Annotated in this window: 104 protein-coding genes, 1 tRNA gene and 3 pseudogenes (2 of these 108 running past the window's edge); 69 read left to right on the top strand and 39 right to left on the bottom strand. The window is 72.2% G+C overall.

Translation table 11 applies throughout. The annotated features are described in order from the left end of the window. On the bottom strand, window positions 1-468 hold the 5' end (the start) of the coding sequence (locus ACFYOP_RS26930) for a gluconate:H+ symporter (RefSeq protein WP_356895221.1). The gene continues 930 nt to the left of window position 1, outside the view; the window shows 468 of its 1,398 coding nt (coding positions 1-468); the start codon lies at window positions 466-468; its stop codon lies beyond the left edge, outside the window. Window positions 469-477: 9 nt separating this feature from the next. Further along, complete coding sequence (locus ACFYOP_RS26925; RefSeq protein WP_356895219.1) at window positions 478-987, bottom strand: gluconokinase; 510 nt, start codon at window positions 985-987, stop codon at window positions 478-480. A 151-nt stretch (window positions 988-1,138) separates the two neighbouring features. Here ACFYOP_RS26925 and ACFYOP_RS26920 point away from each other — a divergent pair, with 151 nt between their 5' ends. From ACFYOP_RS26920 to ACFYOP_RS26910, 3 genes are read left to right on the top strand one after another with little or no spacing between them, the layout of a single operon-like run. After that, window positions 1,139-1,840 (top strand): FCD domain-containing protein, encoded by a 702-nt coding sequence (locus tag ACFYOP_RS26920; RefSeq protein ID WP_356895217.1) that lies wholly within the window; start codon window positions 1,139-1,141, stop codon window positions 1,838-1,840. Window positions 1,841-1,897: 57 nt separating this feature from the next. After that, window positions 1,898-2,986 carry an S-(hydroxymethyl)mycothiol dehydrogenase gene (locus ACFYOP_RS26915; RefSeq protein WP_356895215.1) on the top strand — a complete coding sequence of 363 codons (1,089 nt, stop codon included), beginning with the start codon at window positions 1,898-1,900 and terminating at the stop codon, window positions 2,984-2,986. Continuing rightward, window positions 2,986-3,615 carry an MBL fold metallo-hydrolase gene (locus ACFYOP_RS26910; RefSeq protein ID WP_356895213.1) on the top strand — a complete coding sequence of 210 codons (630 nt, stop codon included), beginning with the start codon at window positions 2,986-2,988 and terminating at the stop codon, window positions 3,613-3,615. Before ACFYOP_RS26915 ends, ACFYOP_RS26910 begins: the two co-directional genes overlap by 1 nt. Here the strand turns inward: ACFYOP_RS26910 and ACFYOP_RS26905 are convergent. The 3 genes and pseudogenes from ACFYOP_RS26905 to ACFYOP_RS26895 form a co-directional block, all read right to left on the bottom strand. Beyond that, the gene (locus ACFYOP_RS26905; protein WP_356895211.1) at window positions 3,588-4,520 is read right to left on the bottom strand and encodes a pseudouridine synthase; all 933 of its coding nucleotides are present in this window, start codon (window positions 4,518-4,520) and stop codon (window positions 3,588-3,590) included. The genes ACFYOP_RS26910 and ACFYOP_RS26905 overlap by 28 nt on opposite strands. Before the next feature lie 73 nt (window positions 4,521-4,593). Next, window positions 4,594-4,866, bottom strand: a pseudogene (locus ACFYOP_RS26900) (DUF5360 family protein). Window positions 4,867-5,466: 600 nt separating this feature from the next. Next, window positions 5,467-5,551, bottom strand: a tRNA-Leu gene (locus tag ACFYOP_RS26895). 188 nt (window positions 5,552-5,739) lie between these two features. On the opposite strand from ACFYOP_RS26895, the gene ACFYOP_RS26890 reads away from it, so the two are divergent. The 3 genes from ACFYOP_RS26890 to ACFYOP_RS26880 all read left to right on the top strand — a co-directional run bounded on the left by ACFYOP_RS26890 (window position 5,740) and on the right by ACFYOP_RS26880 (window position 8,350). After that, window positions 5,740-7,065: a M20/M25/M40 family metallo-hydrolase gene (locus ACFYOP_RS26890; RefSeq protein ID WP_356895208.1), complete on the top strand. Its 1,326-nt coding sequence runs from the start codon at window positions 5,740-5,742 to the stop codon at window positions 7,063-7,065. A 205-nt stretch (window positions 7,066-7,270) separates the two neighbouring features. Further along, window positions 7,271-7,504: a chaplin gene (locus ACFYOP_RS26885; protein WP_356895206.1), complete on the top strand. Its 234-nt coding sequence runs from the start codon at window positions 7,271-7,273 to the stop codon at window positions 7,502-7,504. A 144-nt stretch (window positions 7,505-7,648) separates the two neighbouring features. Continuing rightward, window positions 7,649-8,350, top strand: coding sequence for a chaplin (locus ACFYOP_RS26880; protein WP_356895204.1), 702 nt, complete (start codon window positions 7,649-7,651; stop codon window positions 8,348-8,350). Between the two features lie 106 nt (window positions 8,351-8,456). Here ACFYOP_RS26880 and ACFYOP_RS26875 read toward each other — a convergent pair whose 3' ends face one another. Then, on the bottom strand, window positions 8,457-8,645 hold the full coding sequence (locus ACFYOP_RS26875) for a DUF5703 family protein (protein ID WP_356895202.1): 189 nt from the start codon (window positions 8,643-8,645) through the stop codon (window positions 8,457-8,459). Window positions 8,646-8,692: 47 nt separating this feature from the next. Between ACFYOP_RS26875 and ACFYOP_RS26870 the strand changes: the two genes are divergently transcribed. After that, the gene (locus tag ACFYOP_RS26870) at window positions 8,693-9,352 is read left to right on the top strand and encodes a hypothetical protein (RefSeq protein ID WP_356895200.1); all 660 of its coding nucleotides are present in this window, start codon (window positions 8,693-8,695) and stop codon (window positions 9,350-9,352) included. A 75-nt stretch (window positions 9,353-9,427) separates the two neighbouring features. Here the strand turns inward: ACFYOP_RS26870 and ACFYOP_RS26865 are convergent, their stop codons facing one another. Both ACFYOP_RS26865 and ACFYOP_RS26860 read right to left on the bottom strand, forming a co-directional pair. Further along, window positions 9,428-11,863, bottom strand: a complete 2,436-nt coding sequence (locus ACFYOP_RS26865) for a helix-hairpin-helix domain-containing protein (protein ID WP_356895198.1) — start codon at window positions 11,861-11,863, stop codon at window positions 9,428-9,430. Further along, entirely contained in the window at window positions 11,860-12,843 is a 984-nt protein-coding gene (locus ACFYOP_RS26860) for an aldo/keto reductase (RefSeq protein WP_356895196.1), read from the bottom strand. The genes ACFYOP_RS26865 and ACFYOP_RS26860 overlap by 4 nt, the downstream gene beginning before the upstream one ends. A gap of 130 nt (window positions 12,844-12,973) precedes the next feature. On the opposite strand from ACFYOP_RS26860, the gene ACFYOP_RS26855 reads away from it, so the two are divergent. From ACFYOP_RS26855 to ACFYOP_RS26845, 3 genes are all read left to right on the top strand, one after another. Then, window positions 12,974-14,023, top strand: coding sequence for an LLM class F420-dependent oxidoreductase (locus tag ACFYOP_RS26855; protein ID WP_356895194.1), 1,050 nt, complete (start codon window positions 12,974-12,976; stop codon window positions 14,021-14,023). Between the two features lie 232 nt (window positions 14,024-14,255). After that, window positions 14,256-15,047 carry a ferritin-like domain-containing protein gene (locus ACFYOP_RS26850; protein WP_356895192.1) on the top strand — a complete coding sequence of 264 codons (792 nt, stop codon included), beginning with the start codon at window positions 14,256-14,258 and terminating at the stop codon, window positions 15,045-15,047. A 2-nt stretch (window positions 15,048-15,049) separates the two neighbouring features. Beyond that, window positions 15,050-16,576, top strand: coding sequence for a hypothetical protein (locus ACFYOP_RS26845; protein WP_356895190.1), 1,527 nt, complete (start codon window positions 15,050-15,052; stop codon window positions 16,574-16,576). Window positions 16,577-16,620: 44 nt separating this feature from the next. Here ACFYOP_RS26845 and ACFYOP_RS26840 read toward each other — a convergent pair whose 3' ends face one another. Beyond that, entirely contained in the window at window positions 16,621-17,613 is a 993-nt protein-coding gene (locus ACFYOP_RS26840) for a magnesium and cobalt transport protein CorA (protein WP_356895188.1), read from the bottom strand. A gap of 68 nt (window positions 17,614-17,681) precedes the next feature. Between ACFYOP_RS26840 and ACFYOP_RS26835 the strand changes: the two genes are divergently transcribed. The 5 genes from ACFYOP_RS26835 to ACFYOP_RS26815 all read left to right on the top strand — a co-directional run bounded on the left by ACFYOP_RS26835 (window position 17,682) and on the right by ACFYOP_RS26815 (window position 22,330). After that, window positions 17,682-18,383, top strand: coding sequence for a histidine phosphatase family protein (locus tag ACFYOP_RS26835; RefSeq protein ID WP_356895186.1), 702 nt, complete (start codon window positions 17,682-17,684; stop codon window positions 18,381-18,383). A gap of 115 nt (window positions 18,384-18,498) precedes the next feature. After that, window positions 18,499-19,089, top strand: coding sequence for a DUF3090 domain-containing protein (locus ACFYOP_RS26830; protein WP_356895184.1), 591 nt, complete (start codon window positions 18,499-18,501; stop codon window positions 19,087-19,089). Continuing rightward, window positions 19,053-19,880 carry an SCO1664 family protein gene (locus tag ACFYOP_RS26825; protein ID WP_356895182.1) on the top strand — a complete coding sequence of 276 codons (828 nt, stop codon included), beginning with the start codon at window positions 19,053-19,055 and terminating at the stop codon, window positions 19,878-19,880. The genes ACFYOP_RS26830 and ACFYOP_RS26825 overlap by 37 nt, the downstream gene beginning before the upstream one ends. Before the next feature lie 101 nt (window positions 19,881-19,981). After that, a complete protein-coding gene (gene mshC / locus ACFYOP_RS26820; protein WP_356895180.1) occupies window positions 19,982-21,211 on the top strand; it encodes a cysteine--1-D-myo-inosityl 2-amino-2-deoxy-alpha-D-glucopyranoside ligase in 1,230 nt (409 codons plus the stop codon). 126 nt (window positions 21,212-21,337) lie between these two features. Then, window positions 21,338-22,330 (top strand): SMP-30/gluconolactonase/LRE family protein, encoded by a 993-nt coding sequence (locus tag ACFYOP_RS26815; protein WP_388453045.1) that lies wholly within the window; start codon window positions 21,338-21,340, stop codon window positions 22,328-22,330. Window positions 22,331-22,395: 65 nt separating this feature from the next. Here the strand turns inward: ACFYOP_RS26815 and ACFYOP_RS26810 are convergent, their stop codons facing one another. After that, window positions 22,396-23,424, bottom strand: coding sequence for a PAC2 family protein (locus ACFYOP_RS26810; RefSeq protein WP_356895176.1), 1,029 nt, complete (start codon window positions 23,422-23,424; stop codon window positions 22,396-22,398). Window positions 23,425-23,680: 256 nt separating this feature from the next. Here ACFYOP_RS26810 and ACFYOP_RS26805 point away from each other — a divergent pair, with 256 nt between their 5' ends. Together ACFYOP_RS26805 and ACFYOP_RS26800 are read left to right on the top strand one after the other, a co-directional pair. After that, window positions 23,681-25,000 carry an enolase C-terminal domain-like protein gene (locus ACFYOP_RS26805; protein ID WP_356895174.1) on the top strand — a complete coding sequence of 440 codons (1,320 nt, stop codon included), beginning with the start codon at window positions 23,681-23,683 and terminating at the stop codon, window positions 24,998-25,000. Further along, window positions 24,997-25,773 carry an SDR family oxidoreductase gene (locus ACFYOP_RS26800; RefSeq protein ID WP_356895172.1) on the top strand — a complete coding sequence of 259 codons (777 nt, stop codon included), beginning with the start codon at window positions 24,997-24,999 and terminating at the stop codon, window positions 25,771-25,773. The genes ACFYOP_RS26805 and ACFYOP_RS26800 overlap by 4 nt, the downstream gene beginning before the upstream one ends. Before the next feature lie 53 nt (window positions 25,774-25,826). Here ACFYOP_RS26800 and ACFYOP_RS26795 read toward each other — a convergent pair whose 3' ends face one another. The 5 genes from ACFYOP_RS26795 to ACFYOP_RS26775 form a co-directional block, all read right to left on the bottom strand. Beyond that, entirely contained in the window at window positions 25,827-26,498 is a 672-nt protein-coding gene (locus ACFYOP_RS26795) for a FadR/GntR family transcriptional regulator (protein WP_356895170.1), read from the bottom strand. A 94-nt stretch (window positions 26,499-26,592) separates the two neighbouring features. After that, on the bottom strand, window positions 26,593-28,218 hold the full coding sequence (locus tag ACFYOP_RS26790) for a glycerol-3-phosphate dehydrogenase/oxidase (protein ID WP_356895168.1): 1,626 nt from the start codon (window positions 28,216-28,218) through the stop codon (window positions 26,593-26,595). 12 nt (window positions 28,219-28,230) lie between these two features. Further along, window positions 28,231-29,757 carry a glycerol kinase GlpK gene (gene glpK, locus ACFYOP_RS26785; protein WP_356895166.1) on the bottom strand — a complete coding sequence of 509 codons (1,527 nt, stop codon included), beginning with the start codon at window positions 29,755-29,757 and terminating at the stop codon, window positions 28,231-28,233. Window positions 29,758-29,809: 52 nt separating this feature from the next. After that, window positions 29,810-30,604: an MIP/aquaporin family protein gene (locus tag ACFYOP_RS26780; protein WP_356895164.1), complete on the bottom strand. Its 795-nt coding sequence runs from the start codon at window positions 30,602-30,604 to the stop codon at window positions 29,810-29,812. A gap of 233 nt (window positions 30,605-30,837) precedes the next feature. Continuing rightward, window positions 30,838-31,602: an IclR family transcriptional regulator gene (locus tag ACFYOP_RS26775; protein ID WP_356895162.1), complete on the bottom strand. Its 765-nt coding sequence runs from the start codon at window positions 31,600-31,602 to the stop codon at window positions 30,838-30,840. Window positions 31,603-31,842: 240 nt separating this feature from the next. Between ACFYOP_RS26775 and metH the strand changes: the two genes are divergently transcribed. The 3 genes from metH to ACFYOP_RS26760 all read left to right on the top strand — a co-directional run bounded on the left by metH (window position 31,843) and on the right by ACFYOP_RS26760 (window position 38,273). Beyond that, window positions 31,843-35,352 carry a methionine synthase gene (gene metH / locus ACFYOP_RS26770; RefSeq protein ID WP_356895160.1) on the top strand — a complete coding sequence of 1,170 codons (3,510 nt, stop codon included), beginning with the start codon at window positions 31,843-31,845 and terminating at the stop codon, window positions 35,350-35,352. Window positions 35,353-35,461: 109 nt separating this feature from the next. Continuing rightward, a complete protein-coding gene (locus tag ACFYOP_RS26765; RefSeq protein WP_356895158.1) occupies window positions 35,462-36,163 on the top strand; it encodes an HAD family phosphatase in 702 nt (233 codons plus the stop codon). A 508-nt stretch (window positions 36,164-36,671) separates the two neighbouring features. Then, window positions 36,672-38,273: an ABC transporter substrate-binding protein gene (locus tag ACFYOP_RS26760; RefSeq protein WP_356895156.1), complete on the top strand. Its 1,602-nt coding sequence runs from the start codon at window positions 36,672-36,674 to the stop codon at window positions 38,271-38,273. A gap of 112 nt (window positions 38,274-38,385) precedes the next feature. Here ACFYOP_RS26760 and ACFYOP_RS26755 read toward each other — a convergent pair whose 3' ends face one another. Together ACFYOP_RS26755 and ACFYOP_RS26750 are read right to left on the bottom strand one after the other, a co-directional pair. Beyond that, window positions 38,386-39,057 carry a response regulator transcription factor gene (locus ACFYOP_RS26755; RefSeq protein WP_356895154.1) on the bottom strand — a complete coding sequence of 224 codons (672 nt, stop codon included), beginning with the start codon at window positions 39,055-39,057 and terminating at the stop codon, window positions 38,386-38,388. Window positions 39,058-39,070: 13 nt separating this feature from the next. Next, window positions 39,071-40,114: a PD-(D/E)XK nuclease family protein gene (locus tag ACFYOP_RS26750; protein WP_356895152.1), complete on the bottom strand. Its 1,044-nt coding sequence runs from the start codon at window positions 40,112-40,114 to the stop codon at window positions 39,071-39,073. A gap of 120 nt (window positions 40,115-40,234) precedes the next feature. Between ACFYOP_RS26750 and ACFYOP_RS26745 the strand changes: the two genes are divergently transcribed. The 3 genes from ACFYOP_RS26745 to ACFYOP_RS26735 all read left to right on the top strand — a co-directional run bounded on the left by ACFYOP_RS26745 (window position 40,235) and on the right by ACFYOP_RS26735 (window position 43,197). Further along, on the top strand, window positions 40,235-41,479 hold the full coding sequence (locus ACFYOP_RS26745; protein WP_356895150.1) for a site-2 protease family protein: 1,245 nt from the start codon (window positions 40,235-40,237) through the stop codon (window positions 41,477-41,479). A gap of 18 nt (window positions 41,480-41,497) precedes the next feature. Beyond that, on the top strand, window positions 41,498-42,385 hold the full coding sequence (locus ACFYOP_RS26740) for a tRNA (adenine-N1)-methyltransferase (protein ID WP_356895148.1): 888 nt from the start codon (window positions 41,498-41,500) through the stop codon (window positions 42,383-42,385). 230 nt (window positions 42,386-42,615) lie between these two features. Beyond that, complete coding sequence (locus tag ACFYOP_RS26735; RefSeq protein WP_356895146.1) at window positions 42,616-43,197, top strand: hypothetical protein; 582 nt, start codon at window positions 42,616-42,618, stop codon at window positions 43,195-43,197. Between the two features lie 4 nt (window positions 43,198-43,201). Here the strand turns inward: ACFYOP_RS26735 and ACFYOP_RS26730 are convergent, their stop codons facing one another. After that, on the bottom strand, window positions 43,202-43,513 hold the full coding sequence (locus ACFYOP_RS26730) for a ferredoxin (RefSeq protein ID WP_356895144.1): 312 nt from the start codon (window positions 43,511-43,513) through the stop codon (window positions 43,202-43,204). A gap of 265 nt (window positions 43,514-43,778) precedes the next feature. Here ACFYOP_RS26730 and arc point away from each other — a divergent pair, with 265 nt between their 5' ends. The 5 genes from arc to prcA all read left to right on the top strand — a co-directional run bounded on the left by arc (window position 43,779) and on the right by prcA (window position 49,544). Further along, entirely contained in the window at window positions 43,779-45,545 is a 1,767-nt protein-coding gene (gene arc, locus ACFYOP_RS26725) for a proteasome ATPase (protein WP_356895142.1), read from the top strand. A gap of 259 nt (window positions 45,546-45,804) precedes the next feature. Next, on the top strand, window positions 45,805-47,316 hold the full coding sequence (gene dop, locus ACFYOP_RS26720) for a depupylase/deamidase Dop (RefSeq protein WP_356895140.1): 1,512 nt from the start codon (window positions 45,805-45,807) through the stop codon (window positions 47,314-47,316). A 120-nt stretch (window positions 47,317-47,436) separates the two neighbouring features. Further along, window positions 47,437-47,655 (top strand): ubiquitin-like protein Pup, encoded by a 219-nt coding sequence (locus tag ACFYOP_RS26715; RefSeq protein ID WP_356895138.1) that lies wholly within the window; start codon window positions 47,437-47,439, stop codon window positions 47,653-47,655. Between the two features lie 144 nt (window positions 47,656-47,799). Beyond that, entirely contained in the window at window positions 47,800-48,645 is an 846-nt protein-coding gene (gene prcB / locus ACFYOP_RS26710; RefSeq protein WP_356895136.1) for a proteasome subunit beta, read from the top strand. Window positions 48,646-48,695: 50 nt separating this feature from the next. Beyond that, window positions 48,696-49,544 (top strand): proteasome subunit alpha, encoded by an 849-nt coding sequence (gene prcA / locus ACFYOP_RS26705; protein WP_356895134.1) that lies wholly within the window; start codon window positions 48,696-48,698, stop codon window positions 49,542-49,544. Window positions 49,545-49,607: 63 nt separating this feature from the next. On the opposite strand, the gene ACFYOP_RS26700 is transcribed toward prcA, so the two are convergent. Then, entirely contained in the window at window positions 49,608-50,657 is a 1,050-nt protein-coding gene (locus ACFYOP_RS26700; protein ID WP_356895132.1) for a LacI family DNA-binding transcriptional regulator, read from the bottom strand. 158 nt (window positions 50,658-50,815) lie between these two features. Here ACFYOP_RS26700 and ACFYOP_RS26695 point away from each other — a divergent pair, with 158 nt between their 5' ends. From ACFYOP_RS26695 to ACFYOP_RS26645, 11 genes are all read left to right on the top strand, one after another. Continuing rightward, window positions 50,816-52,099, top strand: a complete 1,284-nt coding sequence (locus ACFYOP_RS26695; RefSeq protein ID WP_356895130.1) for an MFS transporter — start codon at window positions 50,816-50,818, stop codon at window positions 52,097-52,099. A 9-nt stretch (window positions 52,100-52,108) separates the two neighbouring features. Next, on the top strand, window positions 52,109-53,470 hold the full coding sequence (gene pafA, locus ACFYOP_RS26690; protein WP_356895128.1) for a Pup--protein ligase: 1,362 nt from the start codon (window positions 52,109-52,111) through the stop codon (window positions 53,468-53,470). Window positions 53,471-53,632: 162 nt separating this feature from the next. After that, entirely contained in the window at window positions 53,633-54,574 is a 942-nt protein-coding gene (locus tag ACFYOP_RS26685; RefSeq protein ID WP_356895126.1) for an FKBP-type peptidyl-prolyl cis-trans isomerase, read from the top strand. A gap of 64 nt (window positions 54,575-54,638) precedes the next feature. Then, window positions 54,639-55,013, top strand: coding sequence for an FKBP-type peptidyl-prolyl cis-trans isomerase (locus ACFYOP_RS26680; RefSeq protein ID WP_356895124.1), 375 nt, complete (start codon window positions 54,639-54,641; stop codon window positions 55,011-55,013). A gap of 127 nt (window positions 55,014-55,140) precedes the next feature. Next, complete coding sequence (locus ACFYOP_RS26675) at window positions 55,141-56,100, top strand: WYL domain-containing protein (protein WP_356895122.1); 960 nt, start codon at window positions 55,141-55,143, stop codon at window positions 56,098-56,100. Window positions 56,101-56,116: 16 nt separating this feature from the next. After that, entirely contained in the window at window positions 56,117-57,121 is a 1,005-nt protein-coding gene (locus ACFYOP_RS26670; protein WP_356895120.1) for a WYL domain-containing protein, read from the top strand. Beyond that, window positions 57,118-57,390 carry a hypothetical protein gene (locus ACFYOP_RS26665; protein ID WP_356895118.1) on the top strand — a complete coding sequence of 91 codons (273 nt, stop codon included), beginning with the start codon at window positions 57,118-57,120 and terminating at the stop codon, window positions 57,388-57,390. Before ACFYOP_RS26670 ends, ACFYOP_RS26665 begins: the two co-directional genes overlap by 4 nt. 44 nt (window positions 57,391-57,434) lie before the next feature. Further along, a complete protein-coding gene (locus ACFYOP_RS26660) occupies window positions 57,435-57,632 on the top strand; it encodes a hypothetical protein (RefSeq protein ID WP_356895116.1) in 198 nt (65 codons plus the stop codon). A 176-nt stretch (window positions 57,633-57,808) separates the two neighbouring features. Further along, window positions 57,809-58,093: a Sec-independent protein translocase subunit TatA gene (gene tatA / locus ACFYOP_RS26655; protein ID WP_356895114.1), complete on the top strand. Its 285-nt coding sequence runs from the start codon at window positions 57,809-57,811 to the stop codon at window positions 58,091-58,093. Window positions 58,094-58,164: 71 nt separating this feature from the next. Beyond that, a complete protein-coding gene (gene tatC / locus ACFYOP_RS26650) occupies window positions 58,165-59,115 on the top strand; it encodes a twin-arginine translocase subunit TatC (RefSeq protein WP_356895112.1) in 951 nt (316 codons plus the stop codon). Between the two features lie 159 nt (window positions 59,116-59,274). Beyond that, on the top strand, window positions 59,275-62,103 hold the full coding sequence (locus ACFYOP_RS26645; RefSeq protein WP_356895110.1) for a DEAD/DEAH box helicase: 2,829 nt from the start codon (window positions 59,275-59,277) through the stop codon (window positions 62,101-62,103). 92 nt (window positions 62,104-62,195) lie between these two features. Here the strand turns inward: ACFYOP_RS26645 and ACFYOP_RS26640 are convergent, their stop codons facing one another. The 4 genes from ACFYOP_RS26640 to ACFYOP_RS26625 are packed head-to-tail and all read right to left on the bottom strand — an operon-like array spanning window position 62,196 to window position 64,394. After that, complete coding sequence (locus ACFYOP_RS26640) at window positions 62,196-62,591, bottom strand: nuclear transport factor 2 family protein (RefSeq protein WP_356895108.1); 396 nt, start codon at window positions 62,589-62,591, stop codon at window positions 62,196-62,198. A gap of 43 nt (window positions 62,592-62,634) precedes the next feature. After that, a complete protein-coding gene (locus ACFYOP_RS26635) occupies window positions 62,635-62,952 on the bottom strand; it encodes an ADP-ribosylglycohydrolase family protein (protein ID WP_388453022.1) in 318 nt (105 codons plus the stop codon). An 18-nt stretch (window positions 62,953-62,970) separates the two neighbouring features. Beyond that, window positions 62,971-63,438 (bottom strand): ABA4-like family protein, encoded by a 468-nt coding sequence (locus tag ACFYOP_RS26630; RefSeq protein WP_356895106.1) that lies wholly within the window; start codon window positions 63,436-63,438, stop codon window positions 62,971-62,973. After that, window positions 63,435-64,394 (bottom strand): hypothetical protein, encoded by a 960-nt coding sequence (locus ACFYOP_RS26625; RefSeq protein WP_356895104.1) that lies wholly within the window; start codon window positions 64,392-64,394, stop codon window positions 63,435-63,437. The genes ACFYOP_RS26630 and ACFYOP_RS26625 overlap by 4 nt, the downstream gene beginning before the upstream one ends. Window positions 64,395-64,582: 188 nt before the next feature. On the opposite strand from ACFYOP_RS26625, the gene ACFYOP_RS26620 reads away from it, so the two are divergent. Further along, complete coding sequence (locus ACFYOP_RS26620) at window positions 64,583-65,215, top strand: MerR family transcriptional regulator (RefSeq protein WP_356895102.1); 633 nt, start codon at window positions 64,583-64,585, stop codon at window positions 65,213-65,215. Between the two features lie 448 nt (window positions 65,216-65,663). Here ACFYOP_RS26620 and ACFYOP_RS26615 read toward each other — a convergent pair whose 3' ends face one another. Then, window positions 65,664-66,512, bottom strand: a complete 849-nt coding sequence (locus tag ACFYOP_RS26615) for a siderophore-interacting protein (RefSeq protein WP_356895100.1) — start codon at window positions 66,510-66,512, stop codon at window positions 65,664-65,666. Window positions 66,513-66,594: 82 nt separating this feature from the next. Continuing rightward, window positions 66,595-67,500 carry a 5'-3' exonuclease gene (locus ACFYOP_RS26610; protein WP_356895233.1) on the bottom strand — a complete coding sequence of 302 codons (906 nt, stop codon included), beginning with the start codon at window positions 67,498-67,500 and terminating at the stop codon, window positions 66,595-66,597. Window positions 67,501-67,933: 433 nt separating this feature from the next. Between ACFYOP_RS26610 and ACFYOP_RS26605 the strand changes: the two genes are divergently transcribed. Beyond that, window positions 67,934-68,527: an XRE family transcriptional regulator gene (locus ACFYOP_RS26605; protein ID WP_356895098.1), complete on the top strand. Its 594-nt coding sequence runs from the start codon at window positions 67,934-67,936 to the stop codon at window positions 68,525-68,527. Between the two features lie 10 nt (window positions 68,528-68,537). Beyond that, window positions 68,538-69,284 carry a helical backbone metal receptor gene (locus tag ACFYOP_RS26600; RefSeq protein ID WP_356895096.1) on the top strand — a complete coding sequence of 249 codons (747 nt, stop codon included), beginning with the start codon at window positions 68,538-68,540 and terminating at the stop codon, window positions 69,282-69,284. Here ACFYOP_RS26600 and ACFYOP_RS26595 read toward each other — a convergent pair. Then, entirely contained in the window at window positions 69,181-70,368 is a 1,188-nt protein-coding gene (locus ACFYOP_RS26595) for a TDT family transporter (protein ID WP_356895094.1), read from the bottom strand. The genes ACFYOP_RS26600 and ACFYOP_RS26595 overlap by 104 nt on opposite strands. Before the next feature lie 70 nt (window positions 70,369-70,438). Here ACFYOP_RS26595 and ACFYOP_RS26590 point away from each other — a divergent pair, with 70 nt between their 5' ends. Next, complete coding sequence (locus ACFYOP_RS26590; protein ID WP_356895092.1) at window positions 70,439-71,359, top strand: LysR family transcriptional regulator; 921 nt, start codon at window positions 70,439-70,441, stop codon at window positions 71,357-71,359. Between the two features lie 387 nt (window positions 71,360-71,746). On the opposite strand, the gene ACFYOP_RS26585 is transcribed toward ACFYOP_RS26590, so the two are convergent. From ACFYOP_RS26585 to ACFYOP_RS26575, 3 genes are all read right to left on the bottom strand, one after another. Then, window positions 71,747-72,439, bottom strand: coding sequence for a gamma-glutamyl-gamma-aminobutyrate hydrolase family protein (locus ACFYOP_RS26585; protein WP_356895090.1), 693 nt, complete (start codon window positions 72,437-72,439; stop codon window positions 71,747-71,749). Window positions 72,440-72,467: 28 nt separating this feature from the next. Continuing rightward, window positions 72,468-73,943, bottom strand: coding sequence for an ethanolamine permease (eat, locus tag ACFYOP_RS26580; protein WP_356895088.1), 1,476 nt, complete (start codon window positions 73,941-73,943; stop codon window positions 72,468-72,470). Between the two features lie 140 nt (window positions 73,944-74,083). Further along, window positions 74,084-74,824 (bottom strand): FCD domain-containing protein, encoded by a 741-nt coding sequence (locus tag ACFYOP_RS26575; RefSeq protein WP_356895086.1) that lies wholly within the window; start codon window positions 74,822-74,824, stop codon window positions 74,084-74,086. Between the two features lie 78 nt (window positions 74,825-74,902). On the opposite strand from ACFYOP_RS26575, the gene ACFYOP_RS26570 reads away from it, so the two are divergent. Genes ACFYOP_RS26570 through ACFYOP_RS26555 form a run of 4 tightly spaced genes read left to right on the top strand, consistent with a single transcriptional unit; the run spans window position 74,903 to window position 79,450 of the window. Then, window positions 74,903-76,267 (top strand): glutamine synthetase family protein, encoded by a 1,365-nt coding sequence (locus ACFYOP_RS26570; RefSeq protein ID WP_356895084.1) that lies wholly within the window; start codon window positions 74,903-74,905, stop codon window positions 76,265-76,267. Window positions 76,268-76,275: 8 nt separating this feature from the next. Further along, the gene (locus ACFYOP_RS26565) at window positions 76,276-77,643 is read left to right on the top strand and encodes an aldehyde dehydrogenase family protein (protein ID WP_356895082.1); all 1,368 of its coding nucleotides are present in this window, start codon (window positions 76,276-76,278) and stop codon (window positions 77,641-77,643) included. Between the two features lie 6 nt (window positions 77,644-77,649). Next, window positions 77,650-78,432: a 3-oxoacyl-ACP reductase gene (locus ACFYOP_RS26560; RefSeq protein ID WP_356895080.1), complete on the top strand. Its 783-nt coding sequence runs from the start codon at window positions 77,650-77,652 to the stop codon at window positions 78,430-78,432. Window positions 78,433-78,463: 31 nt separating this feature from the next. After that, on the top strand, window positions 78,464-79,450 hold the full coding sequence (locus ACFYOP_RS26555) for a DUF2510 domain-containing protein (protein WP_388453012.1): 987 nt from the start codon (window positions 78,464-78,466) through the stop codon (window positions 79,448-79,450). 24 nt (window positions 79,451-79,474) lie between these two features. Here ACFYOP_RS26555 and ACFYOP_RS26550 read toward each other — a convergent pair whose 3' ends face one another. Continuing rightward, window positions 79,475-80,677, bottom strand: a complete 1,203-nt coding sequence (locus ACFYOP_RS26550) for an amino acid deaminase/aldolase (protein ID WP_356895076.1) — start codon at window positions 80,675-80,677, stop codon at window positions 79,475-79,477. Between the two features lie 993 nt (window positions 80,678-81,670). On the opposite strand from ACFYOP_RS26550, the pseudogene ACFYOP_RS26545 reads away from it, so the two are divergent. The 3 genes and pseudogenes from ACFYOP_RS26545 to ACFYOP_RS26535 form a co-directional block, all read left to right on the top strand. Then, window positions 81,671-82,498 (top strand): annotated as a pseudogene (locus tag ACFYOP_RS26545) (hypothetical protein); the annotation flags it as partial. Window positions 82,499-82,605: 107 nt separating this feature from the next. Beyond that, entirely contained in the window at window positions 82,606-83,778 is a 1,173-nt protein-coding gene (gene mycP, locus ACFYOP_RS26540; RefSeq protein ID WP_356895072.1) for a type VII secretion-associated serine protease mycosin, read from the top strand. Between the two features lie 53 nt (window positions 83,779-83,831). Next, on the top strand, window positions 83,832-84,575 hold the full coding sequence (locus tag ACFYOP_RS26535; RefSeq protein ID WP_356895070.1) for an SseB family protein: 744 nt from the start codon (window positions 83,832-83,834) through the stop codon (window positions 84,573-84,575). 7 nt (window positions 84,576-84,582) lie between these two features. Here the strand turns inward: ACFYOP_RS26535 and ACFYOP_RS26530 are convergent, their stop codons facing one another. Then, window positions 84,583-84,963, bottom strand: a complete 381-nt coding sequence (locus ACFYOP_RS26530) for a DUF1844 domain-containing protein (protein WP_356895068.1) — start codon at window positions 84,961-84,963, stop codon at window positions 84,583-84,585. A 377-nt stretch (window positions 84,964-85,340) separates the two neighbouring features. Here ACFYOP_RS26530 and infC point away from each other — a divergent pair, with 377 nt between their 5' ends. The 9 genes from infC to ACFYOP_RS26485 all read left to right on the top strand — a co-directional run bounded on the left by infC (window position 85,341) and on the right by ACFYOP_RS26485 (window position 95,697). Further along, the gene (infC, locus tag ACFYOP_RS26525; RefSeq protein WP_356895231.1) at window positions 85,341-85,979 is read left to right on the top strand and encodes a translation initiation factor IF-3; all 639 of its coding nucleotides are present in this window, start codon (window positions 85,341-85,343) and stop codon (window positions 85,977-85,979) included. A 118-nt stretch (window positions 85,980-86,097) separates the two neighbouring features. Beyond that, a complete protein-coding gene (gene rpmI / locus ACFYOP_RS26520; RefSeq protein WP_356895066.1) occupies window positions 86,098-86,292 on the top strand; it encodes a 50S ribosomal protein L35 in 195 nt (64 codons plus the stop codon). Between the two features lie 102 nt (window positions 86,293-86,394). Then, entirely contained in the window at window positions 86,395-86,778 is a 384-nt protein-coding gene (gene rplT, locus ACFYOP_RS26515) for a 50S ribosomal protein L20 (protein ID WP_018103794.1), read from the top strand. A gap of 400 nt (window positions 86,779-87,178) precedes the next feature. Beyond that, window positions 87,179-88,030 (top strand): RNA methyltransferase, encoded by an 852-nt coding sequence (locus tag ACFYOP_RS26510; protein WP_356895064.1) that lies wholly within the window; start codon window positions 87,179-87,181, stop codon window positions 88,028-88,030. 97 nt (window positions 88,031-88,127) lie between these two features. Further along, window positions 88,128-89,246 (top strand): ATP-binding protein, encoded by a 1,119-nt coding sequence (locus ACFYOP_RS26505; protein ID WP_356895062.1) that lies wholly within the window; start codon window positions 88,128-88,130, stop codon window positions 89,244-89,246. Between the two features lie 154 nt (window positions 89,247-89,400). After that, complete coding sequence (gene pheS / locus ACFYOP_RS26500) at window positions 89,401-90,522, top strand: phenylalanine--tRNA ligase subunit alpha (RefSeq protein ID WP_356895060.1); 1,122 nt, start codon at window positions 89,401-89,403, stop codon at window positions 90,520-90,522. After that, window positions 90,522-93,062 carry a phenylalanine--tRNA ligase subunit beta gene (gene pheT / locus ACFYOP_RS26495; RefSeq protein ID WP_356895058.1) on the top strand — a complete coding sequence of 847 codons (2,541 nt, stop codon included), beginning with the start codon at window positions 90,522-90,524 and terminating at the stop codon, window positions 93,060-93,062. The genes pheS and pheT overlap by 1 nt, the downstream gene beginning before the upstream one ends. A 682-nt stretch (window positions 93,063-93,744) precedes the next feature. Further along, the gene (locus tag ACFYOP_RS26490) at window positions 93,745-95,115 is read left to right on the top strand and encodes a transcriptional regulator (protein WP_356895056.1); all 1,371 of its coding nucleotides are present in this window, start codon (window positions 93,745-93,747) and stop codon (window positions 95,113-95,115) included. Window positions 95,116-95,166: 51 nt separating this feature from the next. After that, window positions 95,167-95,697 (top strand): NUDIX domain-containing protein, encoded by a 531-nt coding sequence (locus ACFYOP_RS26485; RefSeq protein ID WP_356895054.1) that lies wholly within the window; start codon window positions 95,167-95,169, stop codon window positions 95,695-95,697. Window positions 95,698-95,723: 26 nt separating this feature from the next. On the opposite strand, the gene ACFYOP_RS26480 is transcribed toward ACFYOP_RS26485, so the two are convergent. Further along, the gene (locus ACFYOP_RS26480) at window positions 95,724-96,584 is read right to left on the bottom strand and encodes a 3-hydroxybutyryl-CoA dehydrogenase (RefSeq protein ID WP_356895052.1); all 861 of its coding nucleotides are present in this window, start codon (window positions 96,582-96,584) and stop codon (window positions 95,724-95,726) included. 169 nt (window positions 96,585-96,753) lie between these two features. Between ACFYOP_RS26480 and ACFYOP_RS26475 the strand changes: the two genes are divergently transcribed. Continuing rightward, window positions 96,754-98,022: a family 10 glycosylhydrolase gene (locus tag ACFYOP_RS26475; RefSeq protein WP_356895050.1), complete on the top strand. Its 1,269-nt coding sequence runs from the start codon at window positions 96,754-96,756 to the stop codon at window positions 98,020-98,022. Between the two features lie 22 nt (window positions 98,023-98,044). On the opposite strand, the gene ACFYOP_RS26470 is transcribed toward ACFYOP_RS26475, so the two are convergent. Beyond that, on the bottom strand, window positions 98,045-98,236 hold the full coding sequence (locus ACFYOP_RS26470) for a DUF1918 domain-containing protein (protein WP_356895048.1): 192 nt from the start codon (window positions 98,234-98,236) through the stop codon (window positions 98,045-98,047). Window positions 98,237-98,316: 80 nt separating this feature from the next. Further along, window positions 98,317-99,213, bottom strand: coding sequence for a DMT family transporter (locus ACFYOP_RS26465; protein ID WP_356895046.1), 897 nt, complete (start codon window positions 99,211-99,213; stop codon window positions 98,317-98,319). On the opposite strand from ACFYOP_RS26465, the gene ACFYOP_RS26460 reads away from it, so the two are divergent. Together ACFYOP_RS26460 and ACFYOP_RS26455 are read left to right on the top strand one after the other, a co-directional pair. After that, complete coding sequence (locus tag ACFYOP_RS26460) at window positions 99,212-100,648, top strand: PLP-dependent aminotransferase family protein (protein WP_356895044.1); 1,437 nt, start codon at window positions 99,212-99,214, stop codon at window positions 100,646-100,648. The two genes, ACFYOP_RS26465 and ACFYOP_RS26460, sit on opposite strands and share 2 nt — an antisense overlap. A 98-nt stretch (window positions 100,649-100,746) precedes the next feature. Further along, window positions 100,747-101,322, top strand: coding sequence for a histidine phosphatase family protein (locus tag ACFYOP_RS26455; RefSeq protein WP_356895042.1), 576 nt, complete (start codon window positions 100,747-100,749; stop codon window positions 101,320-101,322). Between the two features lie 14 nt (window positions 101,323-101,336). On the opposite strand, the gene ACFYOP_RS26450 is transcribed toward ACFYOP_RS26455, so the two are convergent. The 3 genes from ACFYOP_RS26450 to ACFYOP_RS26440 form a co-directional block, all read right to left on the bottom strand. Beyond that, window positions 101,337-102,596: a sigma-70 family RNA polymerase sigma factor gene (locus tag ACFYOP_RS26450; protein WP_356895040.1), complete on the bottom strand. Its 1,260-nt coding sequence runs from the start codon at window positions 102,594-102,596 to the stop codon at window positions 101,337-101,339. After that, a complete protein-coding gene (locus ACFYOP_RS26445) occupies window positions 102,593-102,946 on the bottom strand; it encodes a YciI family protein (protein WP_356895038.1) in 354 nt (117 codons plus the stop codon). The genes ACFYOP_RS26450 and ACFYOP_RS26445 overlap by 4 nt, the downstream gene beginning before the upstream one ends. Window positions 102,947-103,332: 386 nt before the next feature. Further along, window positions 103,333-104,118: a LysR substrate-binding domain-containing protein gene (locus ACFYOP_RS26440; protein ID WP_356895036.1), complete on the bottom strand. Its 786-nt coding sequence runs from the start codon at window positions 104,116-104,118 to the stop codon at window positions 103,333-103,335. Between the two features lie 73 nt (window positions 104,119-104,191). Here ACFYOP_RS26440 and ACFYOP_RS26435 point away from each other — a divergent pair, with 73 nt between their 5' ends. From ACFYOP_RS26435 to ACFYOP_RS26410, 6 genes are all read left to right on the top strand, one after another. Further along, window positions 104,192-104,605: a DUF5997 family protein gene (locus ACFYOP_RS26435; RefSeq protein WP_356895034.1), complete on the top strand. Its 414-nt coding sequence runs from the start codon at window positions 104,192-104,194 to the stop codon at window positions 104,603-104,605. Window positions 104,606-104,742: 137 nt separating this feature from the next. Beyond that, window positions 104,743-105,771 carry an N-acetyl-gamma-glutamyl-phosphate reductase gene (argC, locus tag ACFYOP_RS26430; RefSeq protein WP_356895032.1) on the top strand — a complete coding sequence of 343 codons (1,029 nt, stop codon included), beginning with the start codon at window positions 104,743-104,745 and terminating at the stop codon, window positions 105,769-105,771. After that, window positions 105,768-106,949 carry a bifunctional glutamate N-acetyltransferase/amino-acid acetyltransferase ArgJ gene (gene argJ / locus ACFYOP_RS26425; protein ID WP_356895030.1) on the top strand — a complete coding sequence of 394 codons (1,182 nt, stop codon included), beginning with the start codon at window positions 105,768-105,770 and terminating at the stop codon, window positions 106,947-106,949. The genes argC and argJ overlap by 4 nt, the downstream gene beginning before the upstream one ends. Then, entirely contained in the window at window positions 106,946-107,860 is a 915-nt protein-coding gene (argB, locus tag ACFYOP_RS26420; protein ID WP_356895028.1) for an acetylglutamate kinase, read from the top strand. The genes argJ and argB overlap by 4 nt, the downstream gene beginning before the upstream one ends. Next, window positions 107,857-109,053, top strand: coding sequence for an acetylornithine transaminase (locus ACFYOP_RS26415; protein ID WP_356895026.1), 1,197 nt, complete (start codon window positions 107,857-107,859; stop codon window positions 109,051-109,053). The genes argB and ACFYOP_RS26415 overlap by 4 nt, the downstream gene beginning before the upstream one ends. Before the next feature lie 7 nt (window positions 109,054-109,060). Continuing rightward, window positions 109,061-109,597, top strand: a complete 537-nt coding sequence (locus ACFYOP_RS26410; RefSeq protein WP_356895024.1) for an arginine repressor — start codon at window positions 109,061-109,063, stop codon at window positions 109,595-109,597. Window positions 109,598-109,832: 235 nt separating this feature from the next. Here ACFYOP_RS26410 and ACFYOP_RS26405 read toward each other — a convergent pair. Further along, a pseudogene (locus ACFYOP_RS26405) lies at window positions 109,833-110,422 on the bottom strand (pyridoxamine 5'-phosphate oxidase family protein). Between the two features lie 43 nt (window positions 110,423-110,465). Then, window positions 110,466-111,887: a hypothetical protein gene (locus tag ACFYOP_RS26400; protein WP_356895022.1), complete on the bottom strand. Its 1,422-nt coding sequence runs from the start codon at window positions 111,885-111,887 to the stop codon at window positions 110,466-110,468. A gap of 148 nt (window positions 111,888-112,035) precedes the next feature. On the opposite strand from ACFYOP_RS26400, the gene ACFYOP_RS26395 reads away from it, so the two are divergent. Next, window positions 112,036-112,461, top strand: partial view of an argininosuccinate synthase gene (locus tag ACFYOP_RS26395; protein WP_356895020.1) — the start only. The gene runs 819 nt beyond the window's last position; the window shows 426 of its 1,245 coding nt (coding positions 1-426); its start codon is at window positions 112,036-112,038; the stop codon falls past the right edge of the window.

The raw sequence follows: 112,461 nt of genomic DNA, 5'->3' as shown, positions 1-112,461 counted from the left end.
GTTGCCGCGCTTGGCGACCATCAGCACGACCGGGATCAGCAGGACGATGCCGACCTCGAAGAAGAGCGGAAGTCCGATGATGGAGGCGATCAGCACCATCGCCCACGGCATGGAGCGCCCGCTCGCCCTGGCGAGGATCGTGTCGACGATCTGGTCGCCGCCGCCGGAGTCGGCGAGCAGCTTGCCGAGTATCGCGCCGAGGGCGATCAGTACGCCGACGCCCGCGACGGTCGAGCCGAGACCGGTGGTGAAGGAGACGAGGGCCGCGTCCAGCGGCGCCCCGGCGAGCGCGCCGAGCGCGAGCGACCCGATGGTCAGGGCGAGGAAGGGGTGCAGCTTGAACCGGGTGATGAGCAGCACGATGGCGGCGATGCCCGCGAGGACGGCGATGCCGAGCTGTGCGTTACCCGCCGAGGTGATCGGTTCGACGGTGTCCGCTGCCAGCGACTCGACGCTGAGACTGGTCACGGTGATTCCTTAGTCTTCGAGCCTGCGCAGCGCGGCGACGGCCCGTTCGGTGATTTCTTCGGGACTTCCGGACACATCGACGGCGACGCCCGCCTCGTCGTCCTCCAGCGGCTGAAGGGCGGCGAACTGGGAGTCGAGCAGCGCGGTGGGCATGAAGTGCCCCTTGCGCTCCGCCATCCGCCGCTCGATGAGCTCGCGGCTGCCGGTGAGGTGGAGGAACGCGGCGTCGGGCGCTGCCGCCCGCAGCCGGTCACGGTACTCACGCTTGAGCGCGGAGCTGGAGACCACTCCGCCGAGCCCCGCCCTGCCGTGGGCCCACGCGCCGATGGCGTCGAGCCACGGCCGGCGGTCCTCGTCGTCCAGCGGGACGCCGGCCGACATCTTGGCGATGTTCGCCGGCGGGTGGAAGTCGTCGCCCTCGGCGTAGGGGACGCCCAGAGTGGCGGCGAGCAGGGGCCCGATCGTGGTCTTGCCGGTTCCTGCCACGCCCATCACCACGATGACGTGGGGGGTGCTCATTACGTTCCTCGCTGTCCTCGTCGACATCGACGTCGGTCCGTCGCGCTACTGAAACCTATTAGGTACGACATATTCAAGGGGGTGAGATGTAAACGTCATACTTTTTGTTTCCAGGGCGTTCGGTGGTGATCACGCGCCGTACCCTTTGTCCATGACCACAGAAGGCCGAGGGCTCCACACGCACGTGCTCGACACCCTCGGTCTGGCGATCACCGCGGGCGAGTATCCGCAGGGCAGCGTGGTGCGCACCGACGAGGTGGCCCAGCGCTTCGACGTGTCGCGCACCGTCGTCCGGGAAGTCGTACGCGTCCTGGAGTCCATGCACCTCGTGGAGTCACGGCGCCGCGTCGGCGTCACGGTGCGCCCCACCGAGGAGTGGAACGTCTTCGACCCCCGCGTCATCCGCTGGCGGCTCGCCGGCCGCGACCGCCCACGTCAGCTGCGCTCGCTCACCGTGCTGCGCTCCGCGGTCGAACCGGTCGCGGCCGGCCTCGCCGCCGTGAACGCGACCCCCGAGCAGTGCGCGGCGCTGACCGAGGAGGCCCTCGGCATGGTCGCGACCTCCCGGGGCCAGCAGCTCGAGGGGTATCTGAAACACGACATCGCCTTCCACCGGGTGGTGCTCAACGCCTCCGGCAACGAGATGTTCGCCCGGCTCGGTGACGTCGTCGCCGAGGTACTCGCCGGCCGCACCCACCACCATGTGATGTTCGACGACCCCGACCCGGCGGCGGTCACCCTGCATGTGCAGGTCGCCGAGGCCGTCCGCGAGGGCGACGCCGAACGGGCCGAGCGGCTCACCCGGGAGATCGCCGTGGGCGCCCTTCAGGAGCTCGACGTCCTCGCGCCGTGACTTCACGGGTCATAGTGGGTGACGACGTCAACTGCGCGAGAAGGGGCAGGTACTGCGATGCCGCAGCAGGTGCAAGGTGTGATCGCACCCGGAAGGAACGAACCGGTGCGGGTGGAGACGATCACGATCCCCGACCCGGGCCCGGGCGAGGCCGTGGTCAAGGTGCAGGCCTGCGGTGTCTGCCACACCGACCTGCACTACAAGCAGGGCGGGATCAACGACGAGTTCCCGTTCCTCCTGGGCCACGAGGCCGCGGGCGTCGTGGAGTCGGTCGGCGACGGCGTCACCGAGGTCGCGCCCGGGGACTTCGTGATCCTCAACTGGCGCGCGGTGTGCGGCCGGTGCCGGGCGTGTCTGCGCGGCCGGCCCTGGTACTGCTTCGACACCCACAACGCGAAGCAGAAGATGACCCTCGCCGAGTCGGGCGCCGAACTGTCGCCCGCCCTCGGCATCGGCGCATTCGCCGAGAAGACCCTGGTCGCCGCCGGCCAGTGCACCAAGGTCGACCCGGCGGTCTCCCCGGCCGTGGCCGGCCTGCTCGGCTGCGGGGTGATGGCCGGCATCGGCGCCGCCATCAACACCGGCCAGGTCGGCCGCGGCGACTCGGTGGCCGTGATCGGCTGCGGCGGCGTCGGGGACGCGGCCGTCGTCGGCGCCCGGCTCGCCGGAGCGGCGACGATCATCGCCGTCGACATCGACGACCGCAAGCTGGCGACCGCGAAGCGGATGGGCGCCACCCACACCGTCAACTCCCGTACCGGCGACGCCGTCGAGGCGATCCGCGAACTCACCGGCGGCTTCGGCGCGGACGTCGTCATCGAGGCCGTCGGCCGCCCGGAGACGTACGAACAGGCCTTCTACGCCCGCGACCTGGCCGGCACCGTCGTCCTGGTCGGCGTCCCGACCCCGGACATGAAGCTCGAACTGCCGCTCCTGGACGTCTTCGGCCGCGGCGGGGCGCTCAAGTCGTCCTGGTACGGCGACTGCCTGCCCTCCCGTGACTTCCCGATGCTGATCGACCTGCACCAGCAGGGCCGTATCGACCTCGGCGCGTTCGTCACGGAGACCATCGGGCTCGGGGACGTCGAGAAGGCGTTCGCCCGGATGCACGAGGGCGACGTGCTGCGATCGGTGGTGCGGCTCTGATGGCGGCCCGTATCGACCACCTGGTCACCTCCGGCACCTTCTCGCTCGACGGCGGCACCTGGGACGTCGACAACAACGTCTGGATCGTCGGCGATGACACCGAGGCGATCGTCGTCGACGCCGCCCACGACGCGGAGGCCATCCTCGCGGCGCTCGGCGGCCGTACGCTGCGCGCCGTCGTCTGCACCCATGCGCACAACGACCACATCGACGTGGCCCCGGCGCTCGCCGCCGCCACCGGCGCGCCGATCCTGCTCCACCCGGACGACCTGCCCCTGTGGAAGCAGACCCACCCGGAACGCGCCCCCGACGGGGACCTCACCGACGGCATGGTGATCACGGTCGCCGGCACCGCCCTGACCGTGCTGCACACTCCCGGTCACGCCCCCGGCGCCGTCTGCCTCCACGCCCCCGGCCTCGCCACCGTGTTCAGCGGCGACACGCTGTTCCAGGGCGGTCCGGGCGCGACCGGGCGGTCGTTCTCCCACTTCCCGACCATCATCGACTCCATCCGCGACCGGCTCCTCACCCTGCCGCCGGACACCGTCGTCCGCACCGGCCACGGCGGCACCACCACCATCGGCGCCGAGGCGCCGCACCTTCAGGAGTGGGTGCGCCGGGGCCACTGAGCCAGCCTCAGCCGGCTCTCGAACCGCCGCCGCTCCCCGGTGACCGGATCGGTGAACTCCAGGGCCCTCGCCAGCAGTTGCAGCGGACGGCAGAAGTCCTCCGGCGCCTCGGGCAGTACGACCGGGAACAGCGGGTCGTTCAGGATCGGCAGCCCCAGACCGTTCATATGGACCCGCAGCTGATGGGTACGGCCGGTGGCCGGCAGCAGCCGGTACCGGCCGGTCCCGCCGTCCGCGCCGAGCAGCTCGATCCGGGTCTCGCTGTTCGGCTCGCCGGGCACCTCCCGTGCCGCGAGCACCCCGCGCTCCTTGACGATCCGGCTCCGCACGGTCCGGGGCAGCGCCACCGCAGGGTCGTGGGGCGCGAGCGCCTCGTACTCCTTGCGCACCCGCCGGTCGCGGAACATCGTCTGGTACGCGCCCCGGTCCACGAAGAGCACCAGGCCCGCCGTCAGCCGGTCCAGCCGGTGCGCGGGCTGCAGCGCCGGCAGCCCCAGATCGCGGCGCAGCCGGGCCACGGCCGTCTCCTTCACATGGCCGCCGCGCGGCGTGGTGGCGAGGAAGTGCGGCTTGTCGGCGATCACGATGTGCTCGTCGCGGTGCACGATCCCGATCCCGAAGGGCACCGGCCGCTCCGCGGGGAAGTCCCGGTGGAACCAGAGAAGGCGTCCCGCCGTGTACGGCTCGTCCCCGGCGACCGGGCCGTCCGTGCCGACGAAGCGTCCGTCCCGCAGCATCGACTCCACCCGGGCGGGGCCGACGGCTGCCCCGTACCGGTCCAGCAGATGGTCGCGCACGGTGGGCCAGCGGCCGCCGGGGTCCTCCGGCAGCCGCAGCCGCACAGGGTCGATGCCGTCGCGCTGGGGGAGCGGGGCGGGGACGGCCGCCCGGTTTCTGCGTCTCACCGATGAGACTGTAGGCCCACCGAACCGGGCGTCCGGGCCCGGTCCCGGCCGTCGCGGCCGGTCTCCTGCCGCATCAGCAGCACGATCGGGGGGACGGGAACAGCAGCAGGAAGAGCTTGGGCACCCACCAGGTGACCGACCAGTCCCCGCGCAGCGCCCAGAACACCACGGCCTGCGGGCCCGCGGTGCTCCTCAGCGTCAGTGACACCTACATCAGCGCCCGCCACGCGGACCGGTGGCGGGCGAAGCGTCCGGCGCCCTTGGCGCGCAGCAGATACAGGGCCGCGAGCCCGGTCGCGCCGGCGGCCACGTCCAGCGGCAGGAACGAGTAGCCCCAGTCGCTCATCACCGGGTCGTCGAAGTCCTTGTACGCACCTCGGGCCCGGCAGCCCCGCCTCGAACCTGTCGACCAGCCGCTGCACCACACCCGAGACGAGAGCGCGCTTGCTCGGGAAGTGGTGGAGCAGACCGCCCTTGCTCACGCCCGCCTCCGCGGCGACGGCGTCCAGCCGGACCGCGTCCACACCGCCCTTGACCAGCAGCCGCTCCACGGCGTCGAGGAGTCGATCGCGCACTGTTCCGCCTGTCTCTCGCCCGATCCACCGGCCGACCGTCCGGACGGTCGAATCGATCGCGCATCGCACGAAGACCCTGCGGGCCCTGCGGGGCCTTGCCGGGGTGAGGCCGGAGGGCGTCAAGCGCGTACGGATCGTGCGGCAGCCGCCGACCGGGTACGTATCCCCGGCAACATCCAGGCCGGGGAGGACATCCGCGTCCTGGACGTCACCCAGGGCGACTACGCGCTGCCGCTGTCGGGAACCGACCGGTGGATGTTCGATGTCGTCCCTGGTCTGACCTGGGGGTTCGCTGTGCCGTTGGTCACATGGTTGGTCACGCCACCGCCCACAAATGCAAAAGACCCCAGGTGAACTGGGGTCCTTGCCGGTGTCCGAGGGGGGACTTGAACCCCCACGCCCGATAAAGGGCACTAGCACCTCAAGCTAGCGCGTCTGCCATTCCGCCACCCGGACAAGGTGTCTGTCTCGCGGCCCTGGGCCGTTCCCGACGTGGAAAACCATAGCAAACATTCGACACCGCTCGATCACGCCCCCGCACCCGCCGCCCGCCGGGCAGAGGCCGGTGGCCGCCCTTGGGCCGCGAGGCACGATGGCGAGAGGATGAGCCCTAACCACCAGCAGCGACAGCGGGAGGAATCAGCGTGAGCGAGTCGAACACAGCCCGGGCGGTCACGGGCGAGGACGAGGTCGTCGATCTCTGCCGTGAGCTGATCAGGATCGACACCAGCAACTACGGCGACCACTCCGGGCCCGGTGAGCGCGCCGCGGCCGAGTACGTCGCTTCGATGCTCGCCGAGGTCGGGCTGGAGCCGCGGATCCTCGAGTCCCACAAGGGGCGCGCCTCCACCGTGGCCCGCATCGAGGGCGAGGACCCGTCCCGGCCCGCGCTGCTCATCCACGGCCACCTCGACGTGGTCCCCGCGAACGCGGACGACTGGACCCACCACCCGTTCTCCGGCGAGATCGCCGAGGACTGCGTGTGGGGCCGGGGCGCGGTCGACATGAAGGACATGGACGCGATGACGCTCGCGGTCGTACGGGACAGGCTGCGCAGCGGCCGCAAGCCCCCGCGCGACATCGTCCTCGCCTTCCTCGCCGACGAGGAGGCCGGCGGCACCTACGGCGCCCGGTATCTGGTCGACAAGCACCCGGCCCTCTTCGAGGGCGTCACCGAGGCGATCGGCGAGGTCGGCGGCTTCTCCTTCACCGTCAACGAGAACCTGCGGCTGTATCTCGTGGAGACGGCCCAGAAGGGCATGCACTGGATGCGCCTGACCGTGGACGGCACCGCCGGCCACGGCTCGATGACCAACAACGACAACGCCATCACCGAGCTGTGCGAGGCCGTCGGCCGGCTCGGCCGCCACACCTGGCCGGTGCGGGTCACCAAGACCGTGCGGTCCTTCCTGGACGAGCTGTCCGACGCCCTCGGCACCCCGCTCGACCCCGAGGACATGGACGCGACCCTCGCCAAGCTCGGCGGTATCGCCAAGATGGTCGGCGCCACCCTGCGCAACTCCGCGGCCCCCACCATGCTCGGCGCAGGCTACAAGGTGAACGTCATCCCCGGCCAGGCGACCGCGCACGTGGACGGCCGTTTCCTGCCGGGCTACGAGGAGGAGTTCCTCACCGAGCTGGACCGGCTGCTCGGCCCCCGGGTCAGGCGCGAGGACGTGCACGGCGACAAGGCGCTGGAGACCAGCTTCGACGGGGCGCTGGTGGACGCCATGCAGGTGGCGCTGAAGGCGGAGGACCCGATCGCGAGGGCCGTGCCGTACATGCTCTCAGGCGGCACCGACGCCAAGTCCTTCGACGATCTCGGCATCCGCTGCTTCGGTTTCGCGCCGCTCAAGCTGCCGCCGGAGCTGGACTTCGCCGGGATGTTCCACGGCGTGGACGAGCGGGTGCCGGTGGACGGCCTGAAGTTCGGCGTGCGGGTCCTCGACCGGTTCATCGATCAGTGCTGACCTCCTGTACGGGGGTGTGGCCGGTGCCGAGGGGGCCGCGGAGGCCGTGCCGGGGCCTGTTCGGATGACGCTCCGATAATCGCCAGCACGTACGTAGATGACTTGAAAGAGTGAATGGGGGTGGCGACTCGTAGCCCCGGTGGCTCCTCCTCGTTACAGGTGTTGCGGTCCGCGGCTGGGACCGCATTTGCCAACAGGAGGAATAATGATCAAGAAGGTCGTCGCGACTGCGGCTGCCACCAGCGGTCTGCTGCTCGCCGGTGCGGGCATGGCCATGGCCGACGCGGGCGCTCACGGTGCCGCTGTGGGCTCCCCCGGCGTTCTGTCGGGCAACCTGCTTCAGGTGCCGGTCCACGTGCCCGTGAACGTCTGTGGCAACACGGTCAACGTCATCGGCCTGCTGAACCCCGCCTTCGGCAACACCTGCGTCAACGCCTGACGTTGCGGCCCGGCCCACAGCGGGCCGGCAGTGAATCCGGGCGGCTCCGGAGTGCGCGCCATGCACTCCGGAGCCGCCCGTTTCTTCCAACCCCCGGGCATGGGCCCAGGGGATTCGTGAAGCTGGAAGGCAGGGCATCAAGACATGCGACAGGTCACGCGTAAAGGCCTGATCACCGTGGCCGCCGCAGGCGGCGTACTCGCCCTCGGCGGCGGCTACGCGCAGGCGGACGCCGGGGCGCACGGAGACGCCTCGAACTCGCCGGGCGTAGCGTCCGGCAACTCGGTCCAGGCGCCGGTGCACGTTCCGGTCAACGTCTGCGGCAACACCGTGGACGTCGTCGGGCTCCTCAACCCGACGTTCGGCAACGAGTGCGCCAACGTCTCCGGGTCAGGCCCGGGCGGCGGCGGTGGCTCCGGGGCGGACGGCACGACGAGCAACTCACCCGGCGTCGGCTCCGGCAACAACGTCCAGGCGCCGGTCGACGTACCGGTCAACGCCTGCGGCAACAGCATCACAGTCGGCGGTCTGCTCAACCCCTCGTTCGGCAACGACTGCACGAACGACTCGGGTGGCACCCCGCCCGGCGGTCCGGAGGAGCCCGGCAAGCCCACCGAGCCCAACACCCCGGAGACCCCGGAGACCCCGGAGACCCCGGAGACCCCGGAGACCCCGGAGACCCCGGGCAAGCCGAACACTCCGGGCGCCCAGACCGTGACGCCCGGTGGCGGCGGCGGTGAACTCGCGGCGACCGGCATGGACGCGCTCGACGTCGCGGCGCCGGCAGGCGTGGGCCTGCTGCTCGCGGGAGCGCTGCTCTACCGCCGGTCCCGCACCGCCGCGTAGGCGCGCCCCGGACCCGGCCCGGTCATGGGCCCGGCCGTGTCGTTCACCGAGGAGCGGACCCCGCGTCGCGGGGCCCGCTCCCTCCGTGCCTGGGCACCGGCCCTGATCACCAGGTGGCTCGCACCTGGCGGATGATGCGCCGGCGCAGCCGCACTCTGCGGCTGCCGTCGCGGTGCAAGGTCAGTCGGTCCAACTCCCAGTGTCCGTACTCGGCATGGTCGGTCAGCAGACGGGTCGCTTCCTTGCGGGAGACCCCGCGCGCCACGTACACGTCGACAAATTCGTATTCCGGCATCGCATCTATTGTGCGTGCAGCGCCCCGGTACGGATAGCGTCTGCACTATGTCTGATGCTGCGCAGCCCACCGCTGCCGAGGTACGTGCCGCCGCCGAGGCGGTCAAAGCCGCACTGGACCGTCACCTCGAGGCGGTCGAGAACCGCACCGGAGACGACGACCCGGCCGTCTACGAAGCCTTCAACGAGCTCGCCGCGGCCGCCGAGGCGTACGACGAGCGGCTCTACGACCGCTATGACGAGGTGACCCCCTTCGAGATCCCCGGCGCGGACGATTCCCTGCCGCCGTACGCGGGACCCGAGGAGCCGAATGCGCTGAGCGTCCTGATCCGCCGGGACTACGCCGTGGTGGAGCCCAAGCGGCTGCTGGCGCAGGCGCAGCGCATCGCGGACCTCGACCGGGACGGGGACGAGAGCGTGCTGACCGCGCCGGTCGTCGGCACCAGCGTGCACGCGGCCCTCGGGGTGCTCTTCGGCGAGTTCGAACCGGACGAAATCGCCTCACGGCACAAGGAGTTCGGTCTCGAGGAGGGCGACTCCACGCTGTGGGTGGCCGCCGCGGACGAGCTGCCGGAGCCGGGGGAGTGGCTGAGCGTGCCCTTCGACCAGGCGGACCCCGAGCGGGTCGTCTGCCGGTTCGACGTCAGCTCCGTCTTCGACGAGGACGAGCTGCGCGAGGAGTTGGTGGAGTCCGACGACGAGTCGTGACCGGCCTGTGCCGTTCACTGTTCGCGGTTTCCGGCCCGGGACGACCCGTACGGGGTAGTCCCGGGCCGGGGCCGTTCACCGGGGCTGCTGTGCCGGTTCCTGCGGCTGTCCCTGTCCTCGTGGCTGAGGCTGAGTCGCCGGCTCGGCGAGCAGGCCCTCCAGCAGGGTCCTCAGCCGTGTGGTGCGCTGCGGGCCCGGGCGTTCGGCCACCGCCTGCGGGAGCGCCTGGTCCACGCCGTGCACCACCGACAGATGCCGCTCGGCCCGGCCGAACGCCGTGTACACCCACGGCCTGCTCAGAGCCTGCGCCGCGTCTCCCGGCAGCACGGCGACAACGGCCGGCCAGCGCATGCCGGCGGCCTGGTGCGCGGTGAGCGCCCAGCCGTGGCGCAGCGCCGACTCGACCCGCTCCCTCGGCACGACCGTCCTGACGCCGTCGCAGTCCAGGTGCAGCCCGGACGCGTCCGCCGAGACGACGGTGCCGGTGAGCGTCCGGCCGGGCGCCTGCGAGTAGGCGACCCGGTCGCCGGGGTCGAAGCCGCCGAAGCGTCCGCCGCCGGGGTTGAGACGCTGCTTGAGCGCCGCGTTGAGTTCGCGGGTGCCCGCGGAGCCGCCGTGCCCCACCGTGACGACCTGGGTCTGCTCGGCAGGCACTCCGATGGCCCGCGGCACCGAGTCGGCGACCAGCTGGACCGTACGGTGCACGGCCTCGCCCGCGTCCCGCACCGGGACGATCACGACCTCCTTGCCCGGGGTCGCGACCTGGTTCAGCTCGCCGATGCCGATGCCGGACACCAGCTCGCCGAGCGGCCCGGGGTCGGGCGTACGCGACGCGATCTGCGGGCACACCCGGGCGGCCAGCAGGTCCTGGAACACCCGGCCCGCGCCCGCGCCGGCGAGCACCCCCGGATCGCCGCTGAGCACCAGCCGGCCGCCGTCCGGCATGGACTCCACCAGCATCGCGGCGGCCTCCACGTCCAGCTGCGGGGCGTCCAGCACGACGAGCAGGTCGAGTGCGAACGCGCCGTCCGCGTCGCGGCCGGGCCCCGCGGAGCCGTCCAGCAGGGCGGCGACGGTCACGGCGCCGGTGTCCGGCCCCAGCCTGCGCACGCCGTTCTCCGCGTGCACGGCCACGACGGCCCGCAGACCGAGGCGGCCGGCAGCCTTCGCGAGCGCCACGGGCTCGGCGCGGGCGGCCTCACCGCCGGTGTGCACGACCAGACCGTGCGCCCCCGCGGCCCGTACGAGCTCCGGTCCCTCCCAGACGTCGGCCGGCCCGGTCCTGACCAGCCTGGCCAGGCCGTCCGCGAGGCTCTCCTCCGCCATCGCGTACCGGTCGAGCCCCAGCAGCACGGGCACGGGCGGGGCGTCGCCCTCCTCGTTCTCCTCGCCCTCGTCCTCGTCGATTCCGTCCTGAAAGACCAGGACGGTGCCGTCCTCGACGGCCTGCTGCACGGCTCCGTCCGGATCGGGCACCGACCGCTCCGCGAGCGCGGCCCGGACGGCCGGTGCGTCGAGGGCCGTGTGCCCCAGGAGCGCGGCGCGCTCCAGCAGCCACGTGACGAGCGCCGAGGTCCGGCGCTCGTCGCCGGGCCCGGCCCCGGGGCCGAGCAGCGCACGGGCGAACCCGTCCGCCTGTTCAGGCCGCACCCCCGGCACGGAGAGCAGCTGCCAGGGGTCCTCGGCGAGAACGTCACCGGCCGCCTCGCCCAGGACCTCGGCGGCCTGCCCCGCGAGCCCCTCGGGCGCGCCGCCCTTCACGAGCAGGCCGCGCACGGCGGCGACGGCGTCCGGATCCGGCTCGGGCTGCGCCTGCCGCACCGGCCGCGCGGCGGGCGCCGGTGCGGGAGCGGCCCGCCGCGGCGGCTCGGGCGCGACGGACCCGAAGGAGGCCGGGTCCGGCTTCTCGCCGCTCTCCACGGCCCGTACGGCGGCGAGCAGATCGGCGGCCTTCCCGCTGAGCTTCGTCCCGCTGGCGATGGGCCCCTCCCGCTCCGCCTTCCGCTGCGCGATCCGCTCCCGCAACTCCCGCTGCGCGGCGATCTCGGTCTCGACCTCACTCAGCCCGGATCCCGCGCGACCCGCGACGCCTTCGGCGTCCGCCGTGGCGGTGTTGCCGGCCACGTGCGCCGCGTCGCGCCCGGTGCCCGCCGCGTCGGCGTCCTCCACCGCCCCAGCCCCGTCCCCGGCCGTTCCCGTATCGCCGGTGTGCTCCAGTGCCGCAGCTGCTTCCTGGGCCGAGCCCGCTGCCTCGTCAGCGCCTGTCGCGCCGGCGACGGCGACGGCGGCTTCGTCGACGCTGGTGGCCGCGTCTGATCCGGCGGCCGGGTCCGCGCCTGCCTCGACGGTCCCGCCCGCGACGCCTTCGGTGTCCGACGCGTCCGACGCTTCAGCGGGCGCGGCGGGCCCGGAGTCGCCCACGGCGTCGTCCAGACCCTCCGCGGGGTCCGCCGGGGGAGGGGTGGAGTCGGCGGGGGGACCGGGGGAGGTCCCCCGGGGACGCGCAGTCACAGCGTGCTCCAGTCCTGGTCGGGATAGCGGTGCACGGGCGCCGACACATCGTCGAGCGCCTGGCAGATCTCGTCAGGAAGAGTAAGCGCCTCCACTGACAACGCCGCGCTCAGCTGCTGGGAATTGCGCGCGCCGACGATCGGCGCCACCACGCCCGGCCGGTCGCGGACCCACGCGAGCGCCACTTCAAGGGGTGTCGCCGCCAGTCCGTCCGCCGCCGTCGCGACCGCGTCGACGATGCTGCTCGCCGCCTCGTCGAGGTACGGCTCCACGAAGGCCGCCATCTGTTCGGAGGCGCCCCGCGAGTCGGACGGTGTGGCGGTCCGGTATTTGCCGGTGAGCACGCCGCGGCCCAGCGGTGACGACGGCAGCAGGCCCACCCCCAGGTCGAGCGCCGCCGGCAGCACCTCCCGCTCCACGCCTCGCTGGAGGAGCGAGTACTCCATCTGGGTGCTCGCCAGCCGGGTGCGCGTGCCCGGTGAGGCGAGCTGCCAGGTCGCCGCCTTCGCCAGCTGCCAGCCGCTGAAGTTCGACACGCCCGCGTACCGCGCCCGGCCGCTGCTGACCGCGATGTCGAGGGCCTGGAGCGTCTCCTCGAGCGGCGTGCCGGGGTCGAAGGCGTGGATCTGCCACAGGTCCACGTAGTCCGTGCCGAGCCGCGCCAGCGACGCGTCGAGCGCGGCGAGCAGATGGCCGCGTGAGCCGTCGAAGCGCCGGTCCGGGTCCGGCACGCTGCCGGCCTTCGTGGCGATCACCAGGTCCGCGCGGGGCACCAGCCGTTCGACCGACTGGCCCAGCAGGTACTCGGCCTCCCCGCCGCCGTACACATCGGCGGTGTCGACCAGCGTCCCGCCGGCCTCCCAGAAGACCTTCAACTGGTCGGCGGCGTCGTGCTCGTCGGTGTCCCGGCCCCAGGTCAGGGTGCCGAGCCCGATCCGGGACACGCGCAGGCCGGTGCGGCCGAGATGCCTCTGCTCCATGGGCGCTGAGATTACTGGCCAGAGGCGCACCCTGAGAGAGCCTGTGGACAACGCGCCCCTCCCCGGAAGCGGCGCCCCCGCGCTAGAGTCCCGGCACAGGCACGTTACTGATCAGTAAGAGGGAGCGGTTATGCGGCTCGGCATCAACCTCGGCTACTGGGGCGCGGGCATCGACGGCGACAACCTCGCCGTCGCACAGGAGGCCGACCGGCTCGGCTACGACGTCTGCTGGGCCGCGGAGGCGTACGGCTCCGACGCCCCGACCGTGCTCAGCTGGGTCGCCGCCCAGACCGAGCGGATCGACGTCGGTTCCGCGATCCTGCAGATCCCGGCCCGACAGCCCGCCATGACGGCGATGACGGCGGCCACGCTGGACTCGCTCTCGGGCGGCCGGTTCCGGCTCGGGCTCGGCGTCTCGGGGCCGCAGGTCTCCGAGGGCTGGTACGGCGTCAAGTTCGACAAGCCGCTCGCCCGCACCCGCGAGTACGTCGAGATCGTGCGCAAGGCGATGTCCCGCGAGCGCCTCTCTTACGAGGGCGAGCACTGGACGCTGCCACTGCCCGGCGGTCCGGGCAAGCCGATCAAGCTCACCGTGCACCCGGAGCGCGAGCACATCCCGCTCTACATCGCGGCGATCGGCCCCAAGAACCTCGAGCAGACCGGTGAGATCGCCGACGGCGCCCTGCTGATCTTCCCGTCCGCCGAGCACATCGAGGACACCGCGCTGCGCCACATCCGCGCGGGCCGCGAGAAGGCCGGCAGGACGATGGACGGCTTCGACGTCTGCCCGACCCTGCCGCTCGCGGTCGGCGACGACGTCGCCGGCCTCGCCGACATGTTCCGGCCGTACACGGCGCTCTACGTCGGCGGCATGGGCAGCCGGAAGCAGAACTTCTACAACCAGCTCGCGCAGCGCATGGGTTACGAGAAGGAGGCCGCCGAGATCCAGGACAAGTACCTCGACGGCGACAAGGCCGGCGCGGCGGCCGCCGTCCCGCACACGCTGATCGACCAGACCGCGCTGCTCGGCCCGGTGGAGCGGATCGCCGACCGGATGCAGGCGTACGCGTCGGCCGGTGTCACCACGCTGACCCTCTCGCCCGCCGGTTTCACTCTCGACGAGCGGATCACCGCGCTGCGCGCCGGCACCGAGGCCCTGGAGCGCGCCGGCCTCGCCTGAACCCTCCGGGGCAAGCCTGCGGCCGTGGTGGGGGCTCGGGGGTCTTCCCCGCCACGGCCGTCACGCGGTACAACGCGCGACGGCCGCGGCGGTTACTGCCGTGCGTACGGCCTTTCGCCGCATGCTCTGGTCCGTTCGGTCGATTTGTCCTAGTGAGCCCTTGCCTGGGCAGCTGTATCCCATTTGACTCGTTCTTTGCGGATGTCCCGAAGGCCCGACGGAGGTTGCAGACATGCTCTCGGCCCGGAGTCTCTTCCAGGAGATCGTCGACGACGACGAGTCGTTTCGGCTGTTCTGCTCCATCGCGGCCGGCGGCGAGGCCCAGGGAGGCTGGGAGAACGGCCGCATCGCCGCCCTCGTCCCCGAGACCCTGCGCGACCTGGCCCCGAGGATCGCCCGGCACGGGGCCGACGAGGACAAACACGGCCGCCTGTTCCACGCCCTTCTCAGGAAGCGGCGGCTGGAACCCGTACCGGTGCCGCCGGAGACCGACTACACCATGCTGCTGGAGCGGCGGGGCATCGGCCTCTCCCACGAGAAGCTGCGCCGCGAGGACCGGCTGACCGAGCACGACATCGTCGTCTACCTCGCGCACAGCCGGGTCACCGAGCAGCGTGCGGCCGAGCAGATGGAGCTTCTGGTGAAGTACTTCGGCGACCATCCCGGCATCGGCCGGGCGATCCGGATGATCAGCGACGACGAGGACAACCACCTGGCCTACTGCCACGAGGAACTGCTCCGCCTCTCCGCCGCCGGGCACGCCCGCACCGTCCGGAGGCTGCTGCGTGAGAGCGCGCTGGCCGAGATCCGCGTCCACCGCGACGTCAGCCTCGCCGTCATGGCCCGCATGGCGCGGCTGCTGCGCTGGCCCCGGACCAAGTCCGCGCTTCTCGCCGTCGGCATCCACGCGACGTACGGGTACGAACGGGTCCACGGCTGGCGTCGCATGGTGGACCTGAGGACGCCGGTCCGCCCCGGCGCCCTCGACGGTCCGGTCACCGCCGCTCCCGCCCCCGCCCACTGACCGTGGCTTGCCTCCCGGCCCTGGCGCCCGTCCGCCGCCGCGCCCCCCTGTGGCCCGGCGAAGAGCGCCCGGCGGACAGCGGGCTGCGGTGGATCGCCGCCGTCTCCGTCCTCTACACAATTGTCCAACTGGCGCTCGCCGTCGGGGGGACCAGCCTCGGCTGGGACGAGACGGTGTACGTCAGCCAGGTCACGCCCGGCTCGGAAGCCGCCTTCTTCAGCGCTCCCCGTGCCCGCGGCATCACCTTCCTCGTCGCGCCCGTGACGGCACTGACCTCGTCCGTCGAGGTGCTCCGGAGCTATCTGGCGGTGCTGTCGGGCGCCGGCCTCTTCGTGTCCCTGGCGGTGTGGCGCGGGCTGCTGCCCCAACGTGTGCTCGCCCTCGCCGGAGGGCTCTTCGCCGGCCTGTGGATCACGGTTTTCTACGGTCCGCAGGTCATGCCGAACCTCTGGGTCGCCCTCGGCGCGCTCTTCACGGTCGGCTGCTTCCTGCGAGCCGCCCGCGAGAGGGCCGGCCGGGCAGCGGTTCTCGGCGTCGGCGCGGGCACGGCCTTCATCGCCCTCATGCGACCGACCGACGCCTTCTGGCTCCTCGTACCGCTCGCCGCCGTCGCCCTGCTGTCGCGCGCGGCCCGGCGGCCCGGCCTGGTGGTCGCGCTCCTCGCGGGCGCCGCCGTCGGCTGCGCTCCCTGGATCGTCGAGGCGTACGTCGCGTACGACGGGCTGTTCGCCCGGCTGCGGCGGGCCGGCGAGATCCAGGGGCACCTGGGGCCGCACTTCGCCGTCGACGACCATGTGCGCGCGCTCAACGGCCGGGCGCTGTGCCGCCCCTGCGACATCCCGTGGCGGCAGCCGGTCACCGCGGTCTGGTTCTTCGTGCTGCCGGTGCTGGTCGCGGGAGGCGTCCTGGTGGCCGCGCGCAACCGTCGCACCGTCACCGCGCTGCCGGTCGCGGGCCGGTTCGGCGTCGTGCCGGTGGCGACGCTGGCGGGGGTGTCCATGGCCCTGCCGTACCTGCTGCTGGTCGGCTACGCCGCGCCGCGGTTCCTGCTCCCCGCCTACGCGCTGCTCGCCCTGCCGGTCGCGGTGTGCCTGGCCGCCGTCGCCGGGCGGGGGCGGCCGCGCACCGCCGTAGCGGTCGTCGCAGCCGCCCTCGCCTGCCACCTGGCCGTCCAGTACGTCGTGCTCGACGGCGCGATCGAGCGCAGCCGGGACAACCGCCGGTCCTTCGAACGGATCACCGCCGAACTGCACCGCCACGGCGTCCGCCCGCCCTGCGTGATCAGTGGCACAGAAGCGCCCCGGATCGCCTTCGAGGCCGGCTGTGCCTCGCGTCAGGTCGGCGGGCACGACGGCAGCATCACCGGGCCCGGGCTCGGCGCACTCGCGGCCGAGCAGCCGGTGGCCTACATCGGGGCGGCGGGGAGCCGGCCGCCGGCGTTCGCCCGCGACTGGCGGCCCGTCCACCTGCCCGGGCTGCGCGCCCGCCCAGACCTCCGCGCCTATCTGGGTCCCGCGACACGTCCCTGACCGGACGGAGCGCCCCCGGCCGAACGGAGCGCTGCCGGCCCGGCTCAGAGCCAGCCGCGCCGCTTGAAGAGGCGGAACAGCCCGTACACCGCGCCCGCCATCAGCAGCACCGTGGCGGGATAGGCCCAGACGACCTTCAGCTCCGGCATGTGCTCGAAGTTCATGCCGTAGATCCCCGCGACCATGGTCGGCACCGCGGCCATGGCCGCCCAGGCCGAGATCTTGCGCATGTCGTCGTTCTGCCGCACGCCCATCTGCGCCAGGTGCGCGGAGAGAATGTCGGACAGCAGCCGGTCCAACCCCTCCACCTGCTCGTTCGCCCGGGTCAGGTGGTCGCTGACGTCCCGGAAGAACGGCTGCGAGTGCTCATGGACGAACGGCACGCCCGCGCCCGCCAGCCGGGCCATCGGAGCCGCCAGCGGCCCGGCCGCACGGCGGAACTCGAGAACCTGCCGTTTGAAGGTGTAGATCCTCGCCGCCGTGTTCTTGGTGTCCCTGCGGCCCGGTTCGAAGACCGCGGTCTCCATCTCCTCCAGGTCCACCTGGAGCTCGGCCGCGACATCGATGTAGTGGTCGACGATGGCGTCGCTGACCGCGTAGAGCACTGCCGTCGGCCCGTGCCGGAGCACCGCCGGCTCGGCCTCCAGCCGCTCGCGGACGGCGCCCAGCGGCGCGCCCTCGCCGTGCCGGACCGTCACCACGAACGAGTCGCCTATGAAGACCATCAGCTCGCCGGTGGTCACCGAATCGCTCTCCGGCTCGTACACCACGGGCTTGAGGACCACGAAGAGGGAGTCGTCGTACACCTCGAGCTTGGGCCGCTGATGCGCCTTGAGGGCGTCCTCCACGGCGAGCGGGTGCAGCGAGAACTCGTCCGCGACATGGTCGAACTCGTCCTCCGTGGGCTCGTGCAGGCCGATCCACAGGAACGCGTCACCGGCGGCCCGCGCCTCGTCCAGGGCGTCCGAGAAGTCCGACGGGCCCTCGGTGCGGCGTCCGTCGCGGTAGATGGCGCAGTCCACGATCACGGCGCGCATTCTTCCCTGACCGGCGCCCCGGCACACCCGCGGCCCGCCACACCTGCCGGGACCGTAGGCTGGCCCCCATGGCCACGCTGATCCTCGTACGCCACGGACGCTCCACCGCCAACACCGAGGGGGTGCTCGCCGGCTGGACACCCGGTGTCCGCCTCGACGAGCGCGGTGCCGCACAGGCGGCCGGGCTGCCGGCGAGACTGGCCGATGTGCCGCTCGCGGCGGTGGTCTCCAGCCCGCTGGAGCGCTGCCGCGAGACCCTCGCGCCTCTCTTGGCGGCGCGGCCCGCGCTGACCCTGCAGAGCGACGAGCGCATCGGGGAGTGCCACTACGGCGACTGGTCCGGCCGCAAGCTGAAGGAGCTCGCCCAGGACCCGCTGATGGAGGTCGTCCAGCACCATCCGTCGGCGGTGGTCTTCCCAGGGGGCGAGTCCATGCGGGCCATGCAGGCACGCGCGGTCGACGCCGTCCGCGACTGGAACGCGCGCGTCGACCAGGAGTACGGCGAGGACGCCGCGTTTCTGATGTGCTCGCACGGGGACATCATCAAGTCCCTGGTGGCGGACGCTCTGGGCCTGCATCTCGACCTGTTCCAGCGCATCCACGTCGAACCGTGCTCCGTCACCGCCGTCCGCTACACCCGCAGCCGGCCGTTCCTGCTGCGACTCGGCGACACCGGCGAGTTGGGAGCCCTGGTGCCCCCGGCGCAGGGACCACGGGAAAAGACCGGCAGCGACGACGCGGTCGTCGGCGGCGGCGCGGGCGCACCGTGATCGCTTCGCGCAGTAGGGTGGACGCGCCGAAAAGCTGACTTCCGCCTCATCCCGCCACTCTCGTACGACTCGCTCGGAAACCCGACCGCCCCGACGATCCAAAGGGAGACAGAACGTGTCCCGTCAGGTGTTCCTCTACGACCCGCCGGACCGTTTCGTGGCCGGCACGGTCGGGCTGCCTGGCCGCCGTACGTTCTTCCTGCAGGCTTCCGCCGCAGGGCGCGTGACCAGCGTGGCCCTGGAGAAGACCCAGGTGGCCGCCCTCGCGGAGCGCATCGACGAACTGCTGGACGAGGTGGTGCGCCGCACCGGCGGCAACGCGCCGGTGCCCGCCGTCGCCCCGGCCGACGTCGCCGACACCGCGCCGCTCGACAATCCGGTCGAGGAGGAGTTCCGCGTCGGCACCATGGCGCTGGCGTGGGACGGCGAGGAACAGCGCATGATCGTGGAGGCGCAGGCACTCGTCGAACTCGAGGCCGAGTCGGAGGAGGACCTCGCGGAGGCCGAGGAGCGGCTGCTGCAGGACGAGGAGAACGGTCCCCCGATGCTGCGGGTCCGGCTCACCGGCGCGCAGGCCAGGGCGTTCGCCAAGCGCGCGCTGGAGGTGGTGAACGCCGGCCGTCCCCCGTGCCCGCTGTGCAGCCTGCCCCTGGATCCGGAAGGACACGTATGCCCGCGCCAGAACGGATACCGACGGGGCGAGTGAGCGCGCCCGACGCGCTCACGCTGCTGGCCGAGGGCGAGCTGACCGTGCGCGGCAGGGTGCGCGAGGCGTCCAACGCGGTGCTGTACTGCACGGTCTCGCTCGACGGCGAGGAAGCCCGCTGCGTCTACAAGCCCGTCGCGGGCGAGCGCCCGCTGTGGGACTTCCCGGACGGCACGCTCGCGCAGCGCGAGGTGGCGGCCTACGCGCTCTCCGAGGCGACCGGCTGGGGGCTGGTGCCGCCCACCGTCCTGCGCGACGGCCCGTACGGCGAGGGTATGGTCCAGCTGTGGATCGAGGCGGACCCGGAGGCCTCCCTGCTGGCCCTCGTCGAGGACGAGGAGCCGGAGGACGGCTGGAAAGCGGTCGGTTTCGCCGACGTCGGCGAGGGCCGTACGGCACTGCTCGTCCACGCGGACGACGTACGGCTGCGCCGGCTCGCCGTGCTCGACGCGGTGATCAACAACGGCGACCGCAAGGGCGGCCATCTGCTGCCCACCGCCGACGGAAGCCTTTACGCGATCGACCACGGCGTCACCTTCAATGTCGAGGACAAGCTGCGCACGCTGCTGTGGGGATGGGCGGGGGAACCGCTGCCGCCCGAGGCCACGGCCACCCTGACCGCCGTGGCGGCCGCTCTCGGCGACGGCGGTCCGCTCGCCACCCGTCTGGCGCAACTGCTCACCGCGGCGGAGGTGGCCGCCGTGCGCGGCAGGGTGGCGGCGCTGCTCGGCTCCGGCACGCACCCGGTGCCCTCGGGTGAGTGGCCCGCGATCCCCTGGCCACCCGTTTAGCCACCCGCTGCACACCGACGGCCGGATCGCAAGAGTGCCCGACCGGCCATCAGCAGTGATCCGGTTCGTATGCGGAAGCAGCATCCGGTTACGCTCATGTCATGCATGCCTGGCCCGCTTCTGAGGTCCCCGCCCTGCCCGGCAAGGGCCGCGACCTCCGGATCCACGACACCGCGACCGACGGTCTGGTGACCCTCGACCCCGGTCCCGTCGCCCGTATCTACGTCTGCGGCATCACACCGTACGACGCGACCCACATGGGTCACGCGGCGACCTACAACGCGTTCGACCTCGTGCAGCGCGTGTGGCTCGACACCAAGCGGCAGGTTCACTACGTCCAGAACGTCACGGATGTGGACGACCCACTGCTCGAGCGCGCGACCCGCGACGGGCACGACTGGGCGGAGCTCGCGGAACGCGAGACCGCCCTGTTCCGCGAGGACATGACCGCACTGCGGATGCTGCCGCCGCGCCACTACATCGGAGCGGTCGAGGCCATCCCCGGCATCGTCCCGCTGGTGGAACGGCTCCGCGACGCGGGCGCCGCCTACGAGTTGGAGGGCGACGTCTACTTCTCGGTCGAGTCCGACCCGCACTTCGGGGAGGTGTCCCGGCTCGACGCGGAGGCGATGCGCCTGCTGTCCGCGGAACGCGGCGGCGACCCCGAACGACCGGGCAAGAAGAACCCGCTCGACCCGATGCTGTGGATGGCCGCCCGCGAGGGGCAGCCGGACTGGGACGGCGCTTCGCTCGGCCGCGGCCGGCCCGGCTGGCACATCGAGTGCGTCGCCATCGCGCTCGACCACCTCGGCATGGGCTTCGACATTCAGGGCGGCGGCTCCGACCTCGCCTTCCCGCACCACGAGATGGGCGCCTCGCACGCCCAGGCCCTCACCGGCGAGCACCCGTTCGCGCAGGCGTACGTCCACGCGGGCATGGTGGCCCTCGACGGCGAGAAGATGTCCAAGTCCAAGGGCAATCTCGTCTTCGTCTCCAAGCTCCGCCGCGACGGCGTGGACCCCGTCGCCATACGGCTCGCACTCCTCTCGCACCACTACCGGGCCGACTGGGAGTGGACCGACACGGTGCTCAGCGACGCGGTGGAGCGTCTCGCGCGGTGGCGCGCGGCCGTCTCGCGGCCCGACGGGCCGTCCGCCGACGCCCTGGTCGAGGAGGTCCGCGAGGCCCTCGCCGACGACCTCGACGCGCCGTCGGCACTCGCCGCCGTGGACCGCTGGGCCGCGCTCCAGCAGTCCGGGGGCGGCACGGACGAGGGCGCCCCGGGGCTCGTGTCCCGCACGGTCGACGCGCTGCTCGGCGTGGCGCTGTGAAGAAGTCCCCCCTTCCTGGGGACGCGGGAAGAACCGCGTCCCCAGGAGGACGTTCCTCCACTTGAAGGTTCCAGCGGTGCGGAACCCCCGCGTGTGGTGAGCTGACGGCAACCGGCCCTCAGGGGCATGTCACAGTTGCCGGAAGGACGCACAGTGGAACGTTCCTTCGCACGCAGAGAGGTTCTCGGCGCGGCCGCCGCCATCGGCTCGGCCGCGCTTCTCGGGCCCGCCGCCGGGGCCGCCCGTGCCGCGTCACCGGGGTCGTGGCCGACCCGCTTCCCTCTTCCGAACGGCTTCCAGCCCGAGGGCATCGCCATCGGCCGCAGCCCGTACGCCTGGTGCGGCTCCATCGCCGACGGCGACGTCTACCGGGCGAGCCTGGCCACCGGCCGCGGCCGGATCGTCGTCGAGGGACTGGGCGCGGGGCGATCCGTCATCGGCCTGAAGATCGACCGCCAGGAGCGGCGGCTGTTCCTCTCGGGCGGATTCAGCCGCGAGATCAGGGTCGCCGACGCGCGCTCCGGGGAGATGGTCAGGCTCTTCACCGTCGGCGCCGAGGGCACGATGGTCAACGACGTGGTCCTCACCCCCGGCGCGGCCTGGTTCACCGACTCGTTCCGGCCGCAGCTCTACCGGTTGGCGCTGGACCGGCGCGGGGAGCCCGCGCACGAGGTGGCGACCCTGCCGCTGGGCGGCGCATGGGAGCAGGGCACGGACTTCACCGCCAACGGCATCGCCCGCACGCCCGACGGCAGCGCCCTGCTGGTGGTGAACACCGTGGTGGAGGGCGGCTCGCTGATGCGTGTCGATCCGCGCGACGGCATCGCCCGGCGGGTCGATCTGGCGGACCTCGCCATCCCGTTCGGTGACGGCCTGCTGCTGATCGGCCGTCACCTCTACATCGTCCAGCAGCGGTTGAACCAGGTGGACGTGGTCCGCCTGAACGCGGCGGGCACCAGGGGCAGGCCCGTCGCCCGTATCACCGACCCGCGCTTCCGTATCCCGACCACGGCCGCGGCCTGGGGCGACCGGATCTATCTGCCCAACGCGCGATTCGACGTACCGCCGACGCCCGACACGGAGTACGACGTCGTCGCCGTCGACCAGGTGACCGGCTGACCACCGGCTGAACGGCTGCACACGGGAGGGGCCGGCGCCATCGGCGCCGGCCCCTCCCGCACCGCTCAGTCCTTGGACGGGCCCTCGGGGCCGTCGCCCTCGTCGTCGTCCCGCGCCTCCGGCTCGGTGCCGGCGCCCTCCGGCGAGCCGGTCTCCGCCTCCGGCCGCGGCGGCCTCGGGGGCTTGGTCCGGCCGGCCGGGTCGCGCAGATACGAGCTGCCCTCGCCGCCGTCCGTCGCGTGACCGCCGGGCCCGCCGTCACGCCGGCGCAGATACCGCTCGAACTCGCGGGCGATGGCCTCCCCGGACGCTTCCGGCAGCTCGGCCGTGTCGCGCGCCTCCTCCAGCGTCTGGACGTACTCCGCGACCTCGCTGTCCTCCGCGGCCAGTTGGTCCACCCCGAGCTGCCAGGCCCGTGCGTCCTCGGCCAGTTCGCCGAGCGGAATCCGGAGGCCGATGAGGTCCTCCAGCCGGTTGAGCAGGGCGAGCGTCGCCTTGGGGTTGGGCGGCTGCGAGACGTAGTGCGGCACGGCCGCCCACAGGCTGACGGCGGGCACGCCCGCATGGGTGCACGCCTCCTGGAGGATGCCGACGATGCCGGTCGGCCCCTCGTACCGGGTCTCCTCGAGATCCATGGTCCTGGCCAGATCCGCGTCGGAGGTGATCCCGCTGACGGGAACGGGCCGGGTGTGCGGGGTGTCGCCGAGCAGCGCGCCCAGGATCACCACCATCTCCACGCCCAGCTCATGCGCGAAGCCCAGGATCTCGTTGCAGAACGAGCGCCAGCGCATGGACGGTTCGATACCGCGGACCAGGACGAGATCGCGCGGCTTGTCGCCCCCGATGCGGACCACGGAGAGCCGGGTGGTCGGCCAGGTGATCTTCCGTACCCCGCCGTCCAGCCACACCGTGGGCCGGTTGACCTGGAAGTCGTAGTAGTCCTCGGCGTCGAGCGCCGCGAACACCTCGCCCTTCCATTCCCGGTCCAGATGAGCGACCGCGGTGGAGGCGGCGTCGCCGGCGTCGTTCCAGCCCTCGAACGCGGCCACCATGACCGGGTCGATCAGCTCGGGCACCCCCTCGAGCTCGATCACCCAGTGCCTCCTTCCGAAGTTCCCTTGTCCACACCCCAACCTTACGGCTTTCCACGCGTGCCGCCGCAGCGCCCTTGCACGGCCGGGTGAACTCGGCGGGGGTCGGGCAAACGTCCGAACGCGACCCGCTAAGGCGGCCGGATACATCCGAGCTGTGCGGGACGGATTCGGCGAATCCCTGGACCTGCGCCGCAATTCGGCGCTATACATCGGATGTCCAGCAGAGGTCCGATGTCCATCGTCACCGGGGGCGTGCATGAATCAGACCGTCGAGGAGTTCGAGGTCCACGACATCCGCTTCCCCACCTCCGAACAGCTCGACGGCTCCGACGCCATGAACCCGGACCCCGACTACTCCGCCGCCTACCTCGTGCTGCGCACCGGCGACGGCAGCGAGGGCCACGGCTTCTGCTTCACCATCGGCCGCGGCAACGACGTCACCGCCGCCGCCGTCGAGGCGCTGCGCCCCCATGTCGTCGGCCGCCCCGCCCCCGCCGGCGCCGCGGACCTGGCGGCACTCCACCACGACCTGACCCACGACTCCCAACTCCGCTGGCTCGGCCCCGAGAAGGGCGTCATCCACATGGCCGCCGGCGCCGTCGTCAACGCGGCCTGGGACCTGGCGGCCGCCCGGGCGGGCCTGCCCGTATGGGAGTTCCTCTCCGCGATGAGCCCGGAGGAACTCGTGTCCCTGGTCGACTTCCGCTATCTGACGGACGCACTGACCAGGGACGAAGCCCTTGCCGTCCTGCGCGCCGCGGAACCGGGCAGAGCCGCGCGCGCGGCGCTGCTCCGCGAGCGCGGCTATCCCGCGTACACCACCTCACCGGGCTGGCTGGGCTACTCCGACGAGAAGCTGGTCCGGCTGGCCAAGGAAGCGGTCGCCGCCGGCTTCGGCCAGATCAAGCTCAAGGTGGGCGGCGATCTGGAGGACGACGTCCGGCGGCTGAAGGTCGCCAGGGCGGCCGTCGGGCCCTCCGTACGCATCGCCGTCGACGCCAACCAGCGCTGGGACGTCGCGGAGGCCGTGCGCCGGATGACCGCGCTCGCGCCCTACGAGCCGTACTGGATCGAGGAACCCACCAGCCCCGACGACATCCTCGGCCATGCCGCCGTACGGGCCGGCCAGCCCGTCAAGGTCGCCACCGGCGAACACGCCGCCAACCGCGTCGTCTTCAAGCAGCTGCTCCAGGCGGGGGCCGTCGACTTCGTCCAGATCGACGCCGCACGAGTCTCTGGGGTCAACGAGAACATCGCGATCCTGCTGCTGGCCGCCAAGTACGGCGTGCCCGTCTGCCCGCACGCCGGCGGCGTCGGACTGTGCGAACTCGTCCAGCACCTGGCCATGTTCGACTTCGTCGCCGTCTCCGGCAGCTGGGACGACCGCGTCATCGAATACGTGGACCATCTCCACGAGCACTTCGCCGACCCGGCCGTCATCGTCGGCGGACGCTATGCCGCACCCCGGGCGCCCGGCTTCTCCGCCCGGATGCTCCCCGGCTCCGTCACCGCCCACAGCTATCCGGACGGGCCCGTCTGGCAGGCCCGCCGCACCGCGTCGAAGGACCACCAGTGACCGGCGCACAGGACTTCGCGGGCATGTCCGCCCTCGTCACCGGCGGGGCCTCCGGCATCGGGGCGGCCGTCGCCGCGCTGCTGCAGGCGCGCGGGGCGCGCGTCGCCGTACTCGACCGCGACACCCGCGGCGCGCCCGAAGGGTGCCTCGCCCTCGAGGCCGATGTCACCGACGACGGCGGCCTGCGCCGGGCGGTGGACGCCGCCGTCGCCGAGTTCGGGGCGCTGCACACCGTCGTCTCCAACGCCGGTGTGGGCGCGGTCGGGACGGTCGCCGACAACGACGACGACGAATGGCGGCGCGTCCTCGACGTCAACGTGCTCGGCATGGTCCGGGTCGCCCGCCACGCCCTGCCGCACCTGCGGCGCGCGACCGCGGCCCGGCCCGGAGCGGTCTCCGTCACCCACACCTGCTCCGTGGCAGCCACGGCCGGGCTCGAACAGCGCGCCCTCTACAGCGCGAGCAAGGGCGCGGTGCTGTCGCTGACGCTGGCCATGGCGGCGGACCACGTACGCGAGGGCATCCGCGTGAACTGCGTCAACCCGGGTACGGCGGACACGCCGTGGGTCGGCCGCCTGCTCGCCCGAGCCGACGACCCGGCGGCGGAGCGCGCGGCGCTCGCGGCCCGCCAGCCGGGGGGCCGGCTCGTCACGGCGGACGAGGTCGCGGCGGCGGTCGGGTACCTGGCGAGCCCCGCGGCGGCGGCGGTCACGGGTACGGCGCTGGCGGTCGACGGCGGCCTCCAGGGGGTGCGCCTGCGCCCGGCGCGGTGACTCCGCTGCGACTCCCGCTGTGCGGAGGGTGTTCCCCACGCCCCCCGCAGGCGTTACAGCGTTGCCCGGAGCCACTGCTCCACGCTCGCCACATGCACCGTCGCCCACGCCCTCGCCGCCTCCCCGTCCCCCTCCCGCAGCGCCGCCAGGATCGCGCGGTGCTCGCGGAGGGTGCGGGGCACCGCGTCCTCCTGGGTGAGGCCGCGCCAGACGCGGGCGCGGGTCGTCGGGCCCGAGAGGCCGTCGAGGAGGGAGCAGAGCACCGAGTTGCCCGAGGCCCGCACGATGCCCCGGTGGAAGTCCAGGTCCGCCGCCACCAGATCCTCGACCGACGGCTCCGTGCCGAGCGCGTCCAGCTGGGCGCTCAGCGCGTCGAGTTCGGAGGCCGTGATCCGGCTCGCGGCCATCGCCGTGGCGGCCGGCTCCAGGATGCGGCGTACCGCGAGGAACTCCAGCACCGTGTCGTCGCGGTGGAAGTCGACGACGAAGCTCAGCGCCTCCAGCAGGAGCTGCGGGTCCAGGCTGGTCACATATGTGCCGTCGCCCTGCCGTACGTCGAGGATGCGGATCAGCGACAGCGCCCGTACCGCTTCGCGCAGGGAGTTGCGGGACAGGCCCAGCTCGGCCGCGAGCTCGCTCTCCTTGGGGAGGCGGTCGCCGGGCCGCAGGGCGCCGGAGACGATCATCGCCTTGATCTTCTCGATGGCCTCGTCGGTCACGGCCATGACGTCGCCCCCGTCGTTCGCACCATTCCAGCAGACATCGGAGGGGTGAGCGTACAACGAGGGCGGCCCCCGGGGGCCGCCCTCGTCGCGCGTACTACCGTGCGCGCAGCACGTCCTCGACCCGGCCGCGGATCTCGTCCGTCGCCAGCCCCCGGATCGTCAGCGTCGTGCGGCGGCGCAGCACGTCGTCCGCCGTCTCGGCCCACTCGTTGTCGCGGGCGTACACGACCTGCGCCCAGATCTCCGGCGCGTCCGGGTGGATGCGCTCGGCGAGCGCCGGGTCCTCGTCCGCCAGACGGGCGATGTCGAACGACAGCGAGCCGTAGTGGGTGGCGAGGTGCCGGGCCGTGTCCGCCGCCATCCGCGGTCCCGGAGTGCCGCCGTCCACCAGCAGCCGGTGGGCGACCGCGTTCGGGTTGGCGATGCCGGGCAGCGGCAGCTTCTTCGGCAGGTGGGCGAGGGGCTCCATGTCCTCGGCGAGCGGACGCCCCGGCAGGGTCGCCAGCTTGTTCATCACCGTGCGGCCGATGTGGCGGAACGTGGTCCACTTGCCGCCGGCCACGGACAGCATCCCGCCGCGCCCCTCGGTGACCACCGTCTCCCGCTTGGCCTTGGACGTGTCGCCGGGGCCGCCGGGCAGCACCCGAAGACCGGCGAAGGAGTACGTGATCAGGTCCCTGGACAGCTGCTGGTCGCGGATGGAGAACGCGGCCTCGTCCAGGATCTGCGCGGTGTCCTTGTCGTTGACGGCGACGTCGCCCGGGTCGCCCTCGTACTCCTCGTCGGTCGTACCGAGCAGCAGCATGTCCTCCCAGGGCAGCGCGAACGTGATGCGGTACTTGTCGATCGGAGTGGCGAGCGCGGCACGCCAGGGGGCGGTGCGCTTGAGCACCAGGTGTGCGCCCTTGGAGAGGCGGATGGAGGGGGCCGCGTCCGGGTCCTCCATCCGGCGCAGGTGATCGACCCACGGGCCGGTGGCGTTGAGCACGAGGCGCGCGGTGACACCGAACTCGGTGCCGTCCGTGCGGTCCTTGAGCTCGGCGCCGGTGACCCGGCCCTTGGTGAAGCGCAGGCCGGTGACCTCGGCGTGGTTGAGGACGGTCGCGCCCGACTGGGCGGCGGCGCGGACCGTCATCAGTGCCATGCGGGAGTCGTTCATCTGGTCGTCGCCGTAGACGGCGACCGCCTTGAGGTTGTCGGTCCGCAGCTCCGGCACGTCCCGCTGTGCCTTCGCCGCCGATATGACGTGGCCGACGCCGTCACCGAAGGCGGAGAGCGCCGAGTAGGCGAAGACGCCCGCGCCGAGCTTGGCCGCGCCGTGCGGGCCGCCCTTGTAGACGGGCAGGTAGAACTTGAGCGGGTTGGCCAGGTGGGGGGCCACCTGGCGGGAGACCGCGCGCCGCTCGAAGTGGTTCTCCGCGACCAGCTTCACCGCGCCGGTCTGCAGGTAGCGCAGTCCGCCGTGGAGCAGCTTGGAGGAGGCGGAGGAGGTGGCGCCGGCGAAGTCACCGGCGTCCACGAGGGCCACCCGCAGCCCGGACTGCGCCGCATGCCAGGCGGTCGAGATGCCCAGGATGCCGCCGCCGATCACCAGGAGGTCGTACGTCGCCTTGGAAAGCTGCTCCCGAGTTTCGGCGCGGCCCGCTGCTTTGAGAGAAGACACAGCCGAGCCGGAGGCCGGGTGCGTCCCGGGGGAGGGGACGCTCTGCAGGGTGGTCATTCTTGCTCCTCGTCAGTTTTCCTCGTCGAGCCAGCCCATGGTCCGCTCCACGGCCTTGAGCCAGCTCTTGTACTCGCTGTCACGCTTGTCAGCGTCCATGCGGGGGGTCCACTCGGCGGCCCTGCGCCAGTTGGCGCGCAGCGCGTCGGTGTCCGGCCAGAAGCCGACGGCAAGGCCGGCGGCGTAGGCGGCGCCGAGGCAGGTCGTCTCGGCGACCATCGGACGCACGACCGGCGCGTCCAGGAAGTCCGAGAGGGTCTGCATCAGCAGGTTGTTGGAGGTCATGCCGCCGTCGACCTTGAGCGCGGTCAGTTCGACGCCCGAGTCCTTGGTCATGGCGTCGGTGATCTCGCGGGTCTGCCAGGCGGTGGCCTCGAGCACGGCGCGCGCGATGTGCGCCTTGGTGACGTACCGGGTGAGACCGGCGATCACACCGCGGGCGTCGGAGCGCCAGTACGGGGCGAACAGCCCGGAGAAGGCCGGGACGAAGTAGGCGCCGCCGTTGTCGTCGACCGAGGAGGCGAGGGTCTCGATCTCCGCGGCCGAGTTGATCAGGCCCATCTGGTCGCGCATCCACTGCACCAGCGAACCGGTGACGGCGATCGAGCCCTCGAGCGCGTACACCGGCTTCTGGTCGCCGATGCGGTAGCCGACGGTGGTCAGCAGACCGTTGTAGGAGTTGACGGGCTCGTCACCGGTGTTCATCAGCATGAAGGTGCCGGTGCCGTACGTGGACTTGGCCTCGCCCTTCGAGTAGCAGGTCTGGCCGAACAGGGCCGCCTGCTGGTCGCCGAGCGCGGAGGCGACCGGGATGCCGTCCAGCGCGCCGCCCTTGGCGAGGCCGTAGACCTCGGCGGAGGACCGGATCTCCGGCAGGATCGCCGCCGGCACCTCCATGGACTGGAGGATCTTGTCGTCCCACTCCATGGTGTGCAGGTTCATCAGCATGGTGCGGGAGGCGTTGGTGACGTCGGTGACGTGGACGCCGCCCTCGACTCCGCCGGTCAGGTTCCAGATGACCCAGGAGTCCATGGTGCCGAAGAGGATCTCGCCGCGCTCGGCGCGCTCCCGCAGGCCCTCGACGTTGTCGAGCAGCCAGCGGGCCTTGGGTCCGGCGAAGTACGAGGCCAGCGGCAGGCCGGTCTCACGGCGGAAGCGGTCCTGGCCGACGTTGCGGCCGAGCTCCTTGCAGAGGGCGTCGGTGCGGGTGTCCTGCCAGACGATGGCGTTGTGGACGGGCTCGCCGGTGTTCTTGTCCCACAGCAGCGTCGTCTCGCGCTGGTTGGTGATGCCGATGGCCTTGACGTCGGCGGAGGTGATGCCGGCCTTCTCGATCGCGCCGGCCACGACCTCCTGGACGTTGGTCCAGATCTCGGCGGCGTCGTGCTCCACCCAGCCCGGCTTCGGGAAGATCTGCTCGTGCTCCTTCTGGTCGACGGAGACGATCCGGCCGTCCGTGTCGAAGACGATGCAGCGGCTGGAGGTGGTGCCCTGGTCGATGGCGGCGATGAACGGGCCGGTGGTGTGTGCGTCGGTCACGGTCTGCTCCTGCTCGGGTCTCGTTGAATACGGCTCGTGCTGCTGATTCGGCTCACGCGAACGCGACGTTGTAGATACCCGCCGCGATGGCCGCACCGATCAGCGGACCGGCGATCGGGATCCACGAGTAGCTCCAGTCGGAGCCGCCCTTGTTCGGCAGCGGAAGCAGGGCGTGCACGATGCGCGGACCCAGGTCACGGGCGGGGTTGATGGCGTAACCGGTCGGACCGCCGAGGGAGAGGCCGATGGCGACGACGACGAGGGCGACCATCAGACCGCCGATCGGGCCGAGGCCCTTGCCGCTCTCGTTGAGGCCCTGGGTGAGCACCGCGAGGACCAGCACCAGGGTGCCGATGATCTCGGTGGCCAGGTTCTGCCAGACGTTGCGGATCTCCGGGCCGGTGGAGAAGACGCCGAGGACCGGGCCGGCCTGGGACGCCGGCTCCGCGTGCGGGCCCTCGATGGCCTTCTCGTCGACCGGCTCGCCGATGACCTCGGGGTCGGTGAGGTGCGCGTGGAACTGGCCGTAGTAGGCGAGCCAGACCAGGGTCGCGCCGATCATGGCGCCGAGCAGCTGGCCGGCGAAGTAGACCGGGACGGTGCCCCAGTCGTTGTCCTTGATCGCGATGCCGAGGGTGACGGCCGGGTTGAGATGGGCGCCGGAGAGGGCGCCTGTCATGTAGACGGCCGTCAGGACCGCGAAGCCCCACCCGAAGGTGATGGCCAGCCAGCCCGCGTTCTGCGCCTTGGAGCGCTTGAGTACCACGGCGGCGACCACGCCACCACCGAGCAGGATGAGAACGGCGGTACCGATGATCTCGCCGATGAAGATGTCGGAGTTGGACACCCGCGACTCCTTTGTCCTTCGTCCAGGGGGAAGGCGAACCCCGGGTCCCTCCGGTGGTTCGCGCCCTCAGCAGAGGGCGTGCTCCCGGCCTGGCGTTGCCACACTCTAGCGCGTATTGCCGTTAGCTGTTCGGCATTGCCGACCGGTGAACGGCAGTTTTGTCCTCCGGTTAACACACGTCAAGGGTTGTGTCCGGCGAAAACCGGATCGTTACCGATGATGCGCCAGGGCGGTCAGAACCGCCCGGCGCCGAGGTCGCGCGAGACCGCGCGGGCGCAGTCCCGCACCGCCGCGACCAGCTCGGAGCGCAGTTCTCCGGCCTCGCAGATCCGTTCCACGGCGCCCGTGATGGCGACCGCGCCCACGGGCATCCGGCGCCGGTCGTGGATCGGCGCGGCGACGGCGGCGACGCCGTGCCAGGTCTCCTCCACATCGGCCGCCCAGCCGCGCGCCCGGGCATGGTCGAGCACCGCCTCGAACTCCTCGAGCCCGGTCACGGTCCGCGGCGTGAACGCCTTGCGGTCGACCTCGAGCGCCTCGGTGTGAGCCACGGGGTCGTTGGCGGCGAGCACCTTGCCCAGGGCCGACGAGTGCAGCGGGTGCATCGCGCCCACCTCGAGGACCTGGCGGCTGTCGTCGGGCCGGAAGACGTGGTGCACGATCAGCACGCCGTGCTGGTGCAGGACGCCCAGATGGACGCTCTCGCCGCTGGAGCGGGCCAGGTCGTCGGTCCAGACGAGGGCGCGCGCCCGCAGCTCGTGCACGTCCAGATAGCTGTTGCCGAGCCGCAGGAGCTCCGCGCCCAGCTGGTAGCGGCCGGAGGCGGCGTCCTGCTCGACGAAACCCTCCGCCTGCAGGGTCCGCAGGATGCCGTGGGCCGTACCCTTGGCCAGGTCCAGCGAGGACGCGATGTCGGAGAGGCCCAGCCGGCGCTCGCCGCCCGCGAGCAGGCGCAGCATGGCGGCTGCCCGCTCCAGTGACTGGATGTTCTTCGCCATCGGATCGGCCCTTCTCCAACACGGTTCGACAATGCTGAACACTATCGGTCGATGTCGACCTGGGTCACGGCGGACCGAGTATCTCGCGTCCCGGGCCCCGGGAAAAAGCCGCGGGACATGCCGTAGTCCGCCCCGTGGGACACCTCGACCCCTGACAGGCCCACCCGGTTAGTCTGGCTTGGTGCGCCCCCACCGAAGGGCGCAAAGCCGACAGCCGTCGCACCTCAGGGAGCTGCATCCATGGCCTCGTTGCCGACCCCCGCCGCTGACAGCCGGACCCGAATCGACGCACTGCGCGAAGCGCTCGCCACCCGGGTGGTGGTGGCCGACGGTGCGATGGGCACGATGCTGCAGGAGCAGGATCCGACGCTCGAGGACTTCCAGAACCTCGAGGGCTGCAACGAGGTCCTCAATGCGACCCGCCCCGACATCGTCCGCTCCGTGCACGCCGCCTACCTCGAGGTCGGCGTCGACTGCGTGGAGACGAACACCTTCGGCGCCAACCACTCCGCCATGGGTGAGTACGACATCCCCGAGCGTGTCTTCGAGCTGTCCGAGTCCGGGGCGCGGATCGCCCGTGAGGTCGCGGACGAGTTCACCGCGTCGACCGGGCAGCAGCGCTGGGTGCTGGGCTCCATGGGCCCCGGCACCAAGCTTCCGACCCTGGGGCACGCCCCTTACACGGTGCTCCGGGACGGTTTCCAGCAGAATGCCGAGGGCCTGATCGCCGGCGGTGCGGACGCGCTGCTGGTGGAGACGACGCAGGACCTGCTCCAGACGAAGGCCGCGATCCTGGGTGCGCGCCGTGCCATGAAGGCGGCCGGCGTCGACCTCCCGCTGCTCTGTTCGCTGGCCTTCGAGACGACCGGCACGATGCTGCTGGGTTCCGAGATCGGCGCGGCGCTGACCGCGCTGGAGCCGCTCGGTGTCGACATGATCGGCCTGAACTGCTCCACCGGTCCCGCCGAGATGAGCGAGCATCTGCGCTACCTCACCCGCCACTCGCGCATCCCGCTGCTCTGCATGCCCAACGCGGGTCTGCCGGTGCTCACGAAGGACGGCGCGCACTTTCCGCTCGGCCCGGAGGGCCTCGCCGACGCGCAGGAACAGTTCGTGGGTGACTACGGGCTCTCGCTGGTCGGCGGCTGCTGCGGTACGACGCCGGAGCACCTGCGCCGGCTCGTGGAGCGGGTGCGGGGCGTCGAGCCGGCGGAGCGCCGGCCGCGTCCGGAGCCGGGCGCGGCCTCGCTGTACCAGACGGTGCCGTTCCGTCAGGACACCGCGTACATGGCGATCGGCGAGCGGACGAACGCGAACGGGTCGAAGAAGTTCCGCGAGGCGATGCTCGCGGGCCGCTGGGACGACTGTGTGGAGATGGCCCGCGACCAGATCCGTGAGGGCGCCCACATGCTCGACCTGTGTGTCGACTACGTCGGGCGCGACGGCGTCGCCGACATGGCGGAGCTGGCGGGCCGTTTCGCGACCGCGTCGACCCTGCCGATCGTGCTGGACTCGACCGAGGTCCCGGTCATCCAGGCCGGTCTGGAGAGGCTGGGCGGCCGTGCGGTCATCAACTCGGTGAACTACGAGGACGGCGACGGACCCGAGTCGCGTTTCGCGAAGGTGACCGCGCTGGCCAAGGAGCACGGCGCGGCGCTGATCGCGCTGACGATCGACGAGGAGGGCCAGGCGCGTTCGGCCGAGCACAAGGTGGCCATCGCCGAGCGGATCATCGACGATCTGACCGGCAACTGGGGCATCCACGAGTCGGACATCCTCATCGACACGCTCACCTTCACCATCTGCACGGGGCAGGAGGAGTCCCGCAAGGACGGGCTCAACACCATCGAGGCGATCCGGGAGCTGAAGAAGCGTCACCCGGACGTGCAGACCACGCTCGGACTGTCGAACATCTCCTTCGGTCTCAACCCGGCCGCGCGGATCCTGCTCAACTCCGTCTTCCTGGACGAGTGCGTGAAGGCCGGTCTGGACTCGGCGATCGTGCACGCGAGCAAGATCCTGCCGATCGCCAGGTTCGACGAGGAGCAGGTGACCACGGCCCTGGACCTGATCTACGACCGGCGCCGTGAGGGCTACGACCCGCTGCAGAAGCTCATGCAGCTCTTCGAGGGCGCCACGACCACGTCGCTGAGGGCCGGCAAGGCCGAGGAGCTGGCCGCGCTGCCGCTGGACGAGCGGCTGCAGCGGCGCATCATCGACGGCGAGAAGAACGGTCTCGAGGCGGACCTCGACGAGGCGCTGCAGACCCGGCCCGCGCTGGACATCGTCAACGACACCCTGCTGGCGGGGATGAAGGTCGTCGGTGAGCTGTTCGGCTCCGGGCAGATGCAGCTCCCGTTCGTGCTGCAGTCGGCCGAGGTCATGAAGATCGCGGTCGCGCATCTGGAGCCGCACATGGAGAAGTCGGACGCGGAGGGCAAGGGCACCATCGTGCTCGCCACGGTCCGCGGCGACGTCCACGACATCGGCAAGAACCTGGTCGACATCATCCTGTCCAACAACGGCTACAACGTCGTCAACCTCGGTATCAAGCAGCCGGTCTCGGCGATCCTGGAGGCGGCCGAGGAGCACCGCGCGGACGTGATCGGCATGTCCGGACTGCTGGTCAAGTCCACGGTGATCATGAAGGAGAACCTGGAGGAGCTCAACCAGCGCAAGATGGCCGCCGACTACCCCGTCATCCTCGGCGGCGCGGCCCTCACCCGCGCGTACGTGGAGCAGGACCTCCACGAGATCTACCAGGGCGAGGTCCGCTACGCGCGGGACGCGTTCGAGGGGCTGCGCCTGATGGACGCCCTCATCGGGATCAAGCGCGGCGTCCCCGGCGCCGCCCTGCCGGAGCTGAGGCAGCGCAGGGTCAAGGCCGGCGCCGCGGTCGTCGAGGAGCGTCCGGAGGAGCCCGGCGGCCGTTCGGACGTCGCGACCGACAACCCGGTGCCCACCCCGCCGTTCTGGGGCACCCGCGTCGCCAAGGGCATCCCGCTCAAGGACTACGCCTCCTGGCTCGACGAGGGCGCCCTCTTCAAGGGCCAGTGGGGACTCAAGCAGTCGCGGGCGGGCGACGGGCCCTCGTACGAGGAGCTGGTGGAGACCGAGGGCCGGCCCCGGCTGCGCGGGCTGCTGGACCGTCTGCAGACCGACAACCTCCTCGAGGCGGCGGTCGTCCACGGCTACTTCCCGTGCGTGTCCAAGGGCGACGACCTGATCCTGCTGGGCGAGGACGGCGCGGAGCGGACCCGTTTCACCTTCCCGCGCCAGCGCCGCGGCCGCCGGCTGTGCCTGGCCGACTTCTTCCGCCCGGAGGAGTCCGGCGAGACCGATGTCGTCGGCCTCCAGGTCGTCACCGTCGGCTCACGGATCGGTGAGGAGACCGCCAAACTCTTCGAGGCCAACGCCTACCGTGAGTACCTCGAACTCCACGGCTTGTCCGTCCAGCTCGCCGAGGCCCTCGCCGAGTACTGGCACGCCCGCGTCCGCGCCGAGCTCGGCTTCGCGGGCGAGGACCCGGCCGAGGTGGAGGACATGTTCTCGCTGAAGTACCGCGGCGCGCGGTTCTCGCTCGGCTACGGCGCGTGTCCCGACCTCGAGGACCGTGCCAAGATCGCGGAGCTGCTGGAGCCGGAGCGGATCGGTGTCAAGCTCTCGGAGGAGTTCCAGCTCCACCCCGAACAGTCCACCGACGCGATCGTGATCCACCACCCCGAGGCGAAGTATTTCAACGCACGCTGAACGGGCGAGTCGTACACTGGTCGGTCCAGTGCAGGCCGGTCGCCTGTCCCCGCGGGAAAGCCGCTGGGACCAGGTGGCCGGCCTTCTCGTCCCTCCCGGAGGTGTGCCCATGACCAGCACGGTCCCCGCGTCGCTGACCCGTTCGGCGGAAGTGGCCGCACTGCAGGCCGTTTTTCTCGACATGGACGGCACGCTCGTCGACACCGAGGGCTTCTGGTGGGACGCGGAGGTGAAGGTCTTCGCCGGCCTCGGCCACCGGCTGGACGAGGCATGGCGGGACGTGGTCGTCGGCGGCCCCATGACCCGCAGCGCCGGCTATCTCATCGAGGCCACCGGCGCCGACATCACCCTCCCGGAACTGACCGTGCTGCTGAACGACACGTTCGAGGAACGGATCGGCCGCGGCGTGCCCCTGATGCCGGGCGCCGAGCGGCTGCTCGCCGAACTGGCCGCACACAACGTGCCGACCGCGCTGGTCTCCGCCTCGCACCGGCGCATCATCGACCGCGTCCTCGCCTCCCTCGGCCCCCACCGCTTCATGCTCTCGGTCGCCGGGGACGAGGTGCCGCGCACCAAGCCGCACCCGGACCCCTATCTGCTCGCGGCCGAGGGGGTCGGCGCGGAACCGGCGAGATGCGCCGTCGTGGAGGACACGGCGACCGGCGTGGCCGCCGCGGAGGCCGCCGGCTGCCGGGTGGTGGCGGTCCCGTCGGTGGCCCCGATCCAGCCGGCCGACGGGCGGGCCGTAGTGGCCTCGCTCGAAGAAGTCGACCTGCCTTTTCTGCGGACGCTGATCAGCACCAAGCAGTGATTCGCGCACTGTCCGTGTTTTCGAATGGGACGGGAACCCAGGGCAGCGGCACATATCTTTTCCGTGACCGGCCTGGCCATTGCCGAGGCCGGTCACTGTCTTGTTCGGGGCGTGACCTTTGTCACTGTGCGTGCTGGCCCATCCTGGGTGATTTGCGCCTGACGCACCGTTCGGGCGGATGTCGCGCGATGTCATGTGTCCTGATTGGTCAGTAAGTCGACCGATCTTCCGTGGCAGGGCCATCCACTCACAGGTATTGACGATCACTCAGTGAATACGGCTCAACTCGGGCCCGTTCACGCTTTCCTGGCGTTGCCGACTAATCTCGTCGCGAGAGCTTCGCTGCATCACCGTGGTGTCCCCGTCGGCCACCCAGCCGTCGGAAACACAGGACCGATCGTCTGTATCCCGACCCGATCGCGCCGCCCGGACCGGGCGGAGGCGGCGGAGTGTCTTGCGCACACATCGCTGTATCACAGTGCCGGATGCATGAGGGAGAACGTCCAGGATGAACCGTAAGACTTTGGTGCTGCCGGCCGTGGTCGGCCTGCTCGCGCCCGTGCTCGTCGCCTGCGGCAGCACGGACGGCGGGTCCGGCGGCGGTGACGCCATAGTCGTGGGCACCACGGACCAGTTCGTCGCCGGCGAGGACGCCCCGGCACCCCTGGACCCGGCCTACGCCTACGACACCGGCGCCTGGAACGTCCTGCGGCAGACCCTGCAGACCCTGATGCACACCCCCCGCGGCGGCGGCGAGCCCGTCCCGGACGCGGCGGAGTCCTGCCTCTTCACCGACACCGTGAGCGAGAGCTACCGCTGCAAGCTGCGCAGCGGCCTCCAGTTCGCCGACGGCACCCCGGTGACCGCGGAGGACGTCAAGTTCTCCATCGAGCGCGTGCTCGCCATCGACTCCGACAACGGCACCGCGGCCCTGCTCTCGAACATCGACACCATCGAGACCAAGGGCGACAACGAGATCATCTTCCATCTCGCCACGCCGGACTCCACGTTCCCTTACAAGCTCTCGACGCCGGCCGCCGGCATCGTCAGCAAGGAGAAGTACGACGCGAAGAAGCTGCGCGAGGGCTTCCAGGTCGACGGCTCCGGTCCGTACACGATGAAGACCGAGACCGACGGCGACCGGATCTCCAGGGTCGTCTTCACCAAGAACCCGGACTACAAGGGCGATCTGCGGCTCAAGAACGACAAGGTCGTCCTGCGCTCCTTCGAGGACGCCGACTCGATGGGCAAGGCCCTCGAGTCCGGCGACATCGACCTGATGACCCGCACCATGTCCCCGGAGCAGATCAAGGGCATGCTGGAGAAGCCCAAGGAGGGCATCGAGCTCACCGAGATGCCCGGCCTGGAGATCCGCTACCTCGCCTTCGACACCAACGACCCGGTGGTCAAGGACAAGGCCGTCCGGCAGGCCATGGCCTCGCTCGTCGACCGTGGTCAGATCGCCGGCGAGGTGTACGGCGCCACTGCGGAGCCGCTCTACTCGCTCATCCCGAAGAGCATCTCCGCGCACACCAACTCGTTCTTCAACAAGTACGGCGAGCCCAGCCGCAAGAAGGCCGCCGCACTGCTGAACCGGGCCGGCATCAACACCCCGGTCGAGCTGACGCTGCACTACACCACCGACAAGTACGGCGAGGGCACGGCCAAGGAGTTCGAGGCGCTGCGCGACCAGCTGAACGCCAGCAAGCTCTTCGACGTCAAGATCCGGGGCACCGAGTGGTCCAAGTTCCGGCCCGCCCAGAAGCGCGGTGACTACGCGGTCTACGGCCTCGGCTGGTTCCCCGACTTCCCGGACCCGGACAACTACACCGCGCCGTTCCTCGGCGAGGGCAACTTCCTCAACTCGCCCTACGTGAGCGAGAAGGCCCGCGAACTCATCCCGCAGTCGCGGCGCGAGGCCGACCGTACGGCGGCCGCCCCGGCGTTCAAGCAGATCCAGGACATCGTGGCCAACGACGTCCCCGTGCTGCCGCTGTGGCAGGGCAAGCAGTACGTCGCGGCCCGCGAGGGCGTCATCGGCGTCGAGTCGGTGCTGAACGCGAGCTCCGACCTCCAGCTGTGGGAGCTCTCCAAGGGCGGCGGCGTCTGATCCGCGCGGCCCGATGACACCGACGGCCGGCCTCCGGGAGCTGCTTCGAGCAGCTGCCGGAGGCCGGCCGTTCCATGGCGCGGACGGAACGTCAACGCGGGGGTCGGGGGTCCTACTGGGCGCCGGGGCGCACCAGACCGCTCTCGTACGCGTACACCGCCGCCTGGACCCGGTCGCGCAGGCTCAGCTTCGTCAGCACATGGCCGACGTGCGTCTTGACGGTCGTCTCGCTGACGAAGAGGTCGGCCGCGATCTCCGCGTTGGACAGTCCGCGGGCGACCAGCTTGAGCACCTCGACCTCACGGTCGGTCAGCGTGTGCAGCGCGTCCGGAACCGGGTCCTCGCCCGACGGCAGATGGTCGGCGTACTTGTCGAGGAGCCGGCGGGTGACGCTGGGCGCCAGCATGGCCTCGCCCGCTGCGACCACCCGGATCGCCTGGACCAGTTCGCCCGCGGGCGCGTCCTTCAGCAGGAAACCGCTCGCACCGGCCCGCAGCGCCTCCACCACGTACTCGTCGAGATCGAAGGTCGTCAGCACCAGGACCTTCGCCGGGCCGTCCCGGCCGGGACCGGTGATCTGCCGGGTCGCCTCCACGCCGTCCATCCGGGGCATCCGGATGTCCATCAGCACCACGTCGGGCTGGAGCGCCCGGACCTGGTCGAGTGCCTGGAGGCCGTCCCCGGCCTCGCCGACCACCGCGATGTCCTGCTCCGCCTCGAGGATCATCCGGAAACCGGTCCGCAGCAGCGGTTGGTCGTCGACCAGTAGGACGCGGATAGCCACAGGTACTCCTTCTTTAGACCGGGCCCATTCTGCCCTGACCATCCTCGGCCGACGCGGGCGGGGAAACACTCAGCGGATAAACCGGGGGAGTGCCGCCGAATTCCGGACACACCGACCGGTGATCGCACCAGCCGCACAGCTTCGTCGGCCGCGGCCGCCAGTCACCCGTCTCCGTCGCCTGCCGGATCGCCTCCCACAGGGCCAGCAACTTGCGCTCCATGCGCTCCAGATCGGCGGGCACCGGGTCGTACGTCAGCACATCGCCGCTGCCCAGATACACCAGCTGCAGCCGGCGCGGCATCACCTGCTTCAGACGCCAGATCACCAGCGCGTAGAACTTCATCTGGAACAGCGCGCCCTCGCTGTACTCCGGACGCGGGGCCTTGCCCGTCTTGTAGTCGACGATCCGCACCTCGCCCGTCGGCGCGATGTCCACCCGGTCGATCACACCGCGCAGCCGCAGCCCGGAATCCAGCTCCGTCTCCACGAACATCTCCCGCTCGGCCGGCTCCAGCCGTGTCGGGTCCTCCAGCGTGAACCACCGCTCCACCAGCCGCTCCGCCTCGCCGAGCCAGCGCGACACCTGCTCGCCGCCCGCGTCCTCGGCGAAGAGCTCGCCCAGCTCGGGCCGCGACTCGAGCAACCGGTCCCACTGGCCGGGAATCATCGCCTTCGCGCGCGGCGCCGTCCGCTCGGCCGCCGGATCGTCGAAGAGCCGCTCCAGCACCGCGTGCACCAGCGTCCCGCGCGTCGCCGCCTCGCTCGGCTTCTCGGGCAGCCTGTCGATCACCCGGAACCGGTAGAGCAGCGGGCACTGCATGAAATCGCTCGCGCGGGACGGCGAGAGCGACGCGGGCCGCGCGACGCGGGGGGACTCCTCCGCGGCGGTGGTCTCCGCCCGCGCGTGCGGCACCGAGGCGCAGTCCTCCGCGACGGGCGCGGCGACGTCCTCCGCGACGGGCGCGGTGGTCACCGCCACCGGCGGTTCGCCGGAGGGGACCGGCACGGAAGCTCCACCGGACGCGACCGGCTCCGCGGGCTGCTGGCTCGTACTCATGACCCAGACCCTACGGCCCGCCACTGACAGCGAGCGGCATACCATCGACGGCAGAACCCGAGCACTGCATCATTTCGAGCGGACGACGCACGACAGAGCCGTCCGCAACGAAGGGAACCCGTGAAAGAGGACGACACGAGCGGCGAGCGCGAGCGGACGGGTGCCGGACCGGACAAGCCGTCCGGCACCGGCGCGTCCCGGCGCCCCGCCGGGCCCGGCGGCGGCATCCTCATGGGCCGCCCCTTCGGCGTACCCGTCTACGTCGCCCCCAGCTGGTTCGTCGTCGCCGCACTGATCACCTGGGTCTTCGGCGGACAGCTCGAGCGCGTGCTGCCCGAGCTGGGCAACGCACGCTACCTGGTGTCCCTGTTCTTCGCCGTCGCCTTCTACGCCTCCGTGCTCGTCCATGAACTGGCCCACACCGTCGCGGCCCTCCGCTTCAAACTCCCGGTGCGCCGCATCCAGCTCCAGTTCTTCGGCGGCGTCTCGGAGATCGAGAAGGAGACGGAGACCCCGGGCCGTGAATTCTGGCTCGCGTTCGTCGGGCCGCTGCTCTCCCTCGCCCTCGGCGGCGTCTTCTACCTCGGTCTGTACGCGGTGGAGCCGGACACCGTGCCCGGCGTGCTCCTCGCCGGTCTGATGATCTCCAACCTGATCGTGGCCGCCTTCAACCTGCTGCCCGGCCTTCCGCTCGACGGCGGCCGGATGCTGCGGGCCGTCATCTGGAAGATCACCGGCAGGCCCATGGCCGGCACCGTCGCCGCCGCCTGGGTCGGCCGCGCCCTGGCCGTCGCCGTCCTCATCGGACTGCCGCTGCTCACCCACACCGGCGCCCTCGGGAACGCCACCGAGGACATCGGCGGCATGGAGACCGTCACCGACGCCCTGCTCGCCGCCATCCTCGCCGCCATCATCTGGACCGGAGCCGGCAACAGCCTGCGGATGGCCCGTCTGCGCGAACACCTGCCCGAGCTCGCCGCCCGCGCCCTGACCCGCCGCGCCGTGCCCGTCGAGTCCGACACCCCCCTGTCCGAGGCCCTGCGCCGGGCCAACGAGGCCGGCGCCCGTGCCCTCGTCGTCGTGGACGGCCAGGGCGACCCGACCGGACTCGTCCGCGAGGCCGCCATCGTCGGCGTCCCCGAGCACCGCCGCCCCTGGGTCGCGGTCGGCGGCCTCTCCCAGGACCTCACCGAGGGCATGAAGGTCCCCGCCGAACTCGCCGGCGAAGCGCTGCTCGACACCCTGCGGACCGCACCCGCCAGCGAGTACCTCGTCGTCGAGGAGACCGGCGAGATCTACGGCGTCCTGTCCGCCGCTGACGTCGAACGGGCCTTCGTCGCAGCCATGGCACGTCCCGGTTCCTGAAGCCCATACACTGGTCACATGTCCGAACCGACCGGTGCCGCCCGCCGACGCGGGCCCTTCAAGGTCGGGGACCAGGTCCAGCTCACCGACCCCAAGGGACGCCACTACACGTTCACGCTCGAGGCCGGAAAGAACTTCCACACCCACAAGGGTTCTTTCCCCCACGACGAGCTGATCGGCGCTCCCGAGGGCAGTGTTGTCCGTACCACGGGAAACGTCGCCTACCTCGCGCTGCGCCCCCTGCTCCCCGACTACGTCCTGTCCATGCCCCGCGGCGCCGCCGTGGTCTACCCCAAGGACGCGGGGCAGATCCTGGCCTTCGCCGACATCTTCCCCGGCGCCCGCGTCGTGGAGGCCGGGGTCGGCTCCGGCTCGCTCAGCAGCTTCCTCCTGCGCGCCATCGGCGACCACGGCATGCTGCACTCCTACGAGCGTCGCGCCGACTTCGCCGAGATCGCCCAGGCGAACGTCGAGCGCTACTTCGGCGGCCCCCACCCCGCCTGGCAGCTCACCGTCGGCGACCTCCAGGACAACCTGGCCGACGCCGACGTCGACCGGGTCATCCTGGACATGCTCGCCCCCTGGGAGTGCCTCGAGGCCGTCTCCAAGGCTCTCGTCCCCGGCGGCATCCTCTGCTGCTACGTGGCCACCACCACCCAGCTGGCGCGCACCGTCGAGTCCATCCGCGAGATCGGCTGCTTCGCCGAACCGCAGCCGTGGGAGTCGATGATCCGCAACTGGCACGTCGAGGGCCTGGCCGTGCGCCCCGACCACCGGATGATCGGCCACACCGGCTTCCTGGTGACCGCCCGCCGCCTCGCCGACGGCGTCGAGCCCCCGATGCGCCGCCGCCGGCCCGCCAAGGGCGCCTACGGCGACGACTACGAGGGCCCCAACAAGGGCTGACCGAGGCCGCGCCCGAGAGGGCCTGGGGCCGCACCGGAATCAACGCACCGAGGCCGCCGCCCAGTTCCCGTGCTCCGCACGGAACTGGGCGGCGGCTTCCTCGTGTTGGGCCGGGAGCGCCCCTTGTGCCTTTACCCGGGCCTTACGGACCCCGCTGTTCCGGTCCCGTGTGACGTATGGCACGATGCTGGCCACCCCCGCCGGCACAGCCCTCCCAGGAGACCCCTCGCGTGCAGAACTCGGCAGCCGTCCCGGACCTCGCGCACACCCACGCCCGCCCGGTGCACTGGCTGGCCACCGCGGCGGCGATGGCCGCGGTCGTCGCGGCCGCCGGACTGGTGCAGCCCGACCCCGCCACGGCCTCCCAGCCCGGCGGCGGCCCGGAGACCGCCACGGCGGCTGCCCCCGTCCCCGGACCCGACCCGGCGGCCGTCCGGCTGCCCCTCGAATGCGGCGGCCTCGGCAACGTGGTCGTCAAGAAGGCGACGGGCGACCTCGACGGCGACGGTACGCCGGAGACCGTGGTGGCCGCGCGGTGCGACGCCGGCTCCGGCACGCCCCCCAGCGGCGTCTACGTGCTCGCGAACGCGCGGGACGCGGGCCCCAGGGTGGTCGCCACCCTCGTCGAGCCCGCCCGGAAGCAGAGCGTCGGCGCGCTCGCGATACGTGACGCCACGATCACGGCCACCCTGCTCGGTTACTCGTCGGCGGCCGTGCCCGGCTGCTGCCCCGACGTACGGGAACAGGTCAAGTGGCGGTGGCAGGGCGGCAAGTTCGTCCAGGACGCCCGGCCAGAGGCGCGGAGTGTGTGACCCGTCACTGAGCGTCGGGGCCGTAGACCTCCACCTTGTCCGAAACCCGTCGCACGTGGATGCAGTCGCCGGGGCACTCCTTCGCCGAGTCCACGACATCGGTCAGCAGCGGCAGCGGCACCGGCGTTGTGGCGCCCGGGTTCTGGAGCAGCTCGTCCTCGCCGGACTTCACGTACGCCAGTCCGTCGATGTCGAGCTCGAAGACCTCGGGCGCGTACTGCGCGCAGATCCCGTCCCCCGTGCACAGGTCCTGGTCGATCCAGACCTCGAGCGCCTCCGCGGCGCCTTCGGTGGGAACCTCGTGCTGCACGGTCATATCTCCTGCCGTTTCCTTCGTCGGGTGTAGCTCTGTGATGCAAGTCGTGCCACCCCTGACGGGTGTTGAACGCTTCGACGATACAACCGCCCGCTTCCCGATGTTGCTGGGTGGGTATCCCGTGGGTATTCCCCTCGCAGAGGTGAAGAGCGCAAGGGTGAAGATCGGACACACCCCTTACGTCTTTGTGATCTAGGGGTTTCAATCATCACCCACACAGGTAGGGTCAGGAAGCGTCCAGCTCCCCTTGGAGGAGGTGAGGACCGTGGCAGCCCACGACGACGACATCAACCGCGGCATCCGGCCGGGGCGGGGGTCTGAAGACCCAGCCGGCCAGGTCGCCTATCTCGAGCAGGAAATCGCCGTCCTGCGCCGCAAGCTCGCCGACTCTCCGCGACACACGAGGATTCTCGAAGAGCGGATCGTCGAGTTGCAGACAAACCTGGCCGGCGTGTCCGCTCAGAACGAGCGGCTCGCCAACACGCTCCGTGAGGCCCGCGACCAGATCGTGGCCCTCAAGGAGGAGGTCGACCGGCTCGCTCAGCCGCCGGCCGGCTTCGGTGTCTTCCTGCAGGCCAATGAGGACGGCACCTGCGACATCTTCACCGGGGGCCGCAAGCTCCGGGTGAATGTCAGCCCCAGCGTCGAGCTCGAAGAGCTCCGGCGCGGCCAGGAGGTCATGCTCAACGAAGCGCTCAATGTGGTCGAGGCCATGGAGTTCGAGCGCGCCGGGGACATCGTCACCCTCAAGGAGATCCTCGAGGACGGCGAGCGCGCCCTGGTGATCGGCCACACCGACGAGGAGCGGGTGGTCCGGCTCGCCGAGCCGCTGCTGGACATGAGCATCCGCCCCGGAGACGCCCTGCTGCTCGAACCCCGCTCGGGTTACGTGTACGAGGTGATCCCCAAGAGCGAGGTCGAGGAGCTGGTCCTCGAGGAGGTCCCCGACGTCGACTACACCAAGATCGGCGGTCTCGGCGGCCAGATCGAGATGATCCGCGACGCGGTCGAGCTCCCGTATCTGCACCCGGACCTGTTCAAGGAGCACGAACTGCGGCCGCCGAAGGGCATCCTGCTCTACGGCCCGCCCGGCTGCGGCAAGACGCTGATCGCGAAGGCCGTCGCCAACTCCCTTGCCAAGAAGGTCGCCGAGGTGACCGGCCGGCCCGCGGGGAAGAGCTACTTCCTCAACATCAAGGGCCCCGAGCTCCTCAACAAGTACGTCGGTGAGACCGAGCGGCACATCCGCCTGGTCTTCCAGCGTGCCCGCGAGAAGGCCAGCGAGGGCACCCCCGTCATCGTCTTCTTCGACGAGATGGAGTCCCTCTTCCGCACCCGCGGATCCGGCGTCAGCTCGGACGTGGAGAACACCATCGTCCCGCAGCTCCTCGCCGAGATCGACGGTGTCGAGGGCCTGGAGAACGTGATCGTCATCGGCGCCTCCAACCGCGAGGACATGATCGATCCCGCGATCCTGCGGCCCGGCCGGCTCGACGTCAAGATCAAGATCGAGCGTCCGGACGCGGAGGCCGCCAAGGACATCTTCGCCAAGTACCTGACCCCCTCCCTCCCGCTGCACGCGGACGACCTCGGCGAGCACAGCGGATCGAGGGAGGCCGCGGCCCACGCCATGATCCAGTCGGTCGTGGAGCAGATGTACGCGGAATCCGAGGAGAACCGCTTCCTCGAGGTCACGTACGCCAACGGCGACAAGGAAGTCCTCTACTTCAAGGACTTCAACTCCGGCGCGATGATCCAGAACATCGTCGACCGGGCCAAGAAGATGGCCATCAAGGCCTTCCTCGACCACAACCAGAAGGGCCTTCGGGTCTCCCACCTCCTCCAGGCATGCGTGGACGAGTTCAAGGAGAACGAGGACCTGCCCAACACCACCAACCCCGACGACTGGGCCCGCATCTCCGGCAAGAAGGGCGAGCGGATCGTCTTCATCCGCACCCTCGTCACCGGAAAGCAGGGCGCGGACACCGGCCGGTCCATCGACACGGTGGCGAACACCGGTCAGTACCTGTAAGGGCACACCGGCTGCGGATGCCGCCGGCCCCCCGCCTGAGGCAGGGGGCGGCGCATCCGCAGCCGGCTGCTTTCCGGACAGGGTCCGGCCACACCGCACCAATGACGGAATTGATCTCCCCAGCCACGCAGCGGCGTTCTAGGCTCTTTCGTACCGCCGGGTCGCGCAGTGCGGGGACGGGCACCGCGCACGCACCGGAGCACCCGCGGTACTTGAGCGTCGTTCCCGGAGGGGAACGCCGCCGGGCAAGGAGGGCCGCATGACCGTACGGCGAGTAATGGGCATCGAGACGGAGTACGGGATCTCCGTCCCCGGCCACCCGAACGCCAATGCCATGCTCACCTCGTCCCAGATCGTCAACGCCTACGCGGCGGCGATGCACCGGGCGCGCCGCGCCCGCTGGGACTTCGAGGAGGAGAATCCGCTGCGGGACGCCCGCGGCTTCGACCTCGCCCGCGAGGCCGCAGACTCCAGCCAGCTCACCGACGAGGACATCGGCCTGGCCAATGTCATCCTCACCAACGGCGCCAGGCTCTACGTCGACCACGCCCACCCCGAGTACAGCTCGCCCGAGGTGACGAACCCGCTCGACGCAGTCCTCTGGGACAAGGCGGGGGAGCGGATCATGGCGGAGGCGGCCGAGCGGGCCGCGCAGCTTCCCGGCGCCCAGCCGATCCACCTCTACAAGAACAACACCGACAACAAGGGCGCCTCCTACGGCACGCACGAGAACTACCTGATGAAGCGGGAGACCCCCTTCTCGGACATCGTGCGCCACCTCACGCCGTTCTTCGTCTCCCGGCAGGTCGTCACCGGCGCGGGCCGGGTCGGCATCGGCCAGGACGGCCACGAGCACGGGTTCCAGCTCAGCCAGCGCGCGGACTATTTCGAGGTCGAGGTCGGCCTCGAGACCACGCTCAAGCGCCCCATCATCAACACCCGCGACGAGCCCCACTCCGACGCAGAGAAGTACCGCCGCCTCCACGTGATCATCGGCGACGCGAACCTCTCCGAGATCTCGACGTACCTCAAACTGGGCACCACGGCCCTGGTGCTCTCGATGATCGAGGACGGCTTCATCGCGGTCGACCTCGCCGTCGAGCAGCCGGTGCGCACGCTGCACCAGGTCTCGCACGACCCGGGCCTCAAGCAGCTGATCACGCTCCGCAGCGGCCGCACACTCACCGCCGTGCAACTCCAGATGGAGTACTTCGAGCTCGCCCGCAAGTACGTCGAGAACCGTTTCGGCGCCGACGCGGACGACCAGACCAAGGACGTCCTGGCCCGCTGGGAGGACACCCTCGGCAGGCTGGAGACCGACCCGATGAGTCTGGCCGGCGAGCTGGACTGGGTCGCCAAGCGTGAGCTCATGGAGGGCTACCGCCGGCGCGACCAGCTGGAGTGGGACGCCGCCAGGCTGCACCTGGTCGACCTCCAGTACGCGGACGTACGCCCCGACAAGGGCCTCTACAACCGCCTGGCGGCCCGCGGCAGGATGAAGCGCCTCTTGGACGAGGGCGCGGTCGAGCGGGCGCGGACGAAGCCTCCTGAGGACACCAGGGCCTACTTCCGCGGCCGCTGCCTCGACCAGTACGCGGACGACGTGGCCGCGGCCTCCTGGGACTCGGTCATCTTCGACCTGCCGGGCCGTGACTCGCTGCAACGGGTCCCCACCCTGGAGCCCCTGCGCGGCACCCGCAACCACGTCAAGGAACTGCTGGACCGCTGCCGTACCGCGGAAGACCTGCTCCGGGTGCTCGCCGGGGGCTGAAATGGCCTCCGACCGGGAATCATGAAGGTGGGCCCCGGACGTTGGAGGAAGTGCGGGGCCGATGTCGGACCCCGCGAGTAGGGTCTGATCAGATACGTCGAACCGAGCGGGGTGAGGTGCATGGCGACCAAGGACACCGGCGGCGGACAGCAGAAGGCGACGCGCTCCACCGAGGAGGTCGAGGAGCAGGCGCAGGAGGCGCAGGCCGCGGAAGACCTCCAGGAGCGCCAGGAGAAGCTCTCGGACGATGTCGACTCGGTTCTCGACGAGATCGACGACGTCCTCGAGGAGAATGCCGAGGACTTCGTTCGGTCATTCGTACAAAAGGGCGGTCAGTAGCCCTGGTCTCCCCCCGGTGCCGGCGGCGAAAGCCGATGGCACCGGGGCGGATGACCGCCGTCGGCGCGGGTAATGTCCGTGCACAGCTTGAAAGATCGGCCCGCGCGTCAAGCGGCGGGCCGCCGCCAATCCGGAAGGAAACGCGTGGAAGCCAACCCTCGTAGCACCGGGCGTCTACCGGCTGCCTTCCTGACGCCTGGTTCGTCGTCATTCATGGACTTCCTGGGGGACCACTCGCCCGACCTGCTGCCCGGCAAGCGTGTCCTGCCGCCCCTGCAGGGGGCCATCGAGGCGCCGCACGGGACGACGATCGTCGCCACCACCTTCCCCGGTGGTGTGGTGCTCGCCGGTGACCGGCGGGCGACGATGGGGAACATGATCGCGCAGCGCGACATCGAGAAGGTCTTCCCGGCCGACGAGTACTCGGCGGTGGGCATCGCGGGCACCGCGGGCCTCGCCGTGGAGATGGTGAAACTGTTCCAGTTGGAGCTGGAGCACTTCGAGAAGGTCGAGGGCGTCCAGCTCTCCCTGGAGGGCAAGGCGAACCGCCTCTCCACGATGATCCGCAGCAACCTCGGCATGGCCATGCAGGGCCTCGCCGTCGTCCCGCTCTTCGCCGGTTACGACATCGACCGCGAGAGGGGCCGCATCTTCTCGTACGACGTGACGGGCGGCCGCTCCGAGGAGCAGGGCTTCGCGGCGACCGGCTCGGGTTCGATCTTCGCCCGCGGATCGATGAAGAAGCTCTACCGCGAGGACCTGACCGAGCAGCAGGCCACCACTTTGGTGATTCAGGCGCTGTACGACGCGGCGGACGACGACTCGGCGACGGGCGGGCCGGATGTGGCCCGGCGCATCTATCCGATCGTCACCGTGATCACGGAGGAGGGTTTCCGCCGGCTCACCGACACGGAGAGCTCCGAGATCGCGCGTTCCATCCTCGAGGGCCGCCTCACCCAGCCCGACGGTCCGCGCGCCGCGCTGCTGTGACGGTGACGGCTCCGATGTACTCGCCTCTGACAGAAAGGGACGGATAGCCGGTGTCGACGCCGTTCTATGTCTCACCCCAGCAGGCCATGGCCGACCGGGCGGAGTACGCCCGCAAGGGCATCGCCCGCGGCCGCAGCCTGGTCGTGCTGCAGTACGCCGACGGCATCGTCTTCGTCGGCGAGAACCCGTCCCGTGCCCTGCACAAGTTCAGCGAGATCTACGACCGGATCGGCTTCGCCGCAGCCGGCAAGTACAACGAGTACGAGAATCTCCGCATCGGCGGCGTGCGCTACGCGGACCTGCGCGGTTACACCTACGACCGTGACGACGTCACGGCCCGCGGCCTGGCGAACGTGTACGCGCAGACTCTCGGCACCATCTTCTCGAGCGCCGGTGAGAAGCCGTACGAAGTGGAGCTGGTGGTCGCCGAGGTCGGCGCCTCCCCGGAGGGCGACCAGATCTACCGGCTGCCGCACGACGGTTCGATCGTGGACGAGCACGGCTCGGTCGCGGTCGGCGGCAACGCGGAGCAGATCAGCGGCTTCCTGGACCAGCGGCACCGCGACGGCATGTCGCTCGCGGAGGCGCTGAAGCTGGCCGTGCAGGCGCTTTCCAGTCAGTCGAACGGCAATGACCGCGAGATCCCGGCGGAGCGCCTGGAGGTGGCGGTCCTGGACCGTACGCGGCCCCAGCAGCGGAAGTTCAAGCGGATCGTGGGCCGGCAGCTGGCCCGGCTGCTGGAGGCCGACGGCGCGGCTTCCACGCCGACCGACGCGCCGTCGGACGAGGAGACGGACGAGACCGAGGGCACGTCCGGCACGGGCACTCCCGGCGCCGCCGGGCCGGGCCCCAGCACTCCCGGCACCAGCACCCCGGACAGCCCGGACCAGTCCGGCTGACCGACGGCCGCGCCCCGGACCGCCCCCCGTGCGGTCCGGGGCGCGGTCATGTCCGGGGGCGCGTCAGGCCGCCGGCGGGGCGGAGGAGCCCCGAACGACGAGCTCGACGGGCAGGCTGCCCTCCTCGGGCCGCCGGCCGTCGAGGACGTCGAGGAGCGCCGTCATGCCGCGTTCTCCGACCTGTTCCGCGGGCAGCCGGACGGTGGTGAGCTCCGGTTCGACGGCGGTGGCGAGGGCGAGGTCGTCGAACCCGGTGACCGTGACGTCCTCCGGCACCCGCAGCCCGAGCCTCCGGGCGGCCTTGCACGCGCCGGCGGCGAGGATGTCGTCGTCGCAGACGAGGGCCGTGGGGCGGGGCCCCGGGGCGGTGAGCGCCCGCACGGCGGCCTGTCGCCCGCTGTCCACGTCGAGCGGAGCGGTGACCGTGTCCACGTGGGCGCCGGCGACGGCGCCGGTCGCGGTGTGCAGTGCGGCGGCGCGTACGTCGAAGGTCCAGGAGGCGACGGCGGAGGCGAGGTGCACGATCCGCCGGTGGCCGAGCGCGAGCAGGTGGTCGGCGACCTGGCGCATCCCGTCGGCGATGTCGAGGTTGACGTGGGCGGCGGCGCCGGTGTCGGCGGGGTCGCTGTCGAGCATGACCAGGGGCAGGTCGGTGCCGCGGATGGCGGTGAGCGCCTGGGCGGCCATCGACGAGGCGATGACGCCGTCGAGGGCGGCGCGCGCGGAGGCGAAGGGGTCCCTGGCGGGTCCGACGCCTTCCGGCGAGGGGTACAGGACGACGCCGAAGCCGTGCCGGGCGGCGACGGCGGCGGCCCCGGTGTAGACGCGGGCGAAGAAGTCGTTGGTGAGGGCCGGGACGACGAGGAGCACGGTCCTGGTGCGGCCGAGGCGCAGGCTGCGGGCGGCCAGGTTGGGCCGGTAGCCCAGTTCCTCGGCGGCTTCGCGGACCACGGCGGCGGTCCGTTCGGAGACCCGGCCGCGCCATTTGTCGCCGAGGACGAGGGAGACGGTGGCCTGGGAGACGCCGGCGGCACGGGCGACGTCCCGGCTGGTGGGACGGCCCGCGTCCGCTGCGGCGGCCGGGGGACGGTCCTGCTGGGCCCGGTGTGCCATCTGCTCCCCGCCCTCGGCCGCCCGTCGGTGGTGTCGCGGGTGTCCGGGGCGGCGGCGCTGTGGACCCGCGGACTGTCGACATGGTACGTATGGAGCTCACGTTATACGTAAAACCTCGCCGCGGCCGCCGCCGCGGAGACGGGGCAGAAGGGACGGCCATGGCCGCCGGTTACGCAGACCTCCTCAAGCAGCCGCACGCCGCACGGCTGCTCACCGGCACCCTCGTCGGCCGGCTGCCCAACGCGACGGCCCACATCGCCATCGTGCTCTTCACCCGCGCGGAGGGCGGCAGCTACACCCTCGCGGGCGCCCTCGCCGCCGTGTACGGCCTGGCCACGGCCGTCGGCCAGCCGCTGCTGGGCCGGGCCGTGGACCTGTACGGGCAGCCCCGGGTGCAGCTCCCGGCCGCCGTCGTCTCGGCGCTCGGCATGTTCCTGCTGGCCGCGTCCGGCACCGGATCGCTGCTCGTCGCGTACACCGCCGTGACCGTCGCCGGGCTGTTCACCCCGCCGCTCGAGGGAGGGCTGCGCGCCCTGTGGCCCAGCGTGCTGGGCCAGGAGGAGCGGGTGCACCGGGCCTACGCCATGGACGCGGTGGCCCAGGAGATCATGTTCACCGTCGGTCCGCTGATGGTGACGCTGCTCGTCTCGCTCTGGTCGCCCGCCGCCGCGCTGCTGGTGATCAACGCCATAGGGGTCCTGGGGGCCCTGTCGGTCGTCCTGTCCGAGCCGTCTCGCGCCTGGCGCTCCGCGCCGCGCGAGGCGCACTGGCTGGGCGCGCTGCGCTCACCCGGACTGCTCGCGCTGCTCGGCGCGTTCTTCTTCGTCGGTCTCGCCCTCGGGTCCATCACGGTCGCCGGCGTGGCCTACGCCGACGACCACGGGCGCGAGTCCGTGTACGGCTGGCTGATGGCCGCGCTGGGACTCGGCGCGCTCATCGGCGGCACCGCGTACGGGGCGCGCCAGTGGGCCGGGGCCCCGGAGCGGCGCCTGCGGATCATCGTGGCGCTGCTGGCCCTCGGCTACCTCCCGCTGGCGCTCACCCCCGGCGTGGTGGCGATGACGGCGCTGTCGGCGCTCGCCGGCGTGTTCCTCGCCCCCGCGATCGCCTGCGCCTTCATCGTCGTCGACCGGCACGCGCCGCGCGGCACGGTCACCGAGGCGTTCTCCTGGCTGGTGACCACGTTCGGCGTGGGCGCGGCCGCCGGCACGGCCGTCGCGGGCCCGGCGGTCGAGATCGGCGGCACGGCGTGGAGTTTCGCGGTCGCCGGGGCCGGAGGAATCGCCGCACTGCTGGTTCTGACGACCACTCAGCGGGTACTCGCGGTTCCTGGCCGGAGCGAGGACATCGCCGGGTCCGGACCCCATGCCGTCACCCGCACTTCGGAAAATGATCGAAACGGTGCCGCTCAACCCGGTTTCAGCTCAGGCCCTGAGGCGTAATGTTCAGACATGGACCGCCGCATTTTCGGGCTGGAGAACGAGTACGGCGTCACGTGCACGTTCAGGGGACAGCGCCGACTGTCACCTGACGAAGTGGCGCGCTACCTCTTCCGCCGTGTCGTGTCATGGGGCCGCAGCAGCAATGTCTTTCTGCGGAACGGCGCCCGCCTGTACCTCGACGTGGGTTCGCATCCGGAATACGCAACACCCGAATGCGACAATGTGACCGAGCTGGTCACGCACGACAAGGCCGGCGAGCGCATTCTCGAAGGCCTTCTCGTCGACGCCGAACGCCGCCTGCACGAGGAGGGAATCGCGGGCGACGTCTATCTCTTCAAGAACAACACCGACTCGGCGGGAAACTCCTACGGCTGCCACGAGAACTATCTCGTCGCGCGCCACGGCGAGTTCTCGCGGCTGGCCGACATCCTCATTCCGTTCCTGGTCACCCGGCAGCTGATCTGCGGCGCGGGAAAGGTGCTGCAGACGCCCCGCGGCGCGGTCTACTGCGTCAGCCAGCGCGCGGAGCACATCTGGGAGGGCGTCAGCTCCGCCACCACCCGCTCGCGCCCGATCATCAACACCCGTGACGAACCGCACGCGGACGCCGAGCGGTACCGCAGGCTCCATGTCATCGTCGGCGACTCCAACATGTCGGAGACGACGATGCTGCTGAAGGTCGGCGCGACCGACCTGGTGCTGCGGATGATCGAGGCGGGCACGGTCATGCGCGACCTCACCCTGGAGAACCCGATCCGGGCCATCCGCGAGGTCAGTCACGACATCACGGGCCAGCGCAAGGTGCGCCTCGCCAGCGGCCGGGAGGCCTCGGCGCTCGAGGTGCAGCGCGAGTACTACGAGAAGGCGGTCGACTTCGTCGACCGGCGCGGCATCCGCACGGGCACGGTCGAGCAGGTCCTGGAGCTGTGGGGCCGCGCGCTGGACGCGATCGAGGAGGAGGACCTCGACCGGATCGGCACCGAGATCGACTGGGTCATGAAGTACAAGCTCCTGGAGCGGTACCGGGCCAAGCACAACATGTCGATGTCGCACCCGAGGGTCGCGCAGATAGACCTCGCCTACCACGACATCCACCGCCGTCGCGGGCTGTACTACCTGCTGGAGAAGAAGGGCCAGGCCGCCCGGATCTGCAACGACCTGAAGATCTTCGAGGGCAAGTCGGTACCCCCGCAGACCACCAGGGCGCGGCTGCGGGGCGACTTCATCCGGCGGGCGCAGGAGCAGCGGCGGGACTTCACCGTCGACTGGGTGCACCTCAAGCTCAACGACCAGGCGCAGCGCACCGTGTTGTGCAAGGACCCGTTCCGGTCGGTCGACGACAGGGTGGAGAAGCTCATCGCCGGCATGTGAGCCGGCCGACGGTAGGTGATCTCGCCGCCGACCGCCGCTTTCCGGGCGTGTCGCACGCGTGTGTCGGAACGTCACCCGGGCCCCGTACGTTTCTCGTGCGGGGCCCTCGGCACGGCTTAGAGTGTCCCGCATCCACCGAGCCGTTAGAGATCTGAGGACCACGTGCGCCGACTTGCCGGCCTGCTCGTCGTACCCCTGCTGCTGTTGACGACAGCGGCGTGCGGCGACGACAAGGGCTCCGATTCCGCTTCCACCCAGACGACGAAGGGCTTGCCCGCGATCACCAAGGGTGAGAAGTTCGGCGAGAAGCCGACCCTCGCCAAGGGTGAGGGCGAGCCCCCGAAGGACCTGAAGGTCAATGTCGTCAGCGAGGGCAAGGGACAGACCCTCAAGAAGGGTGACGTCGCCCAGGTCGACTACCTGGGTCAGGTGTGGGACGGCGAGGAGCCGTTCGACAACAGCTTCGACCGCGGCGAGCCGTTCACCGTGACGCTCGGCGGCGGCGGTGTCATCGAGGGGTGGCAGAAGGCGCTCGACGGCCAGAAGGTCGGCAGCCGCCTCGAGGTGTCGATCCCGCCGGACCTGGGCTACGGCGCCCAGGAGCAGGGCAGCATCCCGGCCAATTCCACGCTGGTGTTCGTCATGGACATCGTCAAGGGCACCACGCTCCCGGTCTCCGCGGAGGGCAGCGAGGTCGCCCAGGACAACATCGACCTGCCCAAGGTCGGCACGAACACGGACGGCGAGAAGCCGTCGCTCACCGTCCCCAAGAAGGACGCTCCGGCGAAGCTCGTGTCGAACTACGTGATCGAGGGCAAGGGCCCGGCGGTCAAGGCCACGGACACGCTGTCCGTGAAGTACCAGGGCGTCCTGTGGAAGGACGGCAAGGAGTTCGACAGCAGCTACGCCAGGGGCAACGCGCCGGTGAGCTTCCCGCTCGCGCAGGTCATCCCGGGCTGGCAGAAGGGCCTCGAGGGCAAGAAGGCCGGCAGCCGCGTGCTGCTCGTCGTCCCGCCGGACATGGGCTACGGCGACCAGGAGCAGCAGGGCATCCCGGCCAAGTCCACCCTGGTCTTCACGGTCGACATCCTGGCCGTTCAGTAGGCGGGCCGGGACATTCTGCGAGACTGTCCCGGTTGATCGCTCAAGAACGCAAGGAGCAACATCCGTGAGCATCGAGAAGCCCGAGGTCGACTTCCCGGGCGGCGAACCGCCGGCCGAACTGGAGATCAAGGACATCTGGGAGGGCGACGGCCCGGTGGCGAAGGCGGGCGACGCCGTCTCCGTCCACTATGTGGGCGTGGCCTTCTCCACCGGTGAGGAGTTCGACGCCTCCTGGAACCGCGGCACCCCGCTGCAGTTCCAGCTGGGCGCCGGCCAGGTCATCTCCGGCTGGGACCAGGGCGTGCAGGGCATGAAGGTCGGCGGGCGCCGCCAGCTGACCATTCCCCCGCACCTCGCCTACGGGGACCGCGGCGCCGGCGGCGGCGCGATCGCCCCCGGTGAGACGCTGATCTTCGTCTGCGACCTGGTCGGGGTCTGAGCCCGGTCGACCGGTGACGACGCGAGGGCCCGTGCCGCAGGCACGGGCCCTCGCTTTTGTCCGGACACCCCGGGGCGGTACGGTCGACAGGCGTAAGGGACTTCATAAAAAGAGGTGAAGGGCGTCGATGGCGATTGCCAAGGCCGAGCGGCTGATGAATCTGGCGCTGTGCCTGCTCGGGACGAGGCGCCCGCTCAGCAAGCGCGAGCTGCGCGGGTCCATCGAGGCCTACCTGGAAGCGGGTACCGACGACTCGTTCAACCGGATGTTCGAGCGCGACAAGGACGACCTGCGGGAACTCGGCCTGGTGATCGAGACGGTGGAGTCCCTCGACGGGGACATCGGCTATCTGGCGCGCCGGGACAGCAACCGGCTGCCGCCCATCACCCTGGACGCCGAGGAGGCCGCCGCGCTGGGCCTGGCCGCCAAGGTGTGGCAGCAGGCGCGGCTCGCCGGGGCCGCCAGCGGCGCCCTGCAGAAGCTGCGGGCCGCCGGGATGCCGGAGACCGAGGACGCGTACGAGCTGCACCACAGCGCCCTCGAACCGCGCATCCCCGTCCACGAGGCGGCCTTCGAGCCGCTGATGCTCGCCTGCCGTGACCGCCGGCCGGTCCTCTTCGACTACCGCAAGGCCAACTCGGCCAGCCCGGAGCAGCGCCATGTCGAACCGTGGACGCTCGAATGCTGGCGCGGCCACTGGTACCTGGCGGGCTTCGACCGCAGCCGGGGCGCCGAACGGGTCTTCCGCCTCTCGCGCATCTCCGGCAAGGTCCGCTCGTCCCGCTCGGGGGCGTTCACCGTGCCCGTGCCCGACGTCGTCACCGTCCGGGAGACCGTCGAGAGCTGGGCCGGTGAGACGGCGACCCGCTCGGCGCTGATCCGGCTCCGGGCCGGCTGCGGCTACCCGCTGCGTTCCCGGGCCACCGCGGTACGGGAACTCGGCGACGGGTGGGACGAGTTGGAGATTCCGTACGGACACGGTCTGGACGCCTGGCTCGTCGAGTTCGGGCCGGACGTCGTCGTGCTGGAGCCCGCGGACCTGCGGGCGGACGTGGTCGACCGGCTGCGTGCCGTGGCCAAGGGCTGAGGGGGAGTCGCGGACCATGGCGGCCAATGCCATCGACCAGACCCGGCGGATGCTGTCGCTGGTGACCTATCTGCGGGAGCGCCCCGGTGCGCACCTCGCGGACGTCGCCCGCGCCTTCGGCATCACCGAGGACGAGCTGATCTCCGACCTCGACGTGCTGCCCATGTGCGGGACCAGCTTCCGCGGCGGCGACCTGCTGGACATCGACACCGACGGCGAGCGGATCTGGTGGCGCAACCCGGACGCGTCCGGCGAGTCCACCGCGGAGCCGCTGCGGCTGGCCGCCGACGAGGCGACCGCCCTGCTCGTCGCCGCCCGTGCCGTCGCGACGCTCCCCGGGCTGCGGGAGGGCGACCGCGAGGCGCTGCTGCGGGCCACCGCCAAGGTCGAGGGCGCGGCCGGGGAGGCGGCCGGCGCCAGCTCCCGGCTCTCGGTGACCTTCGAGGCGGAGGGCGGGGTGTTCGCCGACGTCGACCGGGCGATCTCGGAGCGCCGGCGGCTCTGGCTGCGCTACTACTCGCCCGCGCGCGACGAGCTCACCGAGCGCGAGGTGGACCCGATCCGGCTGTTCGCCGTCGGCCACACGTACATGGAGGCATGGTGCCGCCTCTCCGAGGCGCGCCGCACCTTCCGGCTCGACCGGGTCGCGGAGATCCGGCTGCTCGACGAGCCGGCCGCGCCGCCCGAGATCGAACTGCGCGACCTGTCAGAGGGCCTGGTGCAGCCGTCCGCCGACGACCCGGAGGTCGTCGTCGAGGTGGCCCCCGGCGGCCGCTGGGTCGCCGAGTACTACCCGCACGACCGGGCCGAGGAACTGCCCGGCGGTGGTCTGCGCATCACGCTGCGTACGCCCTCGCCCGCTTCGCTGCGCCGGCTCGCGCTGCGCCTCGGCAGGGACGGCCGGATCGTGTCGCCGCAGGACCTCGCGGACAGCGCCCGCACGGCGGCGCGGGACGCGCTGGCCGCGTACGAGGGCCACGAACGGCAGGAACCCGAACCGCAGGGAGTCGGCGCATCATGACCGTGACACCGCGCGTCCCCGCGATGTCGCCGGTCCCCGCCCGTGTCGGGCCGGTGCTGTTCAAGGCGGCCTGCCCCGACTGCCGGGCGCGCTTCGAGCTGTCCGCGGGAGCGCTGCGCCTCGCCATCGGCGGCAGCCGCCGCACCACGTTCTACTCCTTCACCTGCCCGGAGTGCGGCTCCGCGGTCCGCAAGCCGGCCGGTGAACGGATCGTGGAACTGCTCACGGACGGCGGGGTGCGGACCCTGCGCCTGCACTCCGCCGTGTGACGTCACGTCCAGGAACCGCTACGGGAACGGTCTAGGCTCTGCGCATGTTCTGGCCCATGCTCGCCATCGCACTCGGCTTCCTGGGGATCGCGGTCCTCGGGGTCCTCGGCATCAAGGTCTTCATCGAGGCACAGCGCCTGGGCCGGGAGGTCGCCCGCACCGCGGAACGCATCAACCGCGCCGCCGAGGATCTGGAACGCGCCGCCACCGGACTCGCCCGCTCCGGCGAGACCCTGCGCTGACCGGAAGGGACCCGTGGCCGGACGGCCGGCGGGGTCCGGCCGGACGGAAGGAAGATACGCAGGCATTGCTATGCGTTCACTCACCAGGGTTACGATGACTTCTCGTGCGGGCCTTCACGCAGTCCTGCTCCACAGCGTCCGCTAATCATGTGACCTCGGTCAGAAGGTAGGCAATCATGGGTCAGGTCGGTGTCTGGCAACTGGCCATCATCCTGGGGATCGTCGTGCTGCTCTTCGGCGCCAAGAAGCTCCCCGAGATGGCACGCTCGCTGGGCAAGTCCGCGCGCATCCTCAAGAGCGAGGCCGCCGCGATGAAGAACGACGGCCCCGCGACGGACGACGCCCAGAAGGACGCCGGGACCGCCGCCGCACAGAGCTCGCCCAAGACCATCCAGGCTGCTCCCGGTGACGTCTCCACGTCCCGCCCCGTCGACGAGACGAAGCACACCACCCAGGGCTGACGCCCACCGGATCACACAGGCACCGGGCGGTCGTCATGGTGGCCGGCTGCTCCCCGAGATGAGGACCTGGGTTGCTCAAGTCTGCCCAAAAGAAGGCCAGGGACCCCGAGGGGCGCATGCCCCTGGTCGAGCACCTGCGCGAGCTGCGCAACCGGCTGCTCAAGGCTTTGGTGGCCGTCGTGCCGCTGATGATCGTGGCGCTGTTCTTCGCCAAGGACATCGCCGAGTTCCTGAGCGCGCCGGTGCCGCGGTGCACCAGTGAGCAGGACCCGGCGGCGCAGGCCGGCAAGTGCGCCGTGCTCTCCCAGATCGGCATCACGTCGCCGTTCACCACCTACGTCAAGGTGGCCGTGATGGCCGCCCTCGTGGGCGCGGCCCCGGTGTGGCTCTACCAGCTCTGGGCCTTCGTCGCCCCGGGTCTGCACAAGAACGAGAAGAAGTACGCCGTCTCGATCGTGGCGGTCGGCACTCCGCTGTTCCTGCTCGGCGCCTACCTCGCCTACTGGATCCTGCCGCTCGCCGTTCCGGTGCTGATCGGCTTCAGCGTCGAGGGCTCGGTCAACTACATCACGGTCGACGACATGATCGGCATGTCGATCAAGCTGGTGCTCGCCTTCGGACTGGCCTTCCAGCTTCCGCTGATGCTCGCGCTGCTCAACGTCAGCGGCGTGATCAGCGGCGAGCGGATGCTCGGCTGGTGGCGCGGCATGGTGATGGCGATCGCCGTGTTCTCCGCCCTGGTGACGCCCACCGACCCGCTGTCCATGATCGCCCTCGCCGTGCCCATGACGGCCCTCTACCTGGGCGCGGTCGGCTTCTCGCTGCTGAACGACCGCCGCAAGCGGCGTGCCGAGGGCCCCGAGCTGAGCGACGACGAGGCCTCCGACCTCGACCTCACGCCCGCCGCCCTCGGCGAGGTGGAACCGCTCGCCACCACCGCCGGCGCCCTGCCCGAGCAGGCCACCGGCGAGGCCGACGGCGGCCGCTCGCACCCGCGGGGCAGCTACGACGACATCACCTGAGGCACCGCCTTCAGGACGCGAAGCGGGGCACGCCGAGGCGGCGGGGCCCCGCTTCCGCATGTATCGGCGCCACCCCCACGGGTACCCCCGGCGGTAGGTGCTCTCGTCCGATTAAAGATCGGCTGACTGTCAGAGGCGGCGGGTAGGCTCGTGAACAAGATGACCGAGGATCTCTCTCCCGCAGAGCGCTATGCCGCCGCCCGCGTCCGCGCCGTCGAAGAGGCCACAGCGCTGGCCCCCTTCCGCGCGATGTACGACTTCGATCTCGATCCCTTCCAGATCGAGGCATGCCAGGCCCTGGAGGCGGGCAAAGGCGTGCTCGTCGCCGCGCCCACCGGCTCGGGCAAGACCATCGTCGGCGAGTTCGCCGTCCATCTCGCCCTCGAACAGGGCCGCAAGTGCTTCTACACCACGCCCATCAAGGCCCTGTCGAACCAGAAGTACACCGATCTGGTCAAGCGCTACGGCTCCGCGCAGGTCGGCCTGCTGACCGGTGACAACAGCGTCAACGCCGGGGCGCCGGTGGTCGTCATGACCACCGAGGTGCTGCGCAACATGCTGTACGCGGGCTCGCAGGCGCTCACGGGCCTCGGCTATGTCGTGATGGACGAGGTGCACTACCTCTCCGACCGCTTCCGCGGCGCCGTGTGGGAGGAAGTGATCATCCACCTCCCCGAGTCGGTGACCCTGGTGTCGCTCTCGGCGACCGTGTCGAACGCGGAGGAGTTCGGCGACTGGCTCGACACCGTCCGCGGCGACACCGAGGTCATCGTCTCCGAGCACCGCCCCGTCCCGCTGTGGCAGCACGTCATGGCCGGGCGGCGGATGTACGACCTCTTCGAGGAGGAGACCGACCACGGCGGCCGGGGTGTCGCCCGCCGCGAGGTCAACCCCGATCTCGTGCGGCTGGCCCGGATGGAGAACAGCCGTACGTACAACCCGCGCGACCGCCGCCGCGGCAAGATGGTGCGGGAGGCGGACCGTGAGCGCGAGCGGCGGCAGCGCGGCCGTATCTGGACGCCCGGCCGGCCCGAGGTCATCGACCGGCTCGACGCCGAAGGGCTGCTGCCGGCCATCACGTTCATCTTCAGCCGCGCGGGCTGCGAGGCCGCCGTGCAGCAGTGCCTCTACGCGGGCCTGCGGCTCAACGACGAGGACGCGCGCGTCAAGGTGCGCGGGATCGTCGAGGAGCGGACCGCCTCCATCCCCGGCGAGGACCTTCACGTCCTCGGCTACTACGAATGGCTGGAGGGATTGGAGCGGGGGATCGCCGCGCACCACGCCGGCATGCTGCCGACCTTCAAGGAGGTCGTCGAGGAGCTGTTCGTACGCGGCCTGGTGAAGGCCGTGTTCGCCACGGAGACGCTGGCGCTCGGCATCAACATGCCCGCCCGTTCCGTGGTGCTGGAGAAGCTCGTCAAGTGGAACGGCGAGCAGCACGCCGACATCACCCCCGGTGAGTACACCCAGTTGACGGGCCGCGCCGGCCGCCGCGGCATCGACGTCGAGGGCCACGCGGTGGTCCTGTGGCAGCGGGCCATGGACCCGGAGGCGCTCGCCGGACTCGCCGGCACGCGTACGTACCCGCTGCGCTCCAGCTTCAGGCCGTCGTACAACATGGCGGTCAACCTTGTGCAGCAGTTCGGGCGGCACCGCTCGCGCGAGCTGCTGGAGACGTCGTTCGCGCAGTTCCAGGCCGACAAGTCGGTGGTGGGCATCTCCCGCCAGGTGCAGCGCAACGAGGAGGGCCTCCAGGGGTACCGCGAGGGAATGACGTGCCACCTCGGCGACTTCGAGGAGTACGCGCGGCTGCGCCGCGACCTCAAGGACCGGGAGACCGAGCTCGCCAAGCAGGGCGCCGCGCAGCGCCGGGCGGCGGCCGCCACTTCGCTGGAGCGGCTCAAACCGGGTGACGTGATCCATGTGCCGACGGGCAAGTTCGCCGGTCTGGCGCTCGTCCTCGACCCGGGGCTGCCCGCCGGGCGGACGGGCGGCCACCGCGGCTTCGAGTACCACGACGGGCCGCGCCCGCTGGTGCTCACCGCCGAGCGTCAGGTCAAGCGCCTGGCGTCGATCGACTTCCCGGTGCCGGTCGAGGCGCTGGACCGGATGCGTGTCCCGAAGTCCTTCAACCCCCGCTCCCCGCAGTCGCGTCGGGACCTCGCGTCGGCGCTGCGCACCAAGGCGGGGCACATCGCACCGGAGCGGCACCGCAAGGGCCGGTCGCCGGCGGCGGACGACCGCGAGATCAGCAGGCTCCGCGCGGAGTTGCGGGCCCACCCCTGCCACGGCTGCGACGAGCGCGAGGACCACGCCCGCTGGGCGGAGCGCTACCACCGGCTCCAGCGCGACACCCGGCAGCTGGAGCGCCGTATCGAGGGCCGTACGAACACCATCGCCCGGACCTTCGACCGGATCGTCGCCCTGCTGACCGAGATGGACTACCTCCGCGGCAACGAGGTCACCGAGGACGGCAAGCGCCTCGCCCGGCTCTACGGCGAACTGGACCTGCTGGCCAGCGAGTGCCTGCGCGAGCGAGTCTGGGAAGGGTTGAACCCGGCGGAACTGGCCGCGTGCGTCTCGGCGTTGGTGTACGAGGCACGGCAGTCGGACGACGCGCTGGCGCCCAAGGTGCCCGAAGGGAAGGCGAAGGCCGCCCTCGGCGAGATGGTCCGCATCTGGGGCCGGCTGGACGCCTTGGAGGAGGAGTTCAGGATCAACCAGGCGGAGGGTGTGGGCCAGCGCGAGCCGGACCTCGGATTCGCCTGGGCCGCGTACGAGTGGGCCTCCGACAAGGGGCTCGACGCGGTGCTGCGCGAGGCGGGGATGCCCGCGGGCGACTTCGTGCGCTGGTGCAAGCAGGTCATCGACGTGCTCGGCCAGATCGCCGCGGCCGCGCCCCGGGAGAACAGCACCGTCGCGAAGAACGCGCGCAAGGCGGTCGACGGGCTGCTGCGCGGTGTGGTGGCGTACAGCTCGGTCGGCTGACCTCGTTCGCGCCGGCGGACGACCGACGGGCCCCGGCCGGTGCGCCGGGGCCTGTTCTGCTGCCGGGGACAGGTGTCCGTCGTGCCGGTCCGTCACTTCCAGAAGGCGTTCAGCTCGTCGAGGTCCTCGACGCACTCGTCGATGTCGGTGATCTTTCCGCCCACGATGGTGAAGAACAGACCTTCGCGCATCTCCAGACCGCGGTCGCCCCGGTCGGCCCGTGCGGTGTGGAACGACATGACGTGCCCGCGCCCGTCGGCGAGGACGGACTCGATCTGGATCTGCATCGTGCCGCCGGTCTCCTCGCCGAGGCGGCGGAACAGGCCCAGGATCGCTTCACGCCCCTTGTGGTGCCCGGAGAGGACGTGGTCACCGGGGACGTGGAAGACGGCGTCGGCGGTGAGCAGTTCGCTGAGGGTGTCCATGTCACCCGCGACGAATGCGGTGTAGCCCCGGCGGACCAGGGCGCAGTCAGGGTGTTCGGACATGGTGATCCACACCTTTCGTCCGTGAATTTCCCGTTGCTGTCCATCATCCGCCGGGGCGGATGCACTGTCCATGGCGCAGTGCGACGGCCGGACCGGTCAGTTCCGCGAGGCCCGGCACCCGGCCGCCGAAACCGGGCAGCGGTACGTGCAGCGGCTCCGTCCACCGCCGGGGACCCGCCTTGATCCCGTACGCGGCGCCCGCGAGCGCGCCCGTCACCGCCGCCACCGTGTCGGTGTCGCCACCGAGGTCGATCGCCGCCGGGGTCGATCGCCGCCGCGAGGGAACCGCGGAGCCGGCGACGGCGCCGACCGCGCGGGCGGCGGGCGGCGGGCGGGAGACGGGCGACTGTCGTGCCGTCACCCTACGAGTCCGCGCGGGTCACTTGGCCGCCGGTGAACGGTCCGCGTCCGGCAGCGGCTGCCCGCGTCCGGCCGCCTTGCGTGCGGCGCGCAGCACCAGGAAGACGAGCAGGCCGATCGGTGACAGCAGGATCGTCAGGACCAGCAGCGGGCCCATCACCGCGGGATGGACGCCCAGCCGGCGCGCCTCGTGGTACATCCACTGGCCGATCAGCAGGTCCCACGCGATGACCTGCGCCCAGACGGCGCCCGCGCCGTTCGCGCGGGCGGTCAGCTCGCGGAACACGTCGATGTCGGGGCTGGTCACCGCGGACCACAGCTCCGGCGCGACCGGCACGGCCATCGTCACGTACACCAGCAGCACGGGGACGACCGTCAGCGGTGAGGCGGCGACGCGCTCGGTGAGCCGCCATCGGGGCGCGAAGATCAGCAGCAGCCACACCGGGGCGGCGAGCCAAAAGGACAGTTCGAAGAGGAAGCCGGTCATGCCGAGAGCTCCTTGTGCCTGTCGGTGGCGGCGTGCGCGTCCGTGCGTTCCGCCGGGCCTCCCGGCGGGGACGCCCCCCGCAGCGCGGTCCAGACGCCGGCCGCCGAGGCGAGCAGGATCGCGGCCGCGGCGCCGAGCGTCGCCCCGTCCGGGGAGAGCAGCGCCTGGCCGCGCAGCGCCTGCCAGGTGACGAGGACGAACAACGCGCTGTACGCCCCCGAGACGACGAGGATCAGCCGCAGCCGGACGCGCTCGTCACGCAGCCGGGCGAAGCGCGGGGCCAGCATCACCAGCGCGAGCAGCACGAACGGGAGGATCTGCAGCGCGTGCAGCCCGACGAAGTGCGGCACCCGCAGGTCGCCGCCCGTCGTCTCCCACCCGGTCAGCGCCATCGACGGGCCGCTGCCGTCCGTCACGCCTACACCATGGGCGCCCAGGACCTCCGGCACGCCCGTCTCCGCCTCGGCGCGCTGCGCCGGTGTCGGCCGCGCCATCTGGAACCCGAGCGCGGCTCCTGCCAGCGAGAGCACCGAGCCGACCCGCAGCGACCAGGCCAGGGCGCGGTCGGTCTGGCGGATGCGGAACAGCAGCACCGCGATGACCAGCGCGCCGGCCCACAGGGCCACGACGGTCACCGCCATCGCGCTGAACAGCGCACTGTCGAACGGCGTCTCGTTGTTGAAGTGGCTGCGCCTGCCGCGTGCCGCCTGGCCGGTGATCAGGACCATCTCGATCCCGCTGGTCACCGCCACGACCGTGCCCGCCCACCAGCCGGTGCGCCGGTAACGCGGCAGCAGCGACAGCATCCACGCGAGCGAGAGCGCGTAGGCGGCGAACGACACGGCGAACTTGAAGGGCTTGAACCAGACCGGCGACCCGGCGACGGTCCGGTCGTCCACGGCCAGACCCACCGCCGTGACCACGGCGAGCACCGCCATCGAGGCGGCGAACACCATGAGCGGCCGGTGCCAGGAGGCCCAGGGAGGGGGCGATACGGGTGCGGGTGAGGACGAGGACATGGCAGTACCCCCAGGGACAGCGTTATGGACAGCGGCAGTATGGATAGTGGCACTCGCTACTATCCGATAGCGGTACTATCTATGATGGGGGCACGGGATGGCAAGGGCGGAAGGACGAACACGCGGTGCGCATCGGTGAATTGAGCCGCAGGACCGGGGTGCCGGTACCGACGATCAAGTACTACGTACGCGAAGGGCTGCTGCCGACGGGGGAGTTGACCAGCCCCAACCAGGCCAGCTACTCCGACGCGCACGAGCGCAGGCTGCGGCTCGTCCGCGCGCTGCTGGAGGTCGGCGGGCTGTCCGTCTCCACGATCAGGGACGTGCTCCTCGCCGTCGACGACCCGGACCGGTCGGTGCACAAGGTGCTGGGCGCGGTGACGGACCCGCTCGTGCCGCGGTACGAGACGGGCGGCGAGCCACCGGACTCCGCCCGGAGACAGGTCCGCGAGCTGATCGCGCGCCGCGGGTGGGCGGTCGACGACGACCACCCGGCGGCCCGGGCGCTCGCGGAGGCGCTGGCGGCGCTGGAACGGGTGGGCCACGGCGCGTTCGCCGAGGTCCTCGACGACTACGCCGCCGCGGCGGAACAGGTCGCCGCGGCGGACCTGGCCCATGTGGGGCGCCGGCTCGCCCTGGACGACCTGGTGGAGGGCGTGGTCGTCGGCACGGTCATCGGTGACGCGATGCTGGCGGCGCTGCGGAGGCTGGCGCAGGTGGACGGGTCGGCGCGGGCGTTCGGCGGGGGCGGGGGGTAGACGGCGGGGCCGGGTCCGCTGCGCGGGGCCGTTTCCCCTGCCCTCCCCCTGCGGCCTGGCGGCCGCGGGGGCCCCACCTTCCCGCAACCGGGCTCCGGCCGGACCTGCGCCTCAACCTCCCCCTGCGCCTGGCGGCCGCGGGAGGTACCCCCAGCGGGGCTGGGTGGGCCGGTCTCGTCGGGGCTCCGCCCCGAGCCTTGCGCCTCGATCGTCGGCGAGGCTGATGTGGCGGAGCGAAATCCAGCCCGGCCCGGGGGTGCTCCCCCTGCGCCTGGCGGCGTGGGAGGTGCCCCCACCCACGGCCGCCAGGCCGCAGGGGGAGCTTGAGGCCACCGCGCGGAGCGCGCGCTACGGGGGCCGGGGCTTGCCCCGCCACGCGGCGGAGCCGCACATCGGCACAGCGGGAAGGGGCGGGCAGGGGAACACGCCCGCCGCAGGCGGCACGCGCCTACGCGCGCTCCTGCTCCCGCTCGATCTGCTCGTTCCACTCGCGCTTCACCGCGCGCCACGCCTCGTCCGTCTTGCCCTGGCGCCAGTAGCCCGAGATCGACAGGTGCTCCTTGGGGACCTGGCGCTCCACCCGCAGCAGGCGGCGGAGGTCCTTCACGCAGGCCGCCTCGCCGTGGACGAACGCGCAGACCCTGCCCGCCGGGAAGTCCAGCGCCCTCACCGCCTCGACAAGGGCCTCGCCGGGCGGGCGGGCGCCGCGGTGGAGCCAGGTGATCTCCGTGCCGTCCGGGGTGACGGCCTTCTGCTCGTCGTCGGGGCCGTCGACCTCGACGAAGGCGTGGACGACCGCGCCCGGCGGCATGTGCTCCATCGCCGCGGCGATCGCCGGCAGCGCGCTCTCGTCGCCGGCGAGGAGATGCCAGTCCGCGTCCGGGTCCGGGGCGTAGCCGCCGCCGGGGCCGAGGAGGCGGATCGTGTCGCCGACGCGGGCCCGGGCGGCCCACGGGCCGGCGAGGCCCTCGTCGCCGTGGACGACGAAGTCGATCGTCAGCTCGCGGTGGGCGGCGTCCCAGTGCCGCACCGTGTACGTCCGGTTCGCGGGCCACTTGTCGCGCGGCAGCTCCGCGCGGATCCGGTCCATGTCGAACGGCTCCGGGTAGCTGACGCCCTCGGCCGGGAAGACCAGCTTGACGTAGTGGTCGGTGTAGCCGCCGAGTTCGAACGCGGCCAGCCCCTCGCCCCCGAGCACCACCCGCACCATGTGCGGCGTGAGCCGCTCCGTGCGGACCACCTCGGCCTCGTGGACCTTCGGTGACGTGCGGGCCGGTCGTTCCGCTCGGTCTGCCACAGTGGTGCTCCCCAGGAAGAAAGGACGAAGTCAGTTGCTTAGGCTTACCTAAGTTAACATCCTCCCGTCCGGGCGCGGCGTCTCAGCGCTTCAGCGCGTTCAGCAGCCGCACCACCGCCCCGCCCAGCCCCCACCGTTCCGCCAGTTCCCCGAGGGCGACCGGGTCGCGCGGCGCGGCGGGAAGCGCCGGGTCGAAGTCGGGCAGTGCGACGTCCGTGGCGACCCGGACCACCTTCGGCGCGACGGCGACATAGCCCCGGGCCTCGTCCAGCCGGCGGCGCTGCGCGGGCGTCAACTTCGAGGTGCGGTCGCCGACCGCGGCCATGATCCCGTCCAGGTCGCCGTACGTGTCCAGCAGCTTCGCCGCGGTCTTCTCGCCGATGCCGGGCACGCCGGGCAGTCCGTCGCTCGGGTCGCCGCGGAGCAGCGCCAGAGCGACGTAGCCCGGCCCGTCCACCCCGTACCGGTCGCGCAGCCACGCCTCGTCCGTGGTCTGGAGGGTCCCGACGCCCTTGAGCGGGTACAGCACGCGCCGCTCGCGCGCGTCGTCGACCAGCTGGAACAGGTCGCGGTCGCCGGTGACGATGTCCACCGGGCCGCTCGCGCGGGCGGTGAGCGTGCCGATGATGTCGTCCGCCTCGTACCCGTCGGCGCCGACGCGGGCGATGCCGACCGCCGCCAGCGCCGCCTCGATCAGCGGGACCTGCGGCGTGAGGGTGTCGGGGACGACCTCCTCGTCCGGCCCGAGGTCGTGCTCCTCCGCGACGCGGTGGGCCTTGTACGACGGAATGAGGTCGACGCGCCACTGGGGGCGCCAGTCGTTGTCCCAGCAGGCGACCAGGTCGTCCGGCCGGTGGTCCTGGACCAGTCGCGCGACGAAGTCGAGGAAGCCCCGCACCGCGTTGACCGGGGTGCCGTCGGGGGCCCGGACCGAGTCGGGGACCCCGTAGTAGGCCCGGAAGTACAGGGAAGCGGTGTCGAGGAGCATCAGGCGTCGGGTCACGGGCACGATGATGCCGCACCCCACTGACAACGCGCCCGGAGCCGGCGCCCGGCGCGCACCGGGTCGCCCTGCGCGCGGCGGCCCGAAGGTGAAACCGAAGGCGGCGCCGACCGCGACGAACTGCGGGCCGACGGCACGACCGCGGCGGTGATCGACGCCGTGCAGCCCTGGACGGAGCGAAATCCGGGCATCGCGGAGGAGATCGCACCGCGACAGCCGTCTCAGGCTCAGCCCGGAGACCGCGCCGGGCCCTCATGCGAAGGGGTGGATCCCGCCGACATGGCGGGATCCACCCCTTTCCGGTGCCGGTCCGCGCCGGGTCCGGGGCCTCACAGGCCTTTGCTCAAGCGCTTGTCGAGTACGGGTGGGCCGATGGTGCGTAAGGTGAGACAGGACCCAGGGGAGGGGAGCCCGGCCCATGGACACGAAGGACGCGAAGGACACCAAGGAGAGAGAAGAACCTCTCCGGGTGGGCGCGGCCGTGCGCAAGCGCCGCAGAAACCTCGGCCTCACCCTGGCCGCCGTCGCCGCCCGCAGCGGACTCTCCGTGCCCTTCCTCAGCCAGATCGAGAACGAGCGGGCGCGGCCCAGCATGCGTTCCCTCCAGCGGGTCGCCGACGCCCTCGACACCACCGCACAGCGGCTCCTCGCCGCCTCCGACGCGGGACGCACCGTCAACCTCGTGCGCGCCGGCGACGACGCCCGCACCTCCGGGCCCGCCGACGGCATCCGCGCCCTGGTTCGCGGGCGGCACCAGCTGAACGCCCTGGAGTTCACCGGGGAGCAGGAGACCGGCCGCGAGTTCGAGCACCGCAACGACGAACTGCTGTACGTCGCGGACGGCGCCGTCGAGGTGGAGGCCGAGGGCCGGGCCCACCGGCTGGGCCCCGGCGACGCGCTCTTCCTCTCCGGCGGCGTACGCCACCGCTGGCGCGCCACCACTCCCGACACCCGCATCCTCGTCGTCGCCGTCTCCGAGTACATCGCCACGACCAGCGACCCGCGCGGCTGAGGCGGCCCCGGTGCGCGTCGTCTCCCTGGTGCCCTCGCTGACCGAGGCGATCGCCGTCACCGCGCCCGGCCTCCTCGTCGGCGTCACCGACTGGTGCAGCCATCCGCCGGACCTCGGCGCCGCCCGGATCGGCGGCACGAAGAACCCGGACGTGGCGGCGGTGCTGCGCCTGCGGCCCGACCTGGTGATCGCCAACGAGGAGGAGAACCGCGATCCCGACCTCGCCGCGCTGCGCGACGCGGGCGCTGAGGTGCTCGTCACCGAGATACGGGGCCTCGACCAGGCCTTCCGCGAACTCGAGCGGGTGCTCGTGACCGGCTGCTCCCTCGCCCGCCCCCGCTGGCTCGACGAGGCCGAGGAGGCATGGGCGGCCGTCGAACCGCTGCCGCCGCTGCGGGCCGTGGTGCCCGTGTGGCGCCGGCCGTGGATGGTGCTCGGCCGCGACACCTTCGCCGGCGACGTGCTCGCCCGGCTCGGCGTCGACAACGTGTACGCGGGGCACGCCGAGCGCTACCCGCGCATCCCGCTCGACGAGCTGCGGGCGAGCGGCGCCCGGGCCGTCGTCCTGCCCGACGAGCCGTACCGGTTCACCGCCGACGACGGCCCGGAGGCCTTTCCCGGCCTGCCCGCCGCGCTCGTCGACGGGCGGTACCTCACCTGGTACGGGCCGTCCCTCGTCCGCGCCCCCGCGGTGCTCGGCGCGGCCCTGACCGCGGCACGGCGAGCAGCTCCCGGCGCAGCAGACCGCGCACGGTGAGCGCCCCGGCGACCGCCCACGCCGTGACGAGGTACGCGTAGAGCGCGACGGCCAGCCACGTGTACGCCACCAGACCCGTACGCTCCGCGAGCGCGGCCGAGCCGGTCACACAGGTGCCGACCGGGAACGTGAACGCCCACCAGCCCATCGTGAACGGCATGCCGCGACGGGCCGCCCGGACCACCATCGCCGCCGCCAGCGCCAGCCACAGCAGCGCGAACCCCATCACCGGGACGCCGTACGCGACGGGCAGGACGCCGAGCCCGGACGCGTACGCCGGGTCGACCGCGGCCGGCGCGGCGTCCGCCAGCTTGTCCGCCGCGGTCGTCGACTGGCCGAGCGGGCCGAGGACGAGGAACAGCGCCGGGGTCAGGGCGAGCGGCAGCGGGCCGTGGTGCACGAGCCGCGCGAACACCGTGGGCAGGACGAGCAGGGTCGCCAGCAGGCTCAGGCCGAACAGGGTGCAGCAGGCCAGCAGCATCGTCTCCCGCCACTGGCCGGGCGGCAGATGCGGCACCAGCAGCGGCCCCGTCGAGGCCGAGACCATCGGTGCGACGACCGGCAGCAGCCACACCGGTGACGCGCTGCCCGGCGTGATCCGGTGGCGCGCGATCATCAGATACGGCACGGCGACGGCGATCACCAGCCCGAGCAGCGTCCCGGCCCCGAACAGGCCGAACCCGGCCGCGGTCGCCGGGCCCTCGCCCACCACGTCCCCGCCGAGGGTGAGCGTGCCGGCGCCGACGGCCAGCAGCGCCATCGACAGGCAGCCGTAGAACGGGGCCACGGCGGGATCGAGGAGGTCGGCACGGGCCCGGTCCCGGTGGCGCACCCAGTGCGCGGCCCGGGCGGTGCACACGACGGCCAGCAGTACGGCGGACAGCGCCCAGACACCGGTGCACGCCGCCCGCAGAACGGGGACGTCCACCGGCAGTGCGGCCCCGGCGCTCGCGACGATCGCCGTCCCCATGACGGCGGCGTACCAGTTCGGGCCGAGCTGCCGTAGCGAGCGCACACGGGGCGCGTCGGCGGCCGCCTTGACCGGCGGTGGAGCGAGCGGGAGGGGCTGTACAGCGGTGACCATGACCTCACGTTCGCCGAGGCGACCCGGCCCCACCAGGGAGCTTGTTGCTATCGCCTCATAAGCTGGTCTTATGAGCGACGAGCCGCGTGTGCCGCTGAACCACCGGGTACCGGACCTGGGGGCGCTGGAACTGCTGCTCGCGGTGGCCCGGCACGGAAGCCTCGGACGGGCCGCCCGCGAGGTCGGCATCACCCAGCCCGCCGCGAGCAGCCGCGTCCGCTCGATGGAACGCCAGCTCGGCGTCGCCCTCGTCGACCGCTCCCCTCGTGGCTCGCAACTGACCGAGGCCGGCGCGCTGGTCACCGACTGGGCCCGGCGGATCGTGGAGGCGGCGGAGGCGTTCGACGCGGGCGCGCAGGCGCTGCGGGGGCGGCGCGACTCGCGGCTGCGGGTCGCGGCGAGCATGACGATCGCCGAGTACCTGCTGCCCGGCTGGCTCATCGCGCTCCGCGCCGACCGGCCGGACACGGCGGTCTCGCTGATCGCGGGCAACTCGTCGGCGGTGGCGCAGCGGCTGCTGTCCGGCGAGGCCGACCTCGGGTTCGTCGAGGGCCTCGCGGTCCCGGAGGGTCTCGACGGCACGATCATCGGCCACGACCGGCTGTTCGTCGTCGTGGCCCCCGGCCACCCGTGGGCCCGGCGGCGCCGGGCCCCGCTGACCCCCGAGGAGCTGGCCCGCACGCCCCTGGTCCTGCGCGAACGGGGATCCGGCACCCGGCAGGTGCTCGACTCGGGGCTCTCCCGGTACGGGGGGCTCTCCGCGCCGCTGATGGAGCTCGCCTCCACGACGGCGGTGAAGGCGGCGGCCGTCAGCGGGGCGGGGCCGGCGGTCCTGAGCGAGCTCGCGGTGACGGAGGAACTCGCCTCCCGCCGCCTGACGCGGGTCCCGGTCGAGGGCGTGGCCCTCGAACGCGACCTGCGTGCGGTGTGGCCGCACGCGCAACGGCCGACGGGGCCGGCGCGGGACCTGCTGGGGCTGACGCGGGGGTAGGGGGCGGGCGGGGCGGGTGGCGCCTGCGGCGGGCGTGTTCCCCTACCCGCCCCTTCCCGCAACCGGGGGCTGGCCGCCCTCCGGACCCCGTACTGCCCTCCGAACGGCGTACCGCCCTCCGGACCCGGACCGCCGTACTGCCCTCCGTACCGCCCCCGGACCCCATACCGCCCTCCGGGCGGCGGACCGGGCTCCGCCCGGGCCCGGTACCGCCGTCCGGGCGGTGGCCTCAAACGCCGGCCGGGCTTGAGTGGCCTGGCGTACCCCAGCCCCGCAGGACGCCTCGCGGGCCGGGCTTGAGTTGCCCGGACTGGATGTGCCCGGCGACTGAGGCGCCGGGGGTCGGGGCAAGCCCCGACAAGACCGGCCGGCCCCGCGCCCGCAGCGCTACGCGCCACCCGCCGCCCGGACCAGGCCCGACATCACCCGTTCGTCCGTTCCCATCTCCGGGTGCCACTGCACGCCCAGGACCCACCCCGCCGCCCCCGTCCGCTCGACCGCCTCCACCGTGCCGTCCTCCTCCGCGTGCGCGCTCGGGACGAGGCCGTCTCCCAGGCGGTCCACGGACTGGTGGTGGTAGGTAGGGACGGCGGACGTCTCCGGGACCAGGGAGGCGTACAGCGTGCCGGGCACCGGCTTGACCGTGTGGGCGCCGAAGACGCCGACGCTCTCGGTGTGGCCGTCGAGATGCTGGACCAGCGTCCCGCCGAGTGCGACGTTCAGGAGCTGCATGCCGCGGCAGATGCCGAGCAGCGGCGTGCCGGACGCGAGGGCCGCGTGGATCAGGGCCAGTTCCCAGGCGTCCCGTTCGGGCGCCGGCGGCCCCGTGCGGGGATCGCGGTCCGCGCCGTACCGCTCCGGGGCCACGTCCGGGCCGCCCGCGACGACGACACCGTCGAGGCGGGCCACCACGGACTCGGCGAGGGACGGCTCGGCCGGCGGGAGCATCGCCGCGAGGCCGCCCGCGCTCTGGACGAGGCGGGGATACCCGGCCGGCAGCAGCGCTGCGGGCAGCTCCCACACGCCCCACCGCGCGGCGGCCTCCCAGTACGTACTGATCCCGATCAGTGGCTGCGACACCGCCACCACACCTCCGTATCCGTCCGGTCTACTTCCGGTCCAGTTCGGCCTCCGCGGCGGCCAGCGCCGCGAACTCCTCCTCCGGCGCCCGTGCCACCAGATGGTGGCGGCTGTAGAGCGCGAAGTACGCGAGCGCCACGGCGTACACGCCGAGCGCCATGAACGCCGCGTCCTTGTCCACGAGGAACGTGGCGACCAGCGCCGACAGCGCCAGCACCAAGGCGACCGACGAGGTGGCGACACCGCCCGGGGTGCGGTAAGGGCGCGGCAGCTCCGGCTCGCGGCGGCGCAGGACGATGTGCGACAGGGCCATCAGCGCGTAGCTGATCGTGGCGCCGAAGACGGCGATGTTCAGCATCCGCGCGCCGTTTCCGGTGCCCGCCGCCAGTGCGAAGCCGATCGCGCCGGGGATCAGCAGCCCGAGGTAGGGGGACTTGCGGCGGCTGGTCAGCGACAGGAAGCGCGGCAGGTATCCGGCGCGGGAGAGCGCGAAGAGCTGCCGGGAGCCCGCGTAGATCAGGGAGAAGAACGAGGCGACGAGACCGGCGAGGCCCGCGTAGTTGACGAAGCGGCTCAGCGCGGTCGGGTCGCCGTCGCCCTGGAGGGCGACCACCAGCGGATTGCCGGCCTCCTGGATCGCGGCGGAACCACGGGCGCCGCTCGCCGCGAAGAAGGTCAGCAGCGCGAGCAGCACCAGGATGCCCATGGAGATCGACAGGGCCTTCGGCATGGAGCGCACCGGGTCCTTGGCCTCCTCCGCCGCGAGCGGCACGCCCTCGACGCCGAGGAAGAACCACATGCCGAAGGGGAACGCGGCCCAGATGCCCAGCAGGCCGAACGGCAGCCAGGAGTTCGAGCCGAACGCCTCCGCGTCGACGGGGATGTCGTCGAGACCGCCGCCGTTGAACTCGGTGAACGCGCCCACCGCGAACATCAGCAGCGCCGCGACCGCGATCGCGGTCACCACCAGGCTGAAGCGCAGCGCCTCGCCGACGCCCCAGAGGTGGATGCCGATGAAGACCGTGAAGCAGGCCAGATAGACCGGCCAGCCGGACTCAAGCCCGAACAGGCCCAGGGATTCGACGTAGTCGCCGATGAAGATGGAGATCGCGGCGGGGGCGAGGATGTACTCGATGAGGATGGCGGTGCCCGTGAGGAAGCCGCCCCAGGGGCCGAGAGCGCGGCGGGCGAACCCGTAGCCGCCGCCCGCGGTGGGCAGGATCGCGGACAGTTCGGCGAGTGCGAAGACCAGACAGGCGTACATCGCGCCCATCAGCAGGGTGGCGACGGCGAGCCCGCCGAAGCCGCCCTTGGAGAGTCCGATGTTCCAGCCGGAGAAGTCGCCGGAGACGACGTACGCGACGCCGAGGCCGGTCAGCAGCAGCCAGCCGGCGCTGCCCCTGCGCAGGGTGCGCCGGCTCAGATAGGCGTCCCCTTCGGGCCCTTCCGGCCCGGACGACGGGGGAGCGGGGGACGGGGTGCGCGATGTGGTGCCGTCGGCCATGGTCGCTCCTGGCTCAGGTCAAAGGTTTGTGCGGACACCTTTGCGGCCGTGCGGCGGCAGCGCAAGCCCTCTGCGTAAAGCCGGTGTTAAGGATCGCCGCCGCGTTGCCCCCGGCCCGGCGCCGCGCCGGGGCCGACCCGTCACGGCAGGAACCCCCGCAGCAGCGCCGCCGTCCCCTCGCAGTGCTCGCGCATCACCTCGCGCGCCGCGTCCGGGTCGCCGTCCAGCACCGCCTCGACCAGGGCCGTGTGCTGGTGCTGCGAGTGCTCCAGGTTCCGCACCAGCAGCGGGATGCAGTCGAGCAGATCGTTCAGGGTGGCCCGCACCGCCGCGTACTGGGCGGTGAGCGAGGCGGAGCCGGACAGTTCGGCCAGCGTCAGATGGAGCAGGGTGTCCTGTCTGCGGTACTCCGGCAGCGGGGCGTCGTGCGTCGCGGTCAGCGCGGTCCGCAACTGCCCGGCCCCTTCGTTCGTCAGGCCGTGCGCGGCGCACAGGCCGGCCGCGCCCACCTCCAGCACCTCGCGGAAGCGCAGCGTGTCCTCGACGTCCACGCCCGCGACCCGGCGGCGCAGCTCGGCCTCGCCGGGGCTGTCGGGGCGGTGCAGCACGAACGTTCCGCCGTAGCGGCCGCGCCTGCTCTCCACCAGGCCCTGGTCGGTGAGAACCTTGAGCACCTCCCGGAGGGTGACCCGGCTGATGCCCATGCGCTCGGCCAGCTCCCGCTCCGCCGGCAGCCGCTCCCCGCCGGGGACCAGCCCGAGGCGCAGCAGCTGGAGGATCTGTTCGAGTGCCTCCTCGAAGCCGTTGCCCGCGCGCACGGGGCGCAGTACGGGCGTCAGCCGGTCCGCCGGCCCGTCCGTCGTCCGCTCTGTCTTCGTCACCTCGCCGTTTCCCCTTCCCAAGCAATGGTCTCCAGCAATACCTTATGACTCCCGGCTGACCCAAGGAGGAAAAATCCCGTGGCAGACCGACAACCACCGCTCGCCCTCGACGAGCTGCGGGCCCTCGTCGCGAGCGGCGAGATCGACACCGTCGTACTGGCCTTCCCCGACATGCAGGGACGCCTCCAGGGCAAACGGTTCGCCGCCCCCTTCTTCCTCGACGAGGTCGTCGAGCACGGCACCGAGGGCTGCAACTATCTCCTCGCCGTCGACACCGAGATGAACACGGTCGACGGATACGAGATGTCCTCCTGGGAACGCGGCTACGGCGACTTCGCCATGCACCCCGATCTCACCACGCTGCGCCGCGTCCCCTGGAACGAGGGCACCGCGCTCATCGTCGCCGACCTGGCGTGGAACGACGGCTCGCCCGTCGTCGCAGCCCCCCGCCAGATCCTCCGCCGTCAGCTGGAGCGCCTCGCGGAGCACGGATACACGGCGCACGCCGGCACCGAGCTCGAGTTCATCGTCTTCAAGGACACGTACGAGCAGGCCTGGGACAGCGGCTACCAGGGCCTCACCCCGGCCAACCAGTACAACATCGACTACTCCGTCCTCGGTACCGGCCGCATCGAGCCGCTGCTGCGCCGCATCCGCAACGAGATGACCGGCGCCGGCCTGACCGTCGAGTCCGCCAAGGGCGAGTGCAACCCCGGCCAGCACGAGATCGTCTTCAAGTACGACGAGGCCCTCGTCACCTGCGACCAGCACGCCGTCTACAAGACCGGCGCGAAGGAGATCGCCTCCCAGGAGGGCGTCTCGCTCACCTTCATGGCGAAGTACAACGAGCGCGAGGGCAACTCCTGCCACATCCACCTCTCCCTCCAGGACGCCGACGGCCAGGGCGTCATGGCCGGCGACGGCCCCGGCGGGATGTCGCCCGTGATGCGCCACTTCCTCGCGGGCCAGCTCGCCGCACTGCGCGACTTCTCGCTGCTGTACGCGCCGACCGTCAACTCCTACAAGCGCTTCCGGCCCGGCTCCTTCGCCCCCACCGCCGTCGCCTGGGGCGTCGACAACCGCACCTGCGCCCTCCGCGTCGTCGGCCACGGACGCTCCATGCGCTTCGAGAACCGGCTCCCCGGCGGCGACGTCAACCCGCACCTCGCCGTCGCCGGCCTCGTCGCCGCCGGGCTGCACGGCATCGAGCAGCGGCTCGAACTGCCGGACGCCTGCACCGGGAACGCCTACGCGGGCGACTACGAACACGTCCCCACCACCCTGCGCGAGGCCGCCGAGCTCTGGGAGACCAGCCCGATCGCCAAGGCCGCCTTCGGCGACGAGGTCGTCGCCCACTACCGCAACATGGCGCGCGTCGAACTCGACGCCTTCGACTCCACGGTGACCGACTGGGAGCTCCGCCGCTCCTTCGAACGCATGTGAGGCATCCCTTGGCGTACACGCACCACGACGTACTCGACCCCGCCACCGAAGAAGTCGTACGCACCGTCCCGGCGACCACGCCGGCCGAGGTGGACGCCGCCGTCGCCCGCGCCGCGCAGGCCCAGCGGCAGTGGGCCGCCGCCGCCCCGGCGGACCGGGCCCGGCTGCTGCGCCGCTTCGCCGCCGTCGTCGACGGCCACCTCGAGGAACTGGCCCGCCTGGAGGTCCGGGAAGCCGGCCACACCATCGGAAACGCCCGGTGGGAGGCCGGCAACGTCCGCGACCTGCTCGACTACGCGGCCGGGGGAGTGGAACGGCTGAACGGCCGTCAGATCCCCGTGCCGGGCGGCCTGAACATCACCCTGCTCGAACCGCTCGGCGTCGTCGGCGTGATCGCGCCGTGGAACTTCCCCATGCCGATCGCCGCCTGGGGCACCGCGCCCGCCCTCGCCGCCGGGAACGCCGTCCTGCTCAAGCCCGCCGAGACCACACCCCTGACAGCCCTGCGCCTGGCGGAACTCGCCCTGGAGGCCGGCCTGCCCGAGCACCTCTTCCAGGTACTGCCCGGCGCCGGCGACGTGGCGGGGAACGCGCTCGTCGAGCACCCGGGCGTCGCGAAGATCGTCTTCACCGGCTCCACCCGGGTCGGGAAGAGCATCATGGCCAAGTGCGCCGACCGCGTGAAGCGGGTGACCCTCGAACTCGGCGGCAAGAGCCCCAACATCGTCTTCGCCGACTGCGACCTGGACGCCGCCGCGGCCGCCACCCCCATGTCGTTCCTCGACAACAGCGGCCAGGACTGCTGCGCGCGCACCCGCGTCCTCGTGCAGGCGTCGGTGTACGACCGGTTCCTCGACCTGCTCGCCCCCGCCGTCGAATCGGTCGTCGTCGGCGACCCGTCCGACGAGAAGACGCAGATGGGCCCGCTGATCTCCCGCGCCCAACTGGACCGGGTGCGCGGTTACGTGCCCGACGACGCGAAGGCGATCCGGGGCAGCGCGCCAGACGGGCCGGGCTTCTGGTTCCCGCCGACCGTGCTCACCGATCTCGCGCCCGACGCCCCCGCCGCCTGCGAAGAGGTCTTCGGACCGGTGGCCGTGGTCCTCCCCTTCGAGGACGAGGAGGACGCCGTACGGCTCGCGAACGCCACCGAGTACGGCCTGTCCGGATCGCTCTGGACCCGCGACGTCGGCCGCGCGCTGCGCGTCTCGAGCGCCGTCCGGGCCGGCAACCTCTCCGTCAACTCCCACTCCAGCGTCCGCTACTGGACCCCCTTCGGCGGCTACAAACAGTCCGGCCTCGGCCGTGAACTGGGCCCCGACGCCCTCACCGCTTTCACCGAGACCAAGAACGTCTTCATCAGCACGGAGGCCTGAGACACCATGACCGAGACCCCGCTCTGCCGCCGCCTCGAAGGCCGCACCGCAGTGATCACCGGCGCCGGCAGCGGCATCGGCCTGGCAGCCGCGCGCCGGCTCGCCTCCGAAGGAGCGAACGTCGTCTGCGGCGACATCGACGAGACGGCGGGCAAGGCCGCGGCCGACGAGGTGGGCGGCACCTTCGTACGCGTCGACGTCACCGACGCCGAACAGGTCGAGGCGCTGTTCAAGGCGGCGTACGACACCTACGGCAGCGTCGATGTCGCCTTCAACAACGCCGGCATCTCGCCCCCCGACGACGACTCCATCCTCACCACCGGCATCGACGCGTGGCGGCGCGTCCAGGAGGTCAACCTCACCTCCGTCTACCTCTGCTGCAAGGCCGCCATCCCCTATATGCAGCGCCAGGGCCGCGGTTCCATCATCAACACCGCGTCGTTCGTCGCCATCATGGGCGCCGCGACCTCCCAGATCTCCTACACGGCCTCCAAGGGAGGCGTGCTCGCCATGTCCCGCGAACTCGGCGTCCAGTTCGCCCGCGAGGGCATCCGCGTCAACGCGCTCTGCCCGGGGCCGGTCAACACCCCGCTCCTCCAGGAGCTGTTCGCCAAGGACCCCGAGCGGGCCGCACGCCGTCTGGTGCACATCCCGGCCGGGCGCTTCGCCGAGGCGGACGAGATCGCCGCCGCCGTGGCCTTCCTCGCCAGCGACGACGCGTCGTTCGTCAACGCCACGGACTTCCTGGTCGACGGCGGGATCTCCGGGGCGTACGTGACCCCTCTGTAGCCCGGCCCCCCGCCGCCCATAAGGTGACGGGATGAGCATGACGACCCCTCCCGGCTGGTACCCGGACCCCCAGGCGCCCCACACCGAACGCTGGTGGGACGGCACGGCCTGGACCGCGCACTCCCGCGCGGCCCGGGCCGGCGCCGCCGGCGCGCAGGCGCCGGTCCAGCCGTACGGGCAGGGCCAGTCGTTCGGGCCTCCGCAGCCGCACACCGTACCGATGCGGCAGCCGGGCGCCGGCGCCGGAAACGGCGGCAGCAGGCGGCTGATCGCGCTGGCCGTCGCCGGCGTGGTGCTCGTCGCCGCGGTCGCCGGAGGCGCCGTACTCCTCGGCCGGGACGACGACGCGGCCGCCCCCGAGGCCGCCCCGAGCACCAGCGCCGAGCCCACCGCGACCACGGCGGAACCGGAGCACAGCGCCGACCCGTCGCCCACCGCCTCCGCGGACGCCACCGTCCTCGAGGATCAGCTCAACGGCATCACCCTCGCCATCCCGGACGGCTGGGTACGGGCGGACAGCTCCCTCGAAGAGGGGGCGACGATCTACACGGACGAGACCTACGACTGCCCCGGGGGCGGCTCCTCCCTCTGCCGGCACGCCCGGGTGTCGTCCCTGGCGGCGAACGCGCCGTCCGCGGACACCACGGCCAAGACCCTCGCAGAAGAGGACGTCGCCAAGGCCGCGGAGTTCGTGTACGGCGAGGACCGGCTCGGCAGGCGTCCCCACGGGGGCATCCGCTCCCACACGGTCCTCAAGTCGCAGAACTACGCCGTCGCCGGCAAGGCCGGCTACCTGGTGCGCTGGCGGGTCGTCACCGGCGAGGGCCCCGGCGGCTACGTCCAGACGATCGCCTTCCCCTCACCCGCCGGCACCGGAGCGCTGATGGTCGTCCGCTTCGCCTTCGACGCGACGCCCTCGGCGCCCGGGCTCGAGGTCATGGACGAGATCGCGGCCGGCATCCGCCCGGTCGGCGACTCCACCGGAGGCGGCGTCGGCAGCAGCATCGGCCCCGGCTGACCCGCGCGTACCGCACACCCGCCGTCACAGGAAGGTGCGGCCCTCGCCCCGGTACGTCGGCGCGGCGCCCGTCACCCGGTCGCCCTCGACGAGGTGCAGCGTGTCGAAGCGCTCGCACAGTTCACCGGCCTTGGCGTGGCGGAACCACACCTTGTCACCGATCAGCAGATCGTCGGCGGCAGCGCCCAGCAGCGGAGTCTGCACCTCACCGGCCCCCTCCTGGGGGTCGTAGCGCAGCCCTTCCGGCAGATACGGCACGGGCAGCCGGTCCCGGCCCGCCGCACCGGAAGCGGGATACCCGCCGCCGAGCACCGTCACCGCGCCCACGCCCGGGCGGCGCACCACGGGCTGGGCGAACAGCGCGGCCGGACGCCCCGTGAACGACGTGTAGTTGTCGAACAGCCGCGGCACGTACAGCCCGGACCCGGCCGCGATCTCGGTGACCGAGTCCTCCGCGGCCGTGTGCTGCACGCTGCCGGTGCCGCCACCGTTCACGAACTCCAGCTCCGGCGCCACGGCCCGCACCGCCCGCACCACCGCGGCCCGGCGCGCGGCCAGTTCCTTACGGGCCGCGCGCTGCATCAGCCGCACGGCGCGCGAACGCACCGGCGACCCCGCGACCGAGTCGCCCACCCCGGCGACATGGCCCTCGTACGCCATCAGGCCCACCAGCCGGAAACCCGGCCGGCGCGTCACGGACCGTGCCAGCTCGGCGAGCTGGGCGGGCTCCCGCAGCGGAGAGCGCCGCGCGCCGACCCGGACGCGGCCGCCGAGCAGACGCAGCGCGGTGTCCATTTCGAGACAGATCCGGATCTCCTCCGCGCCGCCGGCACGGGCCCGGTCGATGAGCTCCAGCTGCGCCGGGTCGTCGACCATCACCGTCACGGCGGCGGCGAGCTCGGGATCACCCGCGAGCTCCGCGAAACCCGCGCGGTCGGCGGACGGATAGGCCAGCAGCACATCGTCGAAACCGGCCCGCGCCAGCCAGATCGACTCGTCCAGCGTGAACGACATGATCCCCGCGAACCCGTCCGTCGCCAGCACCCGTTCCAGCAGCGCCCGGCAGCGCACCGACTTGCTGGCGACCCGGACCGGCTTGCCGCCCGCTCTGCGCACCAGATCCACGGCATTGGCGTCGAACGCCTCGAGATCGACGATCGCGAGCGGCGCGTCGAGGTGGGCGGTGGCCCTGTCGTAGCGGGCCCGATCAGCGGCACGGGGAGTCATGGGCAGAGCTTGCCAGACCCGATTACCCCGGGGTAGGGGATGTTCTGGGCAGATCCCCACGGACCGCAGGCGCGTGGCCGAGGTCGTCGGCCCTGCCCGTTAGAGTGACGGCACGAAGTCATGAACGGGCCTGCCCCGGACGGTGATCCGTCGGCAGTATGTGTGTGAGCAACGGGGGGTGGCATGAGCACGGAGGCGCAGCGCCCTGCCGGCCCGCAGCCCCCGCCCCGCTCCCGCATCTCGGAGGCGCTCCTCCCTCCGGACACCGCCGACGTCCCGCCCGCGCCGGAGAACGCGCCCCGCGCCACACCCCGGCGCCCCTCGGCCCCGCCCATGCCGCAGCGCACCGACGGCGTGGGGCCGTCACGTCCGGGTCAGGCGCCCGTGGCCCACGGACCCGGTGCCACCTCGTCCTCCGCCGAGCGTCCGGCTGCGCCGGAGCGTCACCCGGCTCCGCCGGTGCCGCGTACCGGCGGTATGGCGGACTCCCGCCCCGGCCGGGCGTCCGGCGCGCCAGAGCGTCCCGCGGCTCCTGGCCCCCGGCCGGCTCCCCGGCCCGGCCAGGCCACTTCCGGACCCGGTCCGGCCGCGCCTGGCGGGGGCCAGGGCCCTCGTCCTGCGTCGTCGTCCACTGAGCGTCCGGCTGCCCCGCCGCGCCATCCGGCTCCGCCGGTGCCGCGTACCGGCGGTGCGGGGCCCGGCCGGGCGTCCGGCGCGCCAGAGCGGGCGACCGGTCCGGCGGCGCCCCGGCCCGGCCAGGTGTCCGGTGCGCCCGCGCCCGCCGTGCCGGAGGCGCGGGGCGCAGGCGCGGCGGGCGGCACCCGTGAGGCGGCGGGGGACTCCGGTCGGTCGTCGGGCGGCACGCCGCCGAACCGTGGCGACGGCGCGATCCCCGATGTCGAGACCACCACCCGGCTGCGCCCCATCGGCGACCGGCACCCGTCCCCGCCGCCGCCCCCGGCGCGGCCGCCGCGTCCCGTCGGCAGCGTCGACATGACGCCGCGGGCCGACGCGCCGCGGCCGCCCGCGCAGCTGTGGATCCCGCCGGAGACGCCGGCCGAGATGACCACGCGGCTGCGGCCCGTCCCCGCACGGCATCCCGCGCGGACCGTCGGGGCCATCGCCTCCGTCGTGCTGGGCCTCGGGCTGATCGGCGGTGCCGTCACCGGCACCTGGCTGACCGGCGACTCGAGCGCGGACACCCCGGAGGGCGCCACCTACGCCCAGGTGCGGGCCGCCTGGCACAGCGTCCCCGTCGACACCCTGTTCCCCCGTACCCTCACCGGTGACGACGCCGGCCCCGGCGGCGCCGACCGGGCGTGGACGCGGATCGCGGTCGCGCCCGACGGCGACTGCGCGGCCGCGCTGGACCCGCTGCTCACCAAGGCGCTCGAGCCGGTGGGCTGCACCCGTGTGCTGCGCGCCACGTACACCGACGCGACGGCCAGCAGCGTCACCACCGTCGGGCTCGTCTTCACGGAGGCGGACCAGCAGGGGATGCTCGCGCTGCACAACCGGTTCACGACCGAGTCGCTCGGCGAGCGCACCGACCTGATGCCCCGCACCTTCCCGGCGAAGGGCACCGTCGCCGCCGGGTTCGGCAGCGACCAGCGAGCCAGCTGGACGGTCGAGGTCGTGACCGAGGCGCCCGTCGTCGTCTACGCGGTCTCCGGCTTCGCCGACGGCCGTGCCGTGAGCGACCCGCAGCCCGCCGACGAGGCCCGGGCCAAGGGTGCGACGAGCGACCCCGCCCAGGCCGGGCTCGGTCATGAGGCCGCCGGTGTCGCGGAGCGCATCCAGGAGGCCCTGCGCCGCGCCGTCGGCCAGAACAGCGGCGGCAAGGAGGGCGGGACCGACGGCGGCACCACGGACGCGGACCGGGACCGCGCCCCGCGCCCCGCCTCCGGCCAAGCCACGGAGAATCCCCGATGAGACATCCCCACGCCCGCCGTCTCGTCGCCGGCCTCGTCGCCACCGCCTTCGTCGTGCTGCCCGCGTCACCCGCGCACGCCGACTCCATCCGGGCCCAGCAGTGGAGCCTCGAGGCGATGCACACGGACGAGGCGTGGCAGACGACCAAGGGCGAGGGCGTGACCGTCGCGGTGCTCGACACCGGGGTGGACGACCAGCATCCCGACCTGGCCGGTTCCGTACTGCCCGGCAAGGACTTCATCGGCTTCGGCGCCACCCGCGGCGACCGCGCGTGGGCCCGGCACGGCACCGCCATGGCCGGCATCGTCGCCGGTCACGGCCACGGCCCGGGCCGGGACGCCGGCGTGCTCGGTATTGCCCCCGAGGCGAAGATCCTCCCGGTCCGGGTCATCCTCGAAGGCAGCGACAAGGCCCGCGACCGGGCCCGCAAGACCCGCGGCACCGCCCTGGCGCAGGGCATCCGCTGGGCGGCCGACCAGGGCGCCGACGTCATCAACCTCTCGCTCGGCGACGACAGCGAGTCCGCCCACCCCGAGGCCGGCGAGGACGCGGCCGTCCAGTACGCCCTTTCCAAGGGCTCGGTCGTCGTCGCCTCCGCCGGCAACGGCGGCGAGAAGGGCGACCACGTCTCCTACCCCGCCGCATACCCGGGCGTCATCGCGGTGACCGCCGTCGACCGCTGGGGCACCCACGCCTCGTTCTCCACCCGCCGGTGGTACGCCACCGTCAGCGCCCCCGGCGTCAATATCGTGATCGCCGACCCCGACCGCCGCTACTACGAGGGGTGGGGCACCAGTGCCGCCGCGGCCTTTGTATCCGGCGCGGTCGCCCTCGTCCGCTCCGCGCATCCCGAACTGACGCCCGCCCAGGTCAAGCGGCTCCTCATGGACACCGCACGCGACGCCCCCGAGGGCGGCCGCGACGACTCCAAGGGCTACGGCACGGTCGACCCGGCGGCGGCGCTCACCGAGGGCGCGAAGCTGCGCCCCGGCGACCTGAAAGCCGCCACCGCGGGCTACAGCAAGGAGTACTTCGGCCCCGGGCCCGCACCCGCCGACGAGACCGTCAGGGTCGGCGGCTGGCTCGCCGCGGCCGCCGGCGGCGCCGGCGCCCTGCTGCTGGCCACGTCCGTCGCCCTGTGGCGCGGCGGCCGTCCCCGCCGCACCTGACCCGCTCCCGACCGGCCGCCGGGCCCGTACCGGCAGGACGCTAGGCTCGTCGGGTGGCGCTCAAGAACATCCCAGACCCCGGCTTCTCCGACGACGACGGCACCGCCGACCCGGCCCTTGAGGCGGCTCTCGCCGCCTGGTCCGAGGACCGGACGGCCGAACAGCCGGTGCTCGACGCGCTGCGCGGCGCCCGGCTCCTGGTCCCCGTCGTCGCCGTGCTCGGCGAGGTCGAGGAGGACGCGGAGACCGGCCTGCGCCGCGAGAAGAGCAGCGACATGGCCGTGCCGACGCTCACGGCCGGCTCCCGCCGCGCTCTTCCGGCGTTCACCTCGATCGCGTCGCTCGCCCGGTGGGACCCGGAGGCGCGCCCCGTCGCCGTGCCTCTGCACCAGGCGCTCCAGGCCGCCGCCCACGAGAAGGCGGACACCCTCGTGCTCGACCTGGCCGGGCCCGTGCCGTACCAGCTGAGCGGCCCCGCCCTGCTCGCCCTCGCCGAGGGCCGCACGAGCACCGACCCGCTCGCCGACCCCGCGGTCACCGATGCCCTGCGCACGGCCCTCGCCGCCGAGCCCGCGGTGCTGCGCGCCCACCTCGGCCCCGGGCGGGACTCCGACGGCACACTGGCGCTGCTCCTGGCGGCGGACACGGCGCCCGCGGAGGCCGGCCGGCGCGTCGCGCAGGCGCTGGCGGCCGACGACGTACTGAGGGCCCGCCTGGTACGGGGCCTCGACCTGGCACTGCTGCCGGCCGGGGCCGCCGCACCGGGCGAGCCCTTCTACGTAAAGGAAGCGGGATAGCGCCGGGTCAGCCGTAGACCGGGCCGGTGTACTTCTCGCCCGGGCCCTGACCCGGCTCGTCCGGCACCAGCGACGCCTCACGGAAGGCGAGCTGCAACGACTTCAGACCGTCCCGCAGCGGCGCCGCGTGGAAGGAGCTGATCTCCGTCGTGCTGGCGTCCAGCAGGCCGGCCAGTGCGTGGACGAGCTTGCGGGCCTCGTCCAGGTCCTTGTGGTCCTCGGCGTCCTCGGTGAGGCCGAGCTTCACCGCTGCCGCGCTCATCAGGTTCACCGCGACCGTGACGATCACCTCGACGGCCGGGACCTCGGCGATGTCACGCGTCATGGCGTCGAAGTCGGGCGATTCGGGTGATCCGGGCGTTTCGTCGGGGGAGGTCGCGTCACTCATGAGGCACACGATATGCCCCGCCGCGTGCGCCCCCGCCCCGGCCACCGGTTAGCCCCGGCCCCCGGGAGCTGCTAACCTTGTGTGACGACCGGCTGGACACGTCCGTGCCCAGCCCACAAGTGGAGGCTCCGATCTCCCACCTGGCCGTCCCTCGGGACGGCGGGTCACCGGTCAGGCGGCCACCATCGTTCCGTACGGACGATGGAGTCGCCCGATGTGCGCCCCGCGGTCGACCGCGGCGGTGCTCCGGTATTGACGGAGCTGCCGCCTGTGTCCCGTCTGGGGCATTTTTGACGTCTCGGCGCGGTTGGTCTGTTGAAACAGACGTATGCGCGGCTGTCTGCCAGACATCCGCGTGATGCTACTTAGGAGGATCCATCAGCGCCGAGCCCCGCATCAACGACCGGATTCGCGTTCCCGAAGTGCGACTTGTCGGTCCCAGCGGCGAGCAGGTCGGGATTGTTCCGCTTGCCAAGGCCCTTGAGCTTGCTCAGGAGTACGACCTCGACCTCGTCGAGGTGGCGGCGAACGCCCGTCCGCCCGTGTGCAAGCTCATGGACTACGGGAAGTTCAAGTACGAGTCGGCCATGAAGGCCCGTGAGGCGCGCAAGAACCAGGCGCACACGGTCATCAAGGAGATGAAGCTCCGGCCGAAGATCGACCCGCACGACTACGACACCAAAAAGGGTCACGTCGTCCGGTTCCTCAAGCAGGGCGACAAGGTCAAGATCACGATCATGTTCCGTGGTCGTGAGCAGTCCCGCCCCGAGCTTGGCTTCCGTCTGCTGCAGCGCCTCGCGTCGGACGTCGAGGACCTCGGCTTCATCGAGTCGAACCCGAAGCAGGACGGCCGGAACATGATCATGGTTCTCGGCCCCCACAAGAAGAAGACCGAGGCCATGGCCGAGGCGCGTGAGGCCCAGGCCGCACGCAAGGCCGAGCGCCAGGGCTTGCACGAGGAAGAGGGCGAAGGCGTCGACGCCGCCGCCCCGACCGACACAACGTCCGAGGCATGACCGACGGGCTGCCCGCGCGGCGGCCCCGGTCCGCCCCGGAACCCATAACCACGATCTGACGCTCCCGCAGTCCGGTGCCCGCACCGGGGGAGCGCCACTGATGAGGAGATACGGCGCGATGCCGAAGAACAAGACGCACAGCGGTTCCAAGAAGCGCTTCAAGATCACCGGCTCCGGCAAGGTGCTCCGGGAGCGTGCCGGCAAGCGCCACCTGCTCGAGCACAAGCCGTCCACGCTGACGCGTCGCCTGAGCGGCAATGCGGAGATGGCTCCGGCCGACGCCAAGAAGATCAAGAAGCTTCTCGGTAAGTGACGTCCCACGTCCCCGGTGACGGGGACGGGACGCCGAGACCGGGACCAATTCGTTTTCGGGTCGTGTGAGGACACCCACGGCCCCGCTACAAGGAGTCAAAAAGTGGCACGCGTCAAGCGGGCAGTCAACGCCCACAAGAAGCGCCGGGCGATCCTGGAGCAGGCCAGCGGTTACCGCGGCCAGCGGTCGCGCCTGTACCGCAAGGCCAAGGAGCAGGTCACCCACTCCCTGGTCTACAACTACAACGACCGCAAGAAGCGCAAGGGCGACTTCCGTCAGCTGTGGATCCAGCGCATCAACGCCGCTGCCCGCCAGAACGGCATGACGTACAACCGCCTCATCCAGGGTCTGAAGGCCGCCAACATCGAGGTGGACCGCAAGATCCTGGCCGAGCTCGCCGTGAACGACGCCAACGCGTTCGCCGCGCTCGTCGAGGTCGCGCAGAAGGCGCTGCCGAGCGACGTCAACGCCCCCAAGGCCGCCTGACGCCCGCACAGAGCCCGACCGGACCCGCAGGCCTCGGCCTGCGGGTCCGGTTTCTTTTCAAGGGCTCGGTTCGCCTCCGGGGCGCTGTGCGCGACCTTTCTGCTCACTCGCCGGGGCTCACGGCCGGAGCGCAATGGCCCTGGCCGAACGCCTGCACGCGCCGGCGCGCTCACCTCGGGGCACGGCCGGGTGCAGAGGCCCCCCGGGCCGAGCCCGGGTGCCCGTTCGGTCCCGTCGCGTAGGCTCACGGCCGGCGTGAAGGCCCCGGCCGCGCCCGCGCGCACCGGCGCGCTCGCCGAGGCTCACGACCGGGTGCCGAGGCCCCGGCGGTGCCCGAACCGGCCGCACGCCACGAAACACCTCCCCAACCGCACCCCGTGAGAGAGAGCCGTCGAGCCGCATGACGACCCCCGAGCTGATCTCCCCCCGCTCCCCCCGAGTCCTCGCCGCGCGGCGGCTCGCCAAGCGCAACTTCCGGGGGAAGGACCGCCTGTTCATCGCCGAGGGGCCGCAGGCCGTGCGGGAAGCCGTCGCGCACCGCGGGCCCGACGGAGAGGCGACGCTGGTCGAGCTGTTCACCACCGTCGAGGCGGCGGAACGCTACGCGGACATCGTCGACGCCGCACGCGCCGCCGGAGCCCGCGTACACCACGCCGCGGACGCCGTGCTCGCGGAGGTCTCCCAGACCGTCACCCCGCAGGGGCTCGTCGGCGTCTGTCGGTTCCTCGACTCGCCCTTCGAGGACATCCTCGCCGCCCGGCCCCGGCTCGTCGCCGTGCTCGCCCACGTACGCGACCCCGGGAACGCCGGCACCGTGCTGCGCTGCGCCGACGCCGCCGGCGCGGACGCCGTCGTCCTCACCGACGCCTCCGTCGACCTCTACAACCCCAAGTCGGTGCGGGCGTCCGTCGGCTCCCACTTCCATCTGCCGGTCGCCGTCGGCGTACCCGTGGAGCAGGCCGTCCAGGGGCTGCGCGACGCGGGCGTACGCGTGCTCGCCGCCGACGGGGCGGGCGAGGACGACCTCGACGACGAACTCGACGCCGGCACCATGGGCGGCCCCACCGCCTGGATCTTCGGCAACGAGGCGTGGGGGCTTCCGGAGAAGACCCGCGCGCTCGCCGACGCCGTCGTGCGCGTCCCCATCCACGGAAAGGCCGAGAGTCTGAACCTGGCGACCGCCGCGGCCGTATGTCTCTACGCCTCGGCGCGCGCCCAGCGCGCCGGGGCCAAGGGCGCCCCCGCGACCTGAGGACCACTCGCTCAGGGGGTCGGCGACGTCACTTTGAGCTAGTAGGGTGACGCACTCGGGGGCCCACTGCGCCGGCGGAGAGGTGGGGTACGGGGAGATGACGGTCGGGACCAGCAGACCGGCAGAGCCACAGGACGCGGCCCTGTGGGGCCACGAGGCGTCCTGTGTCGACCCCGACGACCTCCCCGACGGTCTGGTGATCGCCGACGAGCGGGGTCTCGTCGTCTGCTTCAACGCGGCCGCCGTCCGGATCACCGCCGTCGCCAGGACCGACGCCGTCGGGCTCCCGCTGGAACGCGTGCTGCCGCTCGAGGACCTCAAGGGCCGCCGCTGGTGGACCCTGACCGACCCGTACGGCGGGCTCGCCACCCGCGTCGGTCAGCCCGAGCGCAATCTCCTGCTCCCCGGCGGCCGCGAGGTCCTCGTCTCGGCCCGCTACGTGCGCGACTTCCCCACCGGCCCGCTGCGCCGGCTCGTGGTCAGCCTGCGCGGCACGGAGGCCCGCCGCCGCAGCGAACGCAGCAACGCCGAGCTGATCGCCACCGTCGCCCACGAACTGCGCTCGCCCCTGACCTCCGTCAAGGGCTTCACCGCCACGCTCCTCGCCAAGTGGGAACGGTTCACCGACGACCAGAAGCGGCTGATGCTGGAGACCGTCGACGCCGACGCGGGCCGCGTGACCCGCCTCATCGCGGAGCTCCTCGACATCTCCCGGATCGACTCCGGCCGCCTCGAAGTGCGCCGCCAGCCCGTCGACCTCGGCGCCGCCGTACGCCGCCACGTCGACGCGCACGTGGCCGCCGGGCAGGCTCCCGACCGGTTCCGCGTCCGGGTCAGCGCGCCGCTGCCCGAGCTGTGGGCCGACCCCGACAAGGTCGACCAGGTGCTCGGCAACCTGCTGGAAAACGCGGTGCGGCACGGAGAGGGAACTGTCACCATCGACATAGCGCCCTCGCACTGCGGAGCCGAGCAGAACGGTGCCGGCACCGCCGTCACCGTGACCGACGAGGGCCCGGGCATTCCGGAGGAGTCGATGAGCCGAGTCTTCACCCGCTTCTGGCGGGGGAGCAAACGCGGCGGCACCGGCCTCGGTCTGTACATCGTCAAGGGCATCGTCGAGGCGCACGGCGGGACGATCACCGTCGGCCGCGGACCCGCCGGCGGCGCCGAGTTCCGATTTACGTTGCCCGTCGGCACCCCGGCGCATCTCCTCTAGCGGTCCCTCCAGGGTCGCCGCGGGAGGGCCCGGGCGGCCCGCGGGCTCATTCGCCGCTCCACACCCCGTTAGACTCGACTTTTGGCACCTTTGCGTCCTCGGTCGTCCCTGACGTGCGGGGTCCCCAGCCAGACCATCGGAAGTACGGGAAGAGATGTCCGCACCCAATAAGTCGTACGACCCGGTTGAGGTCGAGGCACTGAAACCGGAAGAGATCGAGCGGATGCGGGACGAGGCGCTCGCCGCCTTCGCCGCCGCAGACTCCCTCGACGCGCTCGCACACGCGAAGTCCGCGCACACCTCCGGCAGCTCGCCGCTCTCCCTCGCCAACCGCGAGATCGGCGCACTGCCGCCGCAGGCCAAGGCGGAGGCCGGCAAGCGCGTGGGCCAGGCCCGCGCCGAGGTCGGCAGGGCGTTCGCCGCCCGCCAGAGCGAGCTCGAGGCCGAGCGCGACGCCCGGGTGCTCGTCGAGGAGGCCGTGGACGTCACGCTGCCCCACGACCGCGTCCCCGCCGGTGCCCGCCACCCGCTGACCACGCTCTCCGAGCGCATCGAGGACGTCTTCGTGGCCATGGGCTACGAGGTCGCGGAGGGCCCGCAGGTCGAGGCCGAGTGGTTCAACTTCGACGCGCTCAACATCGGCCCGGACCACCCGGCGCGCGGTGAGCACGACACCTTCTTCGTCCAGGACGAACAGGGCGGCGCGGACTCCGGCGTGGTGCTGCGCACCCACACCTCGCCCGTGCAGATCCGTTCGCTCATCGACCGGGAGCCGCCGGTCTACGTGATCTGCCCCGGCCGGGTGTACCGCACCGACGAGCTGGACGCCACGCACACTCCCGTCTTCCACCAGGTCGAACTGCTCGCCGTCGACGAGGGCCTGACCATGGCCGACCTCAAGGGCACCCTCGACCACATGGTCCAGGCGCTGTTCGGCGAGGGCATGAAGACCCGGCTGCGGCCCAACTTCTTCCCCTTCACCGAGCCGTCCGCCGAGATGGACATGGTCTGCTACGTCTGCCGCGGCGAGTCCGTCGGCAACCCGGACCGGCCCTGCCGCACCTGCTCCAGCGAGGGCTGGATCGAGCTCGGCGGCTGCGGGATGGTCAACCCGAAGGTGCTCACCGCCTGCGGCGTCGACCCCGCCAAGTACAGCGGATTCGCCTTCGGGTTCGGCATCGAGCGGATGCTGATGTTCCGCCACAACGTCGAAGACATGCGAGACATGGTCGAGGGTGACGTCCGGTTCACCCGGCCGTTCGGGATGGAGATCTGATGCGGGTCCCGCTTTCCTGGCTGCGGGAGTACGTCGACCTGCCGGCGACGGAGACCGGCCGTGACGTCCAGGCCAAACTCATCGCCGCCGGCCTCGAGGTCGAGACCGTCGAGCAGCTCGGCGCCGGGCTCAAGGGCCCCCTGGTCGTCGGCCAGGTGCTGACCATCGAGGAACTGACGGAGTTCAAGAAGCCGATCCGCTTCTGCACCGTCGACGTCGGTCACGCCAACGGCACCGGCGAGCCGCAGGAGATCGTCTGCGGCGCCCGCAACTTCTCCGTCGGCGACAAGGTCGTCGTGGTCCTCCCGGGCGCCGTGCTGCCCGGCGACTTCGCGATCGCCGCCCGCAAGACGTACGGCAAGACGTCCCACGGCATGATCTGCTCCGGCGACGAGCTCGGCATGGGCGACGACGGCTGGGGATCCCCGCGGACGGAGTCTGGGGGAGGAGGCATCATCGTGCTCCCGCCCGAGTACGAGGTCGGCACCGACGCGATCGAGCTCCTCCAGCTCGTCGACGAGGTCCTCGACATCGCCGTCACACCCGACCGCGGCTACGCCCTCTCGCTGCGCGGCGTCGCCCGCGAGGCGGCCACCGCCTACGGGCTGCCGCTGCGCGACCCCGCGCTGCTCGACGTGCCCGGACCCAACTCGTACGGCTACGGCGTCAAGGTCGCCGACCCGATCGGCTGCGACAGCTTCACCGCGCGCACCGTCGTCGGCCTCGAGCCAGAGGCACGCTCCCCGATCTGGCTCAAGCGCCGGCTGCAGAAGGCCGGGATGCGCCCGATCTCCCTCGCCGTCGACATCACCAACTACGTGATGCTCGAACTCGGCCAGCCGCTGCACGCCTACGACCGCTCCCGTCTCGACGGGCCGATCGGGGTGCGCCGCGCCGAGCCCGGCGAGAAGCTCACCACTCTCGACGGGGTCAAGCGCGTGCTCGACGCCGAGGACCTCGTCATCACCGACGACCGCGGGCCCATCGGCCTCGCGGGCGTCATGGGCGGCGCCAACACCGAGATCGCCGACCACGACGACACCGCGGGTGCCACCACCGAGGTCGTCATCGAGGCCGCGCACTTCGACCCGGTCGCGATCGCCCGCACCGCGCGGCGCCACAAGCTGTCCTCCGAGGCGTCCAAGCGCTTCGAGCGCGGCGTCGACCCGCAGGCCGCGGCCGCCGCCGCGCAGCGCACCGTCGACCTGCTGGTGCTCCTCGCCGGCGGCACCGCGGAGGGCGGTGTCACCCAGGTCGTCGCGCCCAGCGCGCCGCGGACGATCGCCATGCCCGCGGACCACCCCGACCGCGTCGCGGGCGTCAGCTACGGCCGCGAGACCGTGGTGCGCCGCCTCCAGGAAGTGGGCTGCGACGTCTACGGGCAGGACGCGCTCGTCGTCACCGTCCCCTCGTGGCGGCCCGACCTCACCGAGCCCAACGACCTCGCGGAAGAGGTCATCCGGCTCGAGGGCTACGAGAACCTTCCCTCGACGCTGCCCACGCCGCCGTCCGGCCGTGGGCTCACCGCCCGCCAGCGGCTGCACCGACGGGTCGGCCGCGCGCTGGCCGGCGCGGGCTACGTGGAGGCGCCGAACTACCCCTTCATCGGCGAACCGGTCCTCGACCAGCTCGGCCTGGAGGCGGACGACGCCCGCCGCCGGGTCGTCAGGCTCGTCAACCCGCTCTCCGACGAGGAGCCGGCGCTGCGCACCACGCTGCTGCCCGGCCTCCTCGCCGCACTGCGCCGCAACGACGGCCGCGGCAGCCACGACCTGGCACTCTTCGAGACCGGTCTCGTCTTCCGTCCCACCGGCGAGGAGCGTCCCGCGGTACGCCTCCCCGTCGACCGCCGCCCCACCGACGAGGAGATCGCCGGACTCGACGCCGCACTGCCGCGCCAGCCGCGGCGCGTCGCCGTCGTCCTCGCGGGCGCCCGCGAGCAGAACGGCTGGTGGGGCAAGGGCCGTCCGGCCGACTGGGCCGACGCGATCGAGGCCGGCCGGCTCGTCGCCCGCGAGGCGGGCGTCGAACTCACCGTCCGCGCCGACCAGCACGCGCCGTGGCACCCGGGCCGCTGCGCCGCGCTGTACGCGACGGTGGACGGCGAGGAGACCCTCGTCGGCCACGCGGGCGAACTGCACCCGCGCGTCGTCAAGGCGCTGCACCTGCCGGACCGCACCTGCGCGACGGAGCTGGAGCTCGACGTGCTGGAGCGGGCGACGACCGGTGCGGTCCAGGCGCCGCGGATCTCCACGTTCCCCGTCGCCACGCAGGACGTCGCGCTCGTCGTCGCCGACGACGTGCCCGCGGCGGACGTCGAGTCCGCGCTGCGCGAGGGCGCGGGCGAACTGCTGGAATCCATCCGCCTGTTCGACGTCTTCACCGGCGAGCAGATCGGCGACGGCCGCAAGTCGCTCGCGTACGCGCTGCGCTTCCGCGCGGCGGACCGCACGCTGACGGTCGACGAGGCGTCGTCCGCGCGGGACGCGGCGGTGGTGCTGGCGTCCGACCGTACGGGAGCGGTGTTGCGGGGCGCGTGACGTTTGCGTCCCTCCCGACCCGGCCCCTGGCGCGCATGCGCGCCAGGGGCCGGGCGCGTTGGTGGGCGACGTCGGCTGCGGGGGCGTGTCCCCCTGCCGGCCCCTTCTCGCTGTACCGGATGTGCCGCTCCGCCGCGTGGCGGGGCAGGCCCCGGACCTCGTACCGCCTCCGGGCGCTATGCCGGGCTCCGCCCGGACCCGGGCCCGTGCCGATGGGTGGGCGGGGCTTCGCCCGGGCCTGGTACCGCGCTTCGCGCGGTGGTCTCAGTCTTCCCCCGCCGGACCCGGCACATCCAGCCCCGTAGGGGGAGAGGCGCGGGGTTCGGGGCAGCGCCCCGACGAGAGCGCCACACCCGGCCTCGCCGGTGTTTGAGGCGGAGCCCCCGGGCCGGGAAGGGGCGGGTAGGGGACAAGCCCCCGCAACGGGGTCGGGGCGTGCGCGCCGTTCGTCCTGCCGCGGAGTGTCGGGCAGATCAGCAGGACGAACGGCGCCGAAGGGCCACCGCACTGTACGAGGGGGAGCCGGCGGCCCGGTCGCCTCCCGAAGAGGCAGTTCAGTCAACAGCCCCCCGCCCACCCGCCGGCAGCGCACGCGAGCCAAGGAAAGGCGCACTGCGTTCACACCCCGTGCGAACGCGCCTCTCCACTACCCTGAGCGGACTCGAGTCACCGGGAGGGTGCCATGCAGCCCAACGCCCTGCCCAACACCCTGCTCGACGCCCTGCTCGATGAGGCCGGCTTCTCGCACGCGGGGCTCGCCGCCCGTGTCAACCGGGCGGGCGCGGCCAGGGGACTTGCGCTGCGGTACGAACACACCGCAGTCGCACGGTGGTTGAAGGGCCAGCGGCCCCGCGGCCAGGTCCCCGACCTGATCTGCGAGGTGCTCGCGGGCCGGCTGGGGCGCGCGGTCACCCTCGACGACATCGGTCTCGGCGTACCCGCGCCGGACCGCGCCGTGCCGCACGGCTCGTCGCTGTCCGGGTTCGTGGAGCGGGCCACCGCGCAGTGGCGCTACGAGGCCCAGCAGCGGCAACGCCCGTACGGCGACTCACAGGAAGCCGCGCCCGCCGTCACCGGCACCACCGCCGTGATGCCGGTCTGGGAGTGGGAGAACCCGCCGGAGGACACGGATGTCTCGCGCGACGGCCGTACCCGGGTCGCCGCCGGAGACGTCGAGATGCTCCGCGCCGCCCGCGCGCACTATGAGCTGATGTACCGGCGGACGGGCGGTGTCGCGACCCGCGCCCGCGTCGTCGGCTTCCTCAACGCGGAGACCGCGCCGCTTCTGCGCGGCTCGTACGGCGACGCGCTGGGCCGCCGGCTGCACCGGGCCGCGGGGGGCCTGGTGGCGGTGGCCGGCATCTGCTCGTACGACTCGGACGCGCAGGGCCCTGCCCAGCGCTACTTCCACCAGGCGCTGCGCCTGGCGAAGGCGAGCGGCGACCGGGGGCTCGGCGCGTACGTCATCGCGCTGCTGGTCAACCAGTCGCTGTTCCTGTCCGAGCACCGGCAGGCCGTCGCCTTCGCCGAGGCGGCGCTGCGCGCGGCCGGCCGGCGGATCACCCCGGCCCTCGCCGCCGACCTGTACGCGATGCAGGCCAAGGCGTACGCCCATCTCGGCGATGCCTCCGGCGCGCTGACGTGCGTCCGGCGTGCGGAGTCGGAGGCCGGTCGGATCCGTCCGGGGCACGAGCCCGACGAGACCGGCTATGTCGAGCCGGGCCTGGTCGACGTACAGGTCGCGGAGGCGCTGCTCGGTCTGGGCGATCTCACGGCGGCCAGGGCGCACGCGGCGGCCGCCGTCGGCACGCCGGCGCACGACCGGGGACGGGTGCACCGGCTCGCGATGCTGTGCCAGATCGAGCTGCGGCAGGGTGAGCCGGACCGTGCGGCGCGGACGGCGGCGGAGATGCTGGAGCGGGCCAGGGGGATGGAGTCGCAGCGGCTGCGGGACCGGCTGCGGGCGGTGCGCGAGCATCTGGCGGCCAGTGGCTGCGCCGGCGCGAAGGAGACGGCCGAACTCATCGGAGGGGCGCTGCGCGTTCCCCTCTGACCGCGCTCCTGCTGCCATGTTGCCATCCTCTTGTCGGAAGGCGGCAGAAACGTGCAGTGGACGAACTTGAACGAACAAACCGTGTATGAGAACCGGTGGTTCAGGGTCAGGCTCGCGGACGTCGAGCTCCCCGACGGCCGGCACCTGGACCACTTCCTGGTCCGTCTCCGTCCGGTCGCCGTGGCGACGGCGGTCAACGAGGCCAACGAGGTGCTGATGCTCTGGCGGCACCGGTTCATCACCGACAGCTGGGGGTGGGAGCTGGCCGCCGGTGTCGTCGAGGACGGCGAGGACGTCCGGGCGGCGGCGGCCAGGGAGATGGAGGAGGAAACCGGCTGGCGGCCCGGCCCTCTCCGGCATCTGCTGACCGTGGAGCCGTCCAACGGTCTCACCGACGCCCGCCACCACCTCTACTGGGCGGAGGACGCCACGTACACCGGTCACCCCGTGGACGACTTCGAGTCCTCGCGCCGCGAGTGGGTCCCGCTCAAGCTGGTGCCGGACATGATCGCCCGGGGCGAGGTCCCGGCCGCCGGTATGGCGGCCGGGCTGCTGATGCTGCACCACCTGCGGCTCGGCTGACGGCCGGGCCGGCCCGGTGGCGGGGCTCAGGAGTACGTGTAGAAGCCGGAGCCCGTCTTGCGGCCCAGCCGGCCCGCGTCCACCATCCGCTGCAGCAGCGGGGGAGCGGCGTACAGGGGCTCCTTGAACTCCGCGTACATGCTGTCGGCGACCGAGGCCACCGTGTCGAGGCCGATCAGGTCGGAGAGCTTCAGCGGTCCCATGGGGTGGGCGCAGCCCATCTCCATGCCGTTGTCGATGTCCTCGCGCGAGGCGATGCCCGACTCGAACATCCGGATCGCCGAGAGGAGGTACGGGATGAGAAGGGCGTTGACCACGAAGCCGGAGCGGTCCTGGGCGCGGATCGGGTGCTTGTCCAGCACCTGCTGCACCACGGCCTCCGACCGCTTGATGGTCTCCTCGGAGGTGGTCAGCGCGGGAATCAGCTCGACGAGCCTCTGCACCGGGGCCGGGTTGAAGAAGTGGATGCCGATGACCTGGTCGGGGCGCGACGTCGCGACGGCCAGCTTCACCAGCGGGATGGAGGAGGTGTTGGACGCGAGAATCGCGTCCTGGCGGGTCACCACCTGGTCCAGCACCTGGAAGATCTCGGTCTTGACCTGCTCGTTCTCCACGACGGCCTCGATGACGAGGTCGCGGTCGGCGAACTCCCCGAGGTCGGTCGTGAAGCTCAGCCTCTCCAGGGTGGCGTTCAGCTCCTCCTCGCTGATCTTGCCGCGCTCGGCGGCCTTCGAGAGGGAGTTGAACAGCCGGGTGCGTCCGATCTCCAGGGCCTCGCCCGTGGTCTCGGCCACCTTCACCTCGAGGCCGCTGCGGGCGCACACCTCCGCGATGCCCGCGCCCATCTGGCCGCAACCCACCACTCCGACGCGTGCAATGTCGGCCATTGAGTCCGTCACCTCGTGCCTTTCGCTGATCCTTCGGCAGGTCCCCCGTATGGTTCCGGCGCCCGCCCGACCCCACGACGTTACTCCGGATGTGTGGGTGCTCGAGCGCCCGGGGCGGGCATGCTCTGCGGACACGGCGGTGCACACCGAGTCCGACAGGGGTGGGTAAATGGGGCGTTTCGGTAGAAGAGGGTTCGTGGTGACGGCGGTCGGCGCACTCGCCGCGTTCGCGACGGCCGGGGACGCGGCCGCCGGACGTGCCGCGTCCGAGGACCGGTCGCGGGCCCGGGAGAAGCGCCGCCGGGAGACGAAGCCGGAGTTCCGCGGGATGTGGCTCGCCACCGTCGCGAACCGGGACTGGCCCTCGCGGCCGGGCCTCACGGCCGACCGGCAGCGCGCCGAACTGCTGTCGTACCTCGACACCGCGGTGGAGCGCCGGCTGAACGCCGTGGTCCTCCAGGTGCGGCCCACCGCCGACGCCCTGTGGCCGTCGCCGCACGAGCCGTGGAGCCAGTACCTGACCGGCGTCCAGGGCCAGGACCCGGGCTGGGACCCGCTCGGCACCGCGGTGCGCGAGGCGCACCGGCGCGGCCTGGAGCTGCACGCCTGGTTCAACCCGTACCGCGTGGCCACGCACACCGACCCGACGCGCCTGGTCGAGAACCATCCGGCCAGGGTCCATCCGGAGTGGGTCGTCGCGTACGGCGGGAAGCTGTACTACGACCCGGGCGTACCGGAGGTCCGGCGCTTCGTCCAGGACGCGATGCTGGACGCCGTCGTCCGCTACGACGTCGACGCGGTCCACTTCGACGACTACTTCTACCCGTATCCGGTCCCCGACCTGGTCTTCGACGACGACGCGACCTTCGCCCGGTACGGCGGCGGGTTCACCGACAAGGCCGCGTGGCGCCGGGACAACATCGACCGGCTGGTCCGGGAGACGGCCGCCCGGATCAAGGCCGCGAAGAAGCACGTCCGGTTCGGGATCAGCCCCTTCGGCGTGTGGCGCAACGCGGCGACGGACCCGCTCGGTTCGCGTACCGAGGCCGGCGTGCAGACCTACGACGACCTGCACGCGGACACCCGCCGCTGGGTCAAGGAGGGCTGGATCGACTACGTCGTACCCCAGGTCTACTGGCACATGGGCTTCGCGCCCGCCGACTACGAGACGCTCGTGCCCTGGTGGGCCGAGGTGGCGAGCGGCACCGGCGTGGACCTCTTCATCGGCGAGGCCCTCTACAAGGCCGGTGCGCCGGGACAGCCGGAGGCGTGGCAGGACCCGACGGAACTCTCCCGGCACCTCACGTACGCCAAGAGATATCCGGAGGTCGGCGGTCACTGCTACTTCTCCGCGACGGAGGTCGTGGCCGACCCGATCGGCGCGATGTCCGAGGTCGTGGCCGACCACTACCCGTCCAGGGTCCGGCCGCCGGCCTGACGCCGGCGCCGGAGCGGCGGATTCAGGTCTTCTCGTGGTGCCTGACGACGGTGTCGGGCCCGGGGGACATGAGCGCTTCGTGCCCGTCCTCGAAGCGGACGCGGAACGGCGGACTGCCCTGAGGGCCCAGCACCTCGACGACTTCGGCGACCTTGTCGTGCTGTCCCACGGTCCTGCCGTGCACCAGCAGTGTGTCGCCCACGTTCGCTTGCATCGGGAGGGACCTCCTCGAAGCGGCTCGATGTGTCGAATGGTCCGTTTTCGAGTCTACGGCCGGGGAGGCCCGCCGCACCCTCAGCTGCGGGACCGCTGGGTGGCGGCGATGCACACCAGAACGGCGACCGCCGCCGGCGGGGCCGTGGGCGAGAGGTCCTCGCCGAGCAGCAGCACCGCCCACACCAGCGTGAGCAGGGGCTGGGCCAGCTGAAGCTGGCTGGCCCTGGCGACACCGATCTCGGCCATGCCCCGGTACCAGACGTACAGACCGAAGAACGTGGACCCGGCCGCGACCCAGAGCAGCCCGGTCACGCCGCGCACGCCGAGGTCGACCGGCTCGTACGACAGGGCCACGGCGGAGCCGGCGAGCGCGAGCGGCAGGCACAGCACCAGCGCCCAGCCGATCACGTGCCAGCCCGGCATCTCCCGGGCGAGCCGGCCGCCCTCCGTGTAGCCGGCGGCGCACACCAGCAGCGCGCAGAACAGATACAGGTCGCTCGTGTGCAGCGCACCACCGCTCTCGTGGACCGTGAACGCGATCACGACGGCCGCGCCGGCGAGCGCCGCGGCCCAGAACGTACGGGACGGCCGGCCGCCGGTGCGCAGCGCGGCGAGCGCCGCGGTCGTCAGCGGCAACAGCCCCACGACCACGGCGGCGTGCGAGGAGGTCGACGTACGCAGCGCGAGCGTCGTCAGCAGCGGGAAGCCCACGACCACGCCGGCGGCGACCGTCGCCAGGCCGGCCCAGTGGCGGCGCTCCGGCAGCGGCACGCGCAGCGCCAGCAGGAACGCGCCCGCGACCGCCGCGGCGAGCACGCCGCGCAGCGCGGTCAGAGACCACGGGCCGAAGCTCTCGAGGCCCCAGACCGTGGACGGAAACGTCAGGGAGAACGAGACGACGCCCAGCGCGGCGAGCAGCGTGCCCCTGCTGACCGCTATCGTCTTCTCGGTGGTAGCGCTATCCTGTGCTGTCATGCATGAGCGTAGCAGCGTGGCTGACCTCGCGTCTTCTCTGAAAAGCGAGCTGGACCGCTATCCGGAAGGTGGAAAGCTGCCGTCCAGTCGGGCGCTGGTCGAGCGCTTCCGGGTGTCCCCGGTGACCGTCTCCCGGGCACTCGGGCAACTCGTCGCCGAGGGGCTCGTCGTCACCCGCCCCGGCGCGGGCGCCTACCGGGCCGGGCCGCGTCCCGACACACCGCCCGTCGGCGACACCTCCTGGCAGGAGGTCGCTCTCAGCGCCGACGCCGCGGCGGACATCGTGCCGAGAGCGGTCGACGCGGCCGGCGTCCTGGTCACCCTCGCCGCGCCGCCGACGGGTGTGGTCGAGTTCAACAGCGGCTATCTGCACCCGTCCCTCCAGCCGGAACGCGCCATGGCCGCCGCGCTCGCCCGCGCCGGACGCCGGCCGGGGGCCTGGGGCCGCCCGCCCATCGACGGGCTGCCCGAACTGCGCGAATGGTTCGCCCGCGGGCTCGGCGGCACCGTCACCGCCGCCGACGTGCTGGTCACCGCGGGCGGCCAGTCGGCGCTGACCACCGCACTGCGCGCGCTCGCGCCGCCCGGCGCGCCGGTCCTCGTGGAGTCGCCCACGTACCCGGGCATGCTCGCCATCGCCCGGGCCGCCGGGCTGCGGCCCGTGCCGGTGCCCGTGGACCCGGACGGCGTACGGCCACAGCTGCTGGAGGCGGCGTTCCGGGCCACCGGTGCGCGGGTCTTCGTCTGCCAGCCGCTCTTCCAGAACCCGACGGGCGCCGTCCTCGGGCCCGAGCGCCGCGCCGCTGTGCTGCGGATCGCCCGCGAGGCCGGGGCCTTCGTCGTGGAGGACGACTTCGCCCGCCGTCTCGTCCACGCCGGCGCGGGCCCCTTGCTCCCGCCTCTGGTGGCGGACGACCACGACGGCGTCGTCGTGCACGTCAGCTCGCTCACCAAGGCGACCTCGCCCAGCCTGCGGGTGGGCCTCCTCGCCGCCCGCGGCCCGGTGCTCGAACGGCTCCGCGCCATCCACGTCGTCGACAACTTCTTCGTCCCCCGGCCCCTCCAGGAGGCCGCCCTGGAGCTGGTCGGCGCGCCCGCGTGGAGCCGCCATCTGCGGACCGTGTCCGCCGAGCTCAAGAGCCGCCGCGACACCATGACAGCCGCTCTGCGGCTGGAGCTGCCCGAACTGGCCCTGCCCCACATTCCCGCCGGCGGATACCACCTGTGGCTGCGGCTGCCGGACGGCGCCGACGAGACCGCTCTCGCCGCCGCCGCCCTGCGGGCGGGCGTCGCCGTGGCACCCGGCCGCCCCTACTTCTGCGCCGAACCTCCCGCCGGGCACGTCCGGTTGAGCTTCGCGGGCGTCGCGGGCCCGGCGGAGATCACGGAAGGCGTCCGCAGACTGCGCACCGCCTACGGCGAGGCGCCGCACTGAGACCGGCGGGCGCGGGCCCCGCCGGACCGCCCGGAATCACCGGTCTCCGCTGTCTGCGACCCCTTGACCTGTGCGGCGTCGGCCAGCACCATCACGCCATGAGTGTCCGGGTCACATTGGTCGCAGCCGCGCGCACCTCCACGCTGCTCACCGAGCGCTTCGACGACGAGCGGCCGCTCGACCAGGCGGGCTGGCACGAAGTGCAGATCGCCGCCCACGCCCTCGTACCGCTCAGCTCGGCCGAGCTGCGCTACTGCTCGCCCACCCCGCGCAGCCGGGCGACCGGTGAGGCACTGGGCTTCGCGCCCCTGGCGCAGCCCGCGCTGCGGGACTGCGACATGGGCCGCTGGCGCGGGTACACGCTCGCCGAGGTCACCGCCAGGGAACCCGCCGCCGTCGACGCGTGGCTGGCCGATCCGCGCAGCGCCCCGCACGGCGGGGAGCCGCTGCTGGCGTTCATCTCGCGGATAGGGGGCTGGCTGGACACCCGCCCCGCACAGGACTGCGGCTCCATCGTCGCCGTGGCGGAGCCCGCCGTCGTACGGGCGGCGTTCGTGTACGCGCTGCGGGCCCACCCCTCGATGTACTGGAACGTCGACGTCCGGCCGCTGTCGACGGTGACGCTGACCGGCGAACCGGGCCGCTGGCACCTGTGCCTCGAAGCCGTCGCCTGAAGCACGCCGTCTTCTCACTCCTCGCGGACCTCGCCGAGCCGGCGCCGCAGGAACGCCGCCTCGGCCGCGTTCCCGGCACCGGCGAGCGCCGCCTCATAGGCGGTCACCGCCTCCGCGCGACGCCCTAGGCGGCGCAGCAGATCGGCCCGGACCGCGTGCAGGACATGGAACGAGCCCAGTTCCGTACGGAGCCCGTCGACCAGCCGCAGCGCCGCCCGCGGGCCCTGGACCTCGGCCACCGCGACCGCCCGGTTGAGCGCCACGACGGGGCCCGGGGCGATCGCCGTCAGCTGGTCGTACAGCCGCAGCACCTGGCCCCAGTCCGTGGACGCCGCGTCCGGCGCGTCGCTGTGGACGGCGCTGATCGCCGCCTGGATCTGGTACGGCCCCGGCCGGCTCCGCCGCAGGCAGCGGCGGACCAGCGCCTGCCCCTCCGCGACGAGCTCCGCGTCCCACAGCCGCCGGTCCTGCTCGGGCAGCGGCACCAGCTCGCCGCCGGGGCCGGTCCGCGCCGGACGCCGGGACTCGGTGAGCAGCATCAGCGCCAGCAGACCGAGCACCTCGGGCTCGTCGGGCATGAGACCGGCCAGCAGCCGGCCCAGCCGGACCGCTTCCGCGCACAGGTCCTCGCGGACCAGCCGGTCGCCGGACCCGGCGTCGTAGCCCTCGTTGAAGATCAGATAGACGACCGACAGCACGGCCGGGAGCCGGTCGGGCAGTTCGTGACCGTCCGGGACCCGGTAGGGGATGCGGGCGTCGCGGATCTTGCCCTTCGCCCGCACCAGCCGCTGCGCCATCGCCGGCTCCGCGACCAGGAAGGCCCGCGCGATCTCCGCGGTGGTGAGCCCGCCGAGGAGCCGCAGCGTCAGTGCGACGCGGGCGGCCGGGGCGAGCGCCGGATGGCAGCAGGTGAAGATCAGGCGGAGCCGGTCGTCCTCCACGGGGCCCTCCTCCGCGGCTTCGGCGGGCCGTACCGGTTCGGCGGGCGCCCGCAGCAGCGCCGCCTGGGCGTGCCGGTCCGCGCGGGCGGCCTCACGGCGCAGCCGGTCGACCGCCGCGTTGCGCGCGGTGGTGATGATCCAGCCGGCCGGACGGGGCGGCAGCCCGTCGTCCGGCCAGCGCCGTACCGCCGCGGTGAAGGCGTCCTGGACGGCCTCCTCCGCGATGTCGATGTCGCCGAACCGCCGTACCAGGACCGCGACCGCGCGCCCGTACTCCTCGCGGAACACCCGCTCCACGACGGCCGTCGGCACGGCGGGGGTACGGGAACTCATCCGCAGCTTCCGTACCGCAAGGGCCTCACCTCGATCGGCAGCGTGATCGCGCGAGCGAGCTTGCGGCCCCATTCGAGGGCGGCGTCGAGATCGGGGGCCTCGATGACCGTGAAGCCACCGATGTGCTCCTTGCCCTCGATGTACGGGCCGTCCGTCATGAGCACCTCGTCGTCCTTGCAGCGGACGACGGTGGCGGTGCTCGGTGCGTGCAGGCCGCCGGCGAAGACCCAGGCGCCGGCCGCCCTGAGCTCGGCGTTGACGGCCTCCACGTCCCGCATGATCGGGTCCAGGACCTCGGGCGGCGGCACGTCACCGTCGGGCTGGTAGATGCTGAGCAGGTACTGCGTCATGGCGCTCCTCCTTCGTGGTGCCGCGGCGTCCTGCCGTGGTCTCACTCTCTACACGAAGGGGGTTGTGCCGGATCGACAGCGGCGGCGGAAATCGGGCGGATTATTTTTCCGCGGCGTCACCGCGGCGCCGGACTCCGCCCGGCGCGGGCCCCGGTCGGCGGCCGGGGTCTTTCGTTCGGCTCGGGCCGGATCGGTGAGCGGGTCTGGTGCATGGAGTTCCCCGGGCCCACCGGGGCCGAGGCAATGGGGTCTCCCCGGGCCCACCGGGGCCGAGGGGACGGGTCGCAAGGCGGAGGATGGTCTACGGGGGAATCGGCGACTGACGACGACGCGGCGAGGTGCGGTGCCAGGGCACGCGAGCCCGGCAAGGTCCGAACGAGAGGCCCCTAGGACCGGCGGCGGGGTTTGCCGCGCTTGCTTCCCTTGCCGCCGCTTCTGCCGCCGCCCTTGGGGGCGGGCGATCCGCCGCGGGCGCGCTTCGCGGCCGGGCTGCCCGCCGCCGACCCGCGACGGGCCGCGCCCGTCTCGGGGCGCTTGGCCTTCGGCTGCGCCGCGGCGGGGGCGCGGCCCCGGGTGCTGTTGACCGTCCGCCCGCGGACGATCCCGATGAACTCCTCCACCAGGTCCGTCGTCTCGTCCTCCGGCCACGACAGCGCGACGCGCGACTCGGGGGCGTCGGAGACCGGCCGGTAGGTGAGATCCCTGCGGTGGTGCAGACGGGCCAGCGACTGGGGGACGACCAGGACGCCGACGCCCGCCGCCACCAGTTCGATCGCGTCGGCCGTCGTGGCGGGGCGTTCGATCGCGGGCCGGCCCGGCAGGCTCTCCCACTCCAGGGTGTCGTCGAGCGGATGCAGCACGACGTCGTCGGCGAGATCGCCGGCGGTCACCTCCTCGACCGCCGCCACGACATGGTCCTTCGGGACCACCACGACCGTCGTCTCGGTGTAGAGGGGGATCGCGCTGAGCCCGGTCCGGTCGAGCGGCGACCGTACGAGACCGGCGTCGGCGTCGCCGCGCCGCAGCGCGTCCGGCGCGTCGGCGGCGGGCACCGCGACGAGGGCGAGGGGGACGTCGGGCAGTCGCTCGTGCCAGATGCGGACCCACTTGGCCGGCGTCACACCCGGGACATAGGCGAGCCGGAACGATGGGGGTGCTTCCGAGCCTGTCACCCGGCCAGGTTACCGGTCGTGGCCGCGGCCACCGTGGCCGGAGGCGCCGCGCACGCTCGTTACCCTTGGCCTCATGACCTCGCACCAGACCACCCAGACGATGAAGCCCGCGACCGCGGCGAAGAAGCTGGGTGTGTACCTCCCGGCCACGCCCACCGAGTTCCAGGAGGGCGTCGTCACCCGCAGCGAGCTGAACGCGCTGCAGACCGATCCTCCCCAGTGGCTGCAGGACCTGCGCCGCAACGGCCCGCACCCGCGGCCCGTGGTCGCGGCGAAGCTCGGCGTCTCCATCGCGGGCCTCGCCCGCGGCGGTGTCACGGAGCCGCTCACCACGGAGCAGATCGACGAGCTGAAGCAGGAGCTGCCCGGCTGGCTGCGGCAGGAGCGTGCCACGCAGGCCGAGGTGCGCAAGGAGGCCGAGCGCATCAAGGAGAAGAACGCGGAGAAGAACGCGGCCCGGGACGACCGGTCCGCCGAGGCGCGCTGACGGACGGCCTCACCGGCCCCGCCCCGGCGATGGACGGCGTCCTGCCACCACCGCTCCGGTGCGGGGCCGCACTGGTTCTTCATTGCATAACCCTGCATTGCTGCGTATAGTCATGCCATCGCTGAGGAGGATTTTCGATGACGGTACGTGTGGCAGTCGCAGGGGCGAGCGGATACGCGGGCGGGGAACTGCTCCGCCTGCTCCTGGCCCACCCCGAGGTCGAGATCGGCGCCCTGACCGGCGGCTCCAACGCGGGCCGGCCCCTCGGCGGGCTCCAGCCGCACCTGCTGCCCCTGGCCGACCGGGTGCTCCGGCCCACCACCCCCGAGGTGCTCGCCGGGCACGACGTCGTCTTCCTGGCGCTCCCGCACGGGCAGTCCGCCGCCGTCGCCGATCAGCTCGGTGACGAGGTGCTGGTCGTCGACATGGGCGCCGACTTCCGGCTGAAGGACGCCGGCGACTGGCAGGCGTTCTACGGCTCCGAGCACGCCGGCACCTGGCCCTACGGCCTGCCCGAACTGCCGGGCGCCCGCGCCGCGCTGGAGGGGTCCAGGCGCGTCGCGGTGCCCGGCTGCTATCCGACCGCCGTCTCGCTCGCGCTGTTCCCGGCGTACCAGGCGGGGATCGCCGAGCCGGAGGCCGTGATCACCGCCGCCAGCGGGACGTCCGGCGCCGGCAAGGCGCTCAAGCCGCATCTGCTCGGCTCGGAGGTCATGGGCTCCATGAGCCCGTACGGCGTCGGCGGCGGCCACCGCCACACGCCCGAGATCGTCCAGAACCTCAGCGCGGTCGCGGGGGAGCGGGTCACCGTCTCCTTCACACCCACCCTGGCGCCCATGCCCCGCGGCATCCTCGCCACCTGCTCCGTGAAGGCGAAGCCCGGCACGACCGCGCAGGACGTGCGGGCGGCGTACGAGAAGGCGCTGGCCGACGAGGAGTTCGTCCACCTGCTGCCCGAGGGCCAGTGGCCCGCCACCGCCTCCGTCCACGGCTCGAACGCCGTCCAGATCCAGGTGGCCTTCGACGCGAACGCCGGCCGCGTCATCGCGATCAGCGCCATCGACAACCTCACCAAGGGCACCGCCGGCGGCGCGGTGCAGAGTATGAACATCGCCCTCGGACTTCCCGAGAGCACGGGACTTTCCACGATTGGAGTTGCGCCGTGAGCGTGACCGCAGCCAAGGGATTCACGGCGTCCGGTGTGGCCGCCGGGATCAAGGAGAACGGCAACCCCGACCTGGCCCTCGTGGTCAACACCGGGCCGCGCCGCGCCGCCGCGGGCGTGTTCACCTCCAACCGCGTCAAGGCCGCTCCCGTTCTGTGGTCCGAGCAGGTCCTCAAGGGCGGCGAGGTCGCCGCTGTGGTGCTCAACTCCGGCGGCGCCAACGCCTGCACGGGCCCCAAGGGCTTCCAGGACACCCACGCCACCGCCGAGAAGGTGGCCGACGTCCTCGGTCACAGCGCCGGCGAGGTCGCCGTCGCCTCCACCGGTCTGATCGGTGTGCTGCTCCCCATGGACAAGCTGCTCCCGGGCATCGAGCAGGCCGCCGCCCAGCTCTCCGAGTACGGCGGCGAGAAGGCCGCCATCGCCATCAAGACCACCGACACCGTCCACAAGACGGCCGTCGCCCGGGGCGGGGAGTCGCCCCAGGCCGAGGGCTCCGGGGAAGGCTGGACCGTCGGCGGCATGGCCAAGGGCGCGGGGATGCTCGCCCCCGGCCTCGCCACGATGCTCGTCGTCCTCACCACCGACGCCGATCTCGACTCCGCCGCCCTCGACACGGCGCTGCGCGACGCCACCCGGCAGACCTTCGACCGGATCGACTCCGACGGCTGCATGTCCACCAACGACACCGTGCTGCTGCTGGCCTCCGGCGCGAGCGGGATCACCCCCGGAGCGGCCGAGTTCGCCGAGGCCGTACGGGCCGTCTGCGACGACCTGGCCCGGCAGCTGATCGGTGACGCCGAGGGCGCGTCGAAGGACATCCGCATCGAGGTGATCAACGCGGCCAGCGAGGACGACGCCGTCGAGGTCGGCCGGTCCATCGCCCGTAACAACCTCCTCAAGTGCGCCGTCCACGGCGAGGACCCCAACTGGGGCCGGGTGCTCTCCGCCATCGGCACGACCGCGGCCGCCTTCGAGCCCGACCAGCTGGGCGTCGCCATCAACGGCGTCTGGGTCTGCAAGAACGGCTCGGTCGGCGAGGACCGCGACCTCGTCGACATGCGGTACCGCGAGGTCGAGATCACCGCGGACCTGGCCGCCGGTTCCGAGTCCGCCGTGATCTGGGCCAACGACCTCACCGCCGACTACGTCCACGAGAACAGCGCGTACAGCTCATGAGCACGCCCCAGAGCCCCACGCGGAAGCACACGGCGCTGCCCAAGGCGCAGATCCTCATCGAGGCGCTGCCCTGGCTGACCCGCCACTACGGCAAGACGGTCGTCATCAAGTTCGGCGGCAACGCCATGGTCGACGAGGACCTGAAGGCAGCCTTCGCCCAGGACGTCGTCTTCCTGCGCCAGGCCGGCCTCAAGCCGGTCGTCGTCCACGGCGGCGGACCGCAGATCTCCGCCGCGCTCGATCGGCACGGTCTGGTCAGCGAGTTCAAGGCCGGGCTGCGGGTCACCACCCCCGAAGCGATGGACGTCGTACGGATGGTCCTCGCCGGCCAGGTCCAGCGCGAACTGGTCGGCCTGCTCAACCAGCACGGGCCGCTCGCCGTCGGCATGACCGGCGAGGACGCCCACACCATCACCGCCACCAAGCACCAGCCGCAGATCGACGGAGAACTGGTCGACATCGGCCGCGTCGGCGAGATCACCGAGATCGACACCGGCGCCATCGCGGCGCTCCTCGCCGACGGCCGTATCCCGGTCATCTCCTCGATCGCGCGCTCCCAGGACGACGGACATGTCTACAACGTCAATGCTGATACGGCTGCTGCGGCACTCGCTGCGGCGCTGGGCGCCGAGACCCTGATGGTCCTCACCGACGTCGAGGGCCTCTACGAGGACTGGCCGAACAGCGACGAGGTGATCAGCCGGCTCACCGCCACCCAGCTCGAGAAACTGCTGCCCGACCTGTCCAGCGGCATGGTCCCCAAGATGGAGGGCTGCCTGCACGCCGTACGCAACGGGGTCAACACCGCCCGTGTGATCGACGGCCGGGTCCAGCACTCGATCCTGCTGGAGATCTTCACCGACGAAGGCATCGGCACCATGGTCGTGCCCGACGGACAGGGGGAATCATGAGCAACGACGAACTCACGCAGCGCTGGCGGAGCGTGATGACCGACAACTACGGCACGCCGAAGCTGTCCCTCGTACGCGGCGAGGGGACCAAGGTCTGGGACGCGGACGGCGCCGAGTACACCGACTTCGTGAGCGGCATCGCGGTCAACGCGCTCGGCCACGCCCACCCCGCCGTAGTCGAGGCCGTGACCCGCCAGATCTCCGCCCTCGGGCACGTCTCCAACCTGTTCGTGGCCGAGCCGCCCGTCGCGCTCGCCGAGCGGCTGCTCCAGCTCTTCGGCCGCCCCGGCAGGGTCTACTTCGCCAACTCCGGCGCCGAGGCCAACGAAGCCGCCTTCAAGATCGGCCGGCTGACGGGACGCCGGCACATGGTCGCCACCACCGGCGGCTTCCACGGCCGCACGATGGGCGCCCTGGCGCTCACCGGCCAGCCGGCCAAGCAGGAGCCGTTCCTGCCCCTGCCCTCGGACGTCACCCATGTCGCGTACGGCGACGTCGAGGCGCTGCGGGCGGCGGTCACCGAGGACACCGCGTTCGTCATCATCGAGCCGATCCAGGGCGAGAACGGCGTCGTCGTGCCGCCCAAGGGCTATCTGGAGGCCGCCCGCGCGATCACCCGCGCCACGGGCACGCTACTGGTGCTCGACGAGGTGCAGACCGGGGTCGGGCGGACCGGGCACTGGTTCGAGCACCAGGCCCACCAGGGCGTCGAGCCGGACATCGTCACCCTCGCCAAGGGGCTCGGCGGCGGCCTGCCCATCGGCGCCACCGTCGTCTTCGGCGAGGCGGCCGACCTGCTCAGGCCCGGCCACCACGGCACGACGTTCGGCGGCAACCCCGTCGCCTGCGCCGCCGGACTCGCCGTCCTCGACACCCTGGCCGCCGACGGCGCGCTCGACACGGTCAAGCGGCTCGGCGAGAAGCTGCGCGACGGAATCGAGGGCCTCGGCCATCCGCTCGTCTCCCACGTCCGCGGCAGCGGACTGCTGCTGGGTATCGTGCTCAGCGAGCCCCTCGCACCGAAGGTGCAGCAGGCGGCTCAGGACGCCGGTTTCCTGGTGAACGCCCCCGCGCCCGATGTCGTACGGCTCATGCCGGCCCTGACCATCGGCGACGCCGAGGTGGACGCGTTCCTCCAGGCGCTGCCCGGCGTCCTCGACGCGAGCAACGGGGAAGGACGAACCGGGGAATGAGACGACGATGACCGACGCGCAGGGCAACGAGCACGCCGGGCCGTCCGTGCCACAGACCCGGACGGCCCGCCACCGCAGGATCGTGGACATCCTCAACCGGCAGCCGGTGCGCTCCCAGAGCCAGTTGGCCAAGCTCCTCGCGGACAACGGACTGCACGTCACGCAGGCCACGCTCTCCCGCGACCTCGACGAACTGGGCGCGGTCAAGATCCGCAACACCGGCGGCGAGCTGATCTACGCGGTGCCCAGCGAAGGCGGCTTCCGCACCCCGCAGGCGCCGCTCGGCGAGTCGGCGAAGGAGGAGCGGATGCGGCGCCTCGCCGGCGAACTCCTCATCTCCGCGGAGGCGTCCGCGAACCTCGTCGTCCTGCGCACGCCGCCGGGGGCGGCGCAGTTCCTGGCGTCGGCGATCGACCAGGCGGAGCTGCACGACATCCTGGGGACGATCGCGGGCGACGACACGCTGATGCTGATCAGCCGGGACGCGGGGGGTGGGCAGGCCCTGGCGGACCACCTGCTGCGGCTGGCCCAGAACGACCGCTAGCGCCCGCTGCGCGGGCGTGTTCCCCCACCCGGACCTTCCCGTAACCGGGGGCTCCGCCCCCGGACCCCCGCGCCTCGATCGCCCCCTGCGGCCTGGCGGCCGTGGGAGGTGCCCCCAGGCGGGGCTGGCTCTGTCAGCCCCGCCGGGGATTGTGGCCGCCGCGCGAAGCGCGGTACCGGGTCCGGGCGGAGCCCGGTTCGGGAAGGAGCACGCCCGCCGCAGGCGCAGCGGCGCGTCAGTCCGGTCGCGCCGGCAGCGGCAGACTCGGCAAGCCGTCCAGGCTCACCCCCACGTGCTCCTTCCTCTCGCAGTACGCCGCGAACTCCTCCTCCGACTTCCTCCCGAAGTACTCCGCGTGCTGCGTCCGCTCCTCCCGGTACTCCATGTACGGCACCGCGAAGCCGCAGACTTCGCTGATGCGCCGGGCGTGGACGACGATGATCGCCCGGGCGCCCGGGCCGTCGGCGTCCTTGAAGCGGCCGATGAGGTCGACCCAGCGCGGGTCGTCCCGGAAGACCGCCTCGCCCCGGCCGTGCACCCGTACCACCTTCGGCGGTCCCGAGAAGGCGCACCACATCAGGGTGATCCGCCCGTTGCCCTCCTCCCGGAGTGCGCGATGGTCTCGGCGCCGCTGCCGCCGAAGTCGAGGTAGGCGAGGGTCGCCCTGTCGAGGACGGCCAGCGTGCCGCTGCGCCCCTTGGGGGACAGTTTGACGTGTCCGTCCCCGGTCAGCGGCGCGGTCGCCGTGAAGAAGACCGGCTGCGCCTCGATGAATTCACGGAGGCGGCCGTCGATGTGCTCATACGTTCCCCATCCGCGGACTATCCGCCACGCGCCGCCGGTGCCGTCCGGGCCGCCTGACGCACCGTCAGCGCACCGCGGCGAGACCGACACGGGCACGCAGCACGTTCATGACGAAGCCGCTGAACAGGTGCGTGCACCGCCCGAGCAGCCGGTCCACCTCCGCGTCGCCCGGCGGCACGTCGAGCACCCATGCCCGCAACTGCACGGCGGACTCGGCCTCCCGCCGCAGTGCGGTGTCGGGATCGCCCAACAGCGCGACGGCGGAACTCAGTTGAAGAAGGCCGCCGCGCGACCGCAGCAGACGGAACGCCGCACGACGGGTGGGCGCGGGCCACCGCGGGGACAACCGCTCCGCGAGCCGGTCGGCGGACAGCCGGCCGGCGTGCGGCAGCAGCGCCCGGGCCACCTCGCGCGTCACCGACGCCGACGGATCGTCCACCAGTCGCAGCACGTCCGCCACGGGCACCGCTTCGAGTCGCCGCAACCCCGCGACCGCCTGCGCCCGTACCGCGGCGACGGGGTGGCCCAGCAGTGGGCGGAGCAGTCCGGCGTCCGCGTGCTCGCCGCACTCCGCCAGCCCCGCGACCGCGTACGGGGCCACCGCGGCGGCGTCCGCGCAGAGTCGGAGGTAGCGGGCGTGCGGGTCGCCGCCGTCCTGGCGCACCGCCCAGCGGGCGCAGGCGCGCACCAGGCCCGAACGGTCGGTGAGATGCCGGGTCGCCTCGTGGGCGCGGCCGGCCCGCCGCAGCGCGGTCACCCCGGCGGACCGTACGAGCGGTGCGCGCGCACCGAGCAGGGTGTCGACGGCCTCGTCGTCGGGCCCGCCGGCCGCCATCGCGGCGAGGGCCGCGTCCGACCACAAGCGGCACAGGACGGGGTCCAGCGCCTCCGCGGCGTGGCGGGCCAGGCCGCGGGCGTCCAGCAGCCCGGCGTCGAGGACGACACGCGCGGCGAGGCGGCGCGTCGCCGTGTCCCAGGTGGCGTCCCCGGTGCCGTGGACGCCGTCGAGCGCGAGGGCCGGGGTGGCACGCAGCGCTTCCCCGAAGAGATCGCGCGCCCAGGCGCCCTCGTCCCGCCGGCCCACCCGCAGTACCAGCGGGGTGAGCGCCCGCAGGGCCCGCTCCGGCTGCTCGCGCATGTGTTCCGCGAGCAGCCGGCGGGCCCGCAGACGCACCGGCTCGACCCAGTCCGCGCACCGCAGCACCACCAGGTACCAGAAGGCGGAGCTCTCCGGTCCTGCCGCGAGCGCCTGCTCGCGCACGTATCCGTCCCGGTGGCACAGGGCCGTCTCCTGCCGCGCGCCCAGCCGGGCGGAGGTCCGCGCGCCCCGGCCGTCCCACCCGTACACCCAGAACCTCCGGACCGCCTGGTCCAGCGACGTCCAGCAGGCCGGGTCGGTGAAGGACAGCGCGCGATCCGGTGCGACGCCGTCCAGCAGATACTCGACGGCCTCGCGGCCCGCCGCCTCGTCCCAACGCCCGCCCATGCCCCACGCCCCCTCGGTGCCGTTCCGGTCGGGCCACTGTAGGAGCGGCCGCACGCACGCGACCAGCGCTTTTCTCCGTCGATTGACAAAGCATACGGAGGATTGCATAGTTATGCTCATCAGCGTTTGCACCGTTAAGGAGAAACCCGTGACCGAGCGCGTCGTACTCGCCTACTCGGGCGGCCTGGACACCTCAGTCGCCATCGGCTGGATCGCCGAGGAGACGGGTGCCGAGGTCATCGCCGTCGCGGTGGACGTCGGTCAGGGCGGCGAGGACCTGGACGTCATCCGCAAGCGCGCTCTCGCCTGCGGTGCCGTGGAGGCGGAGGTCGCCGATGCCAAGGACGAGTTCGCCGAGGAGTACTGCCTCCCCGCGATCAAGGCCAACGCCCTCTACATGGACCGCTATCCGCTGGTCTCCGCGCTGTCGCGGCCCACGATTGTCAAGCACCTCGCCGCCGCCGCCCAGAAGCACGGCGCGACCACCGTCGCCCACGGCTGCACCGGGAAGGGCAACGACCAGGTGCGGTTCGAGGCCGGCATCGTCGCCCTCGCCCCCGAGCTGCGGTGCATC

This window comes from Streptomyces sp. NPDC006294, from assembly GCF_042870895.1.
GTDB lineage: Bacteria > Actinomycetota > Actinomycetes > Streptomycetales > Streptomycetaceae > Streptomyces.
This window is presented reverse-complemented; position numbering and strand designations above follow the sequence as displayed.

Bases quoted from the DNA above. Each gene is read 5' to 3' on its own strand.
- ACFYOP_RS26925 (WP_356895219.1), bottom strand. From the start codon at position 987: ATGAGCACCCCCCACGTCATCGTGGTGATGGGCGTGGCAGGAACCGGC.
- ACFYOP_RS26920 (WP_356895217.1), top strand. From the start codon at position 1,139: ATGACCACAGAAGGCCGAGGGCTCCACACGCACGTGCTCGACACCCTC.
- ACFYOP_RS26915 (WP_356895215.1), top strand. From the start codon at position 1,898: ATGCCGCAGCAGGTGCAAGGTGTGATCGCACCCGGAAGGAACGAACCG.
- ACFYOP_RS26910 (WP_356895213.1), top strand. From the start codon at position 2,986: ATGGCGGCCCGTATCGACCACCTGGTCACCTCCGGCACCTTCTCGCTC.
- ACFYOP_RS26885 (WP_356895206.1), top strand. From the start codon at position 7,271: ATGATCAAGAAGGTCGTCGCGACTGCGGCTGCCACCAGCGGTCTGCTG.
- ACFYOP_RS26880 (WP_356895204.1), top strand. From the start codon at position 7,649: ATGCGACAGGTCACGCGTAAAGGCCTGATCACCGTGGCCGCCGCAGGC.
- ACFYOP_RS26875 (WP_356895202.1), bottom strand. From the start codon at position 8,645: ATGCCGGAATACGAATTTGTCGACGTGTACGTGGCGCGCGGGGTCTCC.
- ACFYOP_RS26870 (WP_356895200.1), top strand. From the start codon at position 8,693: ATGTCTGATGCTGCGCAGCCCACCGCTGCCGAGGTACGTGCCGCCGCC.
- ACFYOP_RS26860 (WP_356895196.1), bottom strand. From the start codon at position 12,843: ATGGAGCAGAGGCATCTCGGCCGCACCGGCCTGCGCGTGTCCCGGATC.
- ACFYOP_RS26855 (WP_356895194.1), top strand. From the start codon at position 12,974: ATGCGGCTCGGCATCAACCTCGGCTACTGGGGCGCGGGCATCGACGGC.
- ACFYOP_RS26850 (WP_356895192.1), top strand. From the start codon at position 14,256: ATGCTCTCGGCCCGGAGTCTCTTCCAGGAGATCGTCGACGACGACGAG.
- ACFYOP_RS26840 (WP_356895188.1), bottom strand. From the start codon at position 17,613: ATGCGCGCCGTGATCGTGGACTGCGCCATCTACCGCGACGGACGCCGC.
- ACFYOP_RS26835 (WP_356895186.1), top strand. From the start codon at position 17,682: ATGGCCACGCTGATCCTCGTACGCCACGGACGCTCCACCGCCAACACC.
- ACFYOP_RS26825 (WP_356895182.1), top strand. From the start codon at position 19,053: ATGCCCGCGCCAGAACGGATACCGACGGGGCGAGTGAGCGCGCCCGAC.
- mshC (WP_356895180.1), top strand. From the start codon at position 19,982: ATGCATGCCTGGCCCGCTTCTGAGGTCCCCGCCCTGCCCGGCAAGGGC.
- ACFYOP_RS26815 (WP_388453045.1), top strand. From the start codon at position 21,338: ATGTCACAGTTGCCGGAAGGACGCACAGTGGAACGTTCCTTCGCACGC.
- ACFYOP_RS26805 (WP_356895174.1), top strand. From the start codon at position 23,681: ATGAATCAGACCGTCGAGGAGTTCGAGGTCCACGACATCCGCTTCCCC.
- ACFYOP_RS26795 (WP_356895170.1), bottom strand. From the start codon at position 26,498: ATGGCCGTGACCGACGAGGCCATCGAGAAGATCAAGGCGATGATCGTC.
- ACFYOP_RS26790 (WP_356895168.1), bottom strand. From the start codon at position 28,218: ATGACCACCCTGCAGAGCGTCCCCTCCCCCGGGACGCACCCGGCCTCC.
- ACFYOP_RS26775 (WP_356895162.1), bottom strand. From the start codon at position 31,602: ATGGCGAAGAACATCCAGTCACTGGAGCGGGCAGCCGCCATGCTGCGC.
- metH (WP_356895160.1), top strand. From the start codon at position 31,843: ATGGCCTCGTTGCCGACCCCCGCCGCTGACAGCCGGACCCGAATCGAC.
- ACFYOP_RS26765 (WP_356895158.1), top strand. From the start codon at position 35,462: ATGACCAGCACGGTCCCCGCGTCGCTGACCCGTTCGGCGGAAGTGGCC.
- ACFYOP_RS26760 (WP_356895156.1), top strand. From the start codon at position 36,672: ATGAACCGTAAGACTTTGGTGCTGCCGGCCGTGGTCGGCCTGCTCGCG.
- ACFYOP_RS26750 (WP_356895152.1), bottom strand. From the start codon at position 40,114: ATGAGTACGAGCCAGCAGCCCGCGGAGCCGGTCGCGTCCGGTGGAGCT.
- ACFYOP_RS26740 (WP_356895148.1), top strand. From the start codon at position 41,498: ATGTCCGAACCGACCGGTGCCGCCCGCCGACGCGGGCCCTTCAAGGTC.
- ACFYOP_RS26730 (WP_356895144.1), bottom strand. From the start codon at position 43,513: ATGACCGTGCAGCACGAGGTTCCCACCGAAGGCGCCGCGGAGGCGCTC.
- dop (WP_356895140.1), top strand. From the start codon at position 45,805: ATGACCGTACGGCGAGTAATGGGCATCGAGACGGAGTACGGGATCTCC.
- ACFYOP_RS26715 (WP_356895138.1), top strand. From the start codon at position 47,437: ATGGCGACCAAGGACACCGGCGGCGGACAGCAGAAGGCGACGCGCTCC.
- ACFYOP_RS26700 (WP_356895132.1), bottom strand. From the start codon at position 50,657: ATGGCACACCGGGCCCAGCAGGACCGTCCCCCGGCCGCCGCAGCGGAC.
- ACFYOP_RS26695 (WP_356895130.1), top strand. From the start codon at position 50,816: ATGGCCGCCGGTTACGCAGACCTCCTCAAGCAGCCGCACGCCGCACGG.
- pafA (WP_356895128.1), top strand. From the start codon at position 52,109: ATGGACCGCCGCATTTTCGGGCTGGAGAACGAGTACGGCGTCACGTGC.
- ACFYOP_RS26675 (WP_356895122.1), top strand. From the start codon at position 55,141: ATGGCGATTGCCAAGGCCGAGCGGCTGATGAATCTGGCGCTGTGCCTG.
- ACFYOP_RS26670 (WP_356895120.1), top strand. From the start codon at position 56,117: ATGGCGGCCAATGCCATCGACCAGACCCGGCGGATGCTGTCGCTGGTG.
- ACFYOP_RS26665 (WP_356895118.1), top strand. From the start codon at position 57,118: ATGACCGTGACACCGCGCGTCCCCGCGATGTCGCCGGTCCCCGCCCGT.
- ACFYOP_RS26660 (WP_356895116.1), top strand. From the start codon at position 57,435: ATGTTCTGGCCCATGCTCGCCATCGCACTCGGCTTCCTGGGGATCGCG.
- tatA (WP_356895114.1), top strand. From the start codon at position 57,809: ATGGGTCAGGTCGGTGTCTGGCAACTGGCCATCATCCTGGGGATCGTC.
- ACFYOP_RS26645 (WP_356895110.1), top strand. From the start codon at position 59,275: ATGACCGAGGATCTCTCTCCCGCAGAGCGCTATGCCGCCGCCCGCGTC.
- ACFYOP_RS26640 (WP_356895108.1), bottom strand. From the start codon at position 62,591: ATGTCCGAACACCCTGACTGCGCCCTGGTCCGCCGGGGCTACACCGCA.
- ACFYOP_RS26630 (WP_356895106.1), bottom strand. From the start codon at position 63,438: ATGACCGGCTTCCTCTTCGAACTGTCCTTTTGGCTCGCCGCCCCGGTG.
- ACFYOP_RS26625 (WP_356895104.1), bottom strand. From the start codon at position 64,394: ATGGTGTTCGCCGCCTCGATGGCGGTGCTCGCCGTGGTCACGGCGGTG.
- ACFYOP_RS26610 (WP_356895233.1), bottom strand. From the start codon at position 67,500: ATGCTCCTCGACACCGCTTCCCTGTACTTCCGGGCCTACTACGGGGTC.
- ACFYOP_RS26605 (WP_356895098.1), top strand. From the start codon at position 67,934: ATGGACACGAAGGACGCGAAGGACACCAAGGAGAGAGAAGAACCTCTC.
- ACFYOP_RS26595 (WP_356895094.1), bottom strand. From the start codon at position 70,368: ATGGTCACCGCTGTACAGCCCCTCCCGCTCGCTCCACCGCCGGTCAAG.
- ACFYOP_RS26590 (WP_356895092.1), top strand. From the start codon at position 70,439: ATGAGCGACGAGCCGCGTGTGCCGCTGAACCACCGGGTACCGGACCTG.
- eat (WP_356895088.1), bottom strand. From the start codon at position 73,943: ATGGCCGACGGCACCACATCGCGCACCCCGTCCCCCGCTCCCCCGTCG.
- ACFYOP_RS26560 (WP_356895080.1), top strand. From the start codon at position 77,650: ATGACCGAGACCCCGCTCTGCCGCCGCCTCGAAGGCCGCACCGCAGTG.
- ACFYOP_RS26555 (WP_388453012.1), top strand. From the start codon at position 78,464: ATGAGCATGACGACCCCTCCCGGCTGGTACCCGGACCCCCAGGCGCCC.
- ACFYOP_RS26550 (WP_356895076.1), bottom strand. From the start codon at position 80,677: ATGACTCCCCGTGCCGCTGATCGGGCCCGCTACGACAGGGCCACCGCC.
- mycP (WP_356895072.1), top strand. From the start codon at position 82,606: ATGAGACATCCCCACGCCCGCCGTCTCGTCGCCGGCCTCGTCGCCACC.
- ACFYOP_RS26530 (WP_356895068.1), bottom strand. From the start codon at position 84,963: ATGAGTGACGCGACCTCCCCCGACGAAACGCCCGGATCACCCGAATCG.
- rpmI (WP_356895066.1), top strand. From the start codon at position 86,098: ATGCCGAAGAACAAGACGCACAGCGGTTCCAAGAAGCGCTTCAAGATC.
- ACFYOP_RS26510 (WP_356895064.1), top strand. From the start codon at position 87,179: ATGACGACCCCCGAGCTGATCTCCCCCCGCTCCCCCCGAGTCCTCGCC.
- ACFYOP_RS26505 (WP_356895062.1), top strand. From the start codon at position 88,128: ATGACGGTCGGGACCAGCAGACCGGCAGAGCCACAGGACGCGGCCCTG.
- pheS (WP_356895060.1), top strand. From the start codon at position 89,401: ATGTCCGCACCCAATAAGTCGTACGACCCGGTTGAGGTCGAGGCACTG.
- pheT (WP_356895058.1), top strand. From the start codon at position 90,522: ATGCGGGTCCCGCTTTCCTGGCTGCGGGAGTACGTCGACCTGCCGGCG.
- ACFYOP_RS26490 (WP_356895056.1), top strand. From the start codon at position 93,745: ATGCAGCCCAACGCCCTGCCCAACACCCTGCTCGACGCCCTGCTCGAT.
- ACFYOP_RS26480 (WP_356895052.1), bottom strand. From the start codon at position 96,584: ATGGCCGACATTGCACGCGTCGGAGTGGTGGGTTGCGGCCAGATGGGC.
- ACFYOP_RS26475 (WP_356895050.1), top strand. From the start codon at position 96,754: ATGGGGCGTTTCGGTAGAAGAGGGTTCGTGGTGACGGCGGTCGGCGCA.
- ACFYOP_RS26470 (WP_356895048.1), bottom strand. From the start codon at position 98,236: ATGCAAGCGAACGTGGGCGACACACTGCTGGTGCACGGCAGGACCGTG.
- ACFYOP_RS26460 (WP_356895044.1), top strand. From the start codon at position 99,212: ATGCATGAGCGTAGCAGCGTGGCTGACCTCGCGTCTTCTCTGAAAAGC.
- ACFYOP_RS26465 (WP_356895046.1), bottom strand. From the start codon at position 99,213: ATGACAGCACAGGATAGCGCTACCACCGAGAAGACGATAGCGGTCAGC.
- ACFYOP_RS26455 (WP_356895042.1), top strand. From the start codon at position 100,747: ATGAGTGTCCGGGTCACATTGGTCGCAGCCGCGCGCACCTCCACGCTG.
- ACFYOP_RS26450 (WP_356895040.1), bottom strand. From the start codon at position 102,596: ATGAGTTCCCGTACCCCCGCCGTGCCGACGGCCGTCGTGGAGCGGGTG.
- ACFYOP_RS26445 (WP_356895038.1), bottom strand. From the start codon at position 102,946: ATGACGCAGTACCTGCTCAGCATCTACCAGCCCGACGGTGACGTGCCG.
- ACFYOP_RS26435 (WP_356895034.1), top strand. From the start codon at position 104,192: ATGACCTCGCACCAGACCACCCAGACGATGAAGCCCGCGACCGCGGCG.
- argC (WP_356895032.1), top strand. From the start codon at position 104,743: ATGACGGTACGTGTGGCAGTCGCAGGGGCGAGCGGATACGCGGGCGGG.
- argB (WP_356895028.1), top strand. From the start codon at position 106,946: ATGAGCACGCCCCAGAGCCCCACGCGGAAGCACACGGCGCTGCCCAAG.
- ACFYOP_RS26415 (WP_356895026.1), top strand. From the start codon at position 107,857: ATGAGCAACGACGAACTCACGCAGCGCTGGCGGAGCGTGATGACCGAC.
- ACFYOP_RS26410 (WP_356895024.1), top strand. From the start codon at position 109,061: ATGACCGACGCGCAGGGCAACGAGCACGCCGGGCCGTCCGTGCCACAG.
- ACFYOP_RS26400 (WP_356895022.1), bottom strand. From the start codon at position 111,887: ATGGGCGGGCGTTGGGACGAGGCGGCGGGCCGCGAGGCCGTCGAGTAT.